The organism is Acinetobacter sp. NIOH-H-8, from assembly GCF_046635365.1.
Classification (GTDB): domain Bacteria; phylum Pseudomonadota; class Gammaproteobacteria; order Pseudomonadales; family Moraxellaceae; genus Acinetobacter.
The window spans coordinates 1-102,868 of sequence record NZ_JBHDVN010000006.1 but is presented as its reverse complement, the minus strand read 5'-3'; the positions used below and the strand labels follow the sequence as shown (position 1 = coordinate 102,868).

At 44.2% G+C, this 102,868-nt stretch carries 86 protein-coding genes, 2 pseudogenes and 1 riboswitch; of the genes and pseudogenes, 32 read left to right on the top strand and 56 right to left on the bottom strand.

Annotated elements, in window-relative coordinates; all coding sequences use genetic code 11:
- The 3 genes and pseudogenes from ACEWB7_RS04730 to ACEWB7_RS04720 form a co-directional block, all read left to right on the top strand.
- Nucleotides 1-111, top strand: a pseudogene (locus ACEWB7_RS04730) (IS1595 family transposase); the annotation flags it as partial.
- A 323-nt stretch (nucleotides 112-434) separates the two neighbouring features.
- A complete protein-coding gene (gene uvrA, locus ACEWB7_RS04725; RefSeq protein WP_312316512.1) occupies nucleotides 435-3,266 on the top strand; it encodes an excinuclease ABC subunit UvrA in 2,832 nt (943 codons plus the stop codon).
- Between the two features lie 136 nt (nucleotides 3,267-3,402).
- Nucleotides 3,403-4,662, top strand: coding sequence for a hypothetical protein (locus ACEWB7_RS04720; protein ID WP_312316515.1), 1,260 nt, complete (start codon nucleotides 3,403-3,405; stop codon nucleotides 4,660-4,662).
- 80 nt (nucleotides 4,663-4,742) lie between these two features.
- On the opposite strand, the gene ACEWB7_RS04715 is transcribed toward ACEWB7_RS04720, so the two are convergent.
- The gene (locus ACEWB7_RS04715; protein WP_312316518.1) at nucleotides 4,743-6,452 is read right to left on the bottom strand and encodes a GGDEF domain-containing protein; all 1,710 of its coding nucleotides are present in this window, start codon (nucleotides 6,450-6,452) and stop codon (nucleotides 4,743-4,745) included.
- Between the two features lie 1,141 nt (nucleotides 6,453-7,593).
- On the opposite strand from ACEWB7_RS04715, the gene omp33-36 reads away from it, so the two are divergent.
- Nucleotides 7,594-8,490 (top strand): porin Omp33-36, encoded by an 897-nt coding sequence (omp33-36, locus tag ACEWB7_RS04710; RefSeq protein ID WP_411580470.1) that lies wholly within the window; start codon nucleotides 7,594-7,596, stop codon nucleotides 8,488-8,490.
- Nucleotides 8,491-8,553: 63 nt separating this feature from the next.
- Here omp33-36 and ACEWB7_RS04705 read toward each other — a convergent pair whose 3' ends face one another.
- From ACEWB7_RS04705 to ACEWB7_RS04690, 4 genes are all read right to left on the bottom strand, one after another.
- A complete protein-coding gene (locus ACEWB7_RS04705; protein ID WP_180137722.1) occupies nucleotides 8,554-10,518 on the bottom strand; it encodes a BCCT family transporter in 1,965 nt (654 codons plus the stop codon).
- 179 nt (nucleotides 10,519-10,697) lie between these two features.
- Entirely contained in the window at nucleotides 10,698-11,414 is a 717-nt protein-coding gene (locus ACEWB7_RS04700; protein ID WP_159123809.1) for an ion channel, read from the bottom strand.
- 231 nt (nucleotides 11,415-11,645) lie between these two features.
- Nucleotides 11,646-13,361, bottom strand: a complete 1,716-nt coding sequence (locus tag ACEWB7_RS04695; protein ID WP_180011055.1) for a cation acetate symporter — start codon at nucleotides 13,359-13,361, stop codon at nucleotides 11,646-11,648.
- Between the two features lies 1 nt (nucleotide 13,362).
- Nucleotides 13,363-13,695 (bottom strand): DUF485 domain-containing protein, encoded by a 333-nt coding sequence (locus tag ACEWB7_RS04690; RefSeq protein WP_004781535.1) that lies wholly within the window; start codon nucleotides 13,693-13,695, stop codon nucleotides 13,363-13,365.
- Between the two features lie 182 nt (nucleotides 13,696-13,877).
- Between ACEWB7_RS04690 and ACEWB7_RS04685 the strand changes: the two genes are divergently transcribed.
- Together ACEWB7_RS04685 and ACEWB7_RS04680 are read left to right on the top strand one after the other, a co-directional pair.
- Nucleotides 13,878-17,369 (top strand): PAS domain-containing hybrid sensor histidine kinase/response regulator, encoded by a 3,492-nt coding sequence (locus tag ACEWB7_RS04685; RefSeq protein WP_159123807.1) that lies wholly within the window; start codon nucleotides 13,878-13,880, stop codon nucleotides 17,367-17,369.
- A 417-nt stretch (nucleotides 17,370-17,786) separates the two neighbouring features.
- Entirely contained in the window at nucleotides 17,787-18,554 is a 768-nt protein-coding gene (locus tag ACEWB7_RS04680) for a hypothetical protein (protein ID WP_159123806.1), read from the top strand.
- Between the two features lie 67 nt (nucleotides 18,555-18,621).
- Here ACEWB7_RS04680 and ACEWB7_RS04675 read toward each other — a convergent pair whose 3' ends face one another.
- Nucleotides 18,622-19,272, bottom strand: coding sequence for a response regulator (locus ACEWB7_RS04675; RefSeq protein ID WP_004781530.1), 651 nt, complete (start codon nucleotides 19,270-19,272; stop codon nucleotides 18,622-18,624).
- A gap of 373 nt (nucleotides 19,273-19,645) precedes the next feature.
- On the opposite strand from ACEWB7_RS04675, the gene msuE reads away from it, so the two are divergent.
- The 4 genes from msuE (at nucleotide 19,646) to ACEWB7_RS04655 (ending at nucleotide 23,827) form a co-directional block, all read left to right on the top strand.
- Nucleotides 19,646-20,380 carry an FMN reductase gene (gene msuE / locus ACEWB7_RS04670; protein WP_411580469.1) on the top strand — a complete coding sequence of 245 codons (735 nt, stop codon included), beginning with the start codon at nucleotides 19,646-19,648 and terminating at the stop codon, nucleotides 20,378-20,380.
- Between the two features lie 28 nt (nucleotides 20,381-20,408).
- Nucleotides 20,409-21,524, top strand: coding sequence for a dimethylsulfone monooxygenase SfnG (gene sfnG, locus ACEWB7_RS04665; RefSeq protein WP_411580468.1), 1,116 nt, complete (start codon nucleotides 20,409-20,411; stop codon nucleotides 21,522-21,524).
- 152 nt (nucleotides 21,525-21,676) lie between these two features.
- Entirely contained in the window at nucleotides 21,677-22,291 is a 615-nt protein-coding gene (locus ACEWB7_RS04660; protein WP_411580467.1) for a riboflavin synthase subunit alpha, read from the top strand.
- Nucleotides 22,292-22,417: 126 nt separating this feature from the next.
- Nucleotides 22,418-23,827, top strand: coding sequence for a cryptochrome/photolyase family protein (locus tag ACEWB7_RS04655; protein WP_411580466.1), 1,410 nt, complete (start codon nucleotides 22,418-22,420; stop codon nucleotides 23,825-23,827).
- A 270-nt stretch (nucleotides 23,828-24,097) separates the two neighbouring features.
- Here the strand turns inward: ACEWB7_RS04655 and ACEWB7_RS04650 are convergent, their stop codons facing one another.
- The gene (locus tag ACEWB7_RS04650; RefSeq protein WP_411580465.1) at nucleotides 24,098-25,279 is read right to left on the bottom strand and encodes an acyl-CoA dehydrogenase family protein; all 1,182 of its coding nucleotides are present in this window, start codon (nucleotides 25,277-25,279) and stop codon (nucleotides 24,098-24,100) included.
- A gap of 130 nt (nucleotides 25,280-25,409) precedes the next feature.
- Nucleotides 25,410-27,356 carry an acetate--CoA ligase gene (acs, locus tag ACEWB7_RS04645; RefSeq protein ID WP_159123800.1) on the bottom strand — a complete coding sequence of 649 codons (1,947 nt, stop codon included), beginning with the start codon at nucleotides 27,354-27,356 and terminating at the stop codon, nucleotides 25,410-25,412.
- A 261-nt stretch (nucleotides 27,357-27,617) separates the two neighbouring features.
- Here acs and ACEWB7_RS04640 point away from each other — a divergent pair, with 261 nt between their 5' ends.
- A complete protein-coding gene (locus ACEWB7_RS04640) occupies nucleotides 27,618-28,193 on the top strand; it encodes a DUF805 domain-containing protein (RefSeq protein WP_411580464.1) in 576 nt (191 codons plus the stop codon).
- A 107-nt stretch (nucleotides 28,194-28,300) separates the two neighbouring features.
- The gene (locus tag ACEWB7_RS04635; protein WP_159123798.1) at nucleotides 28,301-29,281 is read left to right on the top strand and encodes a mechanosensitive ion channel family protein; all 981 of its coding nucleotides are present in this window, start codon (nucleotides 28,301-28,303) and stop codon (nucleotides 29,279-29,281) included.
- Here the strand turns inward: ACEWB7_RS04635 and ACEWB7_RS04630 are convergent.
- From ACEWB7_RS04630 to prfB, 5 genes are all read right to left on the bottom strand, one after another.
- Nucleotides 29,255-29,968, bottom strand: coding sequence for a 16S rRNA (uracil(1498)-N(3))-methyltransferase (locus ACEWB7_RS04630; protein WP_411580463.1), 714 nt, complete (start codon nucleotides 29,966-29,968; stop codon nucleotides 29,255-29,257). The genes ACEWB7_RS04635 and ACEWB7_RS04630 overlap by 27 nt on opposite strands.
- A gap of 276 nt (nucleotides 29,969-30,244) precedes the next feature.
- Nucleotides 30,245-31,525 (bottom strand): 3-deoxy-D-manno-octulosonic acid transferase, encoded by a 1,281-nt coding sequence (locus ACEWB7_RS04625; protein WP_411580471.1) that lies wholly within the window; start codon nucleotides 31,523-31,525, stop codon nucleotides 30,245-30,247.
- A gap of 81 nt (nucleotides 31,526-31,606) precedes the next feature.
- A complete protein-coding gene (locus ACEWB7_RS04620) occupies nucleotides 31,607-32,692 on the bottom strand; it encodes an alkene reductase (RefSeq protein WP_034706177.1) in 1,086 nt (361 codons plus the stop codon).
- A gap of 15 nt (nucleotides 32,693-32,707) precedes the next feature.
- Nucleotides 32,708-33,007 (bottom strand): ArsR/SmtB family transcription factor, encoded by a 300-nt coding sequence (locus ACEWB7_RS04615; RefSeq protein WP_034170237.1) that lies wholly within the window; start codon nucleotides 33,005-33,007, stop codon nucleotides 32,708-32,710.
- 146 nt (nucleotides 33,008-33,153) lie between these two features.
- Nucleotides 33,154-34,249, bottom strand: a protein-coding gene (prfB, locus tag ACEWB7_RS04610; protein ID WP_411580462.1) for a peptide chain release factor 2 whose coding sequence is annotated in 2 segments (ribosomal slippage) — nucleotides 33,154-34,176 and nucleotides 34,178-34,249 — 1,095 coding nt in all. Because the reading frame shifts where the segments join, the coding sequence is not laid out codon by codon here.
- Between the two features lie 504 nt (nucleotides 34,250-34,753).
- On the opposite strand from prfB, the gene ACEWB7_RS04605 reads away from it, so the two are divergent.
- Entirely contained in the window at nucleotides 34,754-35,539 is a 786-nt protein-coding gene (locus ACEWB7_RS04605) for a putative porin (RefSeq protein WP_034703585.1), read from the top strand.
- Nucleotides 35,540-35,710: 171 nt separating this feature from the next.
- The gene (locus ACEWB7_RS04600) at nucleotides 35,711-36,463 is read left to right on the top strand and encodes a putative porin (protein WP_411580461.1); all 753 of its coding nucleotides are present in this window, start codon (nucleotides 35,711-35,713) and stop codon (nucleotides 36,461-36,463) included.
- Nucleotides 36,464-36,520: 57 nt separating this feature from the next.
- Here the strand turns inward: ACEWB7_RS04600 and recJ are convergent, their stop codons facing one another.
- From recJ to ACEWB7_RS04550, 10 genes are all read right to left on the bottom strand, one after another.
- A complete protein-coding gene (gene recJ / locus ACEWB7_RS04595; RefSeq protein WP_411580460.1) occupies nucleotides 36,521-38,224 on the bottom strand; it encodes a single-stranded-DNA-specific exonuclease RecJ in 1,704 nt (567 codons plus the stop codon).
- A gap of 2 nt (nucleotides 38,225-38,226) precedes the next feature.
- Nucleotides 38,227-38,883: a pyridoxamine 5'-phosphate oxidase gene (gene pdxH, locus ACEWB7_RS04590; RefSeq protein ID WP_411580459.1), complete on the bottom strand. Its 657-nt coding sequence runs from the start codon at nucleotides 38,881-38,883 to the stop codon at nucleotides 38,227-38,229.
- A gap of 15 nt (nucleotides 38,884-38,898) precedes the next feature.
- Nucleotides 38,899-40,230, bottom strand: a complete 1,332-nt coding sequence (gene glmM, locus ACEWB7_RS04585) for a phosphoglucosamine mutase (RefSeq protein ID WP_180011093.1) — start codon at nucleotides 40,228-40,230, stop codon at nucleotides 38,899-38,901.
- Nucleotides 40,231-40,352: 122 nt separating this feature from the next.
- A complete protein-coding gene (gene guaB, locus ACEWB7_RS04580; protein ID WP_034170242.1) occupies nucleotides 40,353-41,819 on the bottom strand; it encodes an IMP dehydrogenase in 1,467 nt (488 codons plus the stop codon).
- A gap of 261 nt (nucleotides 41,820-42,080) precedes the next feature.
- Nucleotides 42,081-42,446, bottom strand: coding sequence for a YkgJ family cysteine cluster protein (locus tag ACEWB7_RS04575; protein WP_166137458.1), 366 nt, complete (start codon nucleotides 42,444-42,446; stop codon nucleotides 42,081-42,083).
- A 99-nt stretch (nucleotides 42,447-42,545) separates the two neighbouring features.
- On the bottom strand, nucleotides 42,546-43,343 hold the full coding sequence (locus ACEWB7_RS04570) for an MBL fold metallo-hydrolase (RefSeq protein ID WP_005232678.1): 798 nt from the start codon (nucleotides 43,341-43,343) through the stop codon (nucleotides 42,546-42,548).
- A gap of 181 nt (nucleotides 43,344-43,524) precedes the next feature.
- Nucleotides 43,525-44,103 carry a TMEM165/GDT1 family protein gene (locus ACEWB7_RS04565; RefSeq protein ID WP_034703622.1) on the bottom strand — a complete coding sequence of 193 codons (579 nt, stop codon included), beginning with the start codon at nucleotides 44,101-44,103 and terminating at the stop codon, nucleotides 43,525-43,527.
- 17 nt (nucleotides 44,104-44,120) lie between these two features.
- A riboswitch (yybP-ykoY riboswitch) is annotated at nucleotides 44,121-44,318 on the bottom strand.
- 89 nt (nucleotides 44,319-44,407) lie between these two features.
- Nucleotides 44,408-46,435, bottom strand: coding sequence for a 2-oxo acid dehydrogenase subunit E2 (locus ACEWB7_RS04560; RefSeq protein ID WP_034703599.1), 2,028 nt, complete (start codon nucleotides 46,433-46,435; stop codon nucleotides 44,408-44,410).
- Between the two features lie 2 nt (nucleotides 46,436-46,437).
- Nucleotides 46,438-49,140 carry a pyruvate dehydrogenase (acetyl-transferring), homodimeric type gene (gene aceE / locus ACEWB7_RS04555; protein ID WP_034703603.1) on the bottom strand — a complete coding sequence of 901 codons (2,703 nt, stop codon included), beginning with the start codon at nucleotides 49,138-49,140 and terminating at the stop codon, nucleotides 46,438-46,440.
- A gap of 350 nt (nucleotides 49,141-49,490) precedes the next feature.
- Nucleotides 49,491-50,180, bottom strand: a complete 690-nt coding sequence (locus ACEWB7_RS04550; protein WP_034170247.1) for a M23 family metallopeptidase — start codon at nucleotides 50,178-50,180, stop codon at nucleotides 49,491-49,493.
- Nucleotides 50,181-50,290: 110 nt separating this feature from the next.
- On the opposite strand from ACEWB7_RS04550, the gene ACEWB7_RS04545 reads away from it, so the two are divergent.
- Nucleotides 50,291-50,731 carry a DciA family protein gene (locus tag ACEWB7_RS04545; RefSeq protein WP_004781492.1) on the top strand — a complete coding sequence of 147 codons (441 nt, stop codon included), beginning with the start codon at nucleotides 50,291-50,293 and terminating at the stop codon, nucleotides 50,729-50,731.
- A gap of 99 nt (nucleotides 50,732-50,830) precedes the next feature.
- On the opposite strand, the gene lpxC is transcribed toward ACEWB7_RS04545, so the two are convergent.
- The 7 genes from lpxC to murG all read right to left on the bottom strand — a co-directional run bounded on the left by lpxC (nucleotide 50,831) and on the right by murG (nucleotide 58,940).
- Nucleotides 50,831-51,733, bottom strand: coding sequence for a UDP-3-O-acyl-N-acetylglucosamine deacetylase (lpxC, locus tag ACEWB7_RS04540; protein WP_034170289.1), 903 nt, complete (start codon nucleotides 51,731-51,733; stop codon nucleotides 50,831-50,833).
- A gap of 126 nt (nucleotides 51,734-51,859) precedes the next feature.
- Nucleotides 51,860-53,047 carry a cell division protein FtsZ gene (gene ftsZ, locus ACEWB7_RS04535; protein ID WP_179991920.1) on the bottom strand — a complete coding sequence of 396 codons (1,188 nt, stop codon included), beginning with the start codon at nucleotides 53,045-53,047 and terminating at the stop codon, nucleotides 51,860-51,862.
- Nucleotides 53,048-53,206: 159 nt separating this feature from the next.
- Nucleotides 53,207-54,469 carry a cell division protein FtsA gene (gene ftsA / locus ACEWB7_RS04530; RefSeq protein ID WP_411580458.1) on the bottom strand — a complete coding sequence of 421 codons (1,263 nt, stop codon included), beginning with the start codon at nucleotides 54,467-54,469 and terminating at the stop codon, nucleotides 53,207-53,209.
- Nucleotides 54,470-54,540: 71 nt separating this feature from the next.
- Nucleotides 54,541-55,395 (bottom strand): cell division protein FtsQ/DivIB, encoded by an 855-nt coding sequence (locus ACEWB7_RS04525; RefSeq protein WP_395526668.1) that lies wholly within the window; start codon nucleotides 55,393-55,395, stop codon nucleotides 54,541-54,543.
- A 3-nt stretch (nucleotides 55,396-55,398) separates the two neighbouring features.
- Nucleotides 55,399-56,328, bottom strand: a complete 930-nt coding sequence (locus ACEWB7_RS04520) for a D-alanine--D-alanine ligase (protein ID WP_395526670.1) — start codon at nucleotides 56,326-56,328, stop codon at nucleotides 55,399-55,401.
- A 53-nt stretch (nucleotides 56,329-56,381) separates the two neighbouring features.
- Entirely contained in the window at nucleotides 56,382-57,830 is a 1,449-nt protein-coding gene (gene murC / locus ACEWB7_RS04515) for a UDP-N-acetylmuramate--L-alanine ligase (RefSeq protein WP_005232692.1), read from the bottom strand.
- 12 nt (nucleotides 57,831-57,842) lie between these two features.
- On the bottom strand, nucleotides 57,843-58,940 hold the full coding sequence (gene murG / locus ACEWB7_RS04510; protein WP_411580457.1) for an undecaprenyldiphospho-muramoylpentapeptide beta-N-acetylglucosaminyltransferase: 1,098 nt from the start codon (nucleotides 58,938-58,940) through the stop codon (nucleotides 57,843-57,845).
- A gap of 410 nt (nucleotides 58,941-59,350) precedes the next feature.
- Here murG and ACEWB7_RS04505 point away from each other — a divergent pair, with 410 nt between their 5' ends.
- Nucleotides 59,351-60,553: a CynX/NimT family MFS transporter gene (locus ACEWB7_RS04505; RefSeq protein WP_411580455.1), complete on the top strand. Its 1,203-nt coding sequence runs from the start codon at nucleotides 59,351-59,353 to the stop codon at nucleotides 60,551-60,553.
- Nucleotides 60,554-60,592: 39 nt separating this feature from the next.
- Here the strand turns inward: ACEWB7_RS04505 and gshB are convergent, their stop codons facing one another.
- A complete protein-coding gene (gshB, locus tag ACEWB7_RS04500) occupies nucleotides 60,593-61,540 on the bottom strand; it encodes a glutathione synthase (RefSeq protein ID WP_395526672.1) in 948 nt (315 codons plus the stop codon).
- Nucleotides 61,541-61,670: 130 nt separating this feature from the next.
- Here gshB and ACEWB7_RS04495 point away from each other — a divergent pair, with 130 nt between their 5' ends.
- On the top strand, nucleotides 61,671-61,865 hold the full coding sequence (locus ACEWB7_RS04495; protein ID WP_004781474.1) for a DUF3565 domain-containing protein: 195 nt from the start codon (nucleotides 61,671-61,673) through the stop codon (nucleotides 61,863-61,865).
- 142 nt (nucleotides 61,866-62,007) lie between these two features.
- Here ACEWB7_RS04495 and ACEWB7_RS04490 read toward each other — a convergent pair whose 3' ends face one another.
- Both ACEWB7_RS04490 and pyrE read right to left on the bottom strand, forming a co-directional pair.
- The gene (locus ACEWB7_RS04490) at nucleotides 62,008-62,319 is read right to left on the bottom strand and encodes a hypothetical protein (RefSeq protein ID WP_395526674.1); all 312 of its coding nucleotides are present in this window, start codon (nucleotides 62,317-62,319) and stop codon (nucleotides 62,008-62,010) included.
- 423 nt (nucleotides 62,320-62,742) lie between these two features.
- Nucleotides 62,743-63,393, bottom strand: coding sequence for an orotate phosphoribosyltransferase (gene pyrE / locus ACEWB7_RS04485; protein WP_125279724.1), 651 nt, complete (start codon nucleotides 63,391-63,393; stop codon nucleotides 62,743-62,745).
- Nucleotides 63,394-63,434: 41 nt separating this feature from the next.
- Between pyrE and ACEWB7_RS04480 the strand changes: the two genes are divergently transcribed.
- Together ACEWB7_RS04480 and ACEWB7_RS04475 are read left to right on the top strand one after the other, a co-directional pair.
- On the top strand, nucleotides 63,435-64,253 hold the full coding sequence (locus ACEWB7_RS04480) for an exodeoxyribonuclease III (RefSeq protein ID WP_159124217.1): 819 nt from the start codon (nucleotides 63,435-63,437) through the stop codon (nucleotides 64,251-64,253).
- A gap of 469 nt (nucleotides 64,254-64,722) precedes the next feature.
- Nucleotides 64,723-65,073, top strand: coding sequence for a Spx/MgsR family RNA polymerase-binding regulatory protein (locus ACEWB7_RS04475; RefSeq protein WP_159124193.1), 351 nt, complete (start codon nucleotides 64,723-64,725; stop codon nucleotides 65,071-65,073).
- An 86-nt stretch (nucleotides 65,074-65,159) separates the two neighbouring features.
- On the opposite strand, the gene ACEWB7_RS04470 is transcribed toward ACEWB7_RS04475, so the two are convergent.
- Complete coding sequence (locus ACEWB7_RS04470; RefSeq protein WP_004781465.1) at nucleotides 65,160-65,597, bottom strand: DUF2147 domain-containing protein; 438 nt, start codon at nucleotides 65,595-65,597, stop codon at nucleotides 65,160-65,162.
- Nucleotides 65,598-65,752: 155 nt separating this feature from the next.
- On the opposite strand from ACEWB7_RS04470, the gene ACEWB7_RS04465 reads away from it, so the two are divergent.
- Nucleotides 65,753-66,664, top strand: a complete 912-nt coding sequence (locus ACEWB7_RS04465) for an alpha/beta hydrolase (protein WP_180002585.1) — start codon at nucleotides 65,753-65,755, stop codon at nucleotides 66,662-66,664.
- 71 nt (nucleotides 66,665-66,735) lie between these two features.
- Here ACEWB7_RS04465 and ACEWB7_RS04460 read toward each other — a convergent pair whose 3' ends face one another.
- The gene (locus ACEWB7_RS04460; protein ID WP_180052509.1) at nucleotides 66,736-67,305 is read right to left on the bottom strand and encodes an FMN-dependent NADH-azoreductase; all 570 of its coding nucleotides are present in this window, start codon (nucleotides 67,303-67,305) and stop codon (nucleotides 66,736-66,738) included.
- A 264-nt stretch (nucleotides 67,306-67,569) separates the two neighbouring features.
- Here ACEWB7_RS04460 and ACEWB7_RS04455 point away from each other — a divergent pair, with 264 nt between their 5' ends.
- Nucleotides 67,570-68,760, top strand: a complete 1,191-nt coding sequence (locus tag ACEWB7_RS04455; protein WP_411580453.1) for a GGDEF domain-containing protein — start codon at nucleotides 67,570-67,572, stop codon at nucleotides 68,758-68,760.
- 58 nt (nucleotides 68,761-68,818) lie between these two features.
- On the opposite strand, the gene dsbD is transcribed toward ACEWB7_RS04455, so the two are convergent.
- The 4 genes from dsbD to ACEWB7_RS04435 form a co-directional block, all read right to left on the bottom strand.
- Nucleotides 68,819-70,663, bottom strand: coding sequence for a protein-disulfide reductase DsbD (gene dsbD, locus ACEWB7_RS04450; RefSeq protein WP_411580452.1), 1,845 nt, complete (start codon nucleotides 70,661-70,663; stop codon nucleotides 68,819-68,821).
- A gap of 17 nt (nucleotides 70,664-70,680) precedes the next feature.
- Nucleotides 70,681-71,448, bottom strand: coding sequence for a transporter (locus ACEWB7_RS04445; RefSeq protein WP_180017280.1), 768 nt, complete (start codon nucleotides 71,446-71,448; stop codon nucleotides 70,681-70,683).
- Between the two features lie 24 nt (nucleotides 71,449-71,472).
- Complete coding sequence (locus ACEWB7_RS04440) at nucleotides 71,473-72,015, bottom strand: ankyrin repeat domain-containing protein (RefSeq protein ID WP_004781453.1); 543 nt, start codon at nucleotides 72,013-72,015, stop codon at nucleotides 71,473-71,475.
- A 129-nt stretch (nucleotides 72,016-72,144) separates the two neighbouring features.
- Nucleotides 72,145-72,513: an HPF/RaiA family ribosome-associated protein gene (locus ACEWB7_RS04435; RefSeq protein WP_005232722.1), complete on the bottom strand. Its 369-nt coding sequence runs from the start codon at nucleotides 72,511-72,513 to the stop codon at nucleotides 72,145-72,147.
- 576 nt (nucleotides 72,514-73,089) lie between these two features.
- Here ACEWB7_RS04435 and ACEWB7_RS04430 point away from each other — a divergent pair.
- From ACEWB7_RS04430 to ACEWB7_RS04420, 3 genes are all read left to right on the top strand, one after another.
- Nucleotides 73,090-73,821, top strand: a complete 732-nt coding sequence (locus ACEWB7_RS04430; protein ID WP_034703160.1) for an outer membrane protein OmpK — start codon at nucleotides 73,090-73,092, stop codon at nucleotides 73,819-73,821.
- 97 nt (nucleotides 73,822-73,918) lie between these two features.
- Nucleotides 73,919-74,422 carry a GNAT family N-acetyltransferase gene (locus tag ACEWB7_RS04425; RefSeq protein ID WP_034703162.1) on the top strand — a complete coding sequence of 168 codons (504 nt, stop codon included), beginning with the start codon at nucleotides 73,919-73,921 and terminating at the stop codon, nucleotides 74,420-74,422.
- A 119-nt stretch (nucleotides 74,423-74,541) separates the two neighbouring features.
- Nucleotides 74,542-75,270 carry a hypothetical protein gene (locus ACEWB7_RS04420; RefSeq protein ID WP_034703164.1) on the top strand — a complete coding sequence of 243 codons (729 nt, stop codon included), beginning with the start codon at nucleotides 74,542-74,544 and terminating at the stop codon, nucleotides 75,268-75,270.
- A 62-nt stretch (nucleotides 75,271-75,332) separates the two neighbouring features.
- Here the strand turns inward: ACEWB7_RS04420 and parE are convergent, their stop codons facing one another.
- Nucleotides 75,333-77,213, bottom strand: coding sequence for a DNA topoisomerase IV subunit B (parE, locus tag ACEWB7_RS04415; RefSeq protein WP_034703165.1), 1,881 nt, complete (start codon nucleotides 77,211-77,213; stop codon nucleotides 75,333-75,335).
- A 1-nt stretch (nucleotide 77,214) separates the two neighbouring features.
- Nucleotides 77,215-77,808 (bottom strand): YqiA/YcfP family alpha/beta fold hydrolase, encoded by a 594-nt coding sequence (locus tag ACEWB7_RS04410; protein ID WP_034703166.1) that lies wholly within the window; start codon nucleotides 77,806-77,808, stop codon nucleotides 77,215-77,217.
- Between the two features lie 242 nt (nucleotides 77,809-78,050).
- Between ACEWB7_RS04410 and ACEWB7_RS04405 the strand changes: the two genes are divergently transcribed.
- Nucleotides 78,051-79,382 (top strand): alpha/beta hydrolase, encoded by a 1,332-nt coding sequence (locus ACEWB7_RS04405; RefSeq protein WP_034703167.1) that lies wholly within the window; start codon nucleotides 78,051-78,053, stop codon nucleotides 79,380-79,382.
- A 77-nt stretch (nucleotides 79,383-79,459) separates the two neighbouring features.
- Here the strand turns inward: ACEWB7_RS04405 and ACEWB7_RS04400 are convergent, their stop codons facing one another.
- Both ACEWB7_RS04400 and gshA read right to left on the bottom strand, forming a co-directional pair.
- Entirely contained in the window at nucleotides 79,460-79,987 is a 528-nt protein-coding gene (locus ACEWB7_RS04400; protein WP_034703168.1) for a disulfide bond formation protein B, read from the bottom strand.
- An 18-nt stretch (nucleotides 79,988-80,005) separates the two neighbouring features.
- Complete coding sequence (gshA, locus tag ACEWB7_RS04395; protein WP_034703169.1) at nucleotides 80,006-81,583, bottom strand: glutamate--cysteine ligase; 1,578 nt, start codon at nucleotides 81,581-81,583, stop codon at nucleotides 80,006-80,008.
- A 211-nt stretch (nucleotides 81,584-81,794) separates the two neighbouring features.
- Here gshA and ACEWB7_RS04390 point away from each other — a divergent pair, with 211 nt between their 5' ends.
- Genes ACEWB7_RS04390 through ACEWB7_RS04380 form a run of 3 tightly spaced genes read left to right on the top strand, consistent with a single transcriptional unit; the run spans nucleotide 81,795 to nucleotide 84,258 of the window.
- Complete coding sequence (locus ACEWB7_RS04390) at nucleotides 81,795-82,334, top strand: DUF924 family protein (RefSeq protein ID WP_034703170.1); 540 nt, start codon at nucleotides 81,795-81,797, stop codon at nucleotides 82,332-82,334.
- 41 nt (nucleotides 82,335-82,375) lie between these two features.
- Nucleotides 82,376-82,942, top strand: a complete 567-nt coding sequence (locus tag ACEWB7_RS04385) for a CC0125/CC1285 family lipoprotein (protein WP_034703171.1) — start codon at nucleotides 82,376-82,378, stop codon at nucleotides 82,940-82,942.
- A 14-nt stretch (nucleotides 82,943-82,956) separates the two neighbouring features.
- Nucleotides 82,957-84,258, top strand: a complete 1,302-nt coding sequence (locus ACEWB7_RS04380; RefSeq protein ID WP_034703172.1) for a DUF445 domain-containing protein — start codon at nucleotides 82,957-82,959, stop codon at nucleotides 84,256-84,258.
- An 86-nt stretch (nucleotides 84,259-84,344) separates the two neighbouring features.
- Here the strand turns inward: ACEWB7_RS04380 and ACEWB7_RS04375 are convergent, their stop codons facing one another.
- Nucleotides 84,345-84,632, bottom strand: coding sequence for a DUF2798 domain-containing protein (locus ACEWB7_RS04375; protein WP_034703199.1), 288 nt, complete (start codon nucleotides 84,630-84,632; stop codon nucleotides 84,345-84,347).
- 253 nt (nucleotides 84,633-84,885) lie between these two features.
- Here ACEWB7_RS04375 and argS point away from each other — a divergent pair, with 253 nt between their 5' ends.
- Nucleotides 84,886-86,676 (top strand): arginine--tRNA ligase, encoded by a 1,791-nt coding sequence (gene argS, locus ACEWB7_RS04370; protein WP_034703173.1) that lies wholly within the window; start codon nucleotides 84,886-84,888, stop codon nucleotides 86,674-86,676.
- Nucleotides 86,677-86,989: 313 nt separating this feature from the next.
- Nucleotides 86,990-87,604: an SPOR domain-containing protein gene (locus ACEWB7_RS04365; protein ID WP_034703175.1), complete on the top strand. Its 615-nt coding sequence runs from the start codon at nucleotides 86,990-86,992 to the stop codon at nucleotides 87,602-87,604.
- 165 nt (nucleotides 87,605-87,769) lie between these two features.
- Here ACEWB7_RS04365 and asd read toward each other — a convergent pair whose 3' ends face one another.
- The 5 genes from asd to ACEWB7_RS04340 all read right to left on the bottom strand — a co-directional run bounded on the left by asd (nucleotide 87,770) and on the right by ACEWB7_RS04340 (nucleotide 93,207).
- A complete protein-coding gene (gene asd, locus ACEWB7_RS04360; RefSeq protein WP_034703176.1) occupies nucleotides 87,770-88,621 on the bottom strand; it encodes an archaetidylserine decarboxylase in 852 nt (283 codons plus the stop codon).
- Nucleotides 88,618-89,466 (bottom strand): sulfurtransferase, encoded by an 849-nt coding sequence (locus ACEWB7_RS04355; RefSeq protein WP_034703177.1) that lies wholly within the window; start codon nucleotides 89,464-89,466, stop codon nucleotides 88,618-88,620. The genes asd and ACEWB7_RS04355 overlap by 4 nt, the downstream gene beginning before the upstream one ends.
- A gap of 178 nt (nucleotides 89,467-89,644) precedes the next feature.
- Nucleotides 89,645-90,850 (bottom strand): nicotinate phosphoribosyltransferase, encoded by a 1,206-nt coding sequence (gene pncB / locus ACEWB7_RS04350; RefSeq protein WP_034703178.1) that lies wholly within the window; start codon nucleotides 90,848-90,850, stop codon nucleotides 89,645-89,647.
- A gap of 128 nt (nucleotides 90,851-90,978) precedes the next feature.
- On the bottom strand, nucleotides 90,979-91,506 hold the full coding sequence (locus tag ACEWB7_RS04345) for an ankyrin repeat domain-containing protein (RefSeq protein ID WP_034703180.1): 528 nt from the start codon (nucleotides 91,504-91,506) through the stop codon (nucleotides 90,979-90,981).
- A 186-nt stretch (nucleotides 91,507-91,692) separates the two neighbouring features.
- Entirely contained in the window at nucleotides 91,693-93,207 is a 1,515-nt protein-coding gene (locus ACEWB7_RS04340; RefSeq protein ID WP_411580451.1) for a catalase, read from the bottom strand.
- Between the two features lie 227 nt (nucleotides 93,208-93,434).
- Here ACEWB7_RS04340 and dtd point away from each other — a divergent pair, with 227 nt between their 5' ends.
- On the top strand, nucleotides 93,435-93,875 hold the full coding sequence (gene dtd, locus ACEWB7_RS04335) for a D-aminoacyl-tRNA deacylase (RefSeq protein ID WP_034703184.1): 441 nt from the start codon (nucleotides 93,435-93,437) through the stop codon (nucleotides 93,873-93,875).
- Nucleotides 93,876-93,974: 99 nt separating this feature from the next.
- Here dtd and ACEWB7_RS04330 read toward each other — a convergent pair whose 3' ends face one another.
- The 3 genes from ACEWB7_RS04330 to serB form a co-directional block, all read right to left on the bottom strand.
- Nucleotides 93,975-94,454, bottom strand: coding sequence for an SCP2 sterol-binding domain-containing protein (locus tag ACEWB7_RS04330; RefSeq protein WP_004281258.1), 480 nt, complete (start codon nucleotides 94,452-94,454; stop codon nucleotides 93,975-93,977).
- Between the two features lie 140 nt (nucleotides 94,455-94,594).
- A complete protein-coding gene (gene aciT, locus ACEWB7_RS04325; protein WP_034703185.1) occupies nucleotides 94,595-94,930 on the bottom strand; it encodes a ciprofloxacin tolerance protein AciT in 336 nt (111 codons plus the stop codon).
- A 417-nt stretch (nucleotides 94,931-95,347) separates the two neighbouring features.
- Nucleotides 95,348-96,568 (bottom strand): phosphoserine phosphatase SerB, encoded by a 1,221-nt coding sequence (gene serB, locus ACEWB7_RS04320; RefSeq protein WP_034703186.1) that lies wholly within the window; start codon nucleotides 96,566-96,568, stop codon nucleotides 95,348-95,350.
- Nucleotides 96,569-96,645: 77 nt separating this feature from the next.
- Here serB and ACEWB7_RS04315 point away from each other — a divergent pair, with 77 nt between their 5' ends.
- Complete coding sequence (locus ACEWB7_RS04315; RefSeq protein ID WP_034703188.1) at nucleotides 96,646-97,899, top strand: hypothetical protein; 1,254 nt, start codon at nucleotides 96,646-96,648, stop codon at nucleotides 97,897-97,899.
- A gap of 96 nt (nucleotides 97,900-97,995) precedes the next feature.
- Here ACEWB7_RS04315 and ppk1 read toward each other — a convergent pair whose 3' ends face one another.
- From ppk1 to ACEWB7_RS04295, 4 genes and pseudogenes are all read right to left on the bottom strand, one after another.
- The gene (ppk1, locus tag ACEWB7_RS04310) at nucleotides 97,996-100,059 is read right to left on the bottom strand and encodes a polyphosphate kinase 1 (RefSeq protein WP_034703190.1); all 2,064 of its coding nucleotides are present in this window, start codon (nucleotides 100,057-100,059) and stop codon (nucleotides 97,996-97,998) included.
- A gap of 177 nt (nucleotides 100,060-100,236) precedes the next feature.
- Nucleotides 100,237-101,184 carry a bile acid:sodium symporter family protein gene (locus ACEWB7_RS04305; protein ID WP_034703192.1) on the bottom strand — a complete coding sequence of 316 codons (948 nt, stop codon included), beginning with the start codon at nucleotides 101,182-101,184 and terminating at the stop codon, nucleotides 100,237-100,239.
- Nucleotides 101,185-101,354: 170 nt separating this feature from the next.
- Entirely contained in the window at nucleotides 101,355-101,921 is a 567-nt protein-coding gene (pncA, locus tag ACEWB7_RS04300; RefSeq protein ID WP_411580450.1) for a bifunctional nicotinamidase/pyrazinamidase, read from the bottom strand.
- A 233-nt stretch (nucleotides 101,922-102,154) separates the two neighbouring features.
- Nucleotides 102,155-102,739 (bottom strand): annotated as a pseudogene (locus tag ACEWB7_RS04295) (MFS transporter); the annotation flags it as partial.
- Nucleotides 102,740-102,868: the final 129 nt, after the last annotated feature.

Sequence of the window (102,868 nt, the reverse complement as noted above, 5' to 3'; positions counted from 1 at the left end):
TTTAACGGCATATCAAAAGAGTACTTTGATTATCATCTTAAAGAAACTGAATGGCGTTGGATGAGGGAACCTAATGAGTTAGCAACTGAGCTGTGGAACCTCATTAGGTAAAATTAAGTGTAAATCTGCTAGTCTAGAGCCTTTTAGTTTCTATTGACTGAGTCCTGTTTAATACAGGGCTTTTTTATTTTTAAGCCAAACCCTAAATGATGGAAAGTGAAGCTAATTTCGATGGAGTTATGCATCATGAAATTTCATCCATTAGATGTTTGGAAAAGAGCAAATCTAATCTACATTTTCCCCCAGTTGCTTTAGTACTGATCTTTTGACCAATATCCGACACAACTTGACGTTTAAAATACTTTTATTTGCACTTGAACATTTTTCATTCGGTATCATATAAAGGTTTTTGATGAATTTTCTAGGATCATTGCATGAGCCAAAGTCACATCCGTATTCGAGGTGCACGTACCCATAACCTGAAAAATGTGAACCTTGATATTCCACGCGACAAGTTTGTGGTGATTACGGGACTGTCTGGTTCAGGTAAGTCCTCACTGGCATTCGATACGTTATATGCGGAAGGTCAACGCCGTTATGTAGAATCTCTGTCTGCCTACGCGCGTCAATTCCTTTCGCAAATGGAAAAGCCGGAAGTTGATTCGATTGAGGGTTTAAGCCCAGCCATTGCTATCGAACAGAAATCGACTAGCCATAACCCGCGTTCGACTGTAGGTACCATTACCGAAATCTATGACTATTTACGTTTGCTCTATGCACGCGTAGGTACACCTTACTGTCCGGAACACGATCTGCCCATGGTGGCACAGACCGTAACTGAAATGGTCGATGCGGTTAAAGAACTGGAAGAAGGCACTGCGCTGTTATTGTTAGCGCCTGTCGTGCGTGAACGTAAGGGTGAGTACACAGCGTTATTTGAGCAACTGCAAAGCCAAGGCTTTGTGCGTGCACGTGTCGATGGCGAGATCATGGAAATTGATCCGCCACCTGAGTTGGACAAAAAGAAAAAACATACTATTGAAGTCGTGGTTGACCGCTTTAAGGTGCGTGATGATCTCGGTAACCGGATTGCAGAAAGTTTTGAAACTGCGCTGCGTCTCGGTGGAGATATTGCGATTTTGTCCTGGATGAAAGGTGAAAATGATGATCGCGTATTTTCTGCCAAACACTCCTGTCCGGAATGTGACCGCGCTGTGGCTGAACTGGAGCCACGCCTGTTTTCATTTAACAATCCCTTCGGTGCCTGCCCGGTCTGTGATGGTTTGGGTACCCGTAGCCATTTTAGTGCAGACAAACTGATTCCCAATCAGGAGGTCAGCATTAGCCAGGGTGCGATTCGTGGCTGGGACCGTCAGCGTCCATATTATTATGGCATGCTGCAAAAAGTAGCTGAGCATTTTGGTTTTTCTCTGGAAATGCCTTGGAATGAACTGGATGCCAATACCAAGAAAAAATTCCTGTACGGTACCGGCAAAGAAAAAATTGACCTGAGCTATATTGATGAACGTGGTCGTCGTCATAACCGGGTGATGCCATTTGAAGGTATTTTGCCGCATCTGGAACGCCGTTACCGCGAAACCGAAAGCAATTATGTGCGTGATGATCTGGCGCAGTATCTATCCAATGCCGCTTGTGATGCTTGTGATGGTTCACGTCTGAATGAAATCTCACGTAATGTGAAAATTCTGGACAAGACCATTGCCGACGTTACTCGCATGTCAATTGGCGATGCCGAGAGCTATTATCAAGGTATTAATCTGGAAGGTGCGCGTGGTGAAATTGCGGACAAGATTTTTAAGGAAATCCGTGAGCGTCTGCACTTCCTGGTATCTGTCGGTCTGAACTATTTGAGCCTGTCCCGTTCTGCCGAAACCTTGTCTGGTGGTGAAGCACAGCGTATCCGTCTGGCTTCACAAATTGGTGCTGGCCTCATGGGTGTGATGTATGTGCTGGATGAACCTTCGATTGGTCTGCATCAGCGTGATAATGATCGCCTGTTACAAACCCTGATTCGTCTGCGTGATCTGGGCAATACCGTGCTGGTGGTCGAACATGACGAAGATGCAATTCGTGCTGCAGACCATATTATTGATATTGGTCCGGGTGCCGGTGTGCATGGCGGTCATGTGATTGCAGAAGGAACCTATCAAGAACTCGCTAAAAATAAAGATTCCCTGACCGGTAAATATCTGTCTGGCAAACTGAAAATTGAAGTGCCGAAAAAACGGGTTCAGCCACCAAAACCGGAAGAACAGATCAAATTGATGGGTGCTGCCGGGCATAACCTGAAGAAAGTCGATCTGACCATTCCATTGGGAATCATGACTTGTGTCACCGGTGTTTCAGGTTCTGGTAAATCTACGTTGATTAACCGGACTCTGTTGCCACTAGCAGCGACTCAGCTGAATGGTGCAACCACGCTAACTGCTGAGAAGTTTGACTCAATTGATGGTCTGCAATTTCTGGATAAAGTGGTTGATATTGACCAGAGCCCGATTGGCCGTACCCCACGTTCGAACCCAGCAACTTATACCGGTTTGTTTACCCCAATTCGTGAACTGTTTTCACAGACTCCGGAAGCCAAAGCGCGTGGTTATACTGCTGGCCGTTTCTCGTTTAACGTGAAAGGCGGACGTTGTGAAGCCTGTGAAGGTGATGGCATGATCAAGGTGGCGATGCACTTCCTGCCGGATATGTATGTGCCGTGTGACGCCTGTCATGGCAAGCGTTATAACCGTGAAACGCTGGAAGTGAACTACAAAGGCAAGAATATTTCTGATGTATTGCAGATGACCGTTGAAGATGCCATGCATTTCTTTGATGCGATTCCAGTGATTCATCGTCGTCTGGAAACCTTGCATCAGGTCGGTCTGGGTTATATCCGTTTGGGTCAGTCAGCGACGACCCTTTCTGGTGGTGAAGCACAACGGGTAAAACTGGCACGTGAGCTGGCCAAACGGGATACCGGCAAAACCCTGTATGTACTGGATGAGCCAACCACTGGTCTGCATTTCCATGATACTGCCAAGCTGCTGGACATCCTGCATGAGCTACGTAATAAAGGGAATACCATTGTGGTGATTGAACATAACCTGGATGTGATCAAGACTGCAGACTGGGTGGTAGATCTTGGCCCTGAAGGTGGTGCGGGTGGCGGTATGATTATCGCGGAAGGTACTCCTGAAGATGTTGTGAAAGTTAAGGCTTCACATACAGGGAAATTCTTAAAGCCATTATTGAAGTAATTTATCCTCCCCTTGTCCCTCTTTGATAAAGAAGGGAAATTCCCTCCTTTGAAAAAGGAAGGTTAGGGAGGATTTAAAATACTGATTTTATATGCTAAAACGGTGATTCATTCACCGTTTTTTGTTTTTGTTAGTTATGGGAAAAATTCAAGAGAATGAATCAATTAAACCTTACTTAGAGTTTAGTAAAATATTGCAAACTAGCTGCCAAATTTTAGATAATATTCCTTTCATATATAAAATTAATCCTAAATTAAAAACAACTCGTAATGAAATCATGAGTATTGTCGAAGAAAGTAAAGTCCTTGCTTTACCTGATCAATTTAATGAGTTTTTTGCCAAACATGGATGGGTTTGTTATAGCGCTTTAAATCAAAGTATTTTGGAACAAGCTGTTTTATTAGGCTCAAATAATAAAATACAAGAAGCTAAAGAATTACTTATAAATTATGTTGATGAAAGAATGATCGATTGGATTCTTAAAAAATGTAACACACGTAAGCATTTTATCGATCGACTTGATTTACTCAAATTACTAAAAGTGGACTATTTAGAGGAACGTTATCATTCATGTATACCTCTTTTACTTGCTCTTATTGATGGTTTGGCAAATGATATTTCAAAACATGTTAGTTTTTTTGCTGAGCAATCAGATTTGGAACTCTATGACAGTATAACTTCTCATGAAACAGGATTACCTTTTCTAAAGTTAATCATGAATACATCTAGAACAAAAACTACAACAGAGGAAATACTTATACCTTTTCGTAATGGCATTCTACATGGCAGAGATCTAAATTTTGCAAATAAAGAAGTCGCATCAAAATGTTGGTGGCTTTTAGACTGTTTAATTGATTGGGCTGATGAAAAATCCCTACAAAAACAACCTTCAAAACAAGAAAATCTAAAAGAAACTCTAAAGAGATATCAAGAAACTCAGGAATACTTTAAACGTATAAATAAGTGGGAAAAACGTCTTATTCTTTTTGAAAACTTAGGGAAATCCCAAATTTTAGAATCACTAGATCAAAACTCTCCTGAATACACTTTAGTTATCTTTCTATCAGCTTGGAAAGCAAAACAATGGGGGAAAATGACACCCCTATTGTTAAATAATATTGGGAAACCTACAGGTAAAGCCACAGGTGAAGTCAAAAAGGATTATCAAAATATTCAATTATTAAATTACCAACTGAAAAGTTCTGAAGATCAAACTCCAGCCATTACAAGAATTTTAGTAAATCTTGAATACATTAAAGATGATAAAAACTATAAAGAGGATATCAGTATAAGCATGAATTATGCAGATACAGAAAAAGGCTCACCTGAACTAAGAGGTGAACCAAATGGTAATTGGTATATTCTACAGCTATCTTTAAGGGATATTTTATTCTAAAAATATCACCAACAGAACACCTGTACTCAACAAAGGAGATAGAAATAATTTTTTAAAAATCATTATGGTAAATTAAAAAACTAAACCTCAGCCACAACATTGCGTCCTTTCGCTTTAGCCTTAAATAGTGCCTCATCGGCTTGCTCCAACAAAGCAATCCATGACTCTGCGCCAATCGCCACCCCAATACTCACCGATACATGAATATCTTCATCAGCTGAGGTCAGAATAGAATGCTCAGCGACTTCAGTCCGGATTTTATTCGCTAGCATGAAAGCATGCTGCATCTCGATATTTTCAATCAGGACCAGAAATTCGTCTCCGCCATAGCGAACCAGTAGATCCGAAGCTCGAATATTGGCTTTTAAGCGCTCTGCAACCAGTTGAATGACCTGATCACCAATAATATGCCCATATTGATCATTGACCTGTTTGAAGTGATCAATGTCGATAATCATCAGGCAGGTTCGCTTAAATTGGGTCGGATGCACTTCCATAAAACGGATATATTCATCGAGCGCAAAACGGTTAGCCAGTCCAGTCAGGGAATCGGAATGGGCAATATTTTTCAGTCGAAATTCTAATGCTTCACGCTCTTGCAGCATGTGCTGCAGTTTTTGAATTGCGGTAAATAAGGATTCAGTAGGCCGGTCTGTTTTTAGTTTTGATTGGGCTTGCTTCCGTTCAGACCCAGTGGACAAATCAAATAAAATTTTACGTGCCCGAATTAAAGGAATAAAGATGCGTTTACGCGCAAAAATCATGGTCAAAATTGCCGTAATCAGGGAAATTCCAGATAAGGCCACCGTCCAGATCAAATGATTCAGACTGTGGCGCATTTCCTTAATAGCCACATCTTTGGTGTATTTCAGTAAATAGTTCTGCAAATCAATCACTGTTGTAAATTTATCTACAATAGCTTCAGTCAGCTGGGTTCCAGTTAAATAATAAGGACGCTGCTGGCGGCTATCTTCAATCAGTCGCTCCACAATCGGTAAACCTTGCTGAATAAATTCAGTGCCGACCCGTTGATGTAAACGAATAAACTCATCAGTTTTGTCCTGAACAGGCTGTAGCGTATCAATGATATCCCAGAGATAACGTACCTGATGCTGGACTTGTAAGGAACGGGTAATGTTTTGCTCTGGAATGTGGGTTCCAAATGTCACATGAGCCATAACATTTGACGCTACCCGACCCGATTGATCCCTGAGATCAGATAAAAACAGGATTTCACTCATGTAATTATCCAAACGGGCAGATGGCGTAGCAGAGGCAATCACTACTCCTTTCAGAATTTTACGGCTGCTATCCCAGGCAGTAAACATGGCGAGAATAGCCTGATCCATTTCCTGTGCAGTACGTTCCAGGCGAGGTATTTGAGTATAGAGATCGACCTGTTGACGTCCATTCTGCAAGCTCGGTTTCAATTCAGATAAAAGTTGCTGGCTTAGGTGATTAAAACCAACCTGATCGAGTGCCTGAGCCGTAATTTGCATCTGTTGATCGACTTCCTGACGGTAATCGCTTAACTCCTGCTGATGTTTGGCAAATTCCTCAACCGAGCTGGACATTACTTTGTTGGCAGGTGCCCGTTCCCGGGAGATTTTATTGGCGAGATCGGTGACCTGTTGTAAGGCATCAAGCTGCTGATAGGTTTGTTTTGATTTTAAATAATGTTGAGTACTATCAATAATCAAGGGAATACAAATACACAATAAACATAAAATAATGATCGACATCGACCAGTACAGATGTTTGCTGATTTTCTCAGAGCGCAAAGTATTCATCTTGATTTTTAGTCCTTCACATGAATCAAGGACTCCCCATTTAATAGTAGATAGATTATACAAATAAACGCCTACTCATCATCAATATTTCTTCCCAATTGCTTTGATCTTCAGAAGGTTTTTCTTATGTTCTTAAAGGTTTTAGCTCTTTATATTTTCAGGATTTTTCATCTGTTATCACTAAAATATAAATAGGAATGAAAATTTCATAATTTAAAATATAAGAAAATTAAAAAACTCGCTTTCTGAACTATTTACACGTGCAACAATTAGGTGCATAATGCACTGCATTAGGGCGAGTTAAATTATTCCTCAGCAGATTTTTTGATTTACCCGCAAATTTTGGCGAAAAAACCTCAATTTTATATAGAAATTGAGGTTTTTTTTTGCAACTTTATAGAACGAAGCAATTTTTAAATTGAAATAATGCACCATTAAGGTGCACTTAAGAATCATTTTTGACGGCTTTCTATACTAGTTTTTCTAATCTTCTTTTATGAACTAATCCGTAGACTGATGCTTCTAAAAAATTCAGGCAAAAAAAAACCCAACCTTGGGGAAAGCTGGGCCGATAAAAACAAAAATATGCGGAGAATCAGTCAAATTATCATGTAACAACATGAACTCTAACCTGATTTTTTTATTATCAGTCAATTTGGTAACAATGTAAAGCACATTAATTTACTAGGATTTATGACATATCACAATTTATAGACAAAACAGTGAAATACATCACATTATAACCCTGATTTTGTCGCTAAACCGATCAATTCTTTCATAAATTTGTTTTATATTATAGTTTTTACGCCTTTCTTAAATTCAGTGTAATAAACATAATTATTTTCATGATAAATAAATTGGTTTTTTGAATTAAAATCCACTATTCAACTTAATTAAACAATCAAAAAATCCTTTATTAATTCATTTTCCTGATTAGATCTAACAATTTATTTTGTATACAACATTGTTATTTAAGCTTTTTTCTAAAATAACTAAATTTTCTAATTAAAAGACTATTAAACAAAATCAATACAATGATTTTGCACAAAAAAATAGCGATTTCAAATCAGATTGACTTAATAAATTGTTACAATACAATACGTTTCTGTTGTACATCTTTTGTAACAAAATGGTAAATATCATGAAAAAACTCGGTTTAGCCACTGCTTTATTATTAGCCATGACCGGTGCTCAAGCATATCAATTTGAAGTTCAAGGTCAGTCAGAGTACATCGACAACACTGCGAATGACAAAGACTTCACTGGCGCTGTTCAAGGTACTTACTACTTCAAAGATGTAGACGCTTCTAAAGGCCCTTTAGCTGAAGCTGCTTTCATCAACCAGGCATCTAATGTTTCTGCTGCTTATACATACGGCGAAAACGGACAAGAATTTGGTAATCGTACTGTACACCACTCTTTTGGTGCAAAAGGTGAAGCTTACATCCCAACTAAAGTTATTCCTGCTTATGCAAGCGCTTCTTATAGCCATACCATCACTGATAACAAAGCTGGTAACCCAGATGACAATGGCGACCGTTATGCATTAGAAGTAGGTGTACTCCCTATTCCTAACTTCCTGGTAGCTGTAGGTTACACAAGCGTTGCAGACCAAACTTCTTATGACGCTTTCAACATGTTTAACAACGGCGTTGCTAAAGCTGCTATTGAGTCTCAAACAATCGCTGAAGATCAAGATGCTATCACTGCACGTACTAAATATGTAGGCGCAATTGACGGTACTAACATGTCACTTGGCTTCGAAAGCGGCTTGGTTTATGGTGAAGATACTGCTTACAACCTAGGTACTACTTTGTACATCAACCCTAAATTAAGCGTTGGTGCATCTTATATGGAATCTAGCTACGCTAACTCTCCAGACAAAGCTTGGGGCGCAAACGTAAACTACTTCATCACTCCAGCAGTTGCTGTAGGTGCTAGCTATGTGAACTCAAACTACGAAGCAAACCTCGCTCAAAATGCTGTTGTAGTTCGTGATACACAAACTGTAGGCTTAAATGCTAAATTCCGTTTCTAATTTCTGAATTAGTTACTGAATAAAAAAGGACGCATCAGCGTCCTTTTTTATTGGATCAAATATTTATTCCGGAGAGCGGACCAGACTTAAAAAATGTAAATGGCGTTCATATTGGTCAATGATGTCCTGGATTAAATCTTCCTGAGTCCATTCCATCACATCATAATTTTGCCCCCCTTCCCTTAAAAAGACTTCTGCCTGATAAGACTGCGGAGAATCTGCATCCGGCATAAAGCTCGGTGCCAGAGTCTGGGTAGCAATGACCTGATAAATAAAGTTCATTTCATTCTGATGATCGACACGTAACTCGATCCCATCTTCCAGTTTAAAGATTTTCACCTGGATGTGACGACGTTTCAGTTCAGCCTGAAAACTGTTAAAAGCTTTGCTGACCATCTTATCAATATAATCACGTACTTCATCATGCGTATGCGGATAATGCATAATTAAACCGAGTCGCTGTTGCCAGCTACGCGGGTTCTGAATGGCCCGTGGGGTAATACGTGCAGCTTGTAGCGCATGCATTTTCGTTACATCCAGATGCAGGGCCTTAATCAGTCCCCAGCAAATCAGCAGCATAATAAATGTAAACGGCAAGGCACTCATAATCGTAGCCGACTGCAAGGCTTCCAGCCCACCTGCCAGTAACAGAATGATGGCCAATAAAGCCATTAATACGGTCCAGAACAGACGCTGCCAAGTCGGTGAATTCTCGGTTTTAGCAGTGAGATAATCCGTGACTAATGATCCTGAATCTGCTGAAGTGACAAAGAATAGAATAACCAATACCGTAGCAATGATACTGGTCACCGAATTAAATGGCAGATTACCTAAAAATTCGAACAATGCTACCGAGGAGTCACGTTGTACTGCTTCAAGCAGATTGGTATTGGCCTCATGCATGATACTGAATAATGCAGCATTGCCCATAAAGCCCATCCAGATTAAGGTAAATCCGGTAGGAATCAGTAGAACCCCAACAATGAACTCACGGATACTGCGGCCTTCGGATACTCGGGCAATAAACATCCCGACAAATGGCGACCAGGAAATCCACCAGGCCCAATACATAATGGTCCAGCCACCAATCCAGCCACTAGGCTGATAGGCATACAGATTAAAGGTCATACTGAACAGGTTTGCAACATACTGGCCAGAGTTTTGAATGGTGGTCTGCAGAAGATAGATGCTTGGACCGGTAACAAAAACAAAGATGAGTAGCAGTAAGGCAAGCAGCAGATTCAGTTCAGCTAGGCGTTTGATGCCCTTATCCAAACCAAAAAATACGGACATTGATGCCATTACAGTGACGGCAATAATCAAAATGACCTGAGTACTGGGGGTCTGCTCAACTCCAAATAGGTAATTCAGACCCGAATTAATCTGAGTCACCCCAAAACCTAAAGTTGTCGCAACCCCAAATACTGTCCCTAAGGTGGCAAAAGTATCTACCCCGTCTCCGATCGGGCCATGAATCCGGTTACCGATCAATGGATATAAGGCAGAGCGAACTTTTAAAGGCAGGTTATGTCGATACGCAAAATAGGCCAATGACAGACCCACAATGGTGTAAATCGCCCAGGCATGCAGGCCCCAGTGGAAGAAGGTCACGCGAATAGCCTGCTGTGCGGCCAGTACAGTTTCCGGGTCACCAGCAGGTGGCGTAACATAATGCATAACCGGTTCGGCAACCCCGAAAAACATCAGGCCGATCCCCATGCCTGCGGTAAACAGCATGGCAAACCAGGATGCCTGGCTATATTTTGGCTGACTATGGTCAGGCCCGAGTTTAATTTTCCCCATATCGGACAGGGCAATATAAATCAGGACAATCAGGAAGATCGCCACGGAGAGGACATAAAACCAGCTAAATGAAGTGGTAATCCACGCATTCATTTGTTTGGTCAACAGGTCAAATGAATCAGGTGCCAGTATTACCAGTCCCAAAAAAATGGCGATAATCACCACTGTACTAATAAAGACATTCGGATTGATATTGGCAAACCAGGATGAAGGTTTGGAAGGCATAGATCCCCCATTTTTTTAATAGATTGAATGCCGGGAGGCTTGAATCATTATTGATAAGTAAAAACATTCTGATCGAGAGAATTACGATCAAAGATACGTTTTGGACCTTAAGATTTTAAAATATTCAGAAAAATAAAGCCGTTAAGTTACTGTAACCAAGCTATGCAGCTCTGTACGTTCTATTCCTCAGGCTTTCTATGCTTATGTTGTATATGAGTCTGTTTAGGAAGATGAGAAATATACTGTAAGGCAATCAGACGCGAGACTATTAAGGCCAGATACATTACCCCGACAAACATCTGGATAATGGCCAGCATCCGTGCGACCGGACTGACCGGCATCACATCAGATAATCCTGTAGCAGACTGCACACTAAAGCTCAGAAAGAGCAGATCCAGCCACGGCTGATAAGCTTTTAGATCTGGGTCCGAAAAGCTGTAAGGTACCCATAACTGGCAGATGCTATAGAGAAAAGCAAAGCCCCAAGCCAGCAATGTGAAAACTGCTCCCGCTGCAAATAGTTCGTCTTTGGTCAGATAACGGTCATGAAACATATAACGTAACAGGCCATACGCTGCACTGAAGTAGGCACTGGCTTCAAACAGATGCGCGACGATCATGATCCAGGTATAGCGCAGCCCCAACACAATTAATGACGAAAAGAAGATGGCCCCTGCGACAAAGATGAGTCCCAGAATGGTAAACATCGGAGTCTGACGAATTACCTTGGCAATTACCAGCAAGACCACCACCCCCAGCATCCATGTACCCGCGCGATAAGAAACGCTGTCATAACTCAGCATCGACAGAATCAGAATCAGTAACTGCAGGCATAGCAGCCAGGCAGAAGGCAGATACTTAAAATGGGTCCAGAATCGTAGCAGAGAGTGCTTCATGAGATTTGTCTTGATGTCCTGTCGAGCATCATTATTGTTATCGCTGGCTTAACATAGCATGATCTAGCTGATGGTTAGAAACAGGATTGTATAAAAATCATTGAAATCTCAGTTAAAAATAGCTGTATTTAATTTTAGATAACCTATCCCAAAGTATTTCATTGGGTAGCTCAGGTATTTTATCGCTATAAAAAAAGCCCCCATCAGGAGGCTTTTTTAGGACATCAGATCTTAGTGATCAGATGCACCTGAGATTCCAATACCTGTTTGTGAGCGAACAAACTGTGCATCGAAAGCTTTGCGTTCTGCCTGTGCTTTCACTGAGCGGTCTGTGATGGAGAAGAACCAGCAGCAGAAGAAAGACAATGGCATTGCAAATAATGCAGGACCATTAAATGGAACGACTGGTGTATCTGAAATCGCGAAAGTATCTACCCAAACGGCTTTAGACAGTACAATCAGTACTACTGCAGTCACCAGACCAACCACGCCACCAATTACAGCACCACGTGTGGTCAGGCCTTTCCAGAACATAGACAGTACTAGTACCGGGAAGTTGGCACATGCTGCTACCGAGAATGCCAGACCTACCATGAAGGCAACGTTTTGCTTCTCGAACAGAATTCCCAAGATCATCGCAAAGATAGCAAGACCAAGAGTTGCAATTTTAGACATGCGCAGTTCAGATTCAGGTGTAGTACGGCCTTTCTTGAATACGTTTGCATACAAGTCATGTGAAATTGCTGAAGCACCTGACAAGGTCAAACCTGCAACTACCGCAAGAATGGTTGCGAATGCCACTGCAGAAATGAAGCCCATGAACAGGTCACCACCCACAGCATCTGCCAGGTGAACCGCGGCCATGTTGTTACCGCCCACCAGCTCTAGCTTGCCTGTGATTGCCATTTTTGCAATGTCCAGGAACTGCGGGTTGTTCGCTACGTATAGAATCGCACCGAAACCGATAATGAAGGTTAACAGGTAGAAGTAACCGATAAAGCCTGTTGCAACCACCACTGATTTACGTGCTTCTTTGGCATCTTTTACTGTAAAGAAACGCATCAGGATATGTGGCAGACCTGCTGTACCAAACATCAGCGCCAGACCAAGAGAAATCGCATCGACCGGATTCGAAGCGAGATTACCCGGACCCATAATCTTGGTTGCATCTGCAAGGCTCAAGTCATGTACTTTAGAGTAAACCTGAATCGATTGTTCAAACATATTGGTAAAGCTGAAACCTACGCCCTTCATTACCATGAAAGCCATAAATGTCGCACCAGACAACAGCATTACTGCTTTAATGATCTGTACCCAAGTGGTCGCTAGCATGCCACCGAAGATTACGTAAGCCATCATCAACAGGCCAACAATCACCACAGCAATATTGTAGTTCAGACCGAAGAGTAACTTGATCAACTGACCTGCACCTACCATCTGTGCGATCAGGTAAAACGCAACCACAACCAGTGAACTTAATGCAGCTAGAGTACGCACCGGTTTTTCTTCCAGACGGAACGACACTACATCAGACAGGTTAAATTTACCCAGGTTACGCAAACGTTCTGCCACCAGGAATAAAACGATTGGCCAACCCACCATAAAGCCTAGTGAGTACAGCAATCCGTCAAAACCGGACAGGAATACCATCGCGGAAATACCGAGGAAAGATGCTGCAGACATGAAGTCACCAGCAATGGCCAGACCGTTCTGGAAGCCAGAAATCCCGCCGCCGGCAGTATAGAAATCATTAGTATTTGTGGTTTGTTTGGCAGCCCATTTGGTAATAAATAAGGTTGCTCCAACGAAAATCACAAACATGATAATCGCGTGCCAGTTGGTCGCTTGCTGCTCCGCAGCACCCAGATCTGGTCCAGCAAATGCCATTGCCGAGCTGAGCAAGGTCAGCGCTGCAGCAGCAAGCGCTTGATATGAAATCCCTTTCATCTTAGTGTTGCCCCTTTTCTTTTGTAATCGCTTCCACTTCCTGAATTGCTTCTCTGTTCAGCTGATCAAGTTTGTTATTGGCAATGTAGGAATACACCCAGCACAATATAAAAGACAAAATAATGATACCGATACCTAGAGGTACACCCCAGGTCGTTACACCGCCAGAAATTGAAGACAATAGAAATTCTTTGTTGTAGCCAACAAGCAACATGAAACCGACATAGACAAATAGCATGATGCCGGTTAAGGTCCAGCTCAGCGTACTTTTTCTACGTACCATTTCTTTGAATTTGGGATTCTGTAGAATTCTTTCTACTTGGGCCTCATCCATAGTTACACTCCTGTAGCCCCACCATGGGCTTACTATTTTTTAATTCGAATTATCACTGTTGCAAAATAACAACATTTAGAATGACTTGTAATTTAGACTTTGGTCGTTAAAAAATGATCAATTTAAACTGCTGAGTGCATGATGCGGTATCATAGCGTCATGCACAGTACACATCAGGCTATATGAACAGTTGGCTCATCATAGGGGTGCTCGCCCTCTATATCACTTTACTCTTTACTTGCGCTTTCTATGGGGAAAAACATGCCAGCCGGCTGAGTACCCGTGGCCGCATGCTATTGTTTAGTTTAACTTTAGGCGTCTACTGTTCTTCCTGGACATTTTATGGCGCGACCGGTGCTGCGGTTCGTGAAGGAATTATTTTCCTGCCGATCTATCTTGGTCCCCTGCTCTTTGTCGCGATTGGTTACGATATCTGGCGCCGTCTGGGACGGGTACGCCAGCATCATGCGATTTCCTCTATCGCCGACTTCGTCGCTGCACGTTATGGTAAGAGTGGGCCTCTGGCTTCGCTGGTCACCATTCTGGCGGTGATTGCCATCATTCCCTATCTGGCTTTGCAGTTACGTGCAATTGCCTTGAGTGCGGCGGTCATTCTGGAACCTTCAGCCGGGATTGCCAGTACCACCAATAGCGTACTGTTCCTGACTGGCGTCCTGGCGATTCTGGCGATGATTTTCGGTACCCGGCAGATTGCCAACACCGAACAGCATGGCGGTCTGATGCTGGCTGTCGCCTTTGAGTCTTTTGTTAAGTTATTTGCCTTGCTGGCCGTAGCCTGTTTCTTTATTTTTGAAGCACCAGAAAATCTGCCTCAGATCAGTAGCGATATTCAGTCAACCTTCCATGATGTACAGCTGTTTGGCGTACCGGAAAGTTTCTGGGTACAGACCCTGTTGGCTGCACTGGCGATTATCTGCTTGCCACGTCAATTCCACGTAGCAGTGGTTGAATTACGGGATGAAAAACATATCCGTGGTGCACGTCGCTGGTTTGCCATTTATCTGATTCTGACCACACTGGCAATTATCCCGATTGCCAGCTGGGCACTGCATGCGGCTCCCCAATATTTAGCGATTCCAGATGTCGCGGTACTGTCTTTACCGCTTAGCTATAATCAGGACTGGCTGACCTTATTGGCCTTCTTAGGCGGTTTCTCGGCTTCGACTGGTATGTTACTGGTGTCTTCAGTCGCCCTGTCGATCATGCTGAGTAATGACCTGATCATGCCAGCGCTCTGGCGCTTAAACCTGATCTCACGGCATGACAAGCGTTTACCACTGGTACTGAAATTTACCCGCCGGATCTGTATCCTAGCCGTGATGTTGATGGGCTTTCTGTTCTTCAACTTTTTTAATGATATTGACCAGCTCTCAGTCTTTGGTCTGCTGGCCTTTAGTGCCGTGGCACAATTCGCCCCTGCCCTGATTGGTGGTCTGTATTGGCGTGGCGGGAGTAAGCAAGGTGTATATGCTGGCCTGCTGACCGGTTTCGCTTTATGGTCGTATACCCTGCTATTACCAACGATTTTGCGCAGCCTGCCAGAAGCCTATCAGCAGTTCAGCCAGAGTTTTCTGGAACAGGGTCCTTTGGGCTGGAACTGGTTACGTCCTGAAGCCCTGATCGGTTTCGAATCTTTTGATCCTTTAACGCATGGTGTGGTCTGGGCACTAGGTCTGAACACATTCCTATATATCTGGGTTTCCCGGATGTTCCGTCCAAGTGTGGCTGAACAGATTCAGGCGGAAAGTTTCTTCTACTATGAAACCAAGCCGCTTCCTTCTCAAAGTCCATCTACTGATGTCAGCTACTCGCATCAGGATGTGGCCCGTTTAAAAGTTGGTGACCTGATTACGCTGGCCAAGCGCATTACCGGTGAAGGTCCAACCATGCAGGCCTTCCAGCAGTTCTGTGCTCAAAATAGTGTGGAACTGAATGAAAATAGCAGTGCCAATGGCATGTGGTGGCGTTTTACCGAGCAGTATCTGGCCGGTACCATTGGTGCAGCCTCGGCACGTACCCTGCTGACTACCGCGATGGTGAATAATGGCCTGGCCCTCGGTCAGGTGGCGAATATTCTGGATCAGGCCTCACAATGGCAGCGTTTTAACCAGAACCTGATCATGACCATGATCGACCATATGACCCAAGGGGTGAGTGTGGTTGATGAAAATATGTGTCTGGTCGCCTGGAACAACCAATACCTGAAACTGTTCGACTATCCAAAAGATATTGTTTATGTCGGCTGTCCAATCGCTGACCTAATCCGTTATAACGCTGAACGCGGTGAATGTGGTCCGGGCTCGGTCGAAGAACATGTGCGTAAACGGATTCACTGGATGCAGGTCGGCAGTGCGCATGAATTTGAACGGATCCGTAAAGATGGCCGCGTGATTCAGATGCGGGGTAACCCAATTGAAGGCGGTGGTTTCGTGACGACCTTTGCCGATATTACTGCCTTCCGTGAAAATGAAGCATTACTGGAAGCCCGGGTTCAGGATCGTACCCAGCAGCTCGCTGATGCCCTGTCTGAACAGCAACTGGCGCGTGAACAAGCCGACAAAGCCAATATGTCCAAGAGCCGCTTTATTGCTGCCGCCAGTCATGACCTGTTACAGCCAATGCATGCTGCACGTCTGTTCAGTACGGCGCTGGAGCAAAGTGTACAAAGCGAAGAAGATCGCAAGACCCTGCAGCAACTGGATCGTGCCCTGCATGGGGCAGAAAGCATGCTCTCAGCTCTGCTGGATATTGCCCGACTGGAGGGCGGTACGATTCAGCCGAAACGCCAGGCTTATCCACTGCATGATTTATTAAGTGATCTGGAACTGCAATTCAAATCCATTGCGGCACAACGTGGCATCAAACTGCGAGTGCATGATGCCCAGTTCTGGATTGACACCGATCCACAATGGATTCGCCGGATTATCCAGAACTTTGTCAGCAATGCCCTACGTTATACCGCCAAAGGTAAGGTCGTGGTCGGTGTACTGCGTTCTAGCAACCGGCCAAATCATATCCGGATCGGGGTTTGGGATACCGGTCCCGGTATTGCTGAAGAACAGCGCATCAAGCTGTTCCAGGAATTCGAGCGTTGTGGCCATACTTCGCCTTGGGGTGAACAGGGTCTGGGGCTTGGTCTCGCCATCGTGCAACGTATGACTGGTCTATTGGATTATCCAGTTCATGTTTCTTCCGAGCTGGGCAAAGGTTCCTGCTTCATGATTGAAGTGCCACTGACCGCAGCACCGAAAGTCGTTGCCGCCCCTGTTCAGGCTGTGCCGTTGAAGTCCAAGGCCTTTAAGATTCTATGTCTGGACAATGATGAAACCATTCTGGAAGGCATGTCGACCTTATTGACCAAATGGGGTTATCAGGTCTTTAAAGCCACCGAACCAGAACAGGCCGCCGAGATGATTCAGCAGGAAAATATTCAGGTCTGGCTGGTCGATCAGCATTTAAACCAGGACAAGATCGGTCTGGACTTTATTCTGGAACATCGTAGTAGTGATATTCCGGTGGCATTGATTACCGCAGATTCTGATCCGGAACTGCCACAGCGCCTGAAGGATTTAAATATTGTCCTGCTGAAAAAACCGTTGAAGCCTGCTTCACTCCGTTCCTGGTTATCCGGTCTGAAAATCTCAGGTAGCTAGAACTTTTTATTTTCATCTCAATGCCCATTTTAATGATTTAAAATGGGCATTTTTTATACTGAATAAATACCTATCTTTACCTGACTGGCAAAAAAATCAGGTCAATGTGCTAAAAGCACCAAATTTCACATAATTCCTGCTGATAAATTGCTCAAAATTATCATTTCAGCATTCTCTATGGCAAAAGCCACCAATTCTATTAATATACATGTGTACACCTAGTTACAATTATTTAAGCAATTGTTTTAAATTAATTTTTAATCCTATTTTATGGCAGATAGAACTTTGGTCGTATTTTTAATACAACAAGCTTAGTTCTAAAAATAGACAATATAAGAAACGATCAGTTTCCATCTGACAATGCCTAAATCCTTTTGGCAGCTGGTCTATTTGCACTGCTAGATAGGAGTTATAAAAATGAAACTCGATGAATCAATTGCTCAGCTTCCCGCACAGACTCAGCAATTCCATCGCCAATATGGTGCTAATGCCTTATTACCCAGCATCGACTGGGCACAAATGTTTAAATACAGCAAACTCGACGATACCCAGATTCAGGCGCTCGAAACTCTGTATCAGCATGCAGTTCCTTTAGCCCTGCAAGTTTTTGATGAACTGCATTTTGATGTCTTTGAACCTTATGCCTACAAACCGCAAGGTTTAGGTTTATTTGAACGTTTGGCTGAACAGGAAAACAAGCTGATTGAATCTCTGGAAGCAGAAGCTGAAGATTTACCTGTACAAACCCGTCATCAGATCTGGAGTATGCTGCTGCGTGGTGGCGCTGTTCTGGTCTTTAAAGCGTGGCTCGGCAAAGTGAAAAATGAAGAAGATTGCCTGGATACCACCCAGTTTGATGAACTCTCTGACTTGCTCTTTATCAAAACCTGTCCGCATGAACTGGCAGAGCACCTACAGGTCGATCCGAATAGCACAGACGAGCATGTGTTCCTGATGTATGAGGATGAAGTTTATCTGGACCGTTTTAACAGTCTGGAAACTGCTGCCCTGTTTGTAGACTTAGGGGTTTATGATGCAACTTTCCTGAGTCTGCGTGATGATCGCGTAGCAGAATACCTAATCTCCAAAGGCTATGTCACTCAAGAACAGATTGATGAATTGCAGTCCGCATTGAATCCAATGTTCTGTACCGATGTCACCCAAAAACAGGATTATATTGCTTAATCTGGCAATATATTCGCAATAAAAAAGACCTCAGATGAGGTCTTTTTTATTTTGTAAGCTGTATCACTTACATTTTCTTTTCTTCAATATTCAAGGCATTAATAGCAAGCACCGCCTGGGTACGGTTTTGTACACCCAGCTTACGGAAGATTGCTGTTACGTGCGCTTTAATCGTGGCTTCAGAGACATCCAGTTCATAAGCAATCTGTTTGTTCAGCAAGCCTTCGGCCACCATCATCAAGACACGGAACTGTTGCGGTGTCAGTGACTGAATCCGTTCTGCCAATGCAGTTTCATCTGCAGCACGCGGATCGAAATTCATGTTGGCTGGCAGATTTGGTGGTAACCAGATTTCCCCTTCGAGGACTTCACGAATCGCTTCACCAATATGGCTTGGATGCGCAGATTTTGGAATATAGCCCATCGCACCATGTGCAATCGCACGCTGGATAATGCTGGCTTCTTCGTGAGCAGAAACAACAATAATTGGAATCGAAGGATATTGTGCGCGAACGTGGACCAGAGCAGAAAAGCCCGATGCACCTGGCAGGTTTAAATCCAGAAGGACAAGATCAGGCTCAGGACCATTTTCTAGACGTTCATAAAATTCATTGACTGCTGCAGTTTCATGAATCTGCGCTTGTGGCAGACTATAACGAACAGCTTGGATCAGAGCATGACGAAACAGTGGATGATCATCAACGATTAAAATATTCATAGGACGTGAGAGAGATCTTGTGCACAGTAGCTCCTATTCTAACCACACAAGCCAGTTTATGGATATGCAAGATCGCCAATTTTTTAAATAATGTGGAGTTTTTCTTTAATTTTTTTAAATTTTGGCTTATTTCAATAATTCTTTAATTCTCATCACTTTTTTATATATGATTTATTCCTATTCTGCATAGCTTATCTTTATTCAATATAAATATAGTTATCAGTTATTTATCCAGCTCTCTATGTTTCAGAAGCAAATTTTCCGCTTATATAGAAAAATCAGATAACTTTTCAGCATTTCGTTATTTTACACCTACTGCGGCAATCGGGATTAATAGGGCCATTCCGAGCTTAACTATTTTTAGGTACTTCACATGTCCCATTTTTCCGAGCAAAAACCTTTAAACATCGTGGCTGTTTCTGGCGGCCTGAATCACCCATCTAAAACCGAAGCACTGGTTCAAGCCATTCTGGATGAACTGGGTGAAGCGACGCCAATCAATGTACATTTCATCAAGTTCAGTGAAATTGGCCAGCTTTTAGGTGGTGCAATTTACCGTAACCAGCTACCGCAACGCGTGCAGGATGATTTGGCAGCTGTTGAAGCAGCAGATGCCCTGATTGTCGGTACGCCTGTTTACCGCGCTTCATTTACGGGCCTGTTCAAGCATTTCTTTGACTTCGTAGAACAAACGGCGCTGGTAGATGTACCGGTTCTTTTAGCAGCTTCTGGTGGTAGTGACCGTCATGCGCTGGTTCTTGAACACCAATTACGCCCATTGTTCAGCTTCTTCCAGGCACAAACTCTGCCAATCGGGGTGTATGCCACAGATCGTGACTTTACGCCTGAATACACCATTCACAGCGAATTACTCCGTGCCCGTATTACCCTGGCAGTGGCTCGTGCCCTACCAATCTTTGAATGGGCGCCAGCAAAGGGGCAGCGTGCTGAGGTTATTAAAGAAAAATCTCAGCAAGCCAACCAGAACCTAGGCATCAACAAGCAAATCGAACAGGAAGAAATTTTACCTTCAGCTGCAGTACCAAGTCTGGATGCCGCAGAATCCCGTTTGCACAGCAAGAAAGTGCCAAAGACTCAAGTGGCTTAATAGCCGCTTCATTCAGAGGGTAAGAATAATGTCTCAAGATAAAAATATTGTATTTGCTTACTGGGTTCCAAATGTCAGTGGCGGTCTGGTGGTCAGCGACATTGAACAGCGTACTGACTGGAGCTATGACTATAATGTCCGTCTGGCGCAAACTGCTGAGAAAGCAGGTTTTGATTATGCCCTGACCCAGATCCGTTTTACTGCGGGCTATAACGCTGAAAACCAGCATGAATCAGTGAGTTTCAGTCATGGCATCCTGGCGAAAACTGAACGTTTAAAAGTGATTGCCGCGATCTTGCCGGGCCCATGGAAGCCTGCGCTGGCAGCGAAGCAGCTGGCCACCATTGACCATCTCACCAATGGCCGGATTGCGATTAATGTCGTAAGTGGCTGGTTCCGTGGCGAGTTTGATGCAATTGGTGAAGAATGGCCGGAACATGACGAACGTTATGCACGTTCAGAAGAATTTATTCGCAGCCTGAAAGGGGTCTGGACCCAAAACAATTTTAGTTTTGATGGTAAATACTACCAGTTCCAAGACTATACCTTGAGTCCAAAACCGCTACAAAAACCGTATATTGAAATCTTCCAGGGGGGAAGTTCCCGGGCAGCACGCGATATGGCATCTCGCGTGTCTGACTGGTACTTCACCAATGGCAATACGCCGGAAGAGCTGAAAAAACAGATCGATGATATTCGTGAAAAAGCCAAAGCGAACAATCACTCTGTGAAAATTGGCGTAAATGCATTTGTGATTGCTCGTGACACCGAAGAGGAAGCGCAAGCAGTACTGCGAGAAATCGTGGCCAAGGCCAATGTTCAGGCGGTGAAATCTTTCGGTGAGGCAACGCGTGAAGCGGGCGCAGCGAGTAAAGAAGGTGAAGGTAACTGGGCCAAATCCACATTTGAAGATCTGGTGCAATATAACGATGGCTTCCGTACCAACCTGATCGGGACGCCAGAGCAGATTGCGGAACGTATCATCGAACTGAAAAAAGTTGGTGTTGATCTGGTTCTTTCAGGCTTCCTGCACTTTATTGAAGAAGTAGAATACTTCGGTGAAAAAGTCTTGCCACTCGTGCGTGAACTCGAAACGCAGCAAGCTGAACAGCAACAAGAAGAACAAGAAGCTGAGCTCGTTTAAACTATAATAATGCTCAGCATAACGATTCATTCCCTCAAGGCTCGGCTTGAGGGATTTTTTTTGTGCAACACAGTGTTCTCAGCATAGAGATAGCCGCCTGCTTCATTCTTGACTAGAATGAAGCCAAACTCGATGAGATAGAAATTTAAATTATGTATACCGGTATCGTACAAGGCTTGGAAAAAGTCGTGGATATTCGCCAGGGCAATGGCTTCATTACCATTATCGTGAGCAACGAAAATCAGTTTTTTCAGGATGTCTTTATTGGCGCCAGTGTTGCGATCAACGGCGTCTGCCTCACCGTAACGACTCTTGATCAGAAGCTAAACCAGATTCACTTCGATATCTCCGATGTAACCCTTGCCCTCACCACCTTAAAATCTCTTCAAGTAGGTGATGAAGTGAATGTCGAACGCTCTGCCAAAGTCGGTGCAGAAAATGGCGGGCATAATCTGTATGGGCACATCGAAGGCACAGCAATCATTAAAAATCTGGAACATCGGGGTGAAACCTACCATATCGATATTCAGATCCCGGATGGCAATATCAAATACTTTTTCCTGAAAGGGTTTATTGGTCTGAACGGCTGCAGCCTGACCATCAATCGCGTCGATCGCGCCAATAGTGAAATTTCGATTGATCTGATTCCCGAAACTTTGCGTCTGACCACCTGGAAAAATGCCAAAGTAGGTGATGAAGTCAATTATGAAATTGACCAGACCACGCGTACCTTGGTGGATACCTTAGAAAATATTCACCAGCGTTAAATGAAAGAGCCGCTTATACCATAGGCGGTTTTTTAACTGATCATTCTGCCCATATCTACGTTTCTATACAGAATTTTCAGGTGGAATGAATAAAATAATCTGATTCCGATTCAGAACGTTATTCCCATGCAGTTGATCTGGTTCCGCCAAGACCTCCGTATACATGACCATGCCGCACTCTGGCATGCTACTCAGCAAGGACCTTGCATTGCGCTAGCAGTCCTCTCTCCCGAACAATGGCAACTGCATCAGGATGCCCGGATCAAAACTGATTTTTATCTGCGCCGGCTCAAATATTTAAAACAGCAGCTACAGCAACTGAATATCCCGCTGATTATATTGAATATTCCTTTATGGGAAAATTTGGCGTCAGAAATATTGAATCTATGTCAAACCCTGAAGATTGAAAACCTGCATGCCAATATCGAAGTTGGCGTCAACGAGCTGAAACGTGATGCTCAGGTGCAGCAATTGCTGGAACAGCAGCAGATCAGGGCCGAGCTCTATCATGATCGCACCCTGTTTCCCCTCGGCAGTATCCGGAACCAGTCCAATCAGCCGTATCAGGTCTATAGTGCCTTTAAGAAAAAGTGCTATGAGCGGCTAATTCTGGATGTACCCGCCTGCTATCCTGAGATTGAAGCTCAAGATCCAATCCAATTACCTATTGAGTTCACCAATGTTGATCTGGAAAAATTCTCGGCGGATTATGTAGTAGAGCATGCTACCCAACTTTGGTCTGCGGAGGATCAAGCTGCCTTGGATCTGCTCGATGATTTTATCGAGGACAAAATGGCTCATTATAAAACCGACCGTGATCTGCCAGCAGTTGATGGCACCAGCCGTATCTCCCCTTATCTGAATATTGGTATTCTCTCCATTCGCCAATGTATGCAAGCTCTTTTTCAAGATGGCTATTTCCAGATTGAGGATGTGGGTCAGCAAACCTGGTTGGATGAACTCTTGTGGCGGGAATTCTATCTACAGACCCTGTTTGATTTTCCACGTGTCTCCAAACACCAACCATTTAAGCAAAATACCAATAAGATTCAGTGGCGTAATGCCCCCGAAGACCTAGCTGCCTGGCAGCAAGGCCAGACCGGAATTCCAATTGTCGATGCTGGCATGCGGCAAATGCTGGCGACAGGCTGGATGCATAACCGGGTCAGGATGATTACTGCAATGTTCCTGTGTAAGAACTTGCTGATCGACTGGCGACTGGGTGAAAGCTGGTTTATGCAACACCTGATTGATGGCGATCTGGCTGCGAATAATGGTGGCTGGCAATGGTGTGCATCGACCGGCATGGATGCTGTGCCCTACTTCCGGATTTTTAATCCGGTCAGCCAGTCCCTGAAGTTTGATCCCAATGGAAACTATATCCGCGAGTGGGTGCCTGAACTGGCGCATCTGGATGCCAAATCCATTCATGAACCTTATGCCAGAAATCCAGATTTACAGCTGGATTATCCTAAGCCAATTGTCAATTTAAAGCAGTCGCGTATACGGGCAATTGAAGCATTCAAAAATCTGTAATTTACATTCGAATTAAATATTAAACAGAATCTTGAGCTAATAAAGGTGGCATGGATCCCACCGTTTCCCATCCTTGCGCCATAGTTTAAAGCAGTGCTTAAACTGGCTCAGGACGTATGTATGGGAAACAAAGAGCTTTTGCCTTGCGGACTCTCAACATATATTTTGAAAGTCCTTATGGCCCGTCAAAAGCAGAGCACCGCCTGCACAATGCTTATTTGATTAATCAAGGCAAGTGAGGCAGTGTTCCTTGCTCTTTCAAACCAAGACTTAAGAATAAAAACTTGGATCAGGCACTTTCCCGGTCAGTATCCATTCCCCAACTTCCTGATATTTATAATCTACCGGATCATGCAAGGTCTGGGTGCGAACATTACGCCAGAAACGGTCCAGATTCAGTTTGGCTGTGGTCGCACGCGCGCCCATCACCTGAAAAATATTCTGGGTGATATAGAGAGATGTATTGGTGGCCGCGATTTTGGCTGTAGCAATCGCCACTGAAACTTCACCACGCTGCTCGGCAGTGAGATCATTGCCCAGATCCCAAGCAGCTTGTAAGGTTTGAATCGCTTTATCAGCCAGCAAACGCACGCTTTCCAGCTGCACATAAAAATCGGCAAAATGCTTCTGGGTAAAAGGGTCATTCACAGCCTCTTCTACCAGTGATTTAGACCAGGCTTTTTGAGTCTGTACGGTTTGTTTGGCCACTTCAAACGCACCTTCTGCTACACCGAGGAACATGTGTACAAAGATCAGCTGGGCAATTAAAGGACGTAAGCTTGAATACGGCGTACTCAGTGGACCCGGATTTAACAGCAATTCATCTTCATGAATTTTAACCTGTTCAAAATGGCTGGTGCCGCTATCGGTCTGGCGTTGACCCATATTATTCCAGTCACCAAGAAAACTTACGCCCTTACGTGCTGTTGGAATTACCCCGATCAGTAATTTTCCAGCGTCGTTATAGCCTGAGCACAGTAAAATATCGGAATCAATGGAGCCAGAACAGAAGCTTTTATGCCCATCAAAAATATATTCTTTTTCAGCAACTTTTATTGCGGTAGTACGACGGTCCAGTGGATTTAGGGTATTGCCCCAGAACAGGTTTTCCCGAGCGGTCTGTTCAAACCATGGGCCATATTGTTCCGGTTGGGAAAATAATTGAACCGTTGCAATCAGCAAATGATGAAACCCATAAACATGTGCTAATGAACTATCGACTCGGGCAATGATTTGAATGGTTTTAAAAATTGTCTGCCAGTCTGCTTCCTGACCGCCGTACTGTTTTGGAATAGACAGGCCCAGTAAACCGCTCTGACGAATCAGATCACGCTCGGCTTTAGGATTACCGCCCTGCTTGTCACGAGCTGCGGCTGTTTGGGCAAAAGTTTCTGTCAGTTGCTGGGCAATTTGCAGGGGAGATTGATCTAGATATTGTTGTCGTACATTCATTCTTTTGACCTAAGTTCAGCATAGTTTTAGCTTAGCAGATTGCAGCTTGGCACTATATTCGAAAGCATGCAGAGCTTATTCCTGAGACAAAAATACCGGCAAATAATGCCGGTATTTGAACGTCCTAAACTTATGCCTGATTACGCTGCACTTCAGCAATTAACTGATCCACGACTTGTGGCTCAGCCAGAGTCGAGGTATCGCCCAGACTGTCCAGTTCATTGGCAGCAATCTTTCTTAAAATCCGGCGCATAATTTTTCCTGAACGGGTTTTAGGTAAAGCGGGTGCCCAGTGCAAGGCATCTGGCGTTGCCACTGGCCCTAAAATTTTACGTACCCAAGCTACCAGTTCACCGCGCAACTGTTCAGTACTTTCAGTCCCTGCCTGCAAGGTGACAAAGGCACAAATCCCCTGACCTTTGATGTCATGCGGCATACCCACTACGGCAGCTTCGGCAACTGCCTCATGTGCAACCAATGCACTTTCAATTTCTGCCGTACCCAGACGATGGCCTGAAACATTGAGTACGTCATCGACACGACCGGTAATCCAGTAATAGCCATCTTCATCACGACGTGCGCCGTCACCAGTAAAATAGGTACCCGGATAGGTCGAGAAATAGGCGTCAATAAAGCGGTCTGGGTCACCCCAGATGGTGCGCATCTGACCGGGCCAGGAATCCTTAATTACTAGATTCCCTTCTGCCACCCCTTCAATTTCCTTGCCTTCTGCATCGACAATGGCGGGTTGCACACCAAAGAATGGCCGGGTTGCAGAACCCGGTTTCAGGTCGGTCGCACCTGGTAAAGGCGTAATCATGAAGCCACCAGTTTCGGTTTGCCACCAGGTATCAATCACCGGACAGCGGCTTTCACCGACTACCGAGTAATACCAGTTCCAGGCTTCCGGGTTAATCGGCTCACCGACCGAACCTAAAATTCTCAGGCTGCTACGATCACTTTCCCGTACATAGGCATCCCCCTCACGCATCATGGCACGAATGGCTGTCGGTGCAGTATAGAGAATGGTCACATTGTGCTTGTCGACGATATGTCCGGTACGTGCCCAGCTCGGATATTGCGGCACTCCCTCGAACATGACCGTAGTCGTACCATTAGAGAGCGGACCATACAGTACATAGGAATGCCCGGTAATCCAGCCGACATCGGCAGTACACCAGAACACATCATCCTGTTTGATGTCAAAAACTTCTCGGAAAGTACAGTTCACATAAGTCAGATAGCCGCCTGTGGTATGCAGTACGCCCTTAGGTTTTCCGGTTGAACCCGAGGTATACAGGATAAACAGCGGATCTTCCGCATTCATCGGCTCAGGCGGACAGATCTCATTGACGGTCATAATTTCCATGTGATACCAGAGATCACGCCCCTGTTGCATTTCCACCGGATTGCCAGTGCGATGTACAACGATGACATGTTCAACCGATTCGGTACCGGCGACTTTCAGGGCTTCATCCACATTGGCTTTCAGTGGAATGGCTTTGCCCCCACGCATGCCCGAATCTGCGGTAATCACCATTTTGGCCTGACTGTCTTCAATCCGGCTGGCCAGAGAATCAGGTGAGAAACCACCAAACACCACACAATGCACTGCACCAATCCGGGCACAGGCCAGCATGGCAATTGCGGCTTCCGAGACCATTGGCATATACAGCACCACCCGATCGCCTTTTTTAATCCCGTTCTTTTTCAGTACATTGGCAAAACGGCAGGTTTCATCATAAAGCTCATGAAAAGAAATAATCTTGTGACGGGATGGATGATCCCCTTCCCAGATAATCGCCGGTTTATAAGGATGTTCCTTAAGATGGCGATCCAGACAGTTGGCACTGACATTGAGCTGGCCATCTGCAAACCATTCAATTTTAAAATTGTCTTTATCAAAACTGGTATTTTTAACCTGGGTAAAAGGTTTGATCCAGTCCAGGCGCTGTGCCTGTTCAGCCCAGAACTGATCCGGTTGTTCAATGGATTGCTGATAACGCTCAAAATACTCTGTATCAGTGGTACGTGCGGTTTTCTTAAATTCTGCTGGTACTGGATAGATTTCTTTCATTGTTCGCTTCCTTGATCTTGTTCTATCTCATCACGAGAGCTTGATGGCATTTTGTTGATTGTTTTTTATGCATAATGGCAGTATGTACTGCATATTTCAAATCCGACAATCATGCTTTCGTCGTAGATTATTTATTCAAATTCAATCAGAATAACTTCGGATAATGCTCAGCTATGGCCAAAGTCAGCTAGATATTGCTATCGTCAAATAAAATGAGTCGCCCACTCTCGCTGTATTTTATACAAGCTTAGGATCTTGCCCATGAATTCAACTGAACCTTCCTATTTCCCTCCTCCTTTTCCTGCAGCAGATCATCCCTTATCGATCAGGGGCCGATTTGGACGTTTGAGTTTTATTGCCTGGTCTGCATTTTTACAGTTTATTTTCTTATGCAGCAGTATTGCGCTAGGTTTAAGTATTGATATTGTGAACATTGCCAGCCTATCAGTAGATTCAAACTGGCAAATCTCCCTGCACGGCCTGTCCAGCCTGTTTGCCTTAGCGATCATGCTGGTCTATCTATATTTCGGTATTGTGATTACGGTACGACGCTTACATGATCTGGACCGCAGTGGCTGGTGGATGCTGCTATTCTTCGTGCCTTTGATCAATCTGTTTGTCTGGATTTATATCGTACTTTTTCCAGGAACAAGAGGTAGCAATCAGTATGGTCCGATACGTACAAGCCCCGTCTGGGAAAAAATTGTGGCCTGGCTGGTAATCATTTTTACCGTACTCAGCCTGTTGGCGACGACTGCGTTATTCTCTTATATGAGTGAAGGTGAACCTTCAAGAATCCCAAGTGAAGTGAAACAAAAAACGACTGAGTTCTTTTAAGACAGTTGTGTCTGTTTTGCATAAATATATTGTGTATAAATTTCGCTGTTGTTAATTTTTTGCTGTAGTTGAGGCAAAATAAGCGAAATTTAAATTGTGGAGTTTTTGTGGCTGAGCAAGAGAATACTTTAAGCCAGGTAACTGAAGGGACGACTGAGCTCCTGCATCAGGCGACTGAAAAAACTGCCCAAACCGTGATCGAACATACCTCCAAGTACAATGATGCCTATAGCACCATTGACAAGATCATGGAGGGTTTCTGGGAGCGTGTGCCTTATTTCTGCATCGCACTGACAGTCATTGTCATTTTCTGGTTACTGTCAAAACTGTTTAAGTTTTTTGTCCGTAAGACTTTAGAAAACCGTACTTATACCCGACAGAATCTGGTACTGGTGCTGAACCGTGTCGGTAGTACCGTGATTGTTTTCTTCGGTGTTTTAATCGGGCTGGTGATTGCAATTCCAGGTTTCACCCCAGGTCAGCTGATGAGTGCGCTTGGGATTGGTTCGGTGGCGATCGGTTTCGCATTTAAGGATATTTTCCAGAACCTGCTCTCAGGCGTACTGATTTTGCTGGGCGAACCCTTCAAGATTGGCGATGACATTATCGTGAATGGTCTGGAAGGTACCGTAGAAGATATCCAGATTCGTGCAACCTTTTTACGCTCGCCAGATGGTCGTCGTATCGTAATTCCAAATGCTACGGTCTATACCAGTGCAGTCACAGTGAATACTGCTTATACCCGTCGCCGCTGTGAATTTTCGGTCGGGATCGGTTATGAAGATGATATCCAGAAAGCCAAGGATATTATTACTGCAATTCTGGATAAAGATCCGACCATCCTGAGTCAACCTGCATTTAGCGTCAATGTGATTGCACTGGCAGACTTCTCGATTACTCTCAAAGCCTTATGGTGGGTCAATACCACTGAAACAGGCATAGGCACCTCAATCAGTGCCGTTCAGGAACGGGTGATACAAGCCTTTGCTGAACATAATATTTCGATTCCATATCCGGTGCAGGAAGTGAAAGTCTATCGTGGCGATGGCCATGAAGATGCTTCAGCTCGCGCTAAACAGTCGACCTAAAACATACGAAATTGCCGTTTCAGTACGGAGAATACGGTTGCCAAGGCTCACTGCCTGGCAGCCGTTTTTTATGAGCAAATCGACCTCATAAGGAATAAAGCCACCTTCCGGGCCAATGACAATCGTGCAAGGATGCTGAAGTGCATATGGCATCGGCTGTTCGGCATAAGGATGTGCAACAAAAGCTGGACAGTCTGCTGTAATGAGTCCCGGCAAAATATCTTCAACAAAAGGTTTAAAGCGTTTATACAGCTCAATTTTCGGAGCAAGCGTATCTCCTGCCTGTTCTAGCCCGAGATCGATATAATGATTCAGCTGCTGCAAAAATGGGGTCTGCCAATAGCTTTTATCCACCCGATAGGTATGCAATAAAATGATTTTCTCTACGCCCATGGTGACAGCATCCATGATCAGACGGCGCAAAACTTTAGGACGTGGCAAGGCCACAATCAAGGTAACAGGCAGCTTTGCAGGGACTGATTCTTCTTGAATCGGTTTCAATACAACTGCTTTTTCAGAAATTTCGACAACTTCAGTTAGATACCGTTTCCCTTCCCGAATCCCGACTTTCAACGTATCGCCAACCTGAACCTCCAGGTGCTGTTGCAAATGTTCCAGCTGCCGCTTTGACGTAATTGACCACAGTTCAGATTCAGTTTGGCGGGGATCAAGCAGGACGATATTCATAAAAAATTAACTCAACAAATCCATCACGGGATACGCGGAAACGTCATCCACAACTGTCCGAGGCAGGACTCTTTTTGCCTGATATAGGTTCTGCGATATCTTTGCAAAAAGATGGTATATGACGATTTTTGTGGATGACAAATGGTTTTGTTACTTTTGCCGAAACAAAAGTAAAAGAAAGAAGAGCGCTAGCATTAAATCTATAAAGATAAGGCTTAGTTTTAACCTTATACAATCAATCCATGAAAATCAGCTTCTTCACAAATCAGAATATAATCAAAGATATTGATCAATCACCTGAATATGCCTTTCAAGTGAACCCTGATTTTGCTGCATAATCTTTTGTGCAGCAGTATTCAAGCTTTCAGCTTTAGCTGAATTATTCAGAATTTCTAGCAAAGTCTCAGCAGCCTGCTTAGCATCCTGCACCACTTCTACGGCATGCGCCTGGACAAACTCATCCACAATCGTCTGAAAGTTAAAATAGTTTTTACCCAGAATCGTCGGGACATTCAGCGCAACCGGCTCCAGAATATTATGCCCACCACCTGGTTCATTCAAAGAGCCGCCAACATAACAGGCTTGGCTCAAGGCATACCACAGCCACATCTCGCCCATGGAATCCGCCAGATAAACCTGAGTATCTTCTTCGATACGTTGCCCCAGACTACGACGTTGGGTTCTTAAACCTAAGGACTGTGCAGCTTGGAACACCTCATCAAAACGTTCCGGATGGCGTGGCACCACGATACAAACCAATGCTGGAGTTGCATCTAACGCAGCTTTAAGCTCAGCCATCAATTGCTGCTCTTCAGGCGCATGCGTACTGGCGAGAGTGATAATTTTCCGACTTTGTAGAGACCATTCCTGTTTTAATTGAGCAGCATGATCAATAAATTGCTGCGGTGCCGTGATATCAAACTTAATATTGCCCAAGACCTGAGTTTTTTCTGAAGCTATACCTAGATCAATATAACGCTGCTGGGTTGCTGTATCCTGAGCCAAAAGGCCGGTTAAATTCTTAAGCATGCCACGGGTTAGGCCTTTGACTTTGCCATAGCCTTTGGCTGATTTTTCAGAAAGACGGGCATTCAGTAACAGACATGGCACATTAAAAGCAGGTGCCTGATCAATCAGATTTGGCCAGAGCTCAGTCTCCATCAATAACAGCAATTTAGGCTGATATTTTTGATAAAAATCACGAATCAGGGTTTTCTGGTCAGCTGGCAAATATACAGCCTGGAATAAGTCTAAATAAGGTTCTTTCAAGAAGAGAGATTTGGCACGTGCCTGCCCGGTCTTGGTGGTATTGGTCACTAGAACCGGATGCCCAAGTTTTAAGTAATGTTCAATTAAAGGTTGAGCGGCATTGGTTTCCCCTACGGATACCACATGAAACCAGATCGCCTGTAGATTTTTAGGGGACTGGAAAGGACCAAAACGTTCCAGCAGTTCTTGTTCTAATTGTTCCGGACTGTTCGCACGTTTACGTATACGGGATTGATAAAGCGGTTTCGCTAGCGCCAAGGCTGCGTTATACCAGAATGGAGTAGCCACATTGCGCCCCAAAACAGATTCAATCGGCAAAATATAACAGAGCCACATCGACATGTTAATCGATGTGGCTCTTATTTCGAATTATTCTATGGTACTTAATACCTTAACTTCTGCCAAAGTTGGATAATCAATATAACCTTCAGCCACCTGACTGCCGATCATATTTTCCATTTTCAGCTCATTGAGCGGTGCATTTTGAAGCAGACGTTCGTATAGATCAGGATTCGCAATGTAGGCTTTACCAAATGCGACTGCATCTGCCTTTTCAGCTGCCAACAGCTCAATCGCATCTTCACGACTCAGTTGCATATTGGCAATATAAGGCACTCCACCAGAACGCTCTTTCATATATTCGGAAATACTGTCTTCAGCCAGATATTCACGGGTAAAGAAGAAGGCAATCTTGCGCTTGCCCAGTTGCTCCATGGCATAACCAAATGTTTCACGTGGATCATTATCACCCATGTCATGGTCATCACCACGCGGCGCAAAATGTACCCCTACTCGATCCGCACCCCATACTTCAATCAGTGCATCAGTTGCCTCTAGCAGGAAACGTGTACGGTTTTCGACTGAACCGCCATATTCATCCTCACGCTGATTGGTTTTGCTTTGCAGGAACTGATCAATCAGATAACCATTGGCAGCATGTAATTCAACACCGTCAAAACCGGCTTCTTTAGCACGAATCGCAGCTTGCTTGTATTGCTCGGTAATCGCGTGAATTTCAGAAACTTCCAAGGGACGTGGCGTAACGTATGGACGCTTCGGGCGTAACAAGCTGACATGACCCGCCTGTTGTACTGCACTTGCAGAGACTGGTGTTTCACCATTTAACAGATCCGGATGCGATACACGGCCAACATGCCAAAGCTGGGCAACAATCAGACCGCCCTTCTCATGAACCGCTTGAGTGACCTTTTTCCAGCCTTCGACCTGAGCATCGGTAAATAGTCCTGGAGTATTTAAATAGCCGTTGGCTTCTTCGGAAATCACTGTCGCTTCAGAAATGATCAGACCAGCACTTGCACGTTGTGCATAGTACTCAACCATCATGGGGGTTGGAACGCGATCAGCAGTTGCGCGGCTACGGGTCAGCGGCGCCATGATGACACGGTTTTTAAGCTTTAACGCACCAAGTGTTAAAGGAGAATTTAATTCAGCCATCGTTACTCCCACCTGTTAAAGGTGTTGTTGTAGGTGTTCGATAAATTGCTGAATTAAAGTTTCATTGCGGGAGAAATATGACCACTGTCCATGCTTGGTCGCAGTGATCAGGCCAGCCTGCTGTAACACCGACAGGTGATTGGACATGGTGGACTGTGAGACCTGGCCCAAACATTCAATTTGACCTGCACAGACCCCACGTTGAAAGCCACCACACTCTTCCGCAGACAGATATTGCTCCGGAGATTTTAACCACTCCAGAATTTGTCGACGGGTCGGATTGGCTAAGGCTTTAAAAATTAGATCAAGGTCCATAGGCACATCACAATCAGTGGCGCAACGAAACTTCATTCAGCATCTGCAACCATTATATCGTATTTTTTCGATTTATATATCGAATAATTTAGATATAAGAGTCACAGTCTGTTAAAGCTTTGTTACGCCAGCTTTTAAACGATTTCTTACAGGCCCTGTTTCAGGCTTGCTTCGATAAATTTGTCCAGATCACCGTCCAGAACTGCGCCAGTATTGGAGGTTTCTACCCCTGTACGCAAATCCTTGATACGTGAATCATCAAGGACATAAGAACGGATCTGGCTACCCCAACCGATATCAGACTTGGAATCTTCCAATGCCTGTGCAGCTTCATTACGCTTGTTCATTTCCAGCTCATACAGCTTGGCACGCAACTGCTTCCAGGCATGGTCACGGTTGGCATGTTGTGAACGCTGGTTCTGACATGCCACCACAATACCGGTTGGAATATGGGTTAAACGCACTGCAGAGTCAGTTTTGTTAATGTGCTGACCACCCGCGCCTGACGCACGGTAGGTATCGGTACGGACATCTGAAGGATTGATTTCAATTTCGATATTGTCATCCACTTCAGGTGAGACAAACACGGCAGAGAATGACGTATGACGACGGTTGCCTGAGTCAAATGGTGATTTACGTACTAAACGGTGTACCCCAGATTCGGTACGTAACCAGCCATAGGCATACTCACCTTCGACACGAATCGTCGCGGATTTAATCCCGGCGACATCCCCGTCAGATTCTTCCATTAATTCAGCTTTAAAACCATGACGTTCGATCCAGCGCATGTACATACGTAGCAGCATAGACGCCCAGTCCTGTGCTTCAGTACCGCCAGAACCTGCCTGAATTTCCACATAGCAAGGGTTTGGATCCATCGGGTTGCTGAACATACGACGGAATTCAAGCTTCGCCAGTTCTTCTTCAGCTGCATTCAGCTCAGCCTGCACATCTTCCAGCATGGCCTCTTCATCTGCTTCAACCGCAAGGTCAAGCATTGCTTGGGCATCTTCAAGCTGGGTGGTTAAGCCGTCCAGTACATTGAGTACATTTTCAAGCTCGCCTTTTTCTTTGGCCATGGCCTGAGCACGGTTCTGGTCATTCCAGATTGCTGGATCTTCTAATTCACGCAGGACTTCTTCTAAACGCTCTTTTTTCAGATCGTAGTCAAAGATACCCCCGTAGTGTTTGACCACGTTCGTTTAAGTCTTTTAATTGGTTTAGATACGGATTAATTTCCACGTGAATTACTCTCAATCAAAATTAGGTATAAATTCTTAGGTCAATATTATATCACAGTCTATTTCACCAATTTATAGCGATAAATCCATCTTTAAAGCTAAGCAAGAAAATGTCACTAGCACATTTTTTAATTACAAAATTTGTCAGCCCGATAAAATAGCTAAATATTATTTTTAATACTTTCTCATTCTATTCTTAAATATATTTCGCTGTATTTTTATACTCAATTTTTTATTCATTTTAAAACCCTAAAACCCCTACAAAATAAGATAAAAAATAGCATTTTCAATACATTCCACAATATCTACACACTTTTAATAAAACAAAACATTTCATTTTTAGTTTTTTAATTCAATTAGTTATTAAATGAAAATTACATAATATTACCTTACTCACAATGTAGTAACTTTCCTTTGATTGACGATTATTGGAATTGGTCTAGACTTAAAGTTGTAACAAAAAGTGTATTAATTTTAGCCATATTTTTCAGAGGGGAGTATCCGCATGAAAAAACTAGCAATCGCTTCAGCATTACTTTCAGCCGTAGCTCTTACAGGTACAGCAGCTCATGCTTATCAAGTAGAAGTGGGTGCATCTGCAGGCCTAACAGACCCGGATAATGGTAGCTCAAGCGGCTCTTTTGGTGTTGATGGCACATACTACTTTAATCCAGTTGAAACACGTAATGCACCATTAGCCGAAGCAGCTTTCCTTGATCGTGCAAGTAATGTGAAAGCTCAATATCAATATGATGATTACGACTCTTCAGAACGTCACCGTTATGGTGTAGGTGCTGAATACTTCGTACCAAACTCAGATTTTTATTTGAGTGGTAGCGTAGGTCGTGATGATTCTAAATACGACTATGCACCTGATTTTGACGAAACCGTTTATAGTGCTGAAGTCGGTTATTTACCTGCACCAGGTCTGTTAATTGCAGCAGGTGTGAAAGGTTATGACAATGACTATGATGACGGTGTAGATCCAACTTTACGTGCTAAATATGTGACTACTTTAAGTAATGGTAAAGACATTAACCTTGAAGCTGGCGCTGCCTTTGGCGACCTGGATGAGTACAACTTAAAAGCTGACTACTTCATCGACAAAACTTTAAGTGTTGGTGCTGATTATCAAAGCAAAGATAATGGCCCATATGACTCAAATGAATTTGGTGTAAGTGCACGTAAATTCTTTAATGAACAAGTGAGCTTAGAAGGCCGTGTAGGTTTTGGTGAAATTGGTAACCAAGACTACAACAAATTTGGTCTAGCTGCGAAATACCGCTTCTAATCCAAACTAAGAAATTTCATTATAAAAAACCCATCTTCGGATGGGTTTTTTATTGCACTTTAAACAAGCATTTAGGTAGTTTTTGCACATTGACGGGGCGATTATTATCTGTACAATTTGTTACAACTGTTAATAAAACAGCCATATTTTATAACAAAGAGAGAACTCTAAATGCTTAAGAAACTTACTCTTGCTACAGCACTTATTGCTAGCCTAGGAACTGCTCACGCTTATCAAGCTGAAGTGGGCGGTACGATTGCTCTGGTTGATCCAGACAATGGGGATACTTCTAATGGTTTCGCAATTGATGGAACTTACTACTTCAATCCAGTTCAAGTTAAGAACTCGCCTCTTAATGAAGCAGCATTTTTAAATCGTGCAAGCAATATCAATGCAGCGGTTTCTTATATTGATTACGATTTATTTGATGTGACTACATTTAATGTAGGTGTTGAATATTTTGTTCCAAATTCAGATTTTTATGTAAGTGGTAATATTGGTCAATCATCTACTGATACACCAATTGGTGATGATGACACAACTATATACTCAGCAGAATTAGGTTATTTACCGGTTCCTGGTCTATTAGTGGCTGTTGGCTTAGCTGGTTATGACAATGACGCAGGCGATGATGTTGATCCAACCTTACGTGCCAAATATGTCACTCAAGTCGGTCAATACGACATGAACTTTGAAGGTGGTGCAAGCTTCGGTGATTTGGATGCTTATAGCCTTGGTGCAGATTTATATTTAGACAAAACGTTCAGTGTTGGTCTGGGCTATTCTGATTCCGATATTGATAATAGTGATGTCTTCACTATTCGCGCGAAGAAATTCTTCAATCAGCAAGTTAGCCTAGAAGGTTCAATTGATTTTGCTGACGAAGGCAATATCTTTGGCGTACGTGGTGCATACCGCTTCTAATCTGCAAGATTAAAAGTTAAAAAACCGCTCAATTGGGCGGTTTTTTGTTTGAATAATTTATTGTTCCAGATGAGCAATTCGCATTTGCAGGCTGACATTGCCATTAAAGACATTTTTATCCAGTTCATAAACCAGACGAACATGCTGCTTCATCGGATCAAACTTGTATTTATCGATGGCACTAAAGGCAATCGCATCCACAACCTGTCCATTCTCTAAGGCAACACGTAATTTCAGATGTACATCCTTGAGCCAGCTGTAATCCAGAATCTTAAAGATGCCTTCAAAAATCGGTTGAGGAAACTTTTGTCCCCATGGACTTAAGTTTTGCAGTAAATCGACCGTTTCAATTTGGAAAGCTGATGCCGGTAGTTCCCCATCAGTCCACAGCGTAGCGATAAATAGGCTTTCATCCATCTCTGCAATCAGCTGTTCAAAGACCTGTTTAAATTCAGCAAAATGCTGTTTTTTAATAGTTAGTCCCGCTGCGGCCGCGTGCCCACCAAAATGGCTGACCAGATGCGGATACTGCTCTGCTATCCGTTCAATACTATCCCGGATATGAATCCCTTCAATGGAACGTGCTGAACCTTTGATATGAATCCCATCTTCATCTGCTGCGAACACAATACTTGGACGATGGAACTGTTCTTTTAAACGCCCCGCCACAATCCCGATCACACCCTGATGCCAGTGCTGTTCAAACATGATCAGCGCGGCTGGCAAAGTATTCTCATCCAGCTGGATTTTTTCCAGTTCAGTCAAAGCTTCTTGCTTGATTTTGCCTTCTACCTGACGACGTTCGACATTGAGTTTATTCAGCTGTTCTGCGAGTGGATAAGCGGTTGCCAGATCCGGAGCAAGCAAACACTCGATCCCGATATCCATGGTTTCCATACGACCCGCTGCATTAATGCGTGGGCCAAGCACAAAACCCAGATCCTGCGCTTTGAGCGTAGCTGCATCACGACCAGCAATCTCTAGCAAGGCACTGATGCCAGGTCGGCAAAGATGATGTTGAATCCGTTTTAAGCCGGCATCCACCAGAATACGGTTGTTATAGTCCAGACTTGCGACATCTGCATAAGTACCTAAAGCGACCAGATCCAGATAATTGGTAATAACCGTTGAAGATTTACCCAACTTTTTACGATGAGTCGATAGATTTGCCAGAACATAAAAAGCTACCCCTACACCTGCCAAAGCCTTACTTGGAAAATCACAACCCAGCTGATTGGGATTGACCACAGCCTCTGCTGCAGGTGTAGGCTTGGTAGTTAAGTGGTGATCGGTAATAATCACCTGCATACCATGATCTTGCGCCTGTTTCACGCCTTCATGACTGGAAATCCCGTTATCCACTGTGATTAAAAGATCCGGCGTAAAATTAGCAAAAGCCAGATCCGCAATCGCAGGTGTCAGGCCATAACCATACTTAAACCGGTCAGGAACCAGATAGTCGACATGAGCACCCATATCACGCAGAGCAAGTACCATCAGTGTGGTACTGGTCGCCCCATCAGCATCATAGTCACCGACAATTACGATTTTCTGGCCGGCATCTATAGCCTGATCAATCAGCTGGACCGCTTCCGTTAAGCCTTTCATGGTCGGAGCCAGCAGATGCTTGAGTTTCAGCTCCAGCTCCTGTTCAGATTCCAGGCCACGGCGTGCCAGAATGTTAGCTACAAATGAAGGCACGCCCTGAAAAGATTCAGGGCGTGTCAGTAAAGGTCTTTGCTTGATTTCAAGTTTAGGCATTGTTATGGCATCAATCGTTGTAGTTTCCACGCCCCATCGATTTTTTCATAACTCAGGCGGTCATGTAAACGGTTGGGACGACCCTGCCAGAATTCATAATAATCTGGCTGCAAACGATAGCCGCCCCAGAATCCCGGTTTATCCAGTTCTTCCTGATTAGCGACCTGTTGATGCAAATCCCAGAAACGTTGCTGTAGTTCTTCACGACTCACAACCACACCGCTTTGCGGGGTACTGATATGTGCAGCGATCTGACTTTCACGTGGACGTTTATGATAATAATCAGTCGATTCTTCTTCCGAAATTTTAACTACCTTACCGCTAATCCGGATCTGACGTTCCTGTTCCTGCCAGTAAAACAGCAATTCTGCATACGGGTTTTCGGCCAGATCCAGACCTTTTTGACTGTCATAATTGGTATAGAAATCATAACCCGCTTCAGTGGCACCACGCAGCAACACTGTACGCACATGCGGACGACCTTGTGCATTTGCAGTTGCCAATGACATGGCATAAGGTTCATGCAGCTGTGCAGCAAGGGCATGGTTAAACCACTGCAAAAACTGCATATGCGGATTGGGATTGACCTGATCTTCATGTAGCTCGCCTTTTTGGTAGTTCAGACGCAGTTCACTTAGATCCTTAATCAGATCGCTCATTCACTCTTCCCCCATTTAAGCGGCGTTGGCACGTACCGCATCAGCCAATGAATTTGCCAGTGTGGTTACCTCTGCAAGATCCTCGCCTTCCACCATGACACGGATCACCGGTTCAGTCCCTGACTTACGGATCAGTAAACGGCCACGGCCTTTGAGCTGCTCTTCAGCTTTGCTAAACTCTGCAGTCAAAGCAGGCACTGAGTACGGGTCAAACATGGTATTCAGACGTACATTCACCAAGACATTCGGCAATAATTTAAAGTCAGCCACTAACTCATGTAGCGCTTTCTTCTGCTCGACCATCACGGTTAAGACTTGTAGTGCAGCAATAATCGCATCGCCTGTGGTGCTCTTGTCTAAAGTCAGGATATGACCTGATGGCTCGCCACCAATCGACCAGCCTTTTTCTTCCAGACCTTGCAGTACATAACGGTCACCGACTTTGGCACGTAGCAGCTCTACCCCAGCTTTCTCGAGGGCCAGTTCCAGCGCCATATTGCTCATCAAGGTACCAACAATCCCAGCTGGCTTATTTTTTGCCTGAGTCGCAAGAATATACAGAATATGATCACCGGTAATTTGCTCACCGTTTTTATCGACCATAATCACGCGGTCAGCATCACCATCGAAGGCTATGCCTAAATCAGCACCATGCTCAACCACTGCTTTTTGCAGATTTTCCGGATGAGTTGAACCACAATTCTCATTGATATTCAGACCAGTCGGTTCATCATAGATGGAAATAACCTTAGCACCCAACTCACGGAAAACCGCAGGACCAACGCTGTAAGCTGCACCATTGGCACAGTCAACGACAATGGTTAAATCATTCAGATCTAAATGGTATGGGAAAGTTGATTTACAGAATTCGATATAACGGCCATTGGCATCTTTCACGCGGAAACTTTTACCCAAGTTCGCGTTATCTTCAATTACTAGTTCTTTTTCCAGTTCCTGGTTGATCTCATCCTGCAAAGCATCAGGCAGTTTTTTGCCTTCACTCGAGAAAAATTTAATGCCGTTATCGAAATACGGATTGTGTGATGCAGAAATGACAATACCGAGACTAGCATGCAAAGCACGGGTCAAATGGGCAATGGCAGGTGTTGGCAAAGGTCCAAGCAGATGCACATAAACACCTGCCGCATTGAGTCCTGCCTGTAGCGCAGATTCCAGAATATAACCCGATAAACGGGTATCTTTCCCCAGTACCACCAATGGTTTGCTTTTTTTGCTATTTCGTTTTAATACTTTTCCTGCCGCAAAACCTAATTTCAGGGCAAATTCAGGTGTAATCGGTAACTCACCAAATTTTCCACGAATACCATCGGTACCAAAATAACTCATGCTTTGTCTCACTTCTTAGCGGGTGATTTACATCATCCTTTTTCATTGTGCAACACTGTACACCAAAACAAAAAAGCCGTCATGAGGATGACGGCTTTTTTAGAGTAAACAATCAGCGAAAGTTAACCCATACGGTAGTTTGGCGCTTCTTTGGTGATGGTTACATCATGCACGTGAGACTCGGACATACCGGCAGATGTGATTTTCACAAACTTGGCATTTTGACGAAGATCATCAATGGTTGCAGAACCAGTATAGCCCATAGAAGAACGCAGACCGCCCATCATCTGATGCACGATATTGCCCATTGGGCCTTTGTACGGTACGCGACCTTCAATACCTTCAGGAACCAGTTTTTCAGCACCGGCTTTAGAATCCTGGAAGTAACGGTCAGCAGAACCAGTCGCACCGGCCATCGCACCCAAAGAACCCATACCACGGTAAGCCTTGTAGTAACGGCCCTGGAAGAATTCAACTTCGCCCGGTGCTTCTTCAGTACCGGCCATCAGTGAACCCACCATGATGGTACTTGCACCAGCGCCAATCGCTTTTGCCATATCTCCAGAGAAACGGATACCACCATCAGCAATCAATGGAATCTGTTCTTTCAATGCACGTGCAACAGAATCAATTGCAGAGATTTGTGGCATACCAATACCAGCCACAATACGAGTTGTACAGATTGAGCCAGGACCAATCCCTACTTTTACTGCGTCCGCACCCGCATCAAGCAATGCAAGCGCAGCATCACCAGTGGCGATATTACCGCCAATCACTTGAACTTGTGGGTAGTTCTGTTTGACCCAGCGTACACGCTCGATCACACCCGCAGAGTGACCATGTGCAGTGTCCACAACGATCACATCTACACCAGCATCAACCAGTGCTTCTACACGGCTTGGTGTTTCAGCACCAGTACCGACTGCTGCACCTACACGTAGACGACCTAGATCATCTTTACAGCTATTTGGATAAAGTTCCGCTTTACGGAAATCAGTTACCGTGATCAAGCCTTTTAATTCATTGTTTTCGCCAACAACGATCACTTTTTCAATACGGTTTTTTTGCAATAAGGCCTGAATGTTTTCTTTCGATTCGCCTTCACGCACAGTCACCAGACGGTCTTGGCCAGTCATGATATTGCTAACCGGCTGTTCCAGATTGGTTTCAAAACGTGTATCACGACCTGTCACGATACCAACCACTTTACCGTCTTTAACCACGGGTACGCCACTGATGTTATTCGCTTGAGTTACAGCGATCAGTTCACGTACTGTAGTTTCTGGGGTAACTGTGATCGGATCTTTCACCATACCGGCTTCAAATTTTTTCACACGGCGTACTTCTGCGGCCTGGGCAGCAATATCCATGTTCTTGTGCAGAATACCGATACCGCCATTTTGTGCCATCGCAATTGCCATACGTGACTCAGTCACAGTATCCATAGCTGCTGAAACAAGTGGGATATTCAGGTTAATGCCGCGAGTCAGGCGTGTCTTTAGAGAGACATCTTTTGGGAGAACAGTAGAGTAGGCAGGGAGTAATAGGACATCATCGAAGGTTAACGCGTCTTGAACGATGGTCAACATAACAGTCTCACTGGTAATTTCCGTGCGCTATTATAAACAAATTTAGCTCTAAATTTCATTGCAATTGCAAAATTTATTTTGTCTAAATCTGGACTTAGATTTAATCCGAATATCTAAACCTATAAATTTGACTATTCAATCAACAATTTAAATATGCCAGAGCAGTCATCATATTTATTCGGTTTACAAAATCCCTTACTAATTTTTTCTCCCATAAAAAAGCAGAGTCCATACCCTGCTTTTTAAATCTTGAGTTTGAATTTAGCTCACCCGTTCGAAATTATCATCATTTTCGGCTTCATCCGGCTCAATCTGGATGAATGGAATCATATTGTGTGCCATCCGTGCTTTATTGCACTGGGCATCAGCGATCTGCACTTCTTTACAGGATGAGCTACGTAGCTCGTACATGCCGCAACTCACCTGCTCGCCAATCTTGCCTTCTAGCGCAACACAGCGCGGATTTTTCTGATTGGTTCCCGCCATGCATGAATAGACCGAGGTGACAGGCTCAGTATAGTGCTCAGGCATGGGAATCCCCTCTGCCCAATAAAATGAAACCCTGAAATAGGCGCAACATGCGCCACAACTTAAACATGCATCTTGTGTAGGAACTTGAGACAACATTTCTTATAAATTCTCGTCATCAAAAACAGTTTTTTTGCCGGCGGAAAATATAAAAAATGTTGTTTTTCTACTCAAGAAAAAATTTAAAATTTTCTTGAACTATTCAGGACAAGTAAAAACAGTTTCATCCATTAAATCAGTGCCACATTCCAGTGTTTCAATCCAGTCCAGAAACTGGTTAATCTGTTCTTTACCCACAAATGGTGTTCCATGTTGTGGCACAATCATGTCTACATCCATGGTACGTACCATCTGTACCCATAAACGAATCACCTTGTTATTGCACATATAGCGCTGGTGAAATCCTTTCATTTTCGGAATGTGCGCTGCAAAATTTTCCAGTGGCTTTGAAGCATCCTCGACCATTGACGCCCCCATATCACCAGAAAACAAGATCTTGGCAATCGGGTCATAAAACTGGAAATTACCGACTGAATGTAAAAAGTGCGCTGGAATAGCAATAATGCTGGATTGACCGAGTGGAATGATCTGACCATGATCCGGCAATTCAACCAGACGATCCAGCCAGTTACCTTTCATACGGTCACTCATAAAGGCTGAATTCAGATGCGGCAAGAAACGCGCCCAGAGCTTGGAAGCTACGACTTTGGCTTCGGTATAGACCAGCCAGCGCGGCATGGACGTAATAATATCCGGATCCTGATGCGATGCCATCACATAATCCAGATTGCTTAACCGGGTATAGCGGTTCAGTTCCATGGTCAACGGTACATAGGTCAAATCACCACCCGGATCAAGTACTGCAGCACGCTCATTATCAATAATCAGGAATTGGTTTGCCTGTACACCTTCACCTTTTACCAAGCTGGTAAAACTGATGCATTTATGCGTTCCATCATCATAAAGTACTTGTGATGTAGTACGTTCAAAAGCCATGCCCATTCCCCAAAATTTTTATGTAAAAAATGTATATTCTATAGGTGAATAACATATATTTATTTAGAGAAACTTACAATAAAAATCAGATCAATATTATCTATAATATCAGTTAATTAAGTCACATTTTTAGGCAAAAAATCCCGAGCAATTAGCTCAGGATTTACGATACCTTTAACACTCAAAATAAATAGTGTTGTGCCAATGCTGCCAGACCAATTATTAAGAAAACCAAAGCACCAATTTTATGAATGAGCGAAATTGGTAATTTTTCTGCCAATTTATTACCAATAAATACCGCTGGTGCATTTACCAACATAATACCGATCGTAGTACCCAAAGTGACCCAACCAATACTGTCAAAGCGCGCGGCTAAAGCGACTGTTGCAATTTGAGTTTTATCGCCGATTTCTGCCAAGAAAAACAACACAAATGTGGCACCGAATACCCCATATTTTTGCCATTTATTGATACTTTCTGATTCATCATCCAATTCATCGGGAATTAACATCCACACCGCCATCGCAATAAAACCAAGCGATACAATCCACAGCAAGACTGTTGGGCTAAGCACTGTGGTAATCCATTGACCTAAGACTGCGGAAACGCCATGGTTGACGACTGTCGCCAAAAAGATTGCGAAGAGAATTGGAACAGGTTTACGAAAACGTGCGGCAAGTAATAAAGCAAGCAGTTGCGTTTTATCGCCCATTTCAGATAAGGCAACAACAGTTAATGAGATCAGAAAAGCAGAAAGCATGATGTGTTTCTCTGGCCAGCAATTTACATACCTATGACTCACCCCTCCTGCCAGCCATATCTGCAGAGTGGTAAATCAAAGGTCTTGCCAACAAAAGAAAGCTTCGAGAAGCTCATTTGGTTCTTTGCTATGATGACCATGCCCTGTTGAGCAAATATGTTGACCATCACCCTTCTGCTTTGCGCAAAAGGCGGCTACTCCCCAATGAAGTGCGCCCATTATAGCCAACCGTGTTTATATTTACAAATTGTCATATTAAAAAAACCCTGCCGAAGCAGGGTCTTTATTTTTAAACATTCATGAATCAGATCAAGAGTGTACGAATATCCTTTAATAGCTTGGTCAGCTTATTGGTAAAGCGTGCAGCATCGGCACCATTAATCACGCGATGGTCATAAGACAGTGATAGTGGCAGCATCAGACGTGGATCAAAGCTCTCACCATTCCATACCGGTTGCATAGTTGCTGGAGAAATACCCAGGATCGCCACTTGTGGCCAGTTCACCAACGGCGTAAATGCTGTACCACCAATTGAACCCAAGCTGGTAATGGTAAAATTCGCCCCTTGCAGATCTTTAGGTGACAATTTCTTGTCACGCGCTTTCTGGCTTAACTCACCCAGCTCAATAGCAATCTGCTTAATCGACTTCTGGTCCGGGTTACGTAATACAGGAACAGTCAGACCATCTGGTGTCGCAACCGCAATGCCCATATGGATCTCATTCCGTAGCAATACCGATTTACCGTCATCAGACAGGTGACCGGCAAACTCGCGCTCTTCTTTAAGCAGATAAGCCACAGCCTTGATAATGAAAGCCATAATGGTCAGGCCAATACCTTCTTTCTTGAAGTTGCCTTTCAGCTCATTACGCCAAGCTTCCAGCTCAGTGATGTCTGCTGCATCAAACTGGGTCACTTGTGGGATGTAGTTATTTAGCGATAACTGCGGAATCGAAACCTGTTGCAGACGCGTCAAAGTTTTCTCTTCTACCCCACCAAAAGCACTGAAATCAGGCAGTTTTGGCAAGCCAGCAGGAGCTGTAGCTGCCGCAGGTGCGGTTGTTGTTTGCGGTGCAGTCAGACGATCTTTCACATACGCAAACAGGTCTTCTTTCATTAGACGCTCATGCGGACCAGAAGCTTTCACTTCTGCCAATACCACACCCAGTTCACGAGCCAGTTTACGCACAGCAGGACCAGCATAAACTTTGGCATTGGCAGCGTTCTGCTCTTTGGTGAGCTTGTCTGCACTATGCGTTTCAGGTGTCGCAGCAGGTTCAGCTTTTGGAGCTGCGGCGGGTGCAGGCGTAGCTTTAGCTACAGGTGCTTCTGATTTTTCCGCTGGAGCTGCAGCAGGTGATGCTTGTCCTTCAGCTTCAATCGTCATCAGTGCCACGCCTTCAGAAACATTCTGACCCAGCTCAACATGAATCGCCTTAATCACTCCGGCAGTCGTACTTGGCACTTCTACTGTCGCTTTATCCGATTCGACCACAATGATGCTCTGGTCTTTCTCCACCGTATCACCGACCTGTACCAGAATTTCTGCTACAGCTGCCTTGTCGACACCCAAGTCAGGTACTTTTACTTCAATATCGCCTGCAGGGGATGCCGCCTGTTGTGACGCTGTTTCAGTTTTGGCTTCAGGTGTTGCTTGAGCTTTTGGCTTTTCTTCTACTTGAGACGCTGCTTGCTCAGCAGCTGGTGCCGAATCTGCAGTTTTCACTGTCAGAATCAACACTCCTTCTTTGACTGAATCGCCTTCCTGAATATGAATCGCTTCTACAGTACCGGCAACCGTACTTGGTACTTCAACTGTCGCTTTATCCGATTCAACCACGACCAGGCTTTGATCCACCTCAACTTCATCGCCAACCTGAACCAGAATTTCACCCACCAGAGCCTTTTCTACGCCAATATCTGGCAATTTCACTTCTACAGTAGATGTAGAAGCCGATTGAGAGGACTGCTCACTTTGGCTAGAGGCTTTAGGCTGATGTGTCGCCACTTCCTGCAGGATTTCCTCATCCGGCAATTCAGTTGGAGTATTTTCCGAAGTTTTGTCAGCAGCATCAGCTTCCTGACTTTCTACCGTACTGGCATCATCTTCAGCCTGCAGTTCAATCAGGACAGTACCTTCAGATACTTCATCACCCTGATTGATCAGGATGTTTTTGACCACACCTGCTGAGGTGCTTGGCACTTCAACAGAGGCTTTATCTGATTCCAGCAGCACAATACTTTCATCTACAGCGATGGTGTCGCCCACCTTCACCAGGATTTCTGCCACAGTTGCTTTATCTACACCAATATCTGGAGTCGTAATTTGCATGATTAGTTCTCCTCTTTGTAGTCAGCAACTGGATGCAATTCAGGAGTCGCCTGAGGTGCCCAAGCCACCGGACGATCAGTATCTAACTCAAAACTAGAGATCGCGTCTTTCACTAAACGTGCATCAACTTCACCTTCATCTGCCAGTTTCTTCAGGGTTGCCACGACAATATGTGCAGCATCGACACCAAAATAGCTACGCAGGTTGCCACGCGTATCTGACCGACCATAACCATCGGTACCCAAGGCTACGAACGGACGGCTATCTGGAAGGTAGGCACGGATCTGTTCGCTATAGGCACGCATGTGATCGGTAGCCGATACCACAATACCGTCCTTATTACGTAACTGCTGAGATACCCATGGCTCTTTCGCTTCTTCAGCCAGAGGATGCAGGCGGTTATATTCCTCACATGCCATACCATCGCGAGCGAGTTCGTTAAAGCTGGTCACGCTCCAGACATTGGCATGAATCTGATATTCCTCACGCAGGATTTTTGCGGCCTTGATCACTTCACGCAGAATCACACCTGAACCCATCAGCTGAACCGTCGCTTTCTCGTCTTCTTCCAGCAGATACATACCACGCTTGATGCCTTCTTCTGCACCTTGCGGCATTGGCGGATGTTCGTAGTTTTCATTCATCAGGGTCAGGTAATAGAACACACGTTCCTGATTCACATACATACGTTGCAGACCATCATGCACGATCACGGCAAGCTCATAGCCAAAGCACGGGTCATAAGAGACACAGTTTGGAATGGTGTTGGCCAGAATATGCGAATGACCATCCTGATGCTGCAAGCCCTCACCATTTAAGGTAGTACGGCCAGCGGTTGCACCCAGCAAGAAGCCTTGCGCCTGTGCATCACCTGCTGCCCAGGCAATATCGCCAATACGCTGGAAGCCGAACATTGAGTAGTACATGTACATCGGGATCATTGGCAGGTTATTGGTTGAATAACTGGTCGCCAAGGCTGCCCATGCACTCATTGCACCGGCCTCGTTAATCCCTTCTTGCAGCATGTGACCGTCTTTGGCTTCACGGTAATGCATCAACTGTTCCTGATCTTCAGGGGTATATTGTTGACCATGCGCTGCATAGATCCCCAATTGACGGAACATCCCTTCCAGACCAAAGGTACGCGCTTCATCTGGCACGATCGGCACCACACGGTCCTTAATTGCTTTCTCTTTTAATAATGCAGAGATGAGGCGAACCATGACCATGGTGGTGGACTGTTCTTTACCGTTTGAACCTTTAAGCACAGCATCAAATACAGAAAGTTCAGGAATCGGTAAAGATTCGCTTTCTTTGCGACGTGCTGGCAGATAACCACCCAGTGCCTCACGGCGTGCCTTCATATATTTAATTTCAGGCGAATTTTCACTTGGGCGGTAGAATGGAATTTCTTCCAGTTGTTCATCAGTAAATGGCAAGTTGAAACGGTTACGTACATATTTCAATGATTCCAGCTGCATTTTCTTGATTTGGTGGGTCTTGTTCACCGCTTCAATTTCATCAGACAGACCATAACCTTTTACGGTTTTCGCCAGAATGACCGTTGGTTGACCTTTGGCCTTGGTCGCTTCTGCATAGGCAGCAAAGACTTTGTACGGGTCATGACCACCACGGTTCAGATTATCGATATCTTCATCGCTCAGGTCTTTGACCAAAGCTTCTGCTTCTGGATATTTACCAAAGAAATGTGCGCGTGCATAAGCACCACCTTTCACCTGATAGCGCTGATAATCACCATCTACTGCTTCTTCCATAATCGCTTTGAGTGCACCAGATTTGTCTTTATCCAGTAGCGGATCCCAATGACGACCCCAGACAACTTTAATCACGCGCCAGCCAGCACCACGGAACAATGATTCAAGTTCCTGAATGATCTTGCCATTACCACGTACCGGGCCATCCAGACGCTGCAAGTTACAGTTCACCACCCAGATCAGGTTGTCCAGCTTCTCACGACCCGCCAGTGAAATCGCGCCTAAGCTTTCCGGCTCATCCATTTCGCCATCGCCCAGATAAGCCCAGACTTTACGGTCTTCTTCCTTAATCAGGCCACGGTTCATCAGATACTTTTGAATATGCGCCTGATAGATCGACATGATTGGACCCAGGCCCATCGATACCGTCGGGAACTGCCAGTAGTCTGGCATCAAGTAAGGATGAGGATAAGAAGGCAGACCTTTGCCGCCGACTTCACGACGGAAATTATTCAGATGCTCTTCAGTTAAGCGGCCTTCTAGAAATGAGCGGGCATAAATCCCCGGGGCACAGTGACCTTGATAGTAGATCAGGTCGCCACCGAAGCTGTCGTTATTGGCACGGAAGAAATGGTTAAAACCCACATCGTATAAAGTGGCAGATGAAGCAAAGCTGGCCAAGTGACCACCTAAGTCATCACCGGTTTTATTTGCGCGAAGCACCATTGCCAAAGCATTCCAGCGGATCAGCGCGCGAATACGGCGCTCCATGTCCTGGTCGCCCGGCATCGCAGGTTGTTCTTCTACAGAAATAGTGTTTAAGTAGGGAGTATTTAAACGCTGAATAGGAACATGTTTGGCAATTGCGCGTTGATAAAGTTTTTCAAGTAAAAAGGCGGCGCGCTCGGTTCCCATGTGCTGCAAAACGGAGTCAAAAGCGTCTTGCCATTCTTGGGTTTCTTGAGCGTCGGTATCTCCATAAAACGCCATAATCTACAGTTCCTGAAAGCCAAATTGATCACTTATATGTATCATATTTACGGCTTATGCAGGTATGGCTCTGGCTGAATGCGGTTCTGGAGTACTATTTATTATCTAAATATCCATTGACACTTTCTTACACAAAGTAACAAAAAGAAGTCAATAATGGCGATTTTTTATACGACAGTTATAATTCTCGGTGATAATATAATATCTAAAAGCAATTAGACCGAACTCCTTCTCTACTCCCTGGAAGAAATGTTCAGTCTAATTGCCTTAAAAGCGGTTTGATTGATTTTTTATGAGTATCAAGTATCAGACGTATTAAAGTATTTCAGTTATTTTGAGCAAAGCTACGCTTAAGGCAACATTGCTAAATAAGTTGAAGGATTTTTACGTTGACCGTCTTTTACTACTTCATAGTGTAGATGAGGACCAGTACAACGACCTGTACAACCTACATTCGCAATATGATCACCGGCTTGCACCTGATCTCCCACACGTGCAATCAAGCGTGAAGCATGGGCATAACGAGTAAGGTATCCATTACCATGGTTAATTTCGACATACTGACCATAACCTGTACCCCAACCCGATTTGGTTACGATACCAGGACCAGTTGCATAGATCGGTGTACCGCTTGCAGCAGCCAGATCTAGGCCTGAGTGATTTTCAGCACGGCCACCCATGGTACGGCCGCCAAAATTTGAGCTGACACGTTTCATGTCGGGTAATGGATGAGCCACTAACCACGAATAAGGATTATTTGAAGATGCAACTTTACTGGATGAAGAATTGCCATATTTTTGAGCAATGGTCTGATTATTCAGTTCAACCGGTTTTTCACGTAGCTGAACATTTAATTTAGTTTGTGCGGGAATATCAATATCTTCAGGATGGGTATAAGAACCCTGCGATAAAGTACGTGTTAACTGCTCAAGACGGTCAGGTGTAGCATCTTGTTGATTCAGATCCACTAAATCTGCAAAAGCTACTGAAGCAGCTGAAACCGAAATAGAAAATGCCAATAGGATACGTCGCATAGGCATATGCATAAAAAACCTCTCTAAACTGCTAATCGAGTTTCTTGAAGATCTCTTCCTTGATATCCACTTTAAGAAGCGCATAAGATTAAGACATAAACATGTAGGAATTATGTATGTCGGAACCTGTCAACGTCTTTCAAAAAACAAGAAAACAGATAAAAACAGGAAACTTTTCGTTTCTCTCATCACAAGTTTCTGCATGGCAGAAGCTTACGAAACTCGTACAACCGCTATTGCCTCAACCCGAACAATGGCAAGTTGCCTGCTATCAAAATGGTGTGTTAACGATTACTGGTGAAAACCAAGCCATGATTTCTCAATTGGCCTATCTTCAAAAGCAATACATCTCACAACTCTCTCAAATAAACGAATTAAAAGATCTCACTAAAATCCAGGTTTGCTTAAGGAATCCATCCCCTGTTCAACCGGTTCCAGAAAAATCTGAAAGAGCCTTGAGTCCAGAAACACAGGAATTACTTCGCGGTGCTGCTGACTTTATAAGCGACCCTAAGCTTAGCCAAGCTTTACTACGTTTGGCAAGCAATAAAAAGTAACATTGCAATGAGATGTAATAAATTCCAATGTTGTTTTTATGTGACAGGTATCACATTAGATGCAGCTAAGTTATAACACAAAGACACAAAGACAAGGACTTATGTCACAGTTACATAACTAATTGGACATTGAGTTACGTCATCAAATGTTACAATTTCATAGCTGCTTGGGTCACTTTTCACGTTACGCAATAGTTGATTATTCAAAGCATGCCCTGATTTGTAACCATCAAATTTGGCAATGATCTGGTGGCCTAGCAGGTATAAATCACCAACTGCATCTAGAATTTTGTGACGTACAAACTCATCCGAGAAACGCAAACCTTCTTCATTGACTACGCCGGTTTCATCTACACCGATGGCATTTTCCAAGCTTGCACCCAAAGCCAGATTATTGGCTTTCAAGTAGTCAAGGTCTTTCATAAAGCCGAATGTACGCGCTTCACTGACTTCATAAACAAAGGTTTCTGTAGAAAAATCGATGCTGGCAGATTGATGTTCTTTTTTAAAGGCAGGATGATCAAAATCAATAGTGAAATTTAGCTGAAAGCCGTCATGTGGGCTGAAAATCGCCCGTTTATCATCGATCAGGGCTTCAACAGGTTTAATAATTTTAATAAATTTCTTTGGTGCATCTAGTTCTTGCAAGCCGCCCTGCATGAGCAGATAAATGAAAGGTCCGGCACTGCCATCCATAATGGGAACTTCTGAAGCTGACACTTCAATAATCAGGTTATCAATACCTAATCCTGCAATGGCGCTCATCACATGCTCAATCGTACCTACTTTGGCATTTGACTGAACCAGGTTCGAACACATGAAGGCTTCCTGGATCAATAAGGCATCTGCAGGAATATCGACAGGTGGATCCAGATCAATACGACGAAACACAATGCCCCCATCGGCGTGGTGTGGCACAAAGTTAATCATAACCTTCTGCCCACTATGAAGACCGATTCCGCTCGCTTTCACGATACGTTGCAGGGTACGTTGTTTCAACATGCTTTTTATCATCTGTTCACCAATAAAACCGCTATACGTTAGCATATTTGGCCATTGATAAAAAACAAAAGGTGGCTCTAAAGCCACCTTTTCTGTGCAATCATCGTAAACACATGCTGTTACATATTATTTGCGCTGTTGATTTTTAAGATAATCTTGGATGCTCATTGGCGTTGGACGCGGACTAGAAACTGAAGCGGCAGGATTAGCTGCTGCACCTGCTTCATTTTGCTGACGCTGAATTGCCGGTACATCATCATCTTCAACTACTGCCTGTGATGATGATGGACGTACTGCCTGTACATTCGCGCGTTTAGTTGGCTCAACCGAATCTGCAGCATGGCGAGTCAAACCAGTCGCAATCACCGTTACACTGATTTCATCACGAGCATCAGGGTCAAATACTGTGCCGTAGAAGACCTGACCTTCGTCTAGATCCACGATCTGGTTTACAACATCAGTAATTTCTTCGATTTCACCGAAGGTTACGTCATCACCACCAGTCACGTTAATCAGAATACCTTTGGCATTCATGATGGTGACGTTATCCAGTAATGGGCTGCGAATCGCCTGCTCTGCTGCCTGACGTGCACGGTTTTCACCACGACCCAAGCCTACCCCCATCATGGCATAACCACGTGTACTCATTGCAGTTTTCAGATCGGCGAAGTCAAGATTAATGTGACCAGGACGTACTACCAGATCAAAGATACTACGTACCGCATTCAACAGTACATCATCCGCTTTTTTATACGCATCCTTCATTGAAATATCACGGAAGACTTTCAATAGACGCTGGTTTGGAATGATGATCAGAGAATCTACGTGCTGTTCTAGTGCTTCAATCCCCTTCTCGGCAGATTGCAGACGACGTTTACCTTCAAAGTTGAATGGTGTAGTTACGACACCAACAGTCAGGATGCCCATTTCTTTGGCAATTTCAGCAACAACTGGCGCAGCACCGGTACCTGTACCGCCACCCATACCGGCAGTAACGAATACCATATCGGTACCTTCAAGCTGCTGGCGGATCAGTTCACGGCTTTCTTCTGCTGCCGCTTGACCGACCTGTGGATTTGCTCCAGCACCCAGACCACGTGTACTTTGCTCGCCCAGCTGAATTTTAAATTCGGCTTCCATGCGATCCAGTGCCTGTTTGTCTGTATTGGCACAGACGAACTTTACGCCCTGGATATCGGACTGCAACATATGCTGTACAGCATTACCACCCGCACCACCTACACCAAATACAGTGAAACGGGCTTGACCATTGCTATCGCTATGATCTTCTTCGAAAAATTCAAATGAGGCCATGACCTATAAAATTCCTAATTCATAATTGGCAGTCACTAAGCCCGTATACTGCCTTAATCTTGATAAAAATTGTTTTTAAGAATGCTGCTCAAGCAGGCACTTGTCAAGTACAAGCCCGATTAACTACAACTTCCCAACAATATTCACAATAAAAATCGCTTAAAAGATCGCTTTTAACGTTTCGTTAAAACCTGACCATGCCCGTTTAATGCGCTGTGTTACTGATAATTTGTTCCCGTCTTCGGTTTCAACGAGGGTTTCCTGGGTATCACTCTGACTAAACATCAGCAAACCAGCCACTGTTGCGTATTGGGAACGACGTAAAGCCGCCTGGTGCTGTTCATCCGCATAAACCTGTACCGGCGGATTACCCAGATGTGCTGACACACCCAAGGTACGGCGTACAAAGCTGACCATACCTTCAATCTGACTGGCATCACCAGTCAGCACCACACCATGATACAGTCCCTGCATCGCGCCATGGTTCACCAGTTCATCACGCACCAGACCCATGATTTCTTCATAACGCGCCATGATAATTTCAGTCAGTTCAATCCGGCTAATGGTTTGTGGTCCATCAATGCCCTGGAACTGAATCATATGCTCTGGTTTAACCACTTTTAGGTCAACACAGCCATAGAGCAATTTCAGACGTTCTGCTTCTTCTGTCGTGGTCTGTAAAACTGCTGCAATATCACGGGTCACATGTTCACCGCCACGCTGAATAGTATGGGTTAACGCCAAACGGCCATCCAAATAAACAGCAATATTGGTGGTTCCCGCACCGATATCTACCAGACACACGCCATATTCTTTTTCATCTTTCAGCAGGCTGGCTTCAGCAGTAGCTAGACAGGACACCACCATTTTCTCCACACCGATATTGGCCCCTTTTAAAGCGCGGTCAATATTCTGCATAGTGCTGATCGGTAACATCATCAAATGATAATGTCCCGTCATGCTATGTGCCGACATACGGATCGGGTTGAGTACCCATTCCGGTGCATCATCCAGCTCGAAGCCTAAAGGCACCGCACTGACCAGATAATGATCTGAGGTGACATGACTGGCTTTGGCCAGCTCAAGTGCCCGTACTACTTCACTGGTCGTAATTGAATGTTCACTATTATCAATGGTGGTACGACCCGAGGCATAAAAGCTTTTTAATTCAGCACTTGGGATCGAAATCCACGCAGAATGCACACGACATTCAGCCATATCTTCCGCTTCTTGTACGGCGTTTTTAATGGCGGTAATGACCTTATCGAGACTGACAATTTTTCCTTTATTCATGCCTCGGTTACGAGCGGTCGCCATCCCAATCACTTGGATATTGTCTGGCGCGTGTACCTTACCAATCAAAACTGAAACTTTGTGTGTCCCAATGTCAATCGCCACAACCGAGGGAACAGCTTCACTCATTATTAACTACTACCATTACGTGTTTGTTAGATTTATGGCTTTATAAGGCCTCTAGTTTTTAAAGCCGGTCATTATGGCTTTACTATTACATTATTCTCAACGCCCGTGTCATTAATGGTTACAATAAATTGACCATTTACAATTTTAGGCGGAATTGAATTTTTCCATTGAATCGCCAATCCATTGCGATAACGCAGGTCGATCGCTGAAATTTTCGACCATACCGGTTTTAGTTCGCTATAGGACAGATGACTCAAACGTTGCAACTTACTCATGGTCTGGTCTTTATCGACAATTACACGCAAACCTGAATCAAACTGCATAAACCACGTCATTCGTTCAGTTAAATATAATTCTTTTAAACGAATACCTTGTGGTAAAAATAACTGGTTGATTTCATTATAACGTCGCATCATGGTATTTGCATGAGTAGAGGGCCCATGCAGCAACGGTAAAGCTGAATAATCTTTAGGACTGACTTCAGTGAAAATAATGCCACTATCACTTAGCAGTCGTCCTGTACCCCATCGTGCAATAGCATGATGCGGCATCACCCGGACATGAATCTTGTCTGGCCAGGCACGAGACACTACGACACGGTCCACCCAGGACAATTCCAGTGCGCGGTCACGAATCGATTCCAGGTCCGAAGTGAAATAGTTTTCAGTCACAATCGGTGAAACGTACTGCATGACCTGACGCTCTTCAGCTGCTGTACGCGTTCCTGCCACTTTCAGCTCTGCTACCTGAGCATCAGTCATCACCTTGTATAGGCCAAAAATCCCAAAAGCCAGCACCACCAGCGCGACACACAACAAGGCCCAACCACCCAGGTTGGTTAGTTTCTCTTTGCGTGTCGGCGGCTTGTCGTGAATTGAGGTAATCGCAGCACGTTTACGGCGCATGGTTGCTGGGAGTTGAGCCATAACTTAGTGTGCCGCACCGTTTAATGTTTGTTCCAGAATCGCTACACAGAGCGCATCAAAACTATAGCCGACAGCTGCTGCCGCTTTTGGTACCAGAGAATGACTGGTCATACCTGGAACAGTATTCACTTCCAGTAACCAGAACTTACCCTGTTCATCCTGCATTGCATCAATACGGCCCCAGCCACTTGCACCCACCGCCTGGAAGGCACGTAGAGCCAAGGCTTGCAATTCTTTCTCTTCAGACTCGCTTAAGCCACATGGAATGCCATATTCCACATCATTACGCTGATATTTAGCTTCATAGTCATAGAAAGCCACATCTTCTGGCGGTTGCAGACGAATGACAGGTAGGGCCTGACCATTCAGAATTACAATGGTAAATTCACGGCCTGTGATCCATTTCTCTGCCATAACCACGGCATCATGTTCAGTGGCTTTGGCAATCGCATCGGCAAAGTCTTCTACTTTTTCAACTTTACTCATGCCAATACTCGAACCTTCGTGTACAGGCTTAATGATCAGCGGCAAATCTAGAGCAGATACAATTTCTTGCACATTCGAGTTCTTGGTCACGATACGATATGGCGCAGTAGGTAATTCTGAACCCTGCCAAACCTGTTTGGTTTTGACTTTATCCATACCAATGGCAGAACCCTGTACGCCTGTACCGGTATATGGAATATTCAACCATTCCAGCGCACCCTGAATCTGACCGTCTTCACCGCCACGACCATGCAATACCACAAACGCACGATCATAATTTACCAGCTCGGTAACACTACGCTCTTGTGGATCAAACGCTTCTGCATTGACCCCAGAACGCACTAATGCCTCAAGTACGGCGGTTCCACTATCTAGCGAAACCTCACGCTCTGCAGATTTACCACCCAGCAATACGGCAACTTTTCCGAATTTTGAAGCATTTGACACGTTTATATCCTTAAACTTTTTGAATCTGTTCAATCAGTCATAACATGACTATTTTACTTTACATATAAATGATTTTGAGCAAGTTCGATTGAGATTGCTCCAACATTACCTGCGCCTTGGGTTAATAACAAGTCATTTGCTTGCAATACCTTTTTCATCACCTGGCTCAGGTTCCCCTCAACCGGATCAATCAGGATTGGTTCAACTTCCCCACGTAAACGGATACTACGTGCCAATGCGCGGCTATCTGCACCTACAATTGGCTTTTCCCCTGCCGGATACACTTCAAGTAAGAGCAGCTGATCAACTTGTGAAAGCACTTCTACGAAGTCATCAAAACAGTCACGGGTACGGCTGAAACGGTGCGGCTGGAACATCATCACCAGACGGCGATCTGGATGGCTGGCACGAGCCGCTTTAATAGTGGCTTCTACTTCTTTTGGATGGTGACCATAGTCATCGACCAGTTTCACATCGCCGCCTTCAAGTTCGAATTGACCTTGTACTTGGAAGCGACGACCTACACCACTGAAGCCTTCCAGTGCACGGCAAATAGCTGCATCGGATACGCCTTCATCCGTTGCAATCCCAATTGCAGCCAAGGCATTGAGTACATTGTGCAGACCCGGCTGATTCACAGTCACGCGTAGCGGCTCACGATCTTTACGTAATACGGTAAAGTGGCTGCGCATACCTTCCTGTACGACATCGACGGCACGAATGTCATTATCTTCATTAAAACCATAAGTCAGTAATGGACGACCAATACGTGGCATGATTTCACGGATATTGGCATCGTCACCACACACAACCGCTAAACCATAGAATGGCAGTTTTTGCAGAAACTGGATAAAGGTATCTTTTAAAACATCGAAGCTACCGCCATAAGTATCCATATGGTCAGCATCGATATTGGTCACCACGGCAGCCATTGGTTCTAGATACAGGAATGAGGCATCTGATTCATCGGCTTCTGCCACGATATAACGACTTGCACCCAAAGCGGCATTCACACCGGTACGGTTTAGCAAACCGCCGATCACATAAGTTGGATCCAGATTTTCTTCTGCCAGCATACAGGTGATCAGGCTGGTGGTTGTGGTTTTACCGTGAGTGCCTGCAACCGCGATCCCGTGACGGTAACGCATCAGCTCACCCAGCATTTCTGCACGGCGGACTACCGGTGTACGGGTTTCAAGAGCCGCCTTGATTTCCGGGTTTTCCTTATCAATCGCGGTAGATACCACGATGACATTGGCACCCTTAATATTGCTGGCTGCATGGCCGATATAGACCTTGATACCATTTTCTTCTAATTGAGCCGTAGTTTTAGAGGCCTTGATGTCTGAACCAGAAACTTTATACCCCTGGTTTTTCAGTACTTCCGCAATCCCGCACATCCCTGCACCACCAATCCCTACAAAATGGATATGCTTGATCCGGCGCATTTCCGGGACTTTAATTAATTTCTTTGCTTGGTCTGCTGGGGTTACTGGAGACATAATTTACTCGGATTACAATTCTTGAATTAAACGGACCACATGCTGGGTCGCATCGGGTTGAGCCTGACGGCGTGCTTTTACCGCCATTTCCATCAATATCTGACGGTCAAGCATCGGCTCTAATAAGGTTTTTAAACTGTCTGGCGTCAAAGTAGCCTGCGGGCAGATTTTGGCTGCCTGCTGATTGGCCAGGAATTTGGCATTCGCAGTTTGGTGATCATCAACCGCACTTGGTAGCGGTACAAAAATCGCGGCTACACCGGCAGTTGCAATTTCAGTAACCGTTAGTGCACCGGCACGGCAAATGACCAGATCGGCGTCGCTATAAGCTTGGGCCATATCTTCAATAAAAGGCTGAACTTCAACCTGTAAGGAGGCTGGTTTGTCTGCATAACGTGCGCGCGTTGCTTCAGCGTGATTTTGACCACACTGATGATAGACATTTAACGGCACATTCAACTGTTTCAAGGCTTCCGGCACACGTTCATTTAAGGCTTGTGCCCCAAGTGAACCGCCAACAATCAGAATTCGTAGTGGCTGGCCAGCTTTTTCCCGCTCCTGATAACGCCAAGATGGATTTAAAATTTCTGTAATTTCTTTACGTACTGGATTACCGGTGGTCACTACTTTGTCTTGTGCCGGGAAAGTATCAGGAAAAGCCTGACATACCGTTTTAGCGACCCGTGACAATTGGGTATTGGTAAAACCCGCGACTGCATTCTGTTCGTGAATAATCACAGGAATACCCAGGATCCGTGCTGCCAGACCACCCGGTCCTGCCACATAACCGCCAAAGCCTGCAACAGCTTCGACTTTGAGCTGTTTCATATGCTTCATTGCACTAAGAGTAGCTTTTAAAATTTTAAACGGTGCCAAGGCTTTACGCACAAAACCATTGCCACGCACACCTTGAATATCGATTTGATAAATTGGAATATTATGGTTTTTTAATAATCGGTTTTCCATGCCCACTGGTGTTGCCAACCAGGACACTTCAATTCCTTGTTGCTGTAGATCTTTTGCAACGGCTAACGCTGGAAACACATGTCCACCCGTACCTGCGGCCATCATCATGACATGTTTAGGCTGTTTTTGCTGAGCGTCGGTCACGGTCTAATTCTTCAATTTAAAAAATGAAACAGGAGGTCTAATTTAAGTCATCAATTGTAATCACAAACGTTTGCCCTTGAAAGTTTATTTACCTTATTTCAACAAGCGTTTCATTGTTTTTTTCATACTAATTTGAAGTTTAAACTAGTTTTATTATAAGGTCTGCATTTTTCCTTAGACTTAAGTGAAATATAAGCATAATTTTTGAATATTTTTCATTTAATCTTTTTATAGTCATTCCCTAAATCTATACATTTTTCACTATTTACTGGCTATTTTTCCATTTAATTCATCCTATTAACTTATGCCTAAATCATATAAATCTGAATAAAATTTTATGTTATCCCTATCTCTATATAATTTTTTTCAAATTGATCTGCATACTCCTTAAATGGATTCAAGCATTATAGATGTCAAAAATATCAATTCGTGATCTAGGGATTATTTTAGCCGGTTATCTGGCGGCCATGCATGTCGGCAAACTGTCTGCTGTTATTCCCATTCTGCAACAGGATTTAGGCTTAAGTTTTACACAAGCCGGGTTTTCTCTGTCTTTAGTACAAGGGGCCGGAATGCTGTTTGCCCTTTGTATTGGTGCTTTTTCGGAAAAAGTGGGTTTAAAGCGCTGCCTGATTTTGGCGTTAATCATTTTAGGACTGAGCAGTATCGCTGGCCTCTGGATTCAGCATGCCACAGCCTTATATTTCTTCCGCTTTACCGAAGGGATTGGATTTTTAACTATTTCCTTGTGCGCGCCTGCAATTTTAAAACGGATCAGTCGGCCTGAAACACTGAATTTTAAAATGGGACTCTGGAGTTCCTATATGGGTGTCGGTGTCAGTCTTGCTGTTTTTAGTATTCCTGTTTTACTCGAATACCTGAACTGGCAGAATATTTGGGCTATTCTCGGCAGTCTATGCTTGATTATTGCAGGCATCATTAAACGATACCTGCGAATAGATTCAATGGCATTTGCATCTAACACAATTCCTCAACCAGTACCGTCAAATACTTCATTCTGGCAGATTGTCAAAGTTACCCTTACCCATCCACCCATTCTGTGTTTAGCTATTATTTTTGCCTGTTATACCAGTCAGTGGATTACCGTGACCGGGTTCCTGCCCAGCATGTATGTCGAACACGGCATTGATTTAAAAGTTGCAGGCATTTTGGTTTCAATCGTGGTACTTGCCAATCTGGGCGGCACTTTTGGTGCAGGTATGTTGTTACAACGTGGCTGGAAACCCAAGACGCTATTCAGTACCGGATTTACAGCCATGCTGTGCAGCAGCTTTCTGGCTTTTGCAGCCAGTTCATGGCTCATGTTCGACTTACAGTTTATAAGTGCTGTACTGTTTTCACTGATTGGTGGAATTATCCCGACCACTGTTTTTGCCATTACTTTGCAGCATGCCCCGCGTGCCAATGCCGCAGCAGCCAGTGTGGGTCTGGTTTTACAGCTTTCAGCCTGTGCTCAATTTTTTGTGCCGCCTTTGAGCGCAGCACTGGTTTCGACTACACAGAATTGGGCTTATATCGCGATAGTTACCGCCAGCCTCTCTATATTAGGAATCTTAATGACCCTGCTTTTATTCAAGCATTATGGCCAATAAAAAGAGCCTCAGACGAGGCTCTTTTTTATTATTGAAAGCTTAGGCTTGACCCAGACCGGCTTCCAGTACATCAAACAGGTCATCTGCAATGGAGGTACCAAACTGAGTATCAATTTCACGGATACAGGTTGGACTGGTGACGTTAATTTCAGTGACATAATTGCCAATCACATCCAGACCGACAAATACCAAACCTTTTTCTCTGAGATAAGGCCCCACTTGCGCTGCAATGGCTCTATCATTCTCAGTTAATGGACGTGCTTGACCTAAACCACCTGCTGCCAGATTGCCACGCACTTCACCATTTTGCGGAATACGGGCCAGACAATACGGTACTGGTTCGCCATTGATCATCAGGATACGCTTATCCCCTTCTACAATTTCAGGAATATAACGCTGTGCCATAATCGGCTGGTTACCATTGTTGGTCAGAATCTCAATGGTTGAGCCAATATTGATACCATCCTGATAGAGACGGAAAATTCCGGTGCCGCCCATACCATCCAATGGTTTTACAATCACATCAACATGCTCTTTTAAAAATTCACGGATCAGGCTTTGTTGCGACGTTACCAAAGTCGGAACTTGCAGGTGCGGGAACTGAGTAGCAAACAGCTTTTCATTGCAGTCACGCAGGCTTTGCGGTTTGTTGATAATCCATGCTCCTTCACGTTCTGCCTGTTCCAGAATATAAGTGGTATAGACAAAGTTCATGTCGAATGGCGGATCTTTACGCATCAGCACCACATCATAAGCCGCAATCGATTCTTTTTTCTTTTCACCCAGTTCGTGGTAATGGTTATAGTCTTCAAATACCTGCAAAGGCGAGATCAGACCAAAGGCCTTACCTTGGTCGATATATAAATCTTGCTGTAATGCATAACCCAGTTCATGTCCACGGCGTGCAGCTGCCCATAACATGGCCATGGTTGAATCTTTTTTCAGGTTTACATTTTCGATGGGATCCATCACAACAAGTACGCGCATGTCTCTGTGCTCTTTCTTAAAAATACATTAGCAAGGAGTATAGCCTGTGCAGTTTCTTTTGTTTATGGTGATTTTGCATGACTAATTTTGTATAAATGCTTAAATACTTTAATCAACAAGAGCATTTATCATGCAGCAGGCAATTGTCGGCTTTCATCTGGATGAAGAAAATCATTGGGTCGCTGAACTGGCCTGTGGTCATGGTCAGCATGTGCGGCATGATCCACCTTGGCAAAACCGTCCTTGGGTCATGACCGAACAAGGCCGTAAAGAAAAACTGGGCGTCTTATTGGACTGCAAAAAATGTGAAATACACGAGGATTAATATCTTCTAAATCAAATCAGTATATATACTCACCCTGAGTATTTTATCTCGTTTAGAAAATTGATTAAAACCTGAATAAAAATAATAATGCCTTGCTTATAAAGGTATTATATTTTTTGATAAATGCACTTAATTTTATGATTTAACGATTATTTTTTGAAATCATGGTTCCCAGCATAATAATAAAGGTACTGACTCCGCCAATCAGTAAGCTCATTAGGGTAATTTCCAAAGTGATCTTATGATGCCAGCTCTGATCAGGAATCCGGGGCAAATTCAGATTTTCCCCAAAGATAAAGTTAATAGTACATATAATCAGAAAGCCAATCGTTGTAGAGACCAGTAAAGTCACCACCAGGTTTTTCCACATCTTGTAGCCTACCAGCATGACAATAATGGCCAAACCTACCACCGTTATAATCGATATAAATAAAACACTGTTCCAGTAATCCATTCCTAGTACTCTTATTTTAAATCAATTAAAATTATGAAATTCTTATAATTAATTACGTAATGTTTATTTCAATATAGGCGGATTACAATTTGTAAACAATGACCATAACTACCTTATTCATTTTATTTGTAAAGGGACTTTATGGGGGGTAATTCATTCTTTAATGAGTTTCTTTTAAAAATATTTTTCTTTTTAGATAAAATAATTTTGATCAAGATTTATATATTGAGAAGAATATTTATATAAAATTTAATTTTGAAGAAGATAATATAACTTATCAAATTTAAAGTTTATCCAGATCAGAATTTCTATTTTATTATTTATATTTCTTTTAAATACAGTCGCCTGAACAGAATTTTTCTTCCCATAAAAAGTAAAGCCTTAGATTACTAAGGCTTTACTTTTTATCTGGTGAATCAGGTTTTAGATTCCGTATTTCACACGATAAGCTTCCATTTTCGCCAATGCTTCGCTATCGCCTTTTGCATCTAGGTAATTCATTAAATCTTTCATGGTAATTAGTGCATGTACTGGAATTTCCAGTTCTTTTTGTACTTCCTGAATAGCAGATAATTCACCTTGGCCTTTTTCCTGACGATCAAGAGCAACCAGTACACCTGCAATTTGCGCACCGGCATTTTTCAGGATGGTGACTACTTCACGAATGGCAGTACCGGCTGTAATCACATCATCAATAATCCAGACTTTTTTCCCTTCCACTGAAGCACCTACCAGCACACCACCTTCACCGTGATCTTTGGCTTCTTTACGGTTAAAACCCCATGGCACGCTGACGCCATGATTTTGAGACAGCGCCACTGCTGTAGCCGCCACAAAAGGAATACCTTTGTAAGCTGGTCCAAAAATCACTTCAACATTGTCACATTCAGTTAATTTTGCAGCATAGCCAGAAGCCAGTAGTGACAAGGCTTCACCATCATTGAGCAAGCCAGCATTAAAAAAATAAGGACTCACACGTCCTGATTTTAAAGTAAACTCACCAAATTTAAGCACACCACGTGATAATGCGAGTTCGATAAAAGCTTGCGGGTTAAACTGAGCTGGCGTTGACATGAGGTGCTCCTAAATCCATTAATTAAGGGTAAGACTTGCGCATGATACCAAAGAGTAGCTATCCAGGTGATCAAAAAATTCTTCGTGTCGTTTCAATTAATGTCAACGGTTTACGTTCCTCTGTCAGCAAGGGCTTGCTAGAGTGGATCGAACAGTCTGATGCCGATGTGATCTGCATGCAGGAAAGCCGGATTACCCATGCGCAGTGGACTGATAAATTTAAGCCTGAAGGCTGGTATACCCACCTGTTCCCTGCCGAGCGTCCAGGTTACGCGGGTACAGCGATTTACAGCCGTCTGCCTTTCGTTTCGATTACCGATGGTTTGGGTTTTGAACTGGCCGATTCTCAAGGTCGCTTTATCTCGGCAGAATTTGACTTGGGTCTAGAAAAAACAGCACATATCTGTTCGCTGTATTTACCTTCAGGTTCTTCGGGCGATGAAGCGCAGGCACGTAAAGATCACTTTCTGGAAGAGTATAAAAAGATCCTGAAACAATGGCGCGATGAAGACAAATCCATCATTGTCTGTGGTGATTACAATATCGTGCATAAACGTATCGATATTAAAAACTGGTCCGGTAACCAGAAAGCATCGGGCTGCTTGCCGCATGAACGTGCATGGTTGGATCATATCTATGATGAACTGGGTTATGTCGATACGTTCCGCGAAGTCCGTAAAGAAGCCGAGCTATATTCCTGGTGGTCGAATCGTGGTCAAGCCCGCGCCAAGAACGTGGGCTGGCGGATTGACTATCAGGCCTGCTCACCGGACTGGAAAGACCGTACTGTAAATGCCTGGGTCTATAAAGATGAATGGTTTAGTGACCATGCACCCGTGATTATTGACTATAAAATCTAAAACTGACCGAAAGATTGAGTGAACATTCGTTCACTCAATTAAGGTTTATTACCTACACTACATGACGTATTTTCAGGTTTATCTTCAGACCCTAACAGCGCATGATACTCACACGGCACAGGGATATGTCAGGATGACACTATAAGGACAGGACGCCGTAGGAAGAAAATAAAACAAACTATCAGATTTAGCTTGTTTTTCATGGATGTGACAACGGACGTTGTATTGAGACCCGCATAATCAGGATGATTAGATGCGGGTTTTCTCATTTCAGTACCTTCATTTTTTTCTTATTCTTAAACTTTACCATTTACTTTTTAATACCCATTCTGCTCTTAAACGATGTCAATCGAATGACATGTCTTTTAAATATTGCTTAAAAACAAGCTTCTTGGAAGCACATAGGCGATCGGCATAAATTCAGCTAAGCTAAGCCATCAATAAATAAACTGTTTGGGATACAGCGAGCATGCTCAAGATTTATGGCATTAAAAACTGCAATTCAATGAAAAAAGCTTTTGATTTACTTAATGAATTGGGACTGGCTTACGAATTTCATGATTATAAAAAACAGGGGATCGACGCGGATACGGTTAAAACCTGGCTGGATGCTTTAGGCCAAGATGTGGTACTGAACAAGAAAGGCACTACCTGGCGTAAACTCACTGCAGAAGAACAGGAAAATGCGCTTGCCAGTGAAGATAATCTGATTACCGCCTTAACTACTCATACCAGCTTAATCAAACGTCCGGTATTACAGACTGCAACTGGTTTTATCGCTGGTTTTGATGAAGCCGCTTATCAAAAGCTAAAAGACTAATCATCCCAGATGAGCTGGAAGAATAAAAAAAGCCTGACTTCTGTCAGGCTTTTTTATGGTAGTTTTTAGAGAACGGTCATGATCTATTATTTGGCACGAATCCAGGTTTGGTTACGACCTAAAGCAGACACGCCGATATAACCGCGCAGCTCAAGCTTCTTGCCACCATCTGTCAGGTTGCCTTTCAGCTTATAAGTTTTACCAGATTTTGGATCTAAGATCGAACCACTGTCATAGCTGGTTCCGCCTGTATTTTTCAGGCCTTTCACAATCGTTAAACCTTTCAGCGATTTATTGTGATACGGACCTTCACATTTTGTACAAGCATTTTCTTCACCCGGTGTTAATACCGATTGGATGCTTGCAGATAATGTCCCATTTTTTTGCTCAGTAAATTTTACTATAGCCTTTGGTTGTTTGGTTTCGTCGTCAATCGTTTTCCAAACGGTACCATTTAAAGGATCTGCAGCATTGGCCAGCGCAGATAAGCCGAGTAGTCCTAACATTAGCGTAATTTTTTTCATTTTTCTTCATTTCCCTAGTCTGAGATAGACCGATGTAGTATTAAAAAGTCACAACATTTTTGCAATTTTTACCTGTGACTATTTAGTGTAACCTTGTAAATATTGTTGGTAAATAATCCACATAATCAATAAAAGCAGAAAAAGATGGAAAGAAGATGAAGATGAGCCCCGTGACGAAACAATTAATTACAGAAAGTCTTTTAAAAGCGACCATCCGCGCGCCTAGTCGGTTCAATCTTCCTCCAAGCTCCTTACGGGTCGCACTGGAGCAGATGTGCAAGATTTTTCCGCAAGATAAGTCCGTACAAATCCGTTCGCTCCGGCTGGCAGGTGTACATGCCGAGGAAATCAAACCACAGCAGGAATCCAGCCAGCTGATTTTCCATATTCATGGTGGTGCTTTTTATCTCGGTTCCTTAAATACCCATCGTGCCTTTATGACCCAGATTGCCGCTCGCACCCAGATGCAGGTACTGCATATTGATTATCCTCTGGCTCCTGAATCTGCTTATCCTGAACCTTTGGAAGCTGTGTTTGATGTCTATAACCTGTTATTAGATCAGGGCATTCAGGCTAAGGACATTGTTCTGTCCGGAGATTCGTGTGGCGCTAATCTGGCGTTGGCGTTGGCACTCAAATTACAGCAGGAAGGCCTGCCACAGGTGAGTGGACTGATTCTACTTTCCCCTTTCCTTGATCTGACCCTGACCAGTGAATCACTACGCTATAATCAGAAACATGATGCCCTACTGTCGATTGAAACCCTGAAAACCGGGATTCAGTATTATGTACCGAGTACAATGGATCGTGGCGATCCGGAAATTTCCCCATTTTTTGCCGATCTCAGTGGTTTGCCACCGATGCATATACAGGTGGGATCTAAAGAAATTCTGCTGGATGATGCCACACGCTTCAAGGAAAAAGCGGAACAGGCTGGTGTCGAGGTTGAATTCAAGATATATACCGGGATGTGGCATAATTTTCAGATGTTTAGTGCCTGGTTTGAAGAGGCCCGACAAGCGCTAGCGGATCTTTCAGAATTTGCTCATCGTCTGGATCAAGACTAGAAATTTAAAAGAAGCCATAAAAAAGGTCAGCGATTGCTGACCTTTTCTGTTTAGTGATTATCTATCGCTTTTTAGATCAGGCTTACTTGCGTCATCGCAGTTTCAATTGCCTGCTGTTTCGCAGCATCGCCCATATTGACGCCTTCAGCACGAATCACGTGTACATCAGTCACACCAGTAAAGTTAAATACAGTTTTCAGGAAAGCTTCCTGGAAATCGACTGGACTTTGTTCGCCATAAATACCCCCACGGCTACTGGCAATATAGACTTTCTTTTCACCTGCCAGACCCACTGGGCCATTTTCTGTATATTTAAAGGTACGTCCCGCCACACTAATGCGGTCAATCCAGGCTTTTAAAGTAGAAGGTAGGCCAAAGTTATACATAGCAGCCCCAACCACCACGATATCCGCCTGTAAGTACTGCTGTAAAATCTGTTCACCTAAAGCCGCCTGCTCAAGATTCTGACCCATCAAAATTTCAGCAGTTAAATGTGGAATCGGCTGTGCAGCCAAGTCCAGATATTCGAGCTCAACTGCCTCACCATGTTTCTGTTGAAGCTGTCCCACAATAGCTTGAGTCAACTGACGGGAAATAGAGGCATCGCCTAAAATACTGGAATCAATCTGTAAAATTTTCATTGCTTAATCTGGTCCGTTCATTGTTCGGGAATGGACATAGCTTAATAAATTTTAAATAATGAAATAATAGGTTTAAATAAAACACTTCATTGCGTATTTAGAACAATAAATTTCCAGCTTAATTTTTCTCCTTTTTTTTAATTTTTGATAAATATTACTGATTATCAATGAATTAATTTTATGTTATATTTCTGTAAATAATTAAAGCAATATTTTTCCATCTTTTAAAAACTTAGCAATAACAATAAAGGTCAGACCTGTTGTATGAAGCGAATGTCAGCAGTATTACAAAAATTCCAGAATCATCGACTCAAGAAATATCTGATCGAAGATGAAGTGGTGATGAATTGGGGGATTTTGAAGAAGTGTATCCTGATGCTGGCACTGGGCTGTGCCATACATATCAGCTGGCTAAGTTGGGATCTGTTTGTCCTGTCACATCCGCAATACTGGCAGCATGTCCATATTGATGTCGTTCGTTCACAGGTTCACATGAATGGCCTGTTTTTACTGGCGCTGGTTCTTTTGATTTATCCCTGTTATAAATTTCAGGGCAATGCACTGATAGAGCGATATTTTCCCTATCTGGCAGTGGGTATCTTTGTGGTTTCCCTGTGTCGGGATGCATATATCGTGGGCGTGATCAGCCCGGTAGCCACGATTGCCTATGTTTGCCTGATGACGGTAGGACTGGTCCTGTTTCACCGGAGACTGGTCTATAGCATGCTGATTCCCGCCTCACTGTTTCTGGTGACTTGTGCCTATCTGAGCTTTAACCAGCAACTGCCTTATTCGCCACTCTTTAATATTCAGGATCAGTTTTTCCATAATAGCTTTTGGCTATTATCAATGCTGTATTTTATCCTGCCAATTCTTGCTGTCTGCATGATTTTATTTGAGATTTTACTCAGCCAATGGCGCTATCGTGAGCAGCTGATTAACCATCTCAGCCAGATTGATCCTCTGACCAATCTGTTTAATCGCCGTAGTATCAATCAGTGTCTGGATCAGTTAAATAGTACTGCAACTTTTAACTATGCCCTGGTGCTGCTGGATCTGGATCATTTCAAAAAGATCAATGATTACTATGGACATCACAAGGGCGATGAAACATTGGTACAAGTCAGTGCGGTACTAAACCAGCAATTGCGTGAAAGCGATGTCGTTGGCCGGTTCGGTGGTGAAGAATTTATTCTGGTCCTGAATAATTCCAGCCTGGAGAAAGCTCAGCAGGTAGCAGAGCGTTGCCGAAGCGCGATCCAGCAACTACAGATTTTTAGTGATGAAGGACAATTGATCCCGGTGACGGCCAGCTTTGGCATTGCTATTTCAAAACCAGAATTACGCCCACAGCAACTTTTAAGCCAAGCCGATCAGGCCCTTTATCAGGCCAAAGCCGGTGGACGGAATCAGGTGAAATCTTATCTGGAACCTCTAAAAGTTCAACCAGCCTAATCTTTTCACCAGCTTTATTCACTTTAAAGCGTGTACCAGAAAAGCCTTAAAGTGAATGCTAGAGCTGCTCTAAACGCTGTAGCTGTGCCAATAACTCTGCTTCACTAAATGCACCTGTCAAACGTAAGCTGCGAAGCTCCTGCTGCTGAGTATCAAGAAATAAATAAGTCGGTGGTCCCAGAATTTCCCATCGGTTAAGCAAAGCCTGATGCGTAGCATCATACTGACTAAGATCAAGCTTGATCAGAAAATAAGGAGCTAAGGCCTGCTGGACAGCAGCTGCCTTTAATACTTTATGTTCAATCGGCTGACAGGCCACACACCAATCAGCATAGACATCAATAATGACCTTCTGCCCTTTCGGTACTGTAGCCAGTAATTGTTCAAATTCAGTGGCCGTTTTTGCTATATGCCAACTCGCCTGTTGTTGGGCAGTTTCAACAAAAAAACGCTGACTATGCTGATACTGACTATATGTAATATAAGGCACAGCGATAGCCAAACAGATGATATAGAGCCAGCGCAGTCCGGTATTTTTCCAGAATAATCGTGCCAGAACATAGGCAACAAAGCTTAAGCCCAGCCCTAGCGACAGCCACTGCAATGCCGCTTCTGAAATCAGCGGACGAATAAAATACAAGGCCAAAGCTAGCATAATGAAAGCAAAGAGCACTTTCACCTGATTCATCCAGTGCCCGGCTCGAGGTAGAATACGTGCCCCCATAATACTGGCCAGCAGCAACGGGGTGCCCATACCGAAACCCAACGTAAACAACAGCACTGCGCCTTGCCACTGGTTCTGAGTCTGGGAAATAAATAATAAAGCACCGGCTAATGGTGCCGTCATACAAGGCCCAACCAGCAAGGCAGAAACAGATCCCATGATCGCAGCGCTAACCAGAGTTCCCCCTTGCTGCATCGCCTGAACCCGGTCCAGACGTTGCGTCAGACGCTGTGGCATTTTAATTTCAAACAGGCCAAACAGGTTGAGGGCAAATACCACAAATAATGCACTAAATGCCATCAGGGTGGCAGGTTGCTGTAACCAGCGCTGAAAGTTGAGTCCGGCTGAAGACGCGATCAAGCCTAATACCGCATAGACTGCGGCCATACTGCTTACAAAGCTTAGGGCAATCATCCAGGCCTTGATGCCTTTGCTATCACGAACAATTAATGAAGTCAGAATTGGCAGCATCGGCAAAGAGCATGGCGTAAATGCCAGCAAAATGCCCAAGCCGAAAAATAACAGTAATCCATAAGCCAGCGAACTTTCAGCGAGACGTGCAGACCATTGCTGGTCTTGTGCCGAGTCGCTGTTGGATCGTGTAGAAATGACTTCAACGATTTTACTGTCTGTATTTCCTGATTCTAGATCATCAGCAAAATTTTCCAGAATTCGGTTGTGCTGTGAGGAAGAGCTGCTTAGATCCAGTAACCGTTTATTACCCGAGCCAGTAGAATCATATTGCACCAGACCAGATAGGTCAGTTTTGAATTCAACGGTTTGGGGTGGGTAACAAAGCCGGTCTTTGGCACAGCCTTGCCAGCTGACCTGATAAGTTTGACCCGCCTGTGTCGGAATCTGAACTTTTAATTGCTGATAATAAACCTGAGTATGACCGTAGTTTTCATCATATAGATCTTCAGCGGGTGGTAGTTGCAAGGTCATCGGCTGACTTCCCTGCTTTAGCTCTACCTTATGCTGATAAAGATAATAGTTTTGTGGAATTTCCCAGCTAAGTTCAGTCTGTTGCTGAGTGACTGAACTGATACTCAGAGGAAAAGCCTGCTCAGGCGACAATAAGGGCGCTTCTGCCTGAGCAATATTGCTAAGCAACACTGTGCCCAATAAGACTGGAGAAAATACTTTTCTCCCGATCTTAAACTGAAGTGCTTTGGTCATATCGAAATAAGAGCAGCTTAGAATAGGAACGATACGCCCAAGCCTGAGAAGTAACCTTTATTCTGGCCTTCCAGATCCACCCCGATACTGGCATCAAGTTGTACCTGATCATTCAATGCATACATGACACCAGTGCCTAGCGCATATTCATTATCCTGACTTTCGGCTTTGCGATAAATCAGTTCCGAATAACCTGACCAGCGATCAGCAATCTGATAGCCTAAAGTCGGAATCGCAGTAATCGCCCAGTTGCTATCCTGCCATTCATAACGCATGGTCAGTGCAGTATTCACCAAATCATTATATTGATAAGCAACTGCTGAGCTCAGACTGTAAATATCTTCTTCATTGCTAAAATTAGCATTACCTGTGGCAATAATGGCTTCAGCCATCAGCGCCATACTGAGTTTTTCATCATCCAGATCAATGGCTTTTTTCAGGCCAATACTGACATCGCCTAGACCATCATCCTCTTCAGTCTGGCTATTGAACTTGGTTTGTGACCAAGCCGGACCGGCCCAGCCTAAACGTAATTCCAGATCATCAGTCAAACCGGTACGCAACAAGACGTCGGCATTTAAAGTGGTTTGTTTCAGCTTGCTTCCATCCACAGTCGCTTCGCTATAAGAGAAACTCGGTAAACCCTGTTCCCAAGCTAACTGACCCACTGGAACTGTACTGGTGCCCAGACCTTCACCTGGTCGGTCAAACTCTACCGCTGCACAAAGCTGTGCACTGACACCCGTCAGTGCCATCAAACCCAATATTCTTAAAGTTGTCTTCATCTTGCTGGAGCTCTTTCTTAAAATTTAATGTAATTCCTTGGTCATTTTTGCGCCATGACTACGCAATAATTCTAGGGTCTGTTTTTCTTCTTCCAGTGCTTCTGCCCAGTTAATTTCATCAAAATCACAATCAAAGAATAAATCACTAATCGATGACAGAATGGTTAATCCTTCTTCATCCTTGCTGTTCGGATTGACTTTTTCTTCTAATAGGCGCTGCACTGCAGGTACACAGGCTGCACTGGCCGCATCCCAAAGCGGGCCATAAACTTCTTCAGCATCCCAGAGATGCAAATTGACTTTAGCCTGGATCAGCGCTTCCAGAATCTGTAAATGTACATCCAGACGTTGCTGTTTTTCTTCGGCAGTCAGTGGACTACCCGCTTCATAAGCTTCACACACTTCTTCCCACCATTTGAACAGACCATCCGACCAGATGGAAATAACTGGGCCTTTTTCCAGATCAATAAAATTCGGGTTAAGTCCATCTGCCAAAAGCTGTTTGACCTGACCCAGATTGAGTTCTTCGAGTGCTTGCACAAAAAGCTGTTGTTGCGCAGTTAACATGATGGAGCTCACTTCAAATTCGTTTTTCACTATTATGCCGAATAAAGCGGGATTTGTTTTGTTCTCATTCGTTTATTTTATCTAAAATTGAAAAAAGCCCCGTAGGGGCCTTTTTCATCTGCGAATTATTTATTGTTCTAGATCTGTACCCGTATCTTCTTCCGCAAGTTTTAGCGGAGTGCTACGTACGTTATCTTTTTTCTCAATCACATGTTCCAGACTGCGTTTTAAACGGTCGATGGCACCATGAATGGCAGTATCAACATTATGACCATGATGGTTCACGACAATTGGCTTCAAGCCGGCAGGACGTGCTTCGATCATGCAGCGAATATCATCATCGCCTCCTTTGGCGGCATTTTCATCGCTAAGATGCACTGAGAAATGGGTAATACGCTCACTGTGGCGCTGGAATTCCTGATTTAATTCGGTACGAACGTAAGTAATTAGACGATCACTATTGCGAATGTTTTTATCGGTACGGAGTTCAATGTTCATAAAATACCATCCTCAAATCATTTTAACTTTTTAGTGCAGAATTTTTATCTTGGCACGTGTATAGCTTGCTGTTTTATATTGCATTTCACATCTTCAAATCGCTTTGGATAAAACCCTCCAGATTGAATGATGAACACATTTTTGAGTCTGCAGAACCGTGTTCCTATACTTCGAATATCGGTCCTCTGTTGAAAATATGCAAGTGATATTTTGATTTTTTTAGCAAAAGGACAACCGATCGTGACAACTGCTTACCGGATCATGATTGACCTTCCAGATTTGGGACAATCGAAATACTATTCACATGACTTTCCCAAAATTAAAGCAGTCTTTGTCCTGTTCATAGAGGATCTATGTCTTTACTTTAACCAGCTTCAAAATTGAGTCTCTATTCTTAAAATTAATTTAAATATAAAGACTTAACTTCATTTAAATATCCTATAAACCTTCTTCTCCCAATATCTCAAATTATCATCAGCTCAAGACGATGAAATATTTCTGTCAGCGATCAATTTTGACTTTATTTTTACTTATTAATCTGTATCCTTAAGCTGCTTTCTCGGGGGAGATATTTAAATGAAATTTACACAAATCGCGGCACTTTGTGCATTGGCTTCAACAGCAGCTTTCACTCAGGCAGCAGTTTGGCAGGATTTTAGTTTGACAGGCCTATATGGCGAAAATTATGCACATCCTGTAGGTATGGTTGATGATTTAGAACAGTCAACCATTACGGCTGAATATGCAGCTGGTTTAAAATATGGTGATATCTTCGCCTTTGCTGACCGTACTAATAATGATCTCAGTGGTAATGAAACTTACTTTGAAGTTTCACCACGTTTAAGCTTAGGTGCGGTCACTGGCCAAAAACTTGAAGCTGGTCCAATTAAAGACATACTTATTTCTACTACTTGGGAAGGTGGTGAAGGCTTTAATAATTACCTATATGGTATTGGATTTGCTCTAGATGTTCCTTATACCAGTTATGCAAACATCAACTTCTATAAAGTTGATAATGAAAAAGGTTCTGAAGATGACTATCAGATGACCATTACTTATGCGGTTCCATTTAAAATTGGTAGTGAAGAATTCCTGGCAGATGCTTTCCTGGACTGGTCAACAGCTGAGAAAAACGATCATGCAAGTGAATTGAACTGGACGTCTCAATACAAATGGAATGCTGGTAAACATATCTCTCCTGAAACCAAATTATACTTCGGTATCGAGCATTCAGTTTGGAATAATAAATATTCGATCAAAGGCTTAGACGAACATAATGTTAGCGCATTGGTGAAATACCATTTCTAAGTTTTTAGAATGAATAAAGCAGAACTTCGGTTCTGCTTTTTTATTGCCTAAATTCAAGTTATGGTTAGATATTCTCTTTCTTTTTTGGCATCTGCTTATGAGCTTTGTTATTCGTCCTGCTCAAATTCAAGATTTGGAACATCTACTCCCGATCTACAATGCTGAAATCTTATACGGAACCTCAACCTGGAATAGCACGCCAAAGACAATTCAGGATTTTCAGAACATGCTGAATGAATTAAATGCTCAGCAATTTCCTTTATTAGTAGCTGAGCATTCAGCATCCAGGCAAATTGCAGGTTATGCGGATTATTCTACTTTTCGACCCATTCAGGGCTTTAAACACACTGTTGAACATTCTGTCTTTCTTCATGCAGACTTTATTGGGCAAGGTCTGGGCAAAGCCTTGATGCTCAAGTTGATTGAACATGCGCGGCAAAATGCTATCCATGTTATGGTCGGTGCCATTGACCATGAAAATCAGGCATCGATTGCCTTACATGAGAAATTAGGCTTTAAACAAACCGGTTATATGCCGGAAGTTGGACAGAAATTTGGACAATGGCGTGATCTGGTATTGATGCAACTCAACCTGAATTAAACCAAAATATTTTATTTTTTATGTAAAACTTAATCTAATTGGATCAATAATCTGTTAGAAAAATTGCGTGGAGATAAAATTTTCTATTAAAACCAGAATAATGTCAGTTGAGTAAAATTATGAATAAATGGTTTATCTTTATCAGTATTCTCCCCCTGAGTAGTTTCAGTTTCGCCAATTCAGACTTTGAAACTGAACTCCGATCCGAATGTGCCAAGGTGAAAAGCTATGCCGACTCGGGAAGAAAATTTTATGATCAGAAACAGTATCAAAATGCGCTAGGACAATTTCAACAGCAAGCTTCCTGGTCTGCCTTTTGTGCAATGCATAGTGAAAATAGCGGTGTATCTTTTTCCGAGAGTGCCATTGCCACTGCTTTTAATAATGTCGGGTTAAGCTATTTTAAATCAGGAAAACCACAATGGGCACGGGCCTGGTTTTCAGTCTTTCCTCAGGCCAAAAGCAGTCAATTTAATTTAAAACAGCTTCCTCTCCCGCAAAAAACTCAAAACTTGGCTGGCATCTATATACAGCATGCTGGCTTCGGTCACTGGAATACCATTCAAGTCAAACGGATTAAAAATTCTTATCAGATTCATTTTAATGGCCTCTATATGGGAGTAAATAGCATGATTTATGGTCCAAATATAGGTGAATTTGAAACCACAATGCCTGTTAATAAAAATCAAACGACCTATCGATCAGATGACTGCAAAATTAATCTCAATTTTGCTTTTGATCCTAAACAGGGGCAGCAGGTGATTTTAAAACAGGACAATGGCAGTTCAGGTTGTGGCTTTGGACATAATGTCTATGCAGATGGACACTATTTAAAAGTTGAGTCTTAAATTGAGTTGTTAAAAAAGCCCGCGATTGCGGGCTTTTTAATAGGTATTAGCAGCAAATCATTTTAAACAACGATATCTGCCAGATTACCTTTCTGTTCCAGCCAGTCTTTACGGTCACTGGCACGTTTTTTAGCCAACAGTTTATCCAGTAAGCCTGAAGTCAGGTGCACATCATCTAGATCCAGTTGCACCAGACGGCGAGTATTAGGATCCAAAGTGGTCTCACGGAGCTGGCTGGCATTCATCTCACCTAGACCTTTGAATCGGGTGATTTGCGGATTCTTGGTTTTACATTTTTTCAGGATGCCTTCCAGTTCATCTTCATCCAGCGCATAGTGCACATCTTTACCATCATCAATACGGAATAGTGGTGGCATCGCTACAAACAGATGCCCTTCCTCGACCAGAATCGGAAAGTGTTTTACGAACAGCGCACATAACAAAGTCGCAATATGCAAACCATCCGAGTCGGCATCGGCAAGAATACATATCTTGCCATAACGCAGTTCAGACAGATCATCTGAACCTGGATCGACCCCAATCGCGATTGCAATGTTATGCACTTCCTGAGAGGCCAGCACTTCATCCGAAGAGACTTCCCAAGTATTTAAAATTTTTCCGCGAATCGGCATAATCGCCTGGAAATTCTTGTCACGTGCTTGCTTGGCCGAGCCGCCCGCAGAGTCCCCTTCCACAATAAACAGTTCAGACTGATCCAGATCATGTCCCACACAATCTGACAGTTTCCCAGGTAAAGTCGGACCAGCGACAATTTTCTTACGTTCAACTTTCTTGGCCGCTTTTAGACGGCGACCCGCTTTGGAAATCGCCATTTCTGCCAGTTGCATAGCGATGTCTGAATTCTGGTTCAACCACAGTGCAAACGCATCTTTGGCAATATTCTGCACAATGCCTGAGGCTTCACGGCTGGATAAACGTTCCTTGGTTTGACCAGAGAATTGTGGCTCCTGGAATTTCAGTGACAGGATATAGTTCACACCATCCCAGACATCTTCCGCAGACAGTTTCATATTACGCGGCAACAGGTTACGCAGTTCACAGAACTCACGCATGGCATCGGTCACGCCTGAACGTAAGCCATTCACGTGAGTACCACCTTGTGCGGTTGGAATCAGGTTGACGTATGATTCCTGAATACTTTCTCCACCTTCCACATTCCAGCAGATGGCAAATTCTGCACTGGCACGCTCAGCATCACCTGTCGCCACAAAAGCAGGGGCCGGAATGATTTCACGGTCTTCCAGCTCATCCATCAAATAGTCGACCAGACCATTTTCAAACTGCCAGATGATCTTTTCATCATTGATCTGGTCGATATAGTTAATTTGCAGTCCAGCAGCCAATACCGCTTTGGCTTTTAAGTTATGTTTTAAGGCTTTAAGGGCAAATTTAGGCGAATCAAAATATTTGGTTTCTGGCCAGAAATGAACAGTTGTCCCTGTGGCACGTTTCGGCGCCTTGCCTTCCAGCACTTCTAGTGGTGCAGTCGGTTCGCCATTTTCAAAGGCCATTTTGTACAGGTTGCCATGACGCTGAACTTCAACTTCTACGCGGCTAGAAAGCGCGTTGACGACCGAGATCCCCACCCCGTGCAGACCGCCAGAAAATTGATAGTTATCGGTACTGAACTTACCGCCGGCATGCAGTTTGGTCAGAATGATTTCAATCCCGCTCTGACCATATTCTGGGTGAATATCAACCGGCATACCACGGCCATTATCTTCAACTGATAATGAACCATCCTTATACACCGTGACCGTGACTTTATTGGCATGTCCCGCCAGTGCCTCATCGACCGCATTATCAATCACTTCCTGCGCCAAGTGGTTTGGACGAGAGGTATCGGTATACATGCCCGGACGACGACGCACCGGATCTAGACCAGATAAAACTTCAAGAGATTGAGCCGTATATTGAGACACGTTATTCGGTTTCCTTTTTTATGCAGTCGGATAAAAACTGTAAGAGCAGCGGAATTTTCTCCGCAAAATCATCCATGCCATGGCTGCCATTGGCCTCGGTCATCAGCAGTGCAGGTGGACGAGCTGAACTATAATAGCGATGTGCTTCACGATAATCCAAAACTTCATCGCCTTGTTGTAACAGCACTAACATTTTGTCTGCATCTTGTGCAGTTGGTAGCGCCATGGCTTCGAGCTGGCCAAGATCTGTGTCATTCAGGCACCAGTTCGGATGAACCTGCAGGGGCAATTCATCATCAAACAGTTCACGAAACAGCTGCCATGGTCGCATTGCCGGATTGATCAGTACAGCCGGCACATGCGCTTGAGCGACCAGATATGTCGCATAGAATCCCCCAAGACTACTGCCGACCAATGCCACCTGATCCATCGACTGAATCAATTTAGAAATCTTCTGAATTGCAGCCATCGGCGGCATGTTCAAATCGGGTAAATGCACCTGAATATCCGGGTACTTGGCACAGTATTGTTCCAATAACTGGCCTTTAATCGAGTTGCTACTACTCTTGAACCCATGCAGGTAAATGATATTCATCGGCAATCAATAAAAAACAAACAAAATGTAAAAATTTAATTTAAAAGTGTGAAATACACTTCATTTTATAACCACTTAATTGCTTAAATTGTCTGACAAAAAAGCCTTTAATGTTATGCAATTCTCGCTATTTTAAGAGTATTCCGAATAAATTGAGAATCAAGAATACTGAAAAAAGAATTTATACCGCGAAGTGCTCAAAAAAGAAAGATGTCTACGGCTCATATAAAGGATAGGATCAAATGCCAAGTTTAACGCCATTGCATGAAACCTATTGTCGATGGGATCGAACTCCGCTTAGCCAGGCAGATGTCCTGGAAGGCCTGGCACAATTGGTCACCATGCGCTTTAGTGATGTAGTACAGGAGCTGATTAAATCGATTCAGCGTGAAATTTTAATGAGCGTATTCGGGCTGAGTGAAAAAAATTCCAAAACTTTCCAGAATATTCCTTATATCGTACGTCTGTATCAAATGTCTTATGACATGATCTTTCATTATGGCAATACTCTGATTGCGCCTGGACTACGTCGAATTATTGAAAGATTTCCAAAATTACATAATAAACCTCTGACCCCGACCATGCATTTTATGGTCAGTGCCCTGAACGGAATTATTGGCGATTATCTGCTGAAATATCAGAATCCTCTCGCCCTGCCGATGCTTATTTACGATCATTATGGTTCTCTGCAACAAGGTGAGCTAACCGGACGCATTACCCTATTTGTACATGGTCTGTGCATGAACCATCTGGACTGGTCGACCCGCAAATACCCGGGCATTGGAGAAAAGTTGCTGGCTCAGCGTGACCATAACACCATGCTGTACCTGAACTATAATACCGGACGCCGCATTTCAGCCAATGGCCGCAGTCTGGCCAATGTCTTGCAAGATCTGGTCAAACGTAATCCGGGAATTACCAGTATTGATCTGATCGGACACAGTATGGGGGGTCTGGTGTCACGTAGCGCCTTGTTCTATGGCAAACAGAATGTTTATGACTGGATTCCGATGGTGGAAAATCTGGTCTGTCTGGGTTCACCGCATCATGGTGCGGTACTGGAACGTTTTGGTTTTAGTTTGCAGGAAAAACTTGGACATTTTCCTTTAGTGAAAATTGTGGGACATGTGGTGAATATTCGCAGTAACGGGATTCTGGACTTACGTCATGGTAGTGTCCGGGATGATGACTGGGAACATAATCCGGTACGGATTGGCTTTATGGACGACAACCGTAAACCAGCCCCGATTCCTGCGCATATCGATGCCTATCTGGTGGCAGGTACGATCGAGTTTGAACACCATACCAACAAAACACTTAATGTGATCGGCGATTATCTGGTCAGTGTCAAAAGTGCCTTGGGCGAACATCCCCACCCGCGTTTTGACCTGAAAGTACCCGACGCACATAAGGCGATTTTCTATGGCCTGAATCATTTTGAAATTCAGTATCATCCACTGGTGGCCGAACAGATTGTGCGCTGGTTCTATCCAAGTGTGGAAGATGAAACCTATACGCAAATTCATGAATACGTGACCGATCTGGACAGTATTGAAGGCATTGCCCTCACCTGATTGAAGGTAAAAAATTTGGTTCGCCTCTAAAAAAAAGCCAGTCCGTAGAATGGCTTTTTTGATTCTAACTTTGAAAATCAGTATTTATCTCTTAGGCGTTTGACGGGCGCAGTCTGATATTTGCAAAATAACTGCCATAAGCTGATCAGCAATAAGATACTGAAGAACACCAATGACCAGACCGGTAAAGATTGCCCCAAGAAAGTCCAGTCAATTGCGGCACATTCGCCTGAACCATTGAGCACCTGCTGTAATACCGATTTCATCGGCAAAGTTTCCAGCCAGTAATCCAGACCTGGGCCACAGCTCGGCACTCGATCCGGTGGCAGGTTCTGTAGCCAGACATGTCGTGCAGCGACACCGACTGACCATAAGATACTGAGCGAGCCTAAGAAAGCATATACGCGCTTCATGGCATTGGATTTCGGATTATGCAGCAAGGCAATCAGGGAAATAATCCCCAATCCGATTAATCCGATTCGTTGAAACACACACAATGGGCAAGGGTTCAGGCCCTGTCCATGCTCAAGATATAAAGCAAATGCCATCCCGGCAACAGATGCCAAAAACAACACACCACTCACGAAGCGATAACCCCATTGCATGGTTAATCCTCTTATTTATTATCGATATTGGGCTAAATATTCAGTAAAACTGATCGTGTTATCTTGCTCGAGCTGCTGTTGTTGCTGCAATGACTTTTGTGACAATTCATTGAAATATTTAAGTGTTTCTTTGCTTAATCGATGTGATTCATAGAGATTGCTATGCTGATGAGCCAAATGCTGGCCAAACTGCCACATGCTGCTGTGGCTACGAATATCTCCGATAATCAGAGCTGATAAGGTCGCATCAACTTCATCAACACGGATCTGCATCGCTTGCATAGCATTGCTATATAGATCAGTTTCATAAGCCTGATCGAGCAATTGAGCCAGTGGCTGCATATGTTGCAAATGTAAATTACACCAGTCTTCAATCATATAACGCTGGCCATTTTCCATAATCGCAGCGTTATAGGCGCGGCCACGGTTGACCACTTCTGCCTGATTCTGGTCAATGATTTCCTGTTCGGCATCCAGTAGCGCCGGGCTGTCTTGCAATAAGCAGTACAGTGCAACTACTTCCAGGAAGCCGGCAGTATCTTCATTGATCCCGATCGCGCTATACGGATTGACATCTACAGCACGCAGCTCGACATAGCCAATCCCGCGATTTTGCAAGGCTTGCGATGGAGTTTCACCTTCTTGAGGTACCTGCTTTGGACGCACCAGACTGTAATATTCATTTTCAATCTGTAGCACATGGTCATTGATCTGAATTGGCTGACCATTGGCATCATCCAGACCCAGACGGGTAAACTGTTTGTACGGTGTTCTGACCGCTTTTTGCAGACCTTCCAGATAGTCCTGCAGATTATTGTAGTGAATACCCAGCTGTTTCTGTGCTGAATTCTGATAGCCAAAACGTCCCATTCTTAACGCAGTTGAATAAGGCGTATATAAAGTACCGCGTACCAGCGGGAATAAATGGTGATCGCGTCCGGTCATAAAACACTGGCAAACGGCTGGACTGGCGCCAACCAGGAAAATCACCAATGGGGTTAAACGAATAAAGTTACGGATCAGCCCCATATAACGATGGCTGCGATAATCCTGCAGACTTAAAGCGCGCAGCTCTTCATCAGTTTCTTGTTCCTGGAGCGCTATAAAGAAATGATCTGGGAAAGACAGGTTATAGTGAACCCCAGAAATGGTCTGCATACGGCGACCATAACGCACGCCTAAACCATGACGATACAGCGTTTTAAATAAGCCAATATTGGAACTGCCATATTGCGCCAGCGGAATATTTTCATCCTTGCTGTCGAGCATGCACGGCATGGACATCGGCCAGAGCTTTTCATCATTTTTCAGATGACGATGTACAAAGGCATGAATGTCGGTCAAATAGTTTAATGCCTCAGTAATACTCTCTTTCGGTGGAGTAATAAACTCCATCAAGGCTTCAGAATAATCGGTCGTAATATGCGGATGTGTCAGAGCTGAACCTAAGGCATGAGGATGCGGTTCCTGTGACAGGAAACCATTGCTTTGCATACGCAAGCTCTCACGCTCGATACCGCGCAGCATTCCTTTGATGAGCGACGAATCTACCCATTCCGGTAATACATCATGGGCAGTCGATTCAGGTTGACTCATTACAATCTCGCTTAATGGGGGTAACTATTAAAATAGAATCATCGGTTTAGCTTAGTATACCGCGATTTCCAGACAGCACATGCTGCCCTGCCTAGTTTTCAAGCAAACCATTGATTTTTAGTTAGGCAAATTTTTAACACAAAGTTTCTCTATAAGACATGTGAAATTTGTGATTTTATTGACAAATAAATGCTAATAAATTGTAAACATTATGAATTATCAAGATATTTTAGACTTCTGGTTTAGTCCTGAAACGCAACCCAACTGGTTTGCCAAAAGTGACCAGTTCGACCAAAGTTTGAAGGAAAAATTTGGCGATATTCTGGAACAAGCCAGTAAAGCTGAACTATGGTCATGGCGTAAGAATGCTGACGGCCGACTGGCAGAAATCCTTGTTCTGGACCAGTTTTCACGGAATATTTTTCGGGATACGCCGCGTGCTTTTGCTCAGGATAGTCTGGCTTTGGCACTGGCTCAGGAAGCCATCAGCCAGGATCTGGACAAACAGCTGAGCCCGGAGCAACGTTCCTTCCTTTATATGCCTTTCATGCATAGCGAATCTAAATTAATACATGAATTTGCGCTAAAATTATTTCAGCGCCTCGGCAATCCAGAAAACCTCGAATATGAAATCAAGCATAAAATCATTATTGACCGTTTCGGACGCTACCCACATCGCAACCAGATTCTGGGCCGTGAATCCACCGAGGAAGAATTGAGTTTCCTGACCCAGCCAGATAGCAGCTTCTAGAGGTCTGTAACTCGCTGGATCATCCTATCAGGAGAACGAAGATGAAAAAGACCGTCATTGCCCTGACCCTTGCGACGACCGCCCTGCTTTCCGGTTGTGCAACGACACCGTCCAAGCCGCTGACCTTTGATCAGCTCGGCCAGTACAGCACCACTCCGCTGAATGCCAACACTTATCGCATCAGTTTTCAGGCGCGACCTAATATGAGTTTCGGTACAGCCGAAGAAATTACCCTGCTGAAAGCCGCTCAAACTACGGTACAAAATGGCTTCCAGTTTTTCCGGGTACTGAACGATCCAAGTAATCGTAGCCAGCAACCTCCACGTCAGGCAATTGTCTATCCAGCGCCTAGTGTCTATCCATACGGCTATTATCGTCCTTATGGTTATTCCCGCCGTTATCCGGGATTCTGGCCCGATCCATTCTATGACCACCCCTATACTGTCACTTTAGATCCTGCTCAAGTGGCTTATACCATTGAGTGCTTTAAAGCCGGTCAGGAGCCGAAAGATGCCTTTGATGCCCGCTTGATTTTACAATCACTTGGCGCTAAATATGGAGTAAGTCCATCCGGCCAAGTACTCCAACCGCAGCCGGCCACGCCCTAATAACAGGATGATTTATGCAGAAAGAGCAGCCGTCACCGAGCTTACAACGCAGTAAACGTTTTGCGACTATTGCACTGGTCGTCGCAGTACTGGCTTGGCTGGCGCTGATGATTACTGCCAAACTGCTGCCTGAATATGTCTGGCTGATTCATATTCTGATGCTCTCTGCCGAAGCAGGTGTAGTCGGTGGTCTGGCGGACTGGTATGCAATTACCGTGCTGTTCCGTAATCCTTTTGGCCGGCTGCCAATTCCAAAATTTTTACGTGACCATACTGAAATTATTCCACGTAATAAAGCCCGTATTGCCGAATCTATGGGTCGCTTTGTGCAGGAAAATTTCCTTTCCCCGCAAATCGTACAGCGCAGTCTGGCCAGTACCGATTTAAGTCTGGCTGCTGGCCGCTGGCTGGCCAACCCGCAAAATAATGCTCAAGTCACACAAGTGATTCAGCAGACCGTACCCAAAGTCTTTGAATTTGTCGGGCAGGAACAGATCGCCGGATTTATTCAAAGCAACAGTGTGCAATGGGTCAAAAATACCCAGATCAATACCTTGGCCAGCGAAATGCTACGTGCTGTTTTGGAAAATGATTTCCACCAGGATGTGCTGCAACGTGGCCTGGATGTGGTGCATGCCTGGATGACCTCACATCCGGAACAGACCCGTGAGCTGACCCGCACTTTATTCAAGGAAATGGGGGTCTGGCGTCTGGCCAAAGGCGCCAGCTGGATCGGCATTGATGTGCAGCAACGCAGTATCGATTCCGTGATTCAGCGGGTGGAAGCCATGCTGGCAGATCCCGATCATCCTTGGCGGCTTAAAATTGAAGAAACTGCTCAAGAACTGATGCAGCAATTGGCAGACTCTGAAAGTATAGCCAGCCAGCGACTGAATGAAACTAAAGATGCCCTGCTCGACAGTCCACAAGTGCTAAATTTTATCAGTGGTGCAGTGGTCATTTTATGCGATGCCATCAAGGCAGATTTGCAAAAGTCGGATTCGGGGATTGCGGAGAATCTGCGAGTCGCCATTCAGCAAGTCGGTGAGAATATTATTTCAAATACCTCAGTGCGTGAGTTACTGAATAACCGTCTCAGTGGTATCGCTGTCGATTTGAGCGACCAGTACAGTGAGAAAGTGATTCGTTTTATCAGTGAACGTATTCATGAATGGGATTCGACCGAGATGATCAACAAGATTGAAAATGAAGTCGGTGGTGACCTGCATATGATCCGGGTCAATGGTGTCGTGGTCGGGGCCTGTATTGGTCTGATCCTTGGAATCATCCGTGCTGCAGTCGAACATCTGATTTAATTGGTTTTTAGTTAGAGAGCTTATCTGTTAGCGAATGCTTTTTACCTTCTAGAACTTCTTTCTTAATTCTCATTGATAGAAAACAATTATTTGGGTGGCTGATTTCCTGACATATCGACCAGCAATCCGGCAAATTTGCGTACAAAAGGCAAAAGCGTTACCACAATTGGAAAAGCAATTGCCCAGGAAATCATCCAGTTATGAAACCAGAGTGCCATAAAGCCCTCAATCCAGCCCAGATTGCGCAGCATGTTAATCATGGAAATAATTCCACTCACCAGGCAGGACAAGATAAAAGGCACAATGACCAAGGCCCATTTGGCTGGAAGTTTGGGAATATTGCCGATGATGGTCGGACGCTGTTTTGAATCCATGCTGACTCTTTTTATACTTTCAATCAGGCTAATATAGGCTATTTTGATTGCTGGATGATTCATTTTTTATAGCAAAATTTGCAACTTATTTATTCTCCTCTTTCTCATGTGATCCTTCATTGATGACCGACCGAGGGATAGAAACCATAGGCTGCTAATCGTATATTTTTTATTCCCCATAAATGGTTTTACCTAAAGAGTCGGAAATTTGCTATATTTGCTGTTTTTCTGCGATATCTATTTTCGACTGATTATGAATACGGCAATCCAAGCAGCTCTCGATCATGCAGTGCAAACTTTACAGGCACAAAACGTACTCCCATCTGACTGGAACAATACAAGTAATTTGACGCGTACCAAAGACCGCAGCCACGGTGACTTTGCATCAAATATTGCCATGATCGCGTCTAAAGCTGCGGGTATGAAACCGCGTGATTTAGCAGAAAAAATCCTTGCTGCCCTGCCTGAAGTGGCGGATATCAGCAAGGCAGAAATTGCAGGCCCAGGCTTTATTAACTTCTTTTTAAATGCAGACCAGCGTTTTGCTGTACTGGATCAGATTCAGGCTCAACAGGCAACGTATGGCCGCACCCAGGCTAATGCGGAAAAACGCGTTCAGGTTGAATTTGTGTCTGCGAACCCGACTTCTAGCCTGCACGTAGGTCATGGTCGTGGCGCTGCTTATGGTATGACTGTTGCAAATCTGCTTGAAGCGACAGGTGCCAAAGTTGACCGTGAATATTATGTCAACGACGCTGGCCGTCAGATGGATATTCTGGCGACTTCAACTTACTTACGTTATTTAGAATTGACGGGTCAGGAACTGGTGTTCCCGAAAAATGCCTATCAAGGTGACTACGTCAAAGAAATCGCACAAAGCATTATTGATCAAGACGGCGATATCTATGTTCGCCCTGTTGCAGACGTTTATAAAGACGTCCCTGAGGACGTACAGTACGCTGCCGAACCGGATGCTGAAGGCAATAAAGTGATTGTTTCAGGCGATAAAGAAAAGCACATTGATGGCCTGATCTTCAACTCACAAACTTTATTAAATGAAGGTTACCGTGTATTCCATCAAGCTGCGTTAAAAGCCATCCTTGATGATATTAAAGATGACCTCGGTGAATTCGGGGTGACTTTCAACCAGTGGTTCAGCGAAGCAACTCTGACTGAAAAAATTGATGAAGCGCTACAAACTCTAGATCAGCGAGGCTTCCTGTATGAAAAAGATGGCAACATCTGGTTCAAGTCAACTGAATTTGGTGATGAAAAAGACCGCGTGGTTAAACGCCGTAATGGTCAAACCACTTATTTCGCGTCTGATATTGCGTATCACCTAAACAAATTACAACGTGGCTATACCGATATTATAGATATCTGGGGTTCAGACCACCACGGTTATATCGCACGTGTAAAAGCAGCGATTGATGCTCTGGGCTATGACTCGAAAAAACTGACTGTACTTCTGGTTCAGTTTGTCAGCCTGTGGCGTAGTGGCGAGATGGTACAGATGTCCTCTCGTTCAGGCCAGTTCGTGACTTTACGTGACCTGCGTAAAGAAGTCGGTAATGATGCAGCGCGTTTCTACTATGTCATGCGTAAATCTGAACAGCACATTGACTTCGACCTTGACCTTGCCGTATCTCAAAGCAAGGACAACGCCGTATATTATATCCAGTATGCGCATGCGCGGATCTGCCGTATGTTAGAAAAGGCAGCGTCTACAGGCGTGAACTTTGATGCAGCCACTGCACGTGGTCTGGCAGCCAAACTTGAGCTGGAAGCGGAAACCGAAATTCTGGCAAAACTGGCAGCTTATCCAGAGATTGTTGTTCGTGCTGCAAATAGCTATGAACCACATCAGATTGGTAATTACCTGAAAGAGCTGGCTGCGCTGTTCCATGGCTGGTACAACGACAACAAGGTTCTGGGCGATGATGCAGAATTAACTCAGGCACGTTTACTGTTATCTGTAAATGTTCGCCAGGTGCTGCGTAACGGTCTGGAACTGCTTGGTGTATCGGCGCCTGAGAGCATGTAAGCAAAACACTGTGTTGCATGCTCGCAAGGCGAGAGCTATGCTCGAAGCGAAAATGCAAAGCACTGCTTTTACATTGACGCAAGACGGAGAGCTCTGCTCGAAGTAAGCATGCTAGTCATTGCCGTTTATCTGCTGAATAAACATTTTGTAACTTTAGCTATGTGTTTGAAGATGCAGATAAATTAAAATTCTGTGTGATTTGTGATCTAGATAATGACTTTTCTATCACGATCACATAGGATGAAGTCATAGTAGGGGCATAACTGCTGTTATGCCTTTTCTATTTGCCCCGATAAATAAGAGGAAATCCCAAGTGTTTGGAAAAACGCAGCGCGGTGTATCTGAAAGACCGAATAAGCCTAAAAAGCCACTTATTCCTACCTGGCTTGGCACACTCGTGATCATTTTAATCGTGTTAAGTTTTTTAATGGCACTCATGCTGTGGAAGCCATGGGAACCTGTTAAACCTAAAAACCAGGCTACGGCTGAGCATTCTCAAGAAGAAGATACCAATAAAGACTACCGTTTTTATGATCTGTTGCCACAGCAGCAAGTGACACCAATTCCTAAAGAGGCGGTTCCTGAAGCAAAAAATCAGGAAGCAGTAGTAATTGTAGAGGCACCACGACCTGAAGTTGATGAATTAGAAACGGCAACTGAGCCAGGTCTAGATGCGACCGAAGCCCCAACTCCTGCTTCTGCAAGCTATATTCTACAAGTCCGTAGTTTTGATGACCCGGATCAGGCAGATGCCCGCCGTGCAGAAATCATTCTCAACGGTTTATCTGCAGATGTAGTCCGCAGTGTGGAAAATGGCAAGGTTTGGTATCGTGTCGTGTCTGGACCTTATGATTCAGCAGAATCTGCGATTATTGCACAGCAAACTTTACAGCACAGTGGTATCGATTCCATTGTGGTCAAACGATAAGGTTTAAATATAGAAAAGCGCCAAATGGCGCTTTTTTGTTCCTTCTCCTAAAAGAAGAGAAAATCTCCCCCTTTATTAAAGGGGGAATAAGGGGGATTTACTTATTCTAAGTTAGCAAATATTTAATCCCTCCAGCCTCCCTTTAAAAAGGGAGGCTTTGGGCACTTAGATAGTGTGACCTAGAGCCTCACCCATCAATACGGTTGAATTGGCTTTAAACTTCTCATCCCATTGCATCTTATTTTCCTCAAACAGGATCACAGCAGTAGAGCCCAGGTAGAAACGGCCCAGCTCAGCACCTTTTTCTAAGAAAAGATTATGCTGATTCAGCTCGATACGACCAGATGGTTTTACCTTGCCAGTCGCTACAGTTTCAATACCAGCCACAATCATCGCGCCAACTAGAACCACTGCCATACGACCCAGTTCAGTATCAAACAGACATACCATACGTTCATTACGGGCAAACAGGCCCGGAATATTTTCGGCCGTAGTCTGGTTGACCGAGAACAGTTCACCCGGTACATATAAAGTTTCGGTCAGAGTCCCGGCAAATGGCATGTGGACACGGTGATAGTCACGTGGTGACAGATACACTGTCGCAAACTCACCATTCTTGAATGGTTCTGCCAGTTGCGGATCAGCAATCAGATTTTCAACAGTAAACTTCTGGCCTTTGGCCTGAAACACATCGCCATTTTCAATTTTACCCAGTTGGGAAATCGCGCCATCTGCCGGAGATACGATCGCAGTTGAATCAGCATCGACCGCACGCACCCCAGTTCTTAACCCACGAGTAAAGAAATCATTGAATGACTTGAACTTCAAGGCATTGGTCTGCTCAGCAATCGACATATCAATCCCGTATTTGGTCTTGAACGCTGCGATCACGGCTGTTTTTACCAGTAGATTTTCACTGGCTGCAATTTTTCCCACCACACGGGACAGGCGATGCTGTGGCACCACTTTTTGGGCCTGGATAAACAGTTGTTGTTTTAGACGCGATGTGATGCTCAAGATGGCACCTCTCCTGTAGCGATTGGACTATCGAGGCGGTTGCCCCATTCACTCCACGCACCATCATAGGCTCGAATATTCCAGCCGAATAAGCGCCCCAGAATATAAGCCAGACCTGAACGGTGATGGGACTGACAATACACCACAACCGGCTGATCCAGATCAAATCCCAGTTGTTCCAGACGCTGCTGAGTACGTGGTAAAGGATGTAATTTTAAATGATTTTGCCGGTTAAGGGCAGTACTCCACTCAAAATGACGTGCGCCCGGGATGTGACCGCCGCGTCGCGCAGCTAGACGCAAGCCAGTATATTCATCTTCTGTACGACAATCCCATACCTGAATTTTTTCATTTTCAATGAGTTGTTTTAGTTCATTATAATCGATCTGAAACTCAGCCTTTCTTTCAAAATTGACTGGAATCAGATGATCAACGGGTATAAATGTTTCCTGATCCGATGAAGTCGGTAGTCCCGCACCCAGCCAGGCATGGATGCCGCCATTGAGTAAACTGGTATTTTCAAAGCCCATGCAATGCAGGTTCCAGAGCAGACGCCCTGCCCACGCACCGCCTTCATCATCATAAGCTACGACATGATGGTCAGGAGAAATGTTCAGGTAACGAATTAAAGCTTCCAGCCCTTCTGCATCCGGTAACAGGCCCATGGCCGTTTCCTCCTGACGAACCAGCAGCTTGGGTTGCAGATGTAAGGCATGTGGAATATGCAATTGTTCATAAACCGACGCCCGGCTTAAATCAACAATTCGAAGTTTTTCGTGTCCCAAATGCGGAACCAAATCTTCTACTTCAATCAGCAGACTAAAGTCAAAGGCGAAAGCTGTCATCTTAGTAGTTGTCATTGCGGTCAAATCCTTTTGATCTTAGCACAACTCATTTTTTCAATTATGTTGTTTTTATCTAGATCCTTAGCATAATTTTAGCTAAAGCTGATTTAAGAAAGACCATCATCCAAGAAAAAACCGCCTCGTGATTGAAGCGATTTTTTGAATAAAGCAGAGATTTTTAGGCAGGTTCTGAGATATTGAACACCTGACGCAAATATGCCAGGAAAGTATCATTATCCGTCATGGTTTTTCCTGGGCTATCGGAAATTTTCGCTACCGACTGACGGTTGCATTCCACCAGTTTCAATACGATATTAAGCGGTGTCTGTCCCATATCATTGGTTAGATTGGTTCCAATCCCAAAACTGACCTGGAAGCGATCTTTAAAGTATTGATGCAATTTCCAGGCTTTTTCCAGATTCAGACCATCACTAAAAGTTAGCATTTTGGTTTTGCTGTCAATTTTCAGCTTTTTATAATGCGCATAAGCTTTGTCACCCCATTCATAGGGATCACCACTGTCATGACGCAAGCCATCAAACAGTTTCGCAAAGTACAGGTCAAAGTCACGCAGGAAAGCATCCATACCGACTACATCGGTTAAGGCAATTCCAAGGTCACCACGGTATTCTTGCACCCAGGTTTCCAGGGCGGCTTTCTGGAAATTACGCAGACGCACATCTAACGCCTGAAAGGCTTGCAGAAATTCATGCGCCATGGTGCCAATCGGGGTAATACCCAACTCTTTGGCTAAATACACATTACTGGTCCCACGGAACACGTGTGGTGCAGCTTTATTGAATTCTTCGACGACATGCTTTTGCCAATCAAAACTATAACGACGACGGGTACCAAAGTCTGACACCAGGAATGGCGGATCATTCGGGTTCTGCTCGGCATCATACTGTTTTAAAAGCTCAATTTTAGCTTTTAAACGACGCTCACCTTCAGCCCACACTTCAGGTGTACGGATACGACTGAAATACAGTTCATTCACAATGGCCAGTACAAAGATTTCAAACATCATTGCCTGAACCATGGGGCCTTCAATAGTAATATCCAGGCGGCCTTCATTGTCGATGGTGGCCTTAATAAAACGGCGTTTAAGCTGGAATAGTTCCAGATAATCCACAAAATCGCTTTTGATAAAACGCAGGCTGCGTAAATATTGTAATTCGTCTTCTTTAAATTTGAGCTGACACAGCACATCCAGTTGGTGATTCAAATCATCCAGAATATCCGTCAGCGGATATTCTGTATCTTCCAGGTTGCGACAACGGAAATGATAGACACTATGCGTTTGCGGAAACTTGTGTAATACCACTTGTAGCATGGTGAATTTATACAAGTCAGTATCTAACAAAGAGTGGATAATTGGAGCCATAACTAAGGGAAATATCGCTGTGCTTATCCCGCATTAAAGCATAAAAGTTTAGGAAATATTGCAGGATTTACGTACAGCTAGCTGAATTATCGACAAAAGTTCAAGAAAATAAACTGCTTCCTGCTCGGTTATTTGGCTGCTTTCAGCCCGTTTTCCTGTTCCTTGATAATTTTCTGTAGCTGCTTTTCCTGACCGATCACCTTGGCAAATTCAGCTGTGGTTTTTTGCCCGGTTTTCTTGGCTTGGGCATCACAGTCAACCTGACGCAGCTGTTTGGCAATGGCAAATTCCATTTTGAACAAGGCACCCATCAAGGCTGTATTGCCACGGTTGTCCCGGGCGCAGCGGTCTGCCCCTTTGGCCAGTAAGGTGGTCACAATATCCTGATGGCCATAATAGGTTGCCATCATCAACGAGGTATAACCATCTTGATTGCGTACATCGACTGGAAAGCCGTGTTTTAAAAATTCATTGATCACTTCGCTATTGCCGATTTTAGCGGCAGCAAAAAACAGATCGATCAATTCCTGTTGTGAGGTCATCTGAACGCTTGCCGCAGTTTTTGCAGGGGAGACATTCTTCACTTCAGCAGCAGTTGCGAATGCGGAGCTAAAAGCAAGAATACTGGCTAAAAATGCATATGGCAGAACTTTCATGATGAACTCCAATAGAAATCGAAAGGAAAATTTAAGTCTCTAAAGACTCAATTGACCTGAGATGAAATAAAAAACGGAGTGCCTGTAAAACTCCCCCTAGGGTGCAGGAAAGGTTTGGAGTATTACAGGACTTTTTGGAGGTGATGCGCTATGCCCTAGTCACCAGTTCCTCAAGACCAATCGGGATTAGTCTTTTAATTTTGCAGCTTTGGCTTTAACAGTTGCGATGTCGCCATTTATAGCTTTAGTCATGCGCATACCGTAGTCAGCATCTGCTTTATAGAAGTAAGACAACATGATGTGCTTGGTTTCTGAATCTTTGACATTGCCCAGGTCAGCCGCCAGGTTCATGATCAGGTCATCTTTCTCTTTGGCAGTATAAGAACGGTAAAGTTCACCGGCTTGCTTGAAGTTTTGCTCTTTGGTACCGATCTGCTGAACATGACCAGTCAATGGAGTTTCAACTGCACGCGCTTTTTCAGTCGCCGGTTTAGGCTCTTTACGGCTTGGCTCGTAGTTCACATCAGAATCACGTTCAGACACATTCATGTGACCTTCCTGGTTATTGTTGTTCACATTCACCACAGGACGATTTACCGGAATTTGCTGATGGTTCGCACCTAGACGGTACATTTGTGTATCCGAATAAGAGAAGATACGGCCTTGAAACAAACGGTCTTCAGATGGTTCGATACCTGGTACCAAGTTACCTGGTGCAAATGCAGCCTGTTCAGTTTCATTGAAGAAGTTCTTCGGCATACGGTTCAGCGTCAATGTACCGACTTTCACTTCTGGAACCAGATTGGTTGGCCAGATTTTGGTTGGATCTAGCGGATCGAAATCAAAGCTGTTCAGATCTTTAGGATCAAGCACCTGAATATACAAATCCCATTTCGGGAAATTACCTGCATAGATGTTGTTATAAAGATCATTGGTCAAGTGATTGAAATCTTTACCTTGTTGTACAGCCGCTTCTTTGACGTTCAAGCCCTTCACACCCTGTTTAGAGCGGAAGTTGAATTTCACGTACTTGTATTCGCCTTTGTCGTTATACAGTTTGTAGGCATGTACACCGAAACCGTCCTGTTCGCGGTAGCTGGTTGGGACACCTTGCTTGCCATAAACATAAGTCAGCATATTGGTCGCCCAAGGCTGGCTAGACAGGAAATCAAACACGCGGTTGGCATCTTGTACGTTGGTGACCGGGCTTGGTTTCATTGCGTGGATGAAGTCCGAGAATTTGATCGCATCACGGATAAAGAAGACTGGCGTCTGGTTACCGACCAAGTCCCAGTTACCTTCCTGAGTATAGAATTTGATAGCGAAACCATGAGGGTCACGTAGGGTTTCTGGTGAACCTTTACCATGAATGACGGTAGACATACGCACAAAAACTGGAGTTTTGGTACCGGCCTTGAATAAAGAAGCAATTGTTAAATCAGACAGATCTTTCGTAGTAACGAATTCACCATAAGCACCTGTACCACGTGCGTGAACCACACGTTCAGGAATGCGCTCACGGCCAAAACGTTGCAGTTTTTGAACCAGTTGCACATCTTGTAGCAAAGTTGGACCTTGTGGACCCGCAGTGATCGAGTTCTGGTTGTCGCCGACTGGTGCCCCGTTATCTTTGGTTAATGGCGCAGCTTGTGCAGCTGTCACCGTTGCAAGCATTGCAACAAGTAATGAACGCTTAAACATTTCTAAATCTCTCAATTTAATACCTTTCCTGCATGCAGCTAAGATACGTGAGAGTAAAAAATAGATAAAACAGATAATTTTTATGATTACGATCGTGTTTTTAGATAGTTTAAAATATTATCAATGCTAATCAATAAATTAAGCTCGTTTTTTAGATATTAGCTTAATATCAGATGAGTCTGATCTTGCTACAATGGCGGCAATTTTGAATCTGACTGAAATTGATTATGCGTGCATTATTACAACGGGTATTGGAAGCCAAAGTCGTGGTCGATGGTGAAACCACCGGAGAAATTGGCAAAGGTATTCTGGTTTTTCTGGGCTTAGGTAAAGAAGATAATCTGGAAAAAGGCAAAAAACTAATTGATAAGATATTGAAATACCGTTTCTTTGATGATGAGCAGGGCAAGATGGGCTGGAATGTCAGTCAGGCTGGTGGCGGTTTACTGCTGGTGTCCCAATTTACCTTGATGGCGCAAACCCAAAAAGGCTTACGTCCAGATTTTGGTCCAGCCATGCCGCCAAGCGATGCCAAGGTCTTATATGAACAGTTGGTTGAATATGCGCAAAACCAGTTCGAAAATGTACAAACCGGTATTTTTGCAGCTGATATGAAAGTGCATCTGGTCAATGATGGACCGGTAACGTTTAATCTGGAAGTTGAATAAACTGTCATTGTTTTAGAATGAAAAAAGCCCTCTAAATGAGGGCTTTCTATGATAATCCTCCCCTAGCCCCTCCTTTAATTAAAGCAGGGGAATTAGGAGTTATTTACCAGTTTTCTCTTTAATAAACTGACGTGCCATTTTCACTTTTTCTTTAACTGGTTTTGGCAGTTTAGGCGGAATCATTTTTGCAACCTGATTAAACCAGACCAGCAGACCAAAATCGCCTTCCATTTTAATCGTGCCACTTTGCATACCGGTCATGAATGCAGTCGGATCACCTTTAAGCAACGTTTTTACACCCTGTTCACTGTCAGCAAATTGCAGTACAAAATCAGCTTTTTCTGCATCACCTGAAACAGTATCGATATGACCATTATTCACAACGATCTGACGTGCCATTCCTTCATCTGTTCCAATCTGAATACGGAACTGGCGTTCATGTACCAATTCAATAAATTTCGGGCTGGTACGTGCTAACTGCTTCATACGTAATGCAAGACCTGCGACTAGCAAATCAAGTGGATCGGTACTGAGGTCAACCAAAGGAAGTTTGAGCACAGGAATGGAGGACAGTTTCATGGAATTATGCCTATTCTAATTGTACGAAAATTGACAAATATCCTAGCATAGATCAAAGCCAGGCAGATGCAGGACTTTGTATCATATTTCTAAACGAAAAATGCACCCGCAGGTGCATTATTTCGCTGATATTAGAGAACTTAACGGCTAGATAGCTGCTGCTGGTCATCTTCATACACTGGTGTATGTTCGATATAACGGCGTTTAGCCAAAGCACGCTCTGCACGTCGATCTTCACGCAATAACAGTAAGGTCACTACGACCATCACGGCCGTTAAAGCTGTCAGATAGCTATATGTCATCGGGAGCTCAAACAAGGCTTGAGTACCTACTCGAATCACTTCGATCAGGCCCCAGGCCAGCATTCCCGCAGCCATAAAACTTAACCAGCGACGATAAGGCGAGAAGAAAACAGCAAGCACAGCCGCGGCGACTAAACTAAAGCCTACGAGAGTTGCTAGATTCGCTGTTACCATATAAACCCCTCCATCCAAAAGGATAGTGTGTATGCTTGATATTGCAACCGTCCTACCTATTGAATTTCGTTAAATCAATAAAATGGAATGTGTTGATTTGTATCTCTATGCATGCATTATGCTGAGTTTTTTGCATAAAAAAAGTCCTGTTTTCTCCCCTTACGACATACTCTGTCGCGATATTATTTTGTCATTACATTTTTTATTTTCACAGTATTTGTGGATCAATTGCTGCGTCGATGTTGGCGTGTCATTACAAAATCATATGCCCTTTCATCGACTTAAAAAAAATATTTTCCGTTTAAGATGATCGGGGTATTTATAGACAAGCTGCGCCATCCCTCGATAAAAGTTAAGCTAAAAATATAAAAAAACGCGACCCTAAGGCCGCGTTGGATTTTACCGCAAAGCTATGTATTACGCGCGGCTCAGATCTTTATCATGTACACCGAGCAGGTAGAGCACGCCATCCAGCCCCACACTGGAAATGGCCTGATTGGCATTCTGACGAACCAAAGGTTTGGCACGGAAAGCCACCCCTAGACCCGCAATTGAAAGCATTGGCAGGTCATTGGCACCATCACCCACAGCGATGGTCTGCTCCAGAGAAATTCCCATATTGTCGGCAATTTCACGGAGCAATAAAGCCTTGCGTGCGCCATCCACAATATGACCTTTGACTTCGCCTGTCACCATGCCATTCTGCACATCCAGAATGTTGGCATGAACTTCATCAATTCCTAGTTTGGCTTGCAGATATTCTGCAAAATACTGGAATCCGCCAGACAGAATCGCAGTACGGTAGCCCAGTGCTTTCAGTGTTGAAATCAGACGTTCTGCACCTTCAGTCACGGTCAGACGTTCTGCAATTTTTGGCAATACCGATGCATCCATGCCTTTTAATAAAGCAACACGAGCACGGAAACTTTGCTGGAAGTCCAGCTCGCCCTGCATCGCGCGTTCAGTAATTTCAGAGACTTGAATACCGACACCTGCTTCGATCGCCAGCTCATCAATCACTTCCTGCTCGATCAGGGTCGAGTCCATGTCAAAGCAGACCAGACGGCGATTACGGCGGTAAGCATTATCTTCTTGTACTGCCACATCAACATTCAGGTTATTCGACAGGCTTAAGCAGGCTGCACGCATGGCTGCTGCATCCAGCATCTGGCCTTTCAGACCAAACTGTACACAGGCACGTTTAGGGCCAGTATTGGAACCATCCAGCTCAGGACGGCCAGAAAGACGGGTCACGGTTTCAATATTGAAGCCCTGACTCGACACAATCTGGGTCACGGCTTGCAGATGAGAGGCATTTAATTCCGGGGCCAATGCCGTTACGATATAACGCGTGCGGCCGCCCTCTTTTACCCACTGTTCATATTCAGCAGCAGAGATTGGTTTAAAGCGCACTGTTAACCCGATATCATGTGCTAGAATCAGGATTTCCTTCATGGCTAATGCTGTTGCAGTTTGGTCATCAGACGATACAACAATACCTAAGGTCAGTTGATTATGAATGACCGCTTGCCCCACATCTAGAATCTGTAAGGAATGAGCGGACAAAACCTGCATTAATCGTGTAAATTGATTAGGCTGGTCGGGTCCTAAGAATGATATAAGAATGATTTCTCGCATGAATTGACTCGGGTCTGAGCTACAACTATTGTTAGAATCATAATCGAAATTGAACAGAATTGCCTTGGAAGTTTACGTTGAATGCGCCTAGACAAGGGCTATTTGCTAGCCTACTGATTGTAAGTTTTGCTCTGCATACCTTTTTATTGGTATTGGCAACGACTCACCAACTGAATGATAACCGTGCCAACCAGGGACAGCTCATGACGAGCCAACTGGTCACAGACAGCCTGGCGGAGCTTGAACCGGCGAACCGCGTTTCTCTGGCACTTCTGGCCAACCGTTATGCGACTAACCCAAGCGTTGCTTCAATTCGCATCCTGGATGCGAATGGTCAGGTTTTAGCCACTGGTGGGCTGACCAAGACCCGTGATGGGGAAGTTTTTGTCCGTGATGCCCTACAAAACGAGAAAAAAGTCGGTGTGATTGAAATCACCCTGATTGAGCCAAGTATTGGTGAAATTCTGCGGACTCAATGGCTTGCCATTCTGTTCTCTTTTATTATTCATGGTCTGCTTTGGGTCGGTTATCGTGCGGTAGCGCGTCCAAGCCGTACCGAGTATCTGGCACGTATCAATAATGAATCGCGACTGAAATTCGAGATTCAGACTTTGACTCAAGCATTGGAACAGGAAAAGCATAATGCCGCCCTCGCCATTGCCCAGACACAGCAAGCTCTGAAAAACAAACCGAAAGAAAAAGACAGCAAACCGGTGGTACTGGATACCGATAGCCTGAGCTTGAACATTCAGTTCTATGATCCAAAACAGTTGCTGGATAGTGTGAATAAAACGGTATCGGTTCCTTATTTCAACCTTTGCCAGATTTTCCTGAACAAAGCCACTGAACTGTGCATCCAGCACTACAAACTGAACAGCACGGATATTTGTACCGTGCACAAGTTTGATGAAAAAGGTGCCAGTATCAGTATTGCGGCAGACAAGCCAGATGCCCTCGCCTGTCTGACCATGATCAGTTCAGTATTCCAGTTGCTTTCAGAAGTCCTGTATAAGCGTTATCGTGAAGAAAAACGTTTTGTCCTGCAGACACGTAGTGCGATTTCTTCAGCTGTTGAAGAAATGCAGCTCAATTCAGTTCAAGCCGCAGAACGTCTGGTTCAGCAACTGGTCGCTAAGGAAAGTGCACTGCATGTTCCTAATGCCCTGTTGAAACAAATCGCGGACCACTTTGAGCTGGTCAGCATGCCAAATCCAACCAATGTTCTGACCCGTCACGCTTTTGTGGTGAATGGGATGGATGCTGAAAGCGCCGAGCTGGCACAGACTTTTAGAACCGAAATTCTAAAATCCAAACAATCCAAAGCCTCATAAATATCCCTGAATGTTGCAATTAAAAAAAAGCCGGATCCAATATCCGGCTTTTTGATGGGTACAAAACAAATACGCCAGCGTGTCTTGGACTGCCCTTTAAATTTTTAACTGTTTTTGTTCCAGCAGATATTGCTGGGCATTATAAGGCTGGGCTGGATCCTGACAGGGGACTTTATGCCATTGACCATCGGCATCTAATTCCCATGCATTTTGACAATCTTTTAAATAGCTGATCAGGCCATCTTTATAAATCCGTTTTTTCAGCTCTGGATCCAGGACCGGGAAACAGGTTTCGACCCTGGAAAACAGGTTGCGACCCATCCAGTCAGCACTGGCACAATACAGTTTCTTGGCGCCGCCATGCTCAAAATAATAGACTCGGGTATGTTCCAGGAAACGTCCGACGATTGAACGGACCTGGATATTTTCTGACATGCCGGTGACTTGTGGAATCAGGCAGCAGATTGAACGCACAATGAGATCAATTTTCACCCCGGCCTGTGACGCCTGATAGAGGGCAGCAATCAATTGCGGTTCAGTCAACGCATTCACTTTGATGATGATATGCGCGGCTTTTCCAGCTAGGGCAAATGCCTTTTCCTGCTCAATCAGTTTCAGCAGTTCGCTATGCAGGGTAAACGGTGCATGCAGCAAGGCTTTCAGTTTGGCCATTTTGCCCATGCCGGTCAGTTCCTGGAACATGCGGTGCACATCTTCACAGATATCCAGCTGTGTGGTCATCAGGCCGTAATCGGTATACATGCGGGCATTCCCGGCATGATAGTTTCCGGTACCCAGATGCGCATAACGCAGTAATTCCTGATTTTCACGCCGGACGATCAGAATCATTTTGGCATGGGTCTTATAACCGACGATGCCATAGACCACCACTGCCCCGGCTTCTTGCAGGATATTGGCCACCATAATATTGGATTCTTCATCGAAACGCGCCCGCAATTCAATTACGGCCGTGACTTCCTTGCCATTCCGTGCGGCTTCTGCCAGCACCTGAACAATTTCCGAATCCGGACCACTGCGGTATAGCGTCTGCTTGATCGCCAGCACCGCCGGGTCCTTGGCCGCTTCGCGCAGTAAAGTAATCACCGGCTGGAATGAATCAAAAGGATGATGCAGCAGCACATCCTGTGCCTTTAAAATTTCAAAAATACTTTTCTGTTTACGGAAAATTTTCGGAATGACCGGACTAAAATGCGGATACTTTAATTCCGGACGCTCAAAGCTGGTACTCAGGCGGGACAAATTGATCGGTCCATCAATCCGGTACAGCTCCTGTTCCGTCAGATCAAATTCATCTAGCAAATAGTCGATGATGTTCTGTGGAGAGTCATTTTCAATTTCCAGACGTACTGCACGACCAAAGCGGCGCGAACACAGTTCATCTTTTAAGGCCACTGCCAGATCGTCAACATCTTCCGACAATACCAGATCGGCATTGCGGGTAACCCGAAAGGCATAACATCCGGTCGCTTTCATGCCGGGAAACAAATCACTGATATGCTGCTGGATGATCGCAGTCAGAAAGATCTGGGTGGTATTGTTTCCGGTGACATCTTCCGGAATTTTAATCAGGCAGGGTAAGGAACGTGGTGCCGGCACAATTGCCATCTCGATTTCACGGCCAAAGGCATCTTTACCTTCCAAGCTGATAATAAAGTTCAGACTTTTATTTACCAAACGTGGAAAAGGATGTGAAGGATCTAGACTGATCGGGGTCAGTACCGGTTGCACTTCTTTGGCAAAAAAGGCTGTAATCCAGGCCTTATGTTTTTCCAGAAGATCCTGGTATTGAAGAAACTGAATCCCCTGCGCCTGGAGTTCAGGCAAAATTGCATGATTCAGAACCTCATACTGTTTGTTCACTGTGGCATGAATGGACTGGGACAGTTCTTGTAGAATCAGCTCGGTGGGTACAGCATCAGGCGTCCGGGTAGTCGCATTCAGATCTTGCTGTTTCATCAGCCCGGCAATCCTGATTTCAAAAAACTCATCCAGGTTACGGGAAAAAATAATCAGGAAGTTTAAGCGCTCTAAAATCGGTAAATTCGGATCAAGTGCTTGTGCCAAGACACGACGCTGAAATTCAAATAAGGAAAGTTCCCGATTAAAATAGGTCGCTGACGAATGCTGAAATTGTTCCATGCCCTCTCAATGCTGCTGATTACAGTCTGTTGTTTCACATCATTGAGGGGCGATCTTAGGCAGACTTCATGACACTTATGTTACAAAGCTCGATAAATCCATATAAATTAATATTTTAATTTTTCACCGTATAAAAAATCATGCTATGGCTCGTTAGGCGCCGTCATCAAACTGCAATTAAGTGTCCGTTTTTTCAGTTTGTCTGGCAGCCCAATAAGTGGCTAAAGCAGGTCCTGAAATATTATGCCACAGGCTGAAAATGGCGCTTGGCAAAGCCGTCATTGGAGATGCAGCAAAATGGGTCGCAGCCAAAGCTACCCCTAAACCAGAATTCTGCATCCCCACTTCAATCGAAACCGCGCGACAGTCAATTTCTGCCAAGTGAAATATGCGACTGGCCCAATAACCCAGTAAATAGCCCATTCCATTGTGTAAAGCCACAAGACCCAAAATCATTAAACCAGATTCCAGAATCTGGGTTTTACTGCCGGCAATAATTGCTGCCACAATTGCGACAATGGCAATCACTGAAATTACTGGCATTACTTGGATATAGCCTTCTACCCTGGTTTTTAGAAGGGCGCGGATGATCAAACCTAAAATGATTGGAAACAGCACCACTTGCAGAATCGAAATCAGCATGGACAAGGCATTAATTTCAATCCATTGGCTGGCCAGCAGATAAAAAATTGCCGGAGTCAAAAGCGGTGCCAATAAAGTTGATACCGAAGTACACGCCACAGACAAGGCCGTATTACCTTTGGCCATATAGGTAATCACATTGGATGCCGTACCACCTGGACAGCAGCCCACCAGAATTACACCAATCGCAATTTCAGCCGGAAGCTGGAATAGCTGACAGAGCAAAAAGGCTAACCCTGGCATCACCATAAACTGAGCCACGACCCCAATCGCGACGGCCTTAGGACTTTGCAAGATACTTTTAAAATCGCCTGGCGTCATGGTCATGCCCATACCAAACATGATCAGACCCAACATCCAGGGAATATAGGCGCGTAACCAAACGAAAAGATCCGGCAGCATCAGAGCAATGGCTGAAAACAGAATGACCCACAGGGCAAAGGTCTTTTGGACAAACTGGCTAAATTGAAGGAGTGCTGACATGGGAAAATCCAGGGGGCATGAAAAAGAAATCAAGGCATCTGTGGATGCATCAAAGTAAACCAACCATTGCATAATGGCAAATGGCCCTAATCGCCTTAAGTCAGCGCTTAGGCTGCATTAATAATATCTTTCAGATAAATCCGTTTTACGCCCTGTGCCAGCATATCCTGCTAGGCATGTTGTAGCGAACCATTCAGGTCTATGCCTTTGGTGGCATCCGCAATGACATAGGCCTTAAAGCCGAGTTTGCAGGCATTCATTGCAGTCCAGGCCACACAAAAATCGGTCGCGATACCCACGATAAATACGGTATCAATATCGCGCTCCCGTAAATAGCCGGCCAGACCAGTACTGGTTTTTTGATCAGCTTCCATAAAGGCAGAGTAACTGTCGATATTTTGATGAAAGCCTTTACGGATAATCAGTTGGGCTTGCGGAAGGTTCAGCTCCGGATGGAATTCAGCATCTTCAGTTCCTTGTACACAATGACTCGGCCAGAGTACCTGAGAACCATAATTCAGCTGAATCGTGTCATAGGCTGCTTGAGCAGGATGATTGTCTGCAAAGGAGATATGCTCTGCCGGATGCCAATCCTGAGTCAGCACAATATTCTGAAAGTACTGCCCCAATCGGTTGATATTCGGAATAATCTGATCGGCATTGGTAACAGCCAGATTTCCACCCGGGGTAAATCCTTTTTGTACATCCACCACAATCAGCGCCGCATTCTGCATCATTTTCATCCCTTGAAATCTGAGTTTGCATCCAAGCATAGCTTAAAACTAAAGAAAATTTTTAGCCCTTTAGGTAAAAATAGAATGACTCTGCATTCTGATAAAACGTATGATGAGTTAACTGTAAAAGCTATTGCTCTGCAAAACATAGAAAGAATTTGTCTTTAGCTGAACTGATACTAGAAAATAAAAAGCCTGCATCAGTGCAGGCTTTTTGGATATTCATCTTTTTATTTTTAAACTTTGGTACGGCTGACCAGGAACAGCATACATACCGCAGAGATTACGATACATGGAATCGCTGCCGAGATCACCCCTGCTGCACCGAAGCCTGCTGTCAATAGCTGACCCGCAATTGCAGGGCCAAGCATGGCGCCGATACGGCCAACTGCGGAAGCAACACCTACCCCTGTACCACGTACTTCAGTTGGGTAAACGATACTACCGAAGGCATAGAGTACACCCTGACAGCCAATCACAAAGGCACCTGCCAGTGCTGCGGCCATGTACATTTGCTCAAGTGAGCTTGCACCGTTCAACGCTAATAGACCCGCCAGGATACCGCCGTACATCAATAGAATGACATACGCTTTTTTCAGGCGATCCGTCAGCATACCCAAAATCACGGTACCAATCGTTGCAGTCACCATAAAGTAGAACTCTGCAGTTGAACCATCTTTACGGGTGAAGCCCAGTTCCATGAACAATGATGGCAACCAGCTCAACATAATGTACACCACCATCAGGGTGAAGAAGTAGCTGACCCAGATGCAAAGCGTACGAAGCAAGTTGTCAGAGTTAAACAGATCCTTGAATGAACCGTTATTTAAAACCTACTCAAACCTACTTATGTGGATTTGATGTTTAATTCCTACTTCACCATCAAGAACCAAAAGCATCTGCTTTTGGAATTACCCCAACTCCATAGGCTGTCACGGTGTAACTCACCG

Bases quoted from the DNA above. Each gene is read 5' to 3' on its own strand.
- ACEWB7_RS04630 (WP_411580463.1), bottom strand. From the start codon at position 29,968: ATGAATATCGTCCTGCTTGATCCCCGCCAAACTGAATCTGAACTGTGG.
- recJ (WP_411580460.1), bottom strand. From the start codon at position 38,224: ATGCCTAAACTTGAAATCAAGCAAAGACCTTTACTGACACGCCCTGAA.
- ACEWB7_RS04440 (WP_004781453.1), bottom strand. From the start codon at position 72,015: ATGTTAACTGCGCAACAACAGCTTTTTGTGCAAGCACTCGAAGAACTC.
- ACEWB7_RS04525 (WP_395526668.1), bottom strand. From the start codon at position 55,395: ATGGCTCAACTCCCAGCAACCATGCGCCGTAAACGTGCTGCGATTACC.
- ACEWB7_RS04640 (WP_411580464.1), top strand. From the start codon at position 27,618: ATGAATTCAACTGAACCTTCCTATTTCCCTCCTCCTTTTCCTGCAGCA.
- ACEWB7_RS04435 (WP_005232722.1), bottom strand. From the start codon at position 72,513: ATGAACATTGAACTCCGTACCGATAAAAACATTCGCAATAGTGATCGT.
- ACEWB7_RS04425 (WP_034703162.1), top strand. From the start codon at position 73,919: ATGAGCTTTGTTATTCGTCCTGCTCAAATTCAAGATTTGGAACATCTA.
- aciT (WP_034703185.1), bottom strand. From the start codon at position 94,930: ATGGTAACAGCGAATCTAGCAACTCTCGTAGGCTTTAGTTTAGTCGCC.
- ACEWB7_RS04380 (WP_034703172.1), top strand. From the start codon at position 82,957: ATGCAGAAAGAGCAGCCGTCACCGAGCTTACAACGCAGTAAACGTTTT.
- ACEWB7_RS04575 (WP_166137458.1), bottom strand. From the start codon at position 42,446: ATGTTGTCTCAAGTTCCTACACAAGATGCATGTTTAAGTTGTGGCGCA.
- ACEWB7_RS04470 (WP_004781465.1), bottom strand. From the start codon at position 65,597: ATGAAAAAAATTACGCTAATGTTAGGACTACTCGGCTTATCTGCGCTG.
- ACEWB7_RS04410 (WP_034703166.1), bottom strand. From the start codon at position 77,808: ATGAATATCATTTACCTGCATGGGTTCAAGAGTAGTAGCAACTCGATT.
- ACEWB7_RS04680 (WP_159123806.1), top strand. From the start codon at position 17,787: ATGAAACTCGATGAATCAATTGCTCAGCTTCCCGCACAGACTCAGCAA.
- ACEWB7_RS04715 (WP_312316518.1), bottom strand. From the start codon at position 6,452: ATGAATACTTTGCGCTCTGAGAAAATCAGCAAACATCTGTACTGGTCG.
- ACEWB7_RS04400 (WP_034703168.1), bottom strand. From the start codon at position 79,987: ATGCAATGGGGTTATCGCTTCGTGAGTGGTGTGTTGTTTTTGGCATCT.
- ACEWB7_RS04465 (WP_180002585.1), top strand. From the start codon at position 65,753: ATGAAGATGAGCCCCGTGACGAAACAATTAATTACAGAAAGTCTTTTA.
- ACEWB7_RS04565 (WP_034703622.1), bottom strand. From the start codon at position 44,103: ATGCTTTCTGCTTTTCTGATCTCATTAACTGTTGTTGCCTTATCTGAA.
- argS (WP_034703173.1), top strand. From the start codon at position 84,886: ATGAATACGGCAATCCAAGCAGCTCTCGATCATGCAGTGCAAACTTTA.
- ACEWB7_RS04650 (WP_411580465.1), bottom strand. From the start codon at position 25,279: ATGAATGTACGACAACAATATCTAGATCAATCTCCCCTGCAAATTGCC.
- omp33-36 (WP_411580470.1), top strand. From the start codon at position 7,594: ATGAAAAAACTCGGTTTAGCCACTGCTTTATTATTAGCCATGACCGGT.
- ACEWB7_RS04675 (WP_004781530.1), bottom strand. From the start codon at position 19,272: ATGAATATTTTAATCGTTGATGATCATCCACTGTTTCGTCATGCTCTG.
- acs (WP_159123800.1), bottom strand. From the start codon at position 27,356: ATGAAAGAAATCTATCCAGTACCAGCAGAATTTAAGAAAACCGCACGT.
- ACEWB7_RS04445 (WP_180017280.1), bottom strand. From the start codon at position 71,448: ATGAAGACAACTTTAAGAATATTGGGTTTGATGGCACTGACGGGTGTC.
- ACEWB7_RS04480 (WP_159124217.1), top strand. From the start codon at position 63,435: ATGATACCAAAGAGTAGCTATCCAGGTGATCAAAAAATTCTTCGTGTC.
- ACEWB7_RS04305 (WP_034703192.1), bottom strand. From the start codon at position 101,184: ATGTCAGCACTCCTTCAATTTAGCCAGTTTGTCCAAAAGACCTTTGCC.
- ACEWB7_RS04345 (WP_034703180.1), bottom strand. From the start codon at position 91,506: ATGAAAGTTCTGCCATATGCATTTTTAGCCAGTATTCTTGCTTTTAGC.
- ftsZ (WP_179991920.1), bottom strand. From the start codon at position 53,047: ATGGCCTCATTTGAATTTTTCGAAGAAGATCATAGCGATAGCAATGGT.
- ACEWB7_RS04495 (WP_004781474.1), top strand. From the start codon at position 61,671: ATGCAGCAGGCAATTGTCGGCTTTCATCTGGATGAAGAAAATCATTGG.
- ACEWB7_RS04475 (WP_159124193.1), top strand. From the start codon at position 64,723: ATGCTCAAGATTTATGGCATTAAAAACTGCAATTCAATGAAAAAAGCT.
- ACEWB7_RS04460 (WP_180052509.1), bottom strand. From the start codon at position 67,305: ATGAAAATTTTACAGATTGATTCCAGTATTTTAGGCGATGCCTCTATT.
- ACEWB7_RS04545 (WP_004781492.1), top strand. From the start codon at position 50,291: ATGTCGGAACCTGTCAACGTCTTTCAAAAAACAAGAAAACAGATAAAA.
- ACEWB7_RS04355 (WP_034703177.1), bottom strand. From the start codon at position 89,466: ATGACAGCTTTCGCCTTTGACTTTAGTCTGCTGATTGAAGTAGAAGAT.
- ACEWB7_RS04700 (WP_159123809.1), bottom strand. From the start codon at position 11,414: ATGAAGCACTCTCTGCTACGATTCTGGACCCATTTTAAGTATCTGCCT.
- guaB (WP_034170242.1), bottom strand. From the start codon at position 41,819: ATGTTGACCATCGTTCAAGACGCGTTAACCTTCGATGATGTCCTATTA.
- uvrA (WP_312316512.1), top strand. From the start codon at position 435: ATGAGCCAAAGTCACATCCGTATTCGAGGTGCACGTACCCATAACCTG.
- ACEWB7_RS04720 (WP_312316515.1), top strand. From the start codon at position 3,403: ATGGGAAAAATTCAAGAGAATGAATCAATTAAACCTTACTTAGAGTTT.
- ACEWB7_RS04660 (WP_411580467.1), top strand. From the start codon at position 21,677: ATGTATACCGGTATCGTACAAGGCTTGGAAAAAGTCGTGGATATTCGC.
- dsbD (WP_411580452.1), bottom strand. From the start codon at position 70,663: ATGACCAAAGCACTTCAGTTTAAGATCGGGAGAAAAGTATTTTCTCCA.
- ACEWB7_RS04505 (WP_411580455.1), top strand. From the start codon at position 59,351: ATGTCAAAAATATCAATTCGTGATCTAGGGATTATTTTAGCCGGTTAT.
- pyrE (WP_125279724.1), bottom strand. From the start codon at position 63,393: ATGTCAACGCCAGCTCAGTTTAACCCGCAAGCTTTTATCGAACTCGCA.
- ACEWB7_RS04690 (WP_004781535.1), bottom strand. From the start codon at position 13,695: ATGGATGAGGCCCAAGTAGAAAGAATTCTACAGAATCCCAAATTCAAA.
- lpxC (WP_034170289.1), bottom strand. From the start codon at position 51,733: ATGTTGAAACAACGTACCCTGCAACGTATCGTGAAAGCGAGCGGAATC.
- pncB (WP_034703178.1), bottom strand. From the start codon at position 90,850: ATGGCTCCAATTATCCACTCTTTGTTAGATACTGACTTGTATAAATTC.
- gshB (WP_395526672.1), bottom strand. From the start codon at position 61,540: ATGCGCGTACTTGTTGTGATGGATCCCATCGAAAATGTAAACCTGAAA.
- ACEWB7_RS04605 (WP_034703585.1), top strand. From the start codon at position 34,754: ATGAAAAAACTAGCAATCGCTTCAGCATTACTTTCAGCCGTAGCTCTT.
- msuE (WP_411580469.1), top strand. From the start codon at position 19,646: ATGTCCCATTTTTCCGAGCAAAAACCTTTAAACATCGTGGCTGTTTCT.
- ACEWB7_RS04570 (WP_005232678.1), bottom strand. From the start codon at position 43,343: ATGGCTTTTGAACGTACTACATCACAAGTACTTTATGATGATGGAACG.
- ACEWB7_RS04405 (WP_034703167.1), top strand. From the start codon at position 78,051: ATGCCAAGTTTAACGCCATTGCATGAAACCTATTGTCGATGGGATCGA.
- ACEWB7_RS04600 (WP_411580461.1), top strand. From the start codon at position 35,711: ATGCTTAAGAAACTTACTCTTGCTACAGCACTTATTGCTAGCCTAGGA.
- ACEWB7_RS04695 (WP_180011055.1), bottom strand. From the start codon at position 13,361: ATGAAAGGGATTTCATATCAAGCGCTTGCTGCTGCAGCGCTGACCTTG.
- ACEWB7_RS04490 (WP_395526674.1), bottom strand. From the start codon at position 62,319: ATGGATTACTGGAACAGTGTTTTATTTATATCGATTATAACGGTGGTA.
- glmM (WP_180011093.1), bottom strand. From the start codon at position 40,230: ATGAGTTATTTTGGTACCGATGGTATTCGTGGAAAATTTGGTGAGTTA.
- ACEWB7_RS04685 (WP_159123807.1), top strand. From the start codon at position 13,878: ATGAACAGTTGGCTCATCATAGGGGTGCTCGCCCTCTATATCACTTTA.
- ftsA (WP_411580458.1), bottom strand. From the start codon at position 54,469: ATGAGTGAAGCTGTTCCCTCGGTTGTGGCGATTGACATTGGGACACAC.
- ACEWB7_RS04385 (WP_034703171.1), top strand. From the start codon at position 82,376: ATGAAAAAGACCGTCATTGCCCTGACCCTTGCGACGACCGCCCTGCTT.
- ACEWB7_RS04430 (WP_034703160.1), top strand. From the start codon at position 73,090: ATGAAATTTACACAAATCGCGGCACTTTGTGCATTGGCTTCAACAGCA.
- serB (WP_034703186.1), bottom strand. From the start codon at position 96,568: ATGCGAGAAATCATTCTTATATCATTCTTAGGACCCGACCAGCCTAAT.
- ACEWB7_RS04620 (WP_034706177.1), bottom strand. From the start codon at position 32,692: ATGGCTGAATTAAATTCTCCTTTAACACTTGGTGCGTTAAAGCTTAAA.
- ACEWB7_RS04390 (WP_034703170.1), top strand. From the start codon at position 81,795: ATGAATTATCAAGATATTTTAGACTTCTGGTTTAGTCCTGAAACGCAA.
- ACEWB7_RS04550 (WP_034170247.1), bottom strand. From the start codon at position 50,180: ATGCCTATGCGACGTATCCTATTGGCATTTTCTATTTCGGTTTCAGCT.
- sfnG (WP_411580468.1), top strand. From the start codon at position 20,409: ATGTCTCAAGATAAAAATATTGTATTTGCTTACTGGGTTCCAAATGTC.
- ACEWB7_RS04455 (WP_411580453.1), top strand. From the start codon at position 67,570: ATGAAGCGAATGTCAGCAGTATTACAAAAATTCCAGAATCATCGACTC.
- gshA (WP_034703169.1), bottom strand. From the start codon at position 81,583: ATGAGTCAACCTGAATCGACTGCCCATGATGTATTACCGGAATGGGTA.
- ACEWB7_RS04655 (WP_411580466.1), top strand. From the start codon at position 22,418: ATGCAGTTGATCTGGTTCCGCCAAGACCTCCGTATACATGACCATGCC.
- murC (WP_005232692.1), bottom strand. From the start codon at position 57,830: ATGTCTCCAGTAACCCCAGCAGACCAAGCAAAGAAATTAATTAAAGTC.
- ACEWB7_RS04375 (WP_034703199.1), bottom strand. From the start codon at position 84,632: ATGGATTCAAAACAGCGTCCGACCATCATCGGCAATATTCCCAAACTT.
- pncA (WP_411580450.1), bottom strand. From the start codon at position 101,921: ATGATGCAGAATGCGGCGCTGATTGTGGTGGATGTACAAAAAGGATTT.
- aceE (WP_034703603.1), bottom strand. From the start codon at position 49,140: ATGGCGTTTTATGGAGATACCGACGCTCAAGAAACCCAAGAATGGCAA.
- ACEWB7_RS04420 (WP_034703164.1), top strand. From the start codon at position 74,542: ATGAATAAATGGTTTATCTTTATCAGTATTCTCCCCCTGAGTAGTTTC.
- ppk1 (WP_034703190.1), bottom strand. From the start codon at position 100,059: ATGGAACAATTTCAGCATTCGTCAGCGACCTATTTTAATCGGGAACTT.
- ACEWB7_RS04340 (WP_411580451.1), bottom strand. From the start codon at position 93,207: ATGTTTAAGCGTTCATTACTTGTTGCAATGCTTGCAACGGTGACAGCT.
- pdxH (WP_411580459.1), bottom strand. From the start codon at position 38,883: ATGAGCGATCTGATTAAGGATCTAAGTGAACTGCGTCTGAACTACCAA.
- ACEWB7_RS04615 (WP_034170237.1), bottom strand. From the start codon at position 33,007: ATGGACCTTGATCTAATTTTTAAAGCCTTAGCCAATCCGACCCGTCGA.
- ACEWB7_RS04705 (WP_180137722.1), bottom strand. From the start codon at position 10,518: ATGCCTTCCAAACCTTCATCCTGGTTTGCCAATATCAATCCGAATGTC.
- ACEWB7_RS04560 (WP_034703599.1), bottom strand. From the start codon at position 46,435: ATGCAAATTACGACTCCAGATATTGGTGTAGATAAAGCAACTGTGGCA.
- dtd (WP_034703184.1), top strand. From the start codon at position 93,435: ATGCGTGCATTATTACAACGGGTATTGGAAGCCAAAGTCGTGGTCGAT.
- ACEWB7_RS04330 (WP_004281258.1), bottom strand. From the start codon at position 94,454: ATGAAACTGTCCTCCATTCCTGTGCTCAAACTTCCTTTGGTTGACCTC.